This is a genomic window from Streptomyces sp. R818, from assembly GCF_056172735.1.
Map to the genome: position 1 here is coordinate 236394 of NZ_JAOCNE010000003.1, position 115343 is coordinate 351736.

Here is a 115343-nt window from a genome sequence, read left to right on the forward strand (position 1 = left end):
GCGGCGCCGTCGTGGCTGGGCGCGCCGTTCCCCGCGCCCCTGGCGGGGTGTGCCTGCGGCGGGATCGGCGTGGCTCGGGGGGCCGTCGGGGTGTTCGCTTGTGCGGCGCCGTCGTGGTTGCTCGCGCCGTTCCCCGCGCCCCTGGCGGGGTTTGCCTGGGGCGGGAGATGTGTCGCTCGGGTGGCCGAGGGCTGTGGTGGGGTGTCCGGGAGGCGGGAGGACGGGGTCGGTGGGGGTGGGGTCGTCGGCATGGGGGGCGTCGCGGGGGGCTGGGCCGGGCGTGGTGGGGTCGAGGGGCGCGGCGGGACGCTGCGGGCTTCCGTGCTCATGCCTCCCCGTTTCCTCAGCCTGCGTGCGCGTCACTCTAACGGGCCCGCCCATGGACCGGGCCACACAGTCCACGCCCGCGGCCGATCTGCCCGGAACGTCCCTCTACCCTGCGGTAATCGGGTCTGGCAGGCTGCGTCCATGACACCGCGCGCCGCCGACCGGGCCCGCTTCGACCGGGCCACCGCACACCTCGACGCCCCGCTGGCGCTCGTGGATCTGGACGCCTTCGACGCCAACGCCGACGACCTTCTGCGCCGTGCCGCCGGGAAGCCGATCCGGGTGGCCAGCAAGTCCGTACGGTGCCGGGCCCTGCTGGAGCGGGTCCTCGCCAGGGACGGGTTCGCCGGGATCATGTCGTTCACGCTGGCGGAGTCGATCTGGCTGGCGCGGTCCGGGTTCGAGGACGTCCTGCTCGCCTATCCGTCGGCCGACCGGGCCGCCTACGCCGAGCTGGCGCACGATCCGAAGCTGGCCGCCGCCGTGACCGTGATGGTCGACGACCCGGCGCAGTTGCAGCTGATCGACAGTGCCCGGGACGGGGGCCGTGAGGAGATCCGGGTCTGCCTGGAGCTCGACACCTCGTGGCAGGTGCTCGGCGGGCGCGTGCGGATCGGCGCCCTGCGTTCGCCTCTGCGCACCCCGGCCCAACTCGCCGAACTGGCAAGGTCGGTGGGGCGCAGGCCCGGGTTCCGGCTCGTCGGGATCATGGCGTACGAGGGGCATGTGGCCGGGGTCGGCGACGCGCTGGCGGGGCGTCCCGTGCGGTCCCGGGCGATCCGGCTGATGCAGGCGGCGGCGCGCAAGGAGCTGGCCGTGCGCCGCGCGGAGGTGGTGCGGGCCGTGCGCGCGGTCGCGCCGGACCTGGAGTTCGTCAACGGCGGCGGGACCGGGAGCGTCCAGCACACCGCCGCCGAGGACTCGGTCACCGAGATCGCCGCGGGCTCGGGGCTCTACGTGCCGCGCCTCTTCGACAACTACACCTCCTTCAGCGGGCGTCCGGCCGCGCTGTTCGCCCAGCCGGTCGTGCGCAGGCCCGGTGTCGGCGTCGTCACCGTGCTCGGCGGCGGCTACCCGGCGTCGGGTGCGGCGGGCCCGGACCGGCTCCCGGTGCCGTATCTGCCGGAGGGGCTGCGCTACGACGCCCAGGAGGGGCCCGGCGAGGTGCAGACGCCGCTGCTCGGCTCGGCCGCCGACGATCTGCTCATCGGCGACAAGGTGTGGTTCCGGCACGCGAAGGCCGGTGAACTGTGCGAGCGGTTCGAGGCGTTGCACCTCGTGGCGGGGGACGCGATCACCGAGACCGTGCCCACGTATCGCGGTGAGGGCTACACCTTCCTCTGACCGGGGGCCTTGGTCCACGCCGCCCCGTGCCACCAGCGTTCGGTGGCCGGGGCGTGCGGGTCCGGGTACCTGCCGGGCGGCGGTGTCACGCTCGTCCCGGCACTGTGGGGCGCGCGGCCCCGGCCCGTGGTTCAGTGCACGGAGTCGACCTGATCGGGTACGACCGAGCCGTCCGCCCGGTGCAGCGGCCCGAACCCGCCCTCGGGAAGGTTGTAGGCCGCGGTCGAGCAGGGGTACGTGCCGGGCTTCCGCGGCAGCGGCTCGATGAACATGGGGTTGGCGACCCAGCGTCCGTCGGCGTTGTCGTAGGCGCGGCACATGATCTCGTTCTTGTTCCGGTTGAGGACGAGGTGGGCGCCGGTCGCGTCGCCGACGAAGGTCACGTCGGTGTCGGCGTCGCCGCCGCCGAGCGCGATGCGCTTGCCGAAGCTCTGCTTCTTCCAGGCGGCCTTGCCCTGCACACCGTAGATCTCCTGGTTGATCCAGCAGCGCTTGCCGTCGATGTACGGGATGGCCTCGCCCTGGGTCCGCCCGACGCCGCCGCAGCCCTCGTTGTACGGGGTGATGCGGCCCTTGCGGTCCAGTACGGAGCGGATCGCGACGGTGTGCGCGCGGTCGATGCCGACGCCGCGCGACCAGACCTCCGTCACCGGCTCGGACCCGGCGGACACGATCCACACGTCGAAGCCGGCCTTCTGCAGCGTACGGATCAGGTCGCGCTGCTGCGCGTAGTAGCGGACGTAGCCGGGGATGGTGTGCGTGCCGAGCTTCTGGGTGGCGCCGACCGGAGCGGCGAGCGCCTCCTTGCGGGCGGCGGCCGCGTACGACTCCAGTTCGGGGACGGTGTGCCCGGCGAAGAGCTGCGGCACCCAGGCGTACTGGGGGACGGTGCGGCGGTGGTTCCAGTCGCCCGCGAAGGCGGCGGCGCCGCTCATCGTCTTGCCGGACTCGCGGATGTTGAAGATCTCGTCCGTGCAGTCGGTGTCGGTGGAGGTGGGCAGCGGGGAGCCGACGGGGACGCGGGTGCCGCAGGCGGCGGTGAGCGCCTTGTCGGCGTCGTCCGTCAGCCACTTGCTGGTCTTCTTCCAGCTCGCGGGGCGCAGGATCTTGTCGTGCTTGAGGGACCAGGCGATGGTCGCGTCGGTGACGTCGTTCTTGGAGACGGTGTTGTCCCAGTCGAACGCGGCGACGGGGCGCGGGCCCCGGTGGCCGTTGCAGCTGCCCCGTTCGTCGATCGTGCGCTGGAGCTTGGCGCGGTTGTGCCCGTACCAGGGCAGCTTCTCCGACAGCTGCGGGCAGGCCCGGGACGTGGTGGGGGACGCGGACGTGGCGGCGGCCGCAGGAGAGACGAGAGCCGCGGCCACCAGGGAGGTGACCACGGCCGAGGTCCACGCGGCAACATCTCTGTTACGCATTCGGGGACCGTACACCGATGTGGCGTGTCCCCTACAGAGGCGTGACGTACGCGCCCGAAATGCCGCCGTCAACAAGGAAGTCGGTGGCGTTGACGAAGGCGGCGTCGTCGCTGGCGAGGAAGGCGACGGCGGCGGCGATCTCGTCGGCCTCGGCGAACCGCCCGACCGGAATGTGCACGAGGCGCCGCGCGGCCCGCTCCGGGTCCTTGGCGAACAGTTCCTGGAGGAGCGGCGTGTTCACCGGACCCGGGCACAGGGCGTTCACCCGGATGCCCTCCCGCGCGAACTGCACGCCCAGCTCGCGCGACATGGCGAGGACGCCGCCCTTGGAGGCGGTGTACGAGATCTGGGAGGTGGCGGCGCCCATCCGCGCGACGAACGACGCCGTGTTGATGATCGACCCCTTGCCCTGGCGCCGCATGTACGGGATCGCCGCCTTGCAGCACAGGTACACGGAGGTGAGATTGACGTCCTGGACGCGCTTCCACGCCTCCAGGCCCGTGTCGAGGATGGAGTCGTCGTCGGGCGGCGAGATCCCCGCGTTGTTGAAGGCGACGTCGACGGAACCGTAGGTGTCGTAGGCGGTACGGAACAGCGCCTCGACCTGCTCGGCGTCGGTGACGTCGACCCGCACGAAGACCCCGCCCACCTCCTCGGCGGCCTTCTTCCCCGTCACCTCGTCGATGTCGCCGCAGACGACGTGGGCGCCCTCGGAGGCGAGGCGGCGGACGGTGGCGAGGCCGATGCCGCTCCCGGCGCCGGTGACGACGGCGGTGCGGCCGACGAGACGGCGGCAGATGGTGTCCTGCGAATCGGTCACTGGGAAGGGCCCTCCGTGCTGATGAAGACGTTCTTGGTCTCGGTGAAGGCGGTCAGCGCGTCGGGCCCCAGCTCGCGCCCGAGCCCGGATTGCTTGAAGCCGCCGAACGGGGTGGAGTAGCGGACGGCCGAGTGCGAGTTCACGGACAGGTTCCCGGCGCGGACGGCGCCGGACACGCGCAGGGCGCGGCCCAGGTCGCGGGTCCAGAGCGAACCGGCGAGCCCGTACGGGGTCGCGTCGGCCAGGCGGATCGCGTCCTGCTCGTCGGTGAACGGGAGCAGCACCGCGACGGGCCCGAAGATCTCCTCGGTGGCCGCCGGGGAGTCGGCCGCCTCCCCCGTGAGCACGGTCGGCGGGAACCAGAACCCGGGCCCGGTGGGCGCGCTGCCCCGGATGCCGTCGGCGGCGTCGGGCACCATTCCCCGTACGCGGTCGAGCTGCCGGCGCGAGATGAGCGGCCCCATCTGCGTCTTGTCGTCGAGCGGATCGCCGACGACGACGGCGCCGATCGCGTCCCCGAGGAGCGCCGCGCACTCCTCGTACACCGACTCCTGGACGAGGACGCGGGTGCGGGCGCAGCAGTCCTGCCCCGAGTTGTCGAGGAAGGAGAAGGGATCGAGGGCGCGGGGCAGGTCCGCGTCGGCGAAGACGATGTTGGGGCTCTTGCCGCCGAGTTCGAGGGTGACGGGTTTGACCTGCGCGGCGCAGCGCTCCATGACCTCGCGGCCGGTGCGGGTGGACCCGGTGAAGACGATCTTGGCGACGCCCGGGTGGTCGACAAGGGCGCGGCCCGCGACGTGCCCGTGCCCCGGAACGACCTGGAAGAGGCCCTCGGGCAGACCGGCCTCCAGGGCGAGTTCGGCGAGGCGGAGTGCGGTCAGCGGGGTCGTCTCGGCGGGTTTGAGGACGACGGCGTTGCCTGCCGCGAGCGCGGGGGCGGTGCCCCATGCGGCGATCGGCAGGGGGAAGTTCCAGGGGGCGATGACGCCGACGACGCCGAGGGGTTCGTGGAAGGTGACGTTCCAGCCGCCGGGTACGGGAATCTGCGCCCCGTTCAACCGTTCGGCGCCACCGGCCGCGTAGAGGAGCAGATCGCGTACGTTCCCGGCTTCCCAGCGGGCGTTGCCGAGGAGGTGTCCGGCTTCGCGGACCTCCAACCGGGCCAGTTCTTCGACGTGTTGGTCGACGGTGTCGGCGAAGCGGCGCAGGAGCCGGGCCCGGTCGGCGGGGGCGACGGCCGCCCAGGAGCGCTGGGCGCGGACGGCGCGTACGACGGCGGTGTCGATGTCCTCGGGGGTGGCGGCGGGGACGGTGGCGACGACCTCTTCGGTCGCGGGGTTCAGCACCTCGAGAGGCGGCTGGGACAACAGCTGGGACAACAGAGGGTCCTCACATGCGTTCGAAGGAGCGGCGCAGCTCCCAGTCGGTCACCGCGGCGTCGAAGGCGTCGGTCTCGACCCGGGCCATGTTGCGGTAGTGGGCGACGACCTCCTCGCCGAAGGCCGCCGCGGCGATGGGGCTGTTCTCCCAGAGCTCGGCGGCTTCGCGCAGGGTGGTGGGGACGTGCTCGTACCCGGCGTCGTAGGCGTTGCCCGCGCAAGCGTCGGGGAGGTCGAGTTTGTGCTCGATGCCGTGCAGACCGGCAGCGACCAGGCCCGCGACGGCGAGGTGCGGATTGACGTCGCCGCCGGGGAGCCGGTTCTCGAAGCGGAGCGAGGGGCCGTGGCCGACGACGCGCAGGGCGCAGGTGCGGTTGTCGTGCCCCCAGGCGACGGCGGTCGGGGCGAACGACCCCGCCTTGAACCGCTTGTAGGAGTTGATGTGCGGGGCGTAGAGCAGGGAGAAGTCCCGCAGGGCGGCGAGCTGCCCGGCGAGGAAGTGGCGCATGACCTGGGACATCCCGTCCGGGCCCGCCATCACGCTCGTACCCGCCTCGTCGGTGAGGGAGAGATGGATGTGGCAGGAGTTGCCCTCGCGCTCGTCGTACTTGGCCATGAAGGTGAGCGAGACGCCTTCCTGCGCGGCGATCTCCTTGGCGCCCGTCTTGTAGATCGCGTGCTGGTCGCAGGTGGTGAGGGCCTCGTCGTAGCGGAAAACGATCTCGTGCTGTCCCGGGTTGCACTCGCCCTTGGCGGACTCGACGGTGAGGCCCGCGCCCGCCATCTCGTTGCGGATGCGGCGCAGGAGGGGCTCGATGCGGCCGGTGCCGAGGATCGAGTAGTCGATGTTGTACTGGTTGGCCGGGGTGAGACCGCGGTAGTTGGCGTCCCAGGCCCGCTCGTAGCTGTCCTTGAAGACGATGAACTCCAGCTCGGTGCCGGCCTGGGCGCGCAGGCCGTGCTCGGCGAGACGGTCGAGCTGGCGGCGCAGGATCTGCCGGGGCGCGGCGACGACGGGCGAGCCGTCCTCCCAGGCGAGGTCGGCGATAAGCATCGCGGTGCCCGGGTGCCAGGGGACGCGGCGCAGGGTGGCCGGGTCGGGGCGCATGGCGAAGTCGCCGTAGCCGCGGTCCCAGGACGACATGGCGTAGCCCTCGACGGTGTTCATCTCGGCGTCGACGGCGAGCAGGTAGTTGCAGCCCTCGGTGCCGTGGTGCAGGACCTCGTCGAGGAAGAAGCGGGCGGCGAACCGCTTGCCCTGGAGCCGCCCCTGCATGTCGGGGAAGGCGAGGACCACGGTGTCGATCTCGCCGCCCGCGACCAGGGCGTGCAGCTCCTCCACGCCGAGCGGGGGTGTGCGGTCTGCCACGGAAGAAACCTCCTTGGATCCCGGGGGTCCCGGGGGTCCCCCGGGTCGGCCGGGAGCCATAAGGTATTGCCGCAGACCATTGCTTGGGAAGGGGACCGGTCCGTATGGCGCACACGGACGGCGCGGGCGGCCTCGGCACGGTGCTGCGCCCGGTGCGGGCGGGCAACGGGTTCGAGGAGGCCCTCGAACAGATACTCCAGGTCGTCCGCCTCGGGCTGGTCCCGGGCGGCGAACGGCTGCCGTCGGAGCGGGAGTTGGCGGACCGGCTCGGCATCAGCCGCGTCACGCTCCGGGAAGTCCTGAAGGTGTTGCAGGACCAGGGCCTGGTGGAGTCGCGGCGCGGCCGCTACGGCGGCACGTTCGTGCTGCCGCGCTCGGGCGCGGCGGGCGAGGACGAGCTGCGGCGCCGCGTGGAGGGCGTCGACATCGAGGACGTCCTGCGCTTCAGGGAGGTCCTGGAGGTGGGCGCGGCGGGCCTGTGCGCGGCGCACCCCCTCGACGAGAACGGGGCCGCGCGACTGCGCACAGCCCTCGCCGCCACCCACGACGCGCCGCTCGCCGACTACCGCCGCCAGGACACCCTCCTCCACCTCACCCTCGCCGACCTGTGCGGCTCCCCGTCGCTGGCCGCCCAGTACGCGGCGGTCCGCGCCGCACTGAACGACCTCCTGGACTGCATCCCCCTGCTCGTACGGAACCTGGAGCACTCCCAGCGCCAGCACACCGCGCTGGTGGAGGCGGTGCTCGACGGCGACGCGGACGGCGCGCGGGAGATGACGCGCGAGCACTGCGGCGGCACGGCGGCGCTGCTGCGCGGCTTCTTGACCTGACGACGGTTCCGCAATGGTGCGGAGCCATGCCAATGAGGTGCCCGCATGCTGAACGCCCCGGTGGCCCGCGCGACGATCACCTACGCTCTGAGGCCGGCCGGACCGGAGAAGACCGCACCGCACACAGCACGGCCGAGGTTGGGGAGCACGGCACCATGGTGAGGCCGCTGATAGGCATCAGCACCTATCTGGAGAAGCAGACCCGCTGGGGCGTGTGGGAGCTGCCCGCCGCGCTGCTCCCGGTCGGCTACCCGGAGCTGGTCCAGAGTTCGGGCGGCATCGCCGTCATGCTGCCGCCCGACGCCGCGGTCAACGCCCCGTCGGTGGTGGCGCGGCTCGACGGCGTGATCGTCGCGGGCGGCCCCGACGTGGACCCCGGCCGCTACGGCGCCGAGCGCGACCCGCGTACGGGCCCGGCCGCGACGGAGCGGGACACCTGGGAGCTCGCCCTGATCCGCGCCGCGATGACCTCAGGCACCCCGCTGCTCGGGGTCTGCCGCGGCATGCAGCTCCTGAACGTGGCGCTCGGCGGGACGCTGACGCAGCACCTGGACGGCCACGTGAAGGAGGTCGGCACGTTCGGCCGCCACACCGTGACCCCGGTCCCCGGCACCCGCTACGGCGACCTGGTCCCGGAACCGTCGGACGTCCCGACCTACCACCACCAGGCCGTCGACCGCCTCGGCCGCGGCCTGGTCGCCTCGGCCCACGCGGCGGACGGCACGATCGAGGCGGTGGAGCTGCCCGGAATGACCTGGGTGATGGGCGTCCAGTGGCACCCGGAGATGGGCGAGGACACACGGGTGACGAGGGGCCTGACACGAGCGGCATCGGCCCCGCACGGATTCTGACCACTCAAGCCAGGCCTCCGGCGGTCGACCCACTGCAGCCCCTCCGGTGGTCAGCCCACTTGGGGTCCTCCGGCGACCACCCAATCAAGCCCCTCCGGCGATTGAGGAGCGGGGTCCGGGGCGGAGCCCCGTGACCCGAACCGCAACCCGCCGCACGGAACCCCCGTAGAAAAACTCAGGCCGACCGGGTCAACCCCAGCAAATCCCTGGCAGGCCCCACCGGCAGGTGCCCCGCAGGCCAGACCGCCCGAAGATCCCGAGCAAGCCGAGCCCCCTCCATGGGCACCCGCACGAGCCGCCGCGCGGAAAGCTCCTCCCCCACAGCCAGCTCACTCAGCACGGACGGCCCGGCCCCGCTGACCGCCGCCGCCTTCACCGCAGTGGTCGAGGACAGCTCGATGAGCGGCCGGGCGAGCCCGCCGAGCGCCGCGTCGAGCACCTGCCGAGTCCCCGACCCCTCCTCCCGCAGGATGAGCGGCGTGGCGGCAAGCTCCTCCGCCGTGAGCGGCCGCCGCCGACGCACCCACGGATGGCTCGGCGCGGCCACGACGATCAGGTGATCGTGGGCGATGACGGTCGCGTCGAGCCCCGCCGGAACCGACAGCCCCTCCACGAACCCCAGATCCGCCTCCCCCGCGAGCAACCGCTCGGCGACCGCCGCCGAGTTCCCGGCGAGCAACGACACCGCCGTGTCGGGCCGCGCCGCCCGCAACGCGATCAGCCAGCGCGGCAGCAGATACTCGGCGATGGTCATGCTGGCGGCGACCCGCAGCCGCGAGTCCCGCCGGTCGCGCAGCGCCTGCGCCCCGGCGTCGAACTCCTCGGCCGCCTCGACGACGCGCCGCGCCCAGTCCGTGACGAGGGCGCCCGTCGCGGTGAGCCGGGACCCGCGCGGCGAACGGTCGACGAGGGCGAGCCCGAGCTGCCGCTCCATCGACCGGATCCGGCTGCTCGCGGCGGGCTGGGTGATGCCGAGTTCGCGCGCGGCGCCCCCGAGACTCCCGAGCCGGGCCACGGCCAGCAGAAGTTCCAGGGCACCGAGGTCGGGCACGCGATGCGCCAACATGCCCGGCGGCGGCTGCGCAGGGGGGCCGGGGGACTCGCCGCGCTCCTTGCTGCTGCTCATAAAGGCAGCTTATGCCCCCATAGTGACAACGTCCCTGGTGGGGCCGGAGCCTACACGCGACGGTGGAGTCATGGTCACCGTCGCCCACCCCACCGCAGCCCCGGCGCCCCGCGCCGCCGCCGTCCGCCACCTGGGCCCCCACTGGTACGCCGCCGTCATGGGCACCGCCATCGTCGCGAACGCGGGCGCGACCCTGCCGCTGGACTTCACCGGACTGCGGCCGGCGTGCACGGCGATCTGGGCGCTGTCCTTCGCGGCGCTCCTCGCGCTGCTCACCGCGAGGGCCCTGCACTGGACCCACCACCGCGACCAGGCACGGGCCCATCTGCTCGACCCGGCGGCGGCCCCGTTCTACGGCTGCCTGTCGATGGCGCTCCTTGCGGTGGGCGGCGGCACGATGCTCGTGGGCCGCGACTGGATCGGCGAAGAGGCGGCGCTGGCGATCGACACGGTGCTGTTCACCGTCGGCACGCTGACCGGGCTGGCAGCGGCGGTGGCGGTCCCGTACCTGATGGTGACGAGGCACCGCATCGAGCCGGGCCAGGCCTCACCGGTATGGCTCCTGCCGGTGGTGGCGCCCATGGTCTCCGCGGCGCTCGGCCCGCTGCTCCTCGCGCACCTGCCGCCCGGCGCCTGGCAGCAGACCCTGCTCCTCGCCTGCTACGCGATGTTCGGCATGAGCCTCCTGGCGACGCTCGTCATGCTGCCCCTGATCTTCGCCCGCCTGGTGACGACGGGGCCGCTCCCCCTGGCCCTGACCCCGGCGCTCTTCCTGGTCCTGGGCCCGCTGGGCCAGTCGACGACGGCGGTGAACAAGTTCGCGGACGCGGCGGCCGGCACCCTCCCCGCCGCCTACGCCCACGGCTTCAAGGCGTTCGCGATCCTCTACGGCGTCCCCGTGACGGGTTTCGCCCTCCTGTGGCTGGCGCTGGCCGTGGCCCTGGTGGCGCGGGCACGACGCGGCGGCCTGCGCTTCTCGATGACGTGGTGGGCGTTCACCTTCCCGGTCGGCACCTGCGTGACGGGCGCGGAGGGCCTGGCCGCGCGCACGGGCCTGCCGGTCTTCGACGTCCTGGCCGTCGCGCTCTACGCGGTCCTGGTGACGGCCTGGGCGACAGCCGCGCTGCACACGACACGAGGCCTCCTCAACGGCCGCCTCCTGGCCCCGCCCGCCCCGGTACGGGCCTGACCTCAGCGCCCGTACGCGGCCCGCAGGCCGTCGGAGAGCACCCGCGCCGCCTCCCCGAGCGAAGGCCCGTACCAGGTGAGATGGCGCCCGCTGACGAGCGCGGCGGGAACGTCGAACGCCTCGGGCCCGTCGTCGGCGGTGAACCGGTACGGCTCGTCGGGCAGCACCACGAGGTCCGCCCCGACGGCCCGCAGCTCATCGAGCGGAATCCGCGGATACCGCTCGGCATGACCGGCGTACACGTTCTCGACACCGAGCCGCCGGAGCAGATCACCGGCGAAGGTGTCCCGCCCGAGCACCATCCAGGGCCGCCGCCAGACGGGCACGACACCCCGCAGGGGCGGCTCGACAGGAGCGACGGCCGACCAGGCGGCCTCGGCCTCATCGAGCCAGCGCGGCCGCGAGGAGCTCCCACAGGCAAGCAGAAGGCGCTCCAACTCACCCCACGCGTCGTCCAGTTCACGCACGACAGTGACGAGCACCTCGACCCCGGCGGCGCGCAAGGCCGCCAGATCGGGCTCCCGGTTCTCCTCCTCGTTGGCAAGAACGAGATCGGGACGGAGGGCGAGGACGGCCGGCACATCAGGATTCTTGGTCCCACCCACGCGAGCCACCTCGAGCCCCACGGGATGGCTGCACCAGTCGGTGGCCCCCACCAGGACATCCGGCGACGTCACCGCGACGGCCTCGGTCAGCGACGGGACCAGGGACACCACACGCACGACGGGCGGCTACTTCGGTCCGGGCTCGTCGACCGCGTCGATGTGCTCGGCGACCGCCACGACGAGGACCCGCGCCTCGGCCACGGTCGCCCGCCACCGATGCCGTACGCCCCCGGTCAGGTACAAGGTGTCGCCGCGCACGAGCCGATAGGCGCGCCCCTCGGCCTCCACCTCGACAGCTCCCCCGGTGACATGCATGAGGACGTCGTTGCGGAGCTGGAACTCGCGCCCCGGATCGTGGTCCCCCACGAACTCCTGGGCGTGCATCTGGTGGTGCCCGCGCACGAGGGACCGTACGACGGGGTCCGTACCGTCCTCGACGCTCGTGTCGTCGGCGCGTACGAGGTCGACGGTGCGGGCGGGATCGGCGGCGGCGAGGAGCTCGACGGCGGTGGTGCCGAGGGCGTCGGCGACCTTCTCCAGGGAGCGCTGGCTGGGCCGGGCCCGCTCGTTCTCCACCTGGCTGAGGAAGGGCACGGACAGGCCGCTACGCTCGGCGACGGCGGAGAGGGTCAGCTCGAGCGTCCGGCGCCGGCGCCGGACAGCCGCGCCCACGCGCAACGACTCCTTGTGCTCGTCCATGGGTCCGCTCCCTCCCACCGCATTGCTCTGCTCGTTTGAATGCACCCTACGCATGTTCGTCCGACGGTTTCATGCGAGCGCGGTAAGCGGTGGGTCACGATCAGGGGCGTCCCGGGTCACGGAACGCACGAAAGGTGGGTCCCCCCGCAACCTCTGCTACGGCGGAACCCACCCTTTCGTTCACCCGCGAGGGGGCGTCAGGCGTCGGACGGTCAGGAGGCGGTCATCCGCTTCTCGACGTCCTGATGCGTCTCGAGCCACGCGGAGACGGCCTTCTCCTCCTGGCCCTGACCGCGCTTCTTGATCTCGGCCTCCAGGCTGCCCAGCTCGTCCTCGCTCATCTTGAAGTTCTTGAACCACTTCGTGAGCTGCGGGTAGTCGCCGGGGAAGGACTTGTGGGCGATGGTCCGGATGGTGTTGCCCTCGCCGAACTTCTTCTTCGGGTCGGCCAGCTTGGTCAGCTCGTACTCGCTGTACGCCCAGTGCGGTGACCAGAGCACGACGGCGACCGGCTCCTTCTTGGCGTACGCGCGCTTCAGCTCCGCCAGCATCGCCGGGGTGGAGCCGTCGACGACCTTGTACTCCTTGTCCAGGCCGTAGCCGGGGAGCACCTCCTTCTTGAGGAGGTTCATCTCGCCGGTGCCCGGCTCGATGCCGATGATCCGGCCGTCGAAGGTGTCGGCCTTGCCCTTGAGGTCCGCGAGGGACTTGACGCCCTTCACGTACGACGGAACGGCGACCTCCAGCGAGGTCGGGCTGTACCAGCTGCCCAGGTCGACGAGGTTGTCCTTGCTCTTCTCCCAGTAGTTGCTCTGGGCGTGCGGCAGCCAGGCGTCGAAGTTGACGTCGAGGTCACCGCTGGCGAGACCGGTGTAGACCGGGCCGACGTCCATCTGCTTCAGGTTGAGCTTGTAGCCGCGCTTCTCCAGCACGTTCTTCCACAGATACGTGACGGCGACGTCCTCGTCCCAGGGGAACCAGGCTACATTGACCGGGTCCTTGGAGTCGCTGCCGCTGTCCTTCTTCTCGACAGGGGCGAACGTGTCGACGACGCCCGGGTTGGCCTTCAGCCACGCCTTGACGGCGTCCTGCTGCTTGCCCTTGCCCGCCTTGTTGATCTCGGCCTCGAGACTGGTGAGCTGCTTCTCGCTCATCTTGAAGTCCTTGAGCCACTTGGCGACCTCGGGGTTGTCGTTCCCGAAGCCCTTGCGGGCCAGCGAGTGCACGCCGTCGCCCTTGCCCCAGACACCCTTCGGGTCCTTCAGCTTCTTCAGCTTGTAGTCGTTGTACGCCCAGTGCGGCGACCAGAGCGGCACGACGATCGGCTTCTTCTTGGCGTACGCGCGCTTCAGCTCCGCCAGCATCGCCGGGGTGGAGCTGTCGACGACCTTGTACTCCTTGTCGAGGCCGTACGCCTTGAGGACCTTGCTCTTGAGCAGCCCGGTCTCACCGGCGCTGGCCTCGATGCCGGTGATCTTGCCACCGAACTGGGCGCCCTTGCCCTTGAGGTCGGCGAGGGAGTCGATGCCGTCCATGTAGGCGGGCACCGTCAGCTCCAGGGACGTCTCGTCGTACCAGGCGCCGAGGTCCTCGAGGTCCTTGCCGTACTTCTTCCAGTACTGCGCGTGCGTGGTCGGCAGCCAGGAGTCGGTCTCGAAGTCGACGCTGCCCTGGGCGAGCGAGGTGTAGAGGGGGCCCGCGTCGAACTGCTTGGCCTGGACCTCGAACCCGCGCTGCTCCAGGATCTCCTTCCACAGGTACGTGGAGGCGACGCCCTCGTCCCAGGGGATGTACCCGATGGTGAGCTTCTTGCCCTGCCCGACATTGGTCCCGTCGTCGGAAGCGGTAGAGGTGGAGGACCCACCGAAGATCCCCATGCCCCCGGCGACGAGCGCGAGAACCACGACACCCACGACGGCGACGACGGGACGCGGCCGGTAGGACCAGATCTGCATGCCCTGCGCGGCACGCAGCTTGGCGAGCGCGCGGCGGCCGAGCGGGGAGACCTGCTGACCGAGCGAGCTGGTCATGCGGTCGAGGTAGATGGCCAGGATGACGATGGCGATACCGGACTCGGCGCCCAGACCGACGTTGAGCTGGCCGATGGCCTCGTTGACGTCGGCACCGAGACCCTCGGTGCCGACCATGCCCGCGATGGCGGCCATGGACAGACCGAGCATGATGACCTGGTTGACACCGGCCATGATCGTCGGCAGCGCGAGCGGCAGCTGCACCCGCAGCAGGGTGTTGCCCGGCTTCGTACCGAACGCCTCGGCGGCCTCGACCAGCTCCTTGTCGACCTGGCGGATGCCCAGCTCGGTCATCCGGACGCCCGGCGGCACCGCGAAGATCAGGGTGGCGACGATGCCGGCGGGAGCGCCGGACCCGAAGAACAGGATGGCCGGGATCAGGTAGACCATGGCCGGCAGCGTCTGCATGAGGTCGAGAACGGGCCGGAACAGCCCGCTCACGCGATTGGACCGAGCGGCCCAGATACCGAGCGGCACACCGATGATCAACGCGATGAGCGTCGAGACGAGCACCAGCGACAAGGTCTGCATGGCGTGGTCCCACAACTCAAGGTTGTCGATGAACCACAGACCCACAAACGTCAGCACGGCCGCCAGAGTGCCGCGCAGCCAGAAGGCGATGACGGCGAAGATACCCACGAGCAGCAGCGGCTCGGGCGCCTGCAGAACATCGGTGATGCCGGTGTAGACACCGTCGAAGCAGGTCTTCAGGAAATCGAACAGCCAGGCCATGTGGTTGAGCAGCCACTCGACCACATCGTTGACCCAGTCACCGAAGGGAATCCTAGGCACCGGCGTTCACCTTCTCGACCGGACCGTCCCCTTCACCGCGCGGGGTGGGGACGGTGTCTCGCAGCTCACCGCTGTCACTGTTCTCGACGGACTTCATGGGCTCACCGAGCACGGCGAGCAGCCGCTCCCTGGGCACGACGCCCACGACACTCCCGTCCTCGCCGGTGACGGCGACGGGTATGTCACTGGTGGAGCAGGGCGTGAACAGCTCGATGATCGGAGTGTCCTCGGAGACCTTTGCCGGGGCGTCGGAGGCCCGGTACCCCTCCGCGGGGGTGCCCATGATGGCGCCCGCGGTCAGCACACGGGACCGGTCGACGTCCTGGGTGAAGGAGGCGACGTAGTCATCGGCGGGAGTGACGAGGATGTCCTCGGCGGTGCCGATCTGCACGATGCGCCCATCGCGCATGACGGCGATACGGTCACCGAGCCGCATGGCCTCGTTGAGATCATGGGTAATAAAAACGATCGTCTTCTTGAGCGTCTTCTGCAGATCGAGCAGCTGATCCTGCATGTCGCGCCGGATGAGCGGGTCGAGCGCGCTGAAGGACTCGTCCATCAGCAGAAGATCGGCATCGGTGGCAAGCGCACGTGCGAGACCGACACGCTGCTGCATACCGCCGGACAGCTCGTCGGGGAAGGACTTCTCCCACCCTTCGAGACCGGCCAGACGCAGGGCTTCGGTGGCCCGCTTCTCCCGCTCGGCGCGCGCGATGCCCTGCACCTCGAGCCCGTAGGCCGCGTTCTCCAGGACGGAGCGGTGCGGGAAGAGGGCGAAGTGCTGGAAGACCATGCTGATCTTCTTGGAGCGGACCTCGCGCAGTTCGCGCGGGGACAGCTCGGTGAGGTCGTCGCCGTCGAAGCGAACGTGTCCGGCCGTCGGCTCAAGGAGTCCGTTCAGCATCCGCAGAAGAGTGGACTTACCGGACCCTGAAAGACCCATGACGACGAAGATCTGGCCGGGCTCGACGGTGAAGGAAGCGTCGATCACGGCTGCCGTCGTGCCGTCGGCGCGCAGTTCCTCCCGGTCGGCTCCGCGGCGGAGTTTCTCCACCGCCTCAACGGGTCGTCTGCCGAACACCTTGTACAGGTCTTCGGCCTCAAGCCTGGACACATACACCTCTCGGGTCGAACCAAGACGGCCCGCCTCCCCCGCCGGCGGGCCGTGGTGCGGTACGGGGTCTGCCCGTGTCGTCCGGCCAACCGTTCAATAGTTGAACATGCGACCGGGTCCGCTCCGAGGCGGCGCCTGCCCGAACTTATGCACACCAAACAAAAAGGTGGCCCAGCTCACAGACGGTGAGCGGAACCGCACAGTAAGCGGGCAAACGGTCACTGTCAGTGCGGTACGGCATGATGCGAATCGTGACCCAGACAACCCAACGCCTGATGCTGCTAGACACCGCGTCCCTGTATTTCCGGGCGTACTTCGGAGTCCCGGACTCCGTGAAGGCCCCGGACGGCACCCCGGTCAACGCGGTGCGCGGCCTGCTCGACTTCATCACCCGCCTAGTGAGCGACCACCACCCCACGGACCTGGTGGCATGCATGGACGCGGACTGGCGCCCGCAGTGGCGCGTGGACCTCATCCCCTCCTACAAGGCGCACCGGGTGGCCGAGGAGAAGCCGACCGGCACCCCGGACGAGGAGGAGATCCCGGACACGCTCTCCCCCCAGGTGCCGATCATCGAGGCGGTCCTGGACGCCTTGGGCATCGCACGAGTAGGAGTGCCCCGTTACGAAGCGGACGACGTAATCGGCACATACACCGCACAAGCAACAATCCCAGTAGACATCGTCACGGGAGACAGAGACCTCTACCAACTGGTGAACGACGAGAAGAAACGCCGCGTCCTGTACCCCCTCAAGGGAGTAGGAACGCTGCAGATCACGGACGAGACGCTCCTCCGCGAGAAGTACGGGGTGGACGGCGCGGGCTACGCGGACATGGCGATCCTGCGCGGCGACCCGAGCGACGGCCTCCCCGGAGTCCCCGGCATCGGCGAGAAAACAGCGGCGAAGCTACTCACCCAGTACAAGACACTGGGGGCCATCATCGAGGCGGCAAGCGACCCCACCTCAAAGCTCACCCCCACCCAACGCAAACGTCTGACGGAAGCACACGACTACCTGCAGGTGGCCCCGAAGGTGGTCCAGGTGGCAACAGACGTGAAGCTCCCCGCCACCCCCACCGCACTCCCCACACACCCCCAGGACCCGGAACTCCTCAGCCACCTGACCTCACGCTGGGGCTTGGGCGGATCTTTGCACCGCCTGCTCACCACCCTCTCCTCCTGAAATGCTAGCTTAGGGTTACCTAACTAAGTATCGAGGGAGACGACACATGGCCGAGCGTCCCGCACGCAAGCCCCGTAAGGCCCGCTCGGCGCAGGTCGTGCGCACCGAGCGGCTGACGCCGCACATGCAGCGAGTGGTGCTCGGCGGCGAGGGACTGGCGGACCTCCCGGAGCTGGAGTACACGGACCACTACGTGAAGCTGCTCTTCGCCCCGAAGGGAGCGACCCTCCCGGAGCCGCTCGACATGGAGCGCGTCCGGGAGGAGCTGCCGCGCGAGCAGTGGCCCGTGACCCGCACCTACACGGTCCGCGCCTGGAACCCCGAGACCCGCGAGCTGACGCTGGACTTCGTCGTCCACGGCGACGAGGGCCTGGCCGGCCCGTGGGCGGCGCACGCGCAGCCCGGCGAGATCATCCACTTCATGGGCCCGGGCGGCGCCTACGCACCCGACCCCGAGGCGGACTGGCACCTCCTGGCCGGCGACGAGAGCGCGCTGCCCGCAGTGGCAGCGGCCCTGGAGGCGCTGCCGCAGGGCGCGAAGGCCCACGTCTTCCTGGAGATCGAGAGCCCCGAGGAGGAGCAGAAGATCGACACCCATGCGGAGATCACCTGGCTCCACCGCCAGGGCCGCCCGGTGGGCCAGTCCCTGATCAAGGCAGTCACCGAACTGGACTTCCCCGAGGGCCGTCTGCAGGCCTTCGTCCACGGCGAGGCCGGCTTCGTGAAGGAACTCCGCCGCCACCTCCGTATCGACCGCCAGATCCCGCGCGAGGACCTGTCGATCTCCGGCTACTGGCGGCTCGGCCACAACGAGGACGGCTGGCAGGCGTCGAAGCGCGACTGGAACGCCCAGGTCGAGGCGGAGCAGGAAACGCAGCAGCCCTGACGGGGACCAGCCACGTACGTCGTTCAGAGACGTACGAGACGGGAGGGGCCGCTCGGGGTATGTCCGCGCGCAGCACAGTTCACGCGGTGACAAGGCCCGAAGCAACCGGCGATGCCATCAAGATGGCGAGCACGGACATACCCCGAGCGGCACCGTACCCACCCCGACACCTGTCGGAGACGACGGAGAGCCGCTGACCGGTCCCCGGACGGCCCCCCTCCCTTCCTGCGTACGCTGACCCCGAGATGAGACACCGCAGGCGCACGCCCCCCTCCCCGCTCCCCCAACGCGACGGCATCGACGCGGTACGCGTACGCCTGCCCCCGGACAACGGCTGGGCGACAACGAGGGACCACTTGGTGGCCCGCCTGACACCGGCAGGCAGCGCGAAGATCGACGAGCTGATCGACAAGGGCCGCATAGTCGACGAGACGGGCACCCCGATCACCGCCACGACGCCCTACACCCCGGGCAGACACATCTGGTTCCACAGGGAACTCCCCCCGGAACCCGAGGTCCCGTTCACACTCAAAACAATCCACCAAGACGCCCACATCATCGTGGCGGACAAGCCCCACTTCCTGGCGACGACGCCGCGCGGCAGCCACGTCAGGGAGACAGCGCTGACCCGCCTGCGCAGAGAGACCGGCGTGGAAACCCTGAGCCCGGCACACCGCCTGGACCGCCTGACCGCGGGTCTGGTGCTGTTCGTGGTGCGCCCGGAGGACAGAGGAAAATACCAAACGCTGTTCCGGGACAGAGAAATCACCAAACACTACGAGGCGGTAGCACACCACAAACCAGGGACGTACCCCGTGACGATCCACAGCAGAATCGAAAAACACCGGGGCAGCCTCACAGCGACCGAGATCCCGAACGAGGCCCCCAACGCGGAAACCACGATCACCCTGGCAGAAACAAAAGGAAGTCTGGCCCGCTACCACCTGACCCCCCGCACGGGCAGAACCCACCAGCTACGCGTCCACATGAACTCCCTGGGCACGCCGATCCTGGGCGACCCGCTCTACCCGAGCATCGCGGACGCGACGGCCCCGGACGACTACCGCAGGCCGCTCCAACTACTGGCACGCACACTGGAGTTCAGGGACCCGGTGACGCACCGGGAACACCGTTTCGTGAGCGACCGGCAGCTGGAGGCCTGGGAGTCGTACGAGACCTGGTCTCAGTAGCCGCGCCACCACCGGAGGAACCGCTGCCAGGCCCCGGCCGGGGCAGCAGCAGCGCCCGGAGGCACGGCCGGCGACGGCGGAACGACGACGGTCTCGGAGACGGCCTCGGCGGGCGCGGCGGCGGGGGCGACGGCCTCACCACCCCCGGAGGAGACACGCCACTCGGGCCGGGGCGGCGGCACCATGCTGGGCCGGGCGACGACATCCTGCTGCGCCCGGGGCGTGAAGGAGACGGGCAGCGAGACGAGATGCTGCGAAAGAATGGTGGACCGCCACTGCAACTGCTCCTCGTCCACCGACAGTTCGGCGTCGGGCAGCCGCATGAGGAACGCGTCGACCCCGATGTCGGCGATGGCGCGCCCGATGTCCTGCCCGGGGCATTCATGGGGCCCGCCCCCGAAGGCGAGGTGGGACCGGTTGCCCTGCATGTGCTGGGTCGGATCGGGCCGCACGGCGGGGTCGACGTTGCCGGGCGCGATGCCGAAGATGAGGGCGTCACCGGCGCGGACGTGCTGCTCGCCGAGCTGGGTGTCCACCTTGGCGTAGTAGGCGACCATGGCGCTGAAGGGCGGCTCGTCCCAGAGGGACTGCTCGACGGCCTCGGGGACGGTCATCTGCCCGCCGTTGAGCTGGGCGCGGAAGCGCGGGTCGGTGAGGACGGTGCGCAGGACGTTGGCGATGAGGTTGGCGGTGGCCTCGTAGGCGGCGATGAGGACGAGCCGCAGGTTCTGCCCGACCTCGTCGTCGCTGAGGGCGGCGGGCGCGGTGACGAGGCGGCTGATGAAGTCCTCCTCGGGGGCGGCACGGCGCCGGACGGTGAGCTCCATGAGGATGCCCATGATGTATTCGTTGCTGGCGATGGCCGTCTCGGTGCCCTTGATCAGGTCGCGGGCGGCCTGGACGAACCGCTCGCTGTAGGCCTCGGAGGCGCCGAAGACGTCGAGCATGGCCATCATCGGCAGATGCTCGGCGTACTCGCTGACGAGGTCGCAGGAGCCGCGCTCGCTGAACCGGTTGATGATCTCCTGGCAGGCCCGGTTGATGGCGTGGCGCAGGGACCGGTGGTCGATGATCTCGAGGGCGTAGGTGACGGCGCCGCGCAGCCGGAGGTGTTCGGCGCCCTCGGCCATCGAGCAGATGGGCTGCCAGCTGAAGACGGGGGCGAGGGGGTGGGTGGGTTTGACGGTGCCGTTCTTGAGGGCGGTCCAGTTGCGGGCGTCCCGGTTGTACTGGGAGGTGGTGCGGACCATGTGGAGGTTCTCGCTGTGGCCGAGGACGGCCCAGACGCGCACGTCGTCGTGGATGAGCGCGGGGGCGACGGAGCCGTGCTCGGCGCGGAGCTTCTCGTAGACGGCGGCGAGGTCGGCCTCGGCCTCGGGCCCGTAGAGCCGCCGGGCGCCGTCGGGCCCGAGGGCATGGGCGGGACAGCCGGGCGGCGGCCCGCCGAGGGGGTCCTGCAGCGGATCGAACCCGAACGAGGCCGGGGAGGACGAGGAGGGGGGAGGCGTCACGCTGATCGCTCCGTTGGTATGGCGACGGGGGTCGAAGTGGAAAAACCAGTAGTTGCTGGGGGAATCGGCCGGAACCTCAGACGTGCTGCAACGCCATCTCATGCAGATACCGCATGAGGGTCAGAAGGACATCGCGGCTGGAGGCCCGCCGCCGGGCATCGCACTCGATGATCGGCACGTGCGGATCGAGATCGAGGGCGACGCGCAGCTCGTCGACGGGGTAACTGGGCCCGTCGGGGAAGGCGTTGTTGGCGATGACGAAGGGAACGCCGCGCTCCTCGAGCCGCCCGATGACGTCGAAGCTGACTTCGAGGCGCCGGGTGTCGATGAGGACGACGGCGCCGAGGGCGCCCTCGAACAGCCCGTTCCACAGGAACCAGAAGCGTTCCTGGCCGGGGGTGCCGAAGAGATAGAGGACGAGCTCCTCGGTGATGCTGATCCGGCCGAAGTCCATGGCCACGGTGGTGGCGGTCTTCGTGTCGGAACCGTAGTTGTCGTCGACGCCGATCCCGGCCTGTGTCATGGTCTCTTCGGTGGTGAGCGGCCGGATCTCGCTGACGGAGCCGACCATGGTGGTCTTGCCGACGCCGAACCCGCCCACGATGACGATCTTCACGGCGGAGGAGACGGTGTCGGGCATCCGGTCCTCGGCGCGCGGCCCGGGAAGGTGCACTCCACCGGTGGGGGCGGCGGCGCCGACGGGGTCAGAGCTTCTGTAGTCCATGCATCACCGCTTCGAGGAGGGAACGGTCCGCGACGTTGCTCCGGATGACCGGGGCGCGGGAGTGGACCAGTTCGGCCGCGAGGAGCTCACCGAGCAGCACGGTGACCACGCTGAAGGGCAGATTGAGGTAGGCCGAGATCTCGGCCGTGGACAGCGGCGTCCGGCACATGCGCAGGACGGCGGTCTGTTCGGGGGGCGCGGCGGCGGGAGGGTCGGCGCACGCGACGATGAGGGTGACGAGGTCGAGGGTGGCGCGGTCGGTGCCGTCGGTGCCGCCGGTGATGACGTAGAGCCGCTCGGGGTCCCTGGGGTCCTTGGGGTCCTTGGACCCTTTGGGCTCCCTGGGCGCCGCGCCGGAATCCTCGGTGTCCTTGGCGAACCGCCGCTCGCGCCGGGGCGGCGGCGGTCCTTCGTCACGGAACGGGGGTTCGGAAGAGCGCGGACTCATACGGTCTGCCCGTTGCGTCGGGGCGGACTCGTGAGGTGGGCGCCGATCCGGATGACGAGGTCGCGCATCTGGTGGCTGACGAGACCGGCGTCGACGTACGGATCGGCGAGAACCGCCAGGTAGGCGCCCTTTCCGGCGGCCATCAGATAGAAGAAGCCGCCGTCGACCTCGATGATGACCATGTTCATCTTGCCGTTGCTCTCCGGGATCTCGGAGGCGACGGCGGAGGCGAGGGACTGCAGGCCGGCGCAGGCGGCGGCGATCCGGTCGGCGCCGTCGGGGTCGCCGCCGTAGCGGGCGATGCGCAGGCCGTCCGCGGAGAGCACCACGACCTGGCGCACGTTGGGCACGCCGTCGGCGAGCTCCTTGAGCATCCAGTCGAAGTTGGCGCGTTGCTGGATCACTGGCGGTCTCCCTCGTCGACCTGCTGGGTGTACGCGTCGGTGGTGCCGGCCCCGTCGGAAGGCCCGGCCTTGTCGTGCTCGCCGGACGCACCGGGCTCGCCGGACGTACTGGGCTCATCGGGCTTGAGGCCGTTCATGAACGCCTCGACCCAGAGCCCGGGTTCGGGCTGCGGCCGCTCATCGGCGTCCTGCTCGCCGTACGGACCGACCGGATCGCCGTACGTCGCGGACGCGTCCCCGTACGGCCCGGACGAGGTGCCGTACGCCCCGCCGCCGGAGTCGGCGGACGGCCGGGAGGGGGACGTGCGGTCGGAGGACGGGGCGGGCCCCGAGAGATCCGGGTGGCGCGGCGTCACGATGATCTGCGCGTCGACGATCTTCGTGTCGACCTTCCTGCGGCGCTGCGGCAGCCCGTTGGGCCGCCATTCGGTGACCACGGGTACGTCGTCCTCCATCGCGGGCACGACGGGGGCGGAGTGGCGCGGTCCCGTCGTGGGCCGCCGCGTCTTCTTCAGCCGCGGCTCTTCCTTGATCGGTACGCCGTTGTGGTCGACGCGCGGTACGGCGGAGGCGCCGATGCCGTGGGCGAGGCCGGGCGCGGGCCCGGTGCTCATCATGTCGCGCGGGACGACGAGGACGGCGCGGACGCCGCCGTAGGCGGACTGCCGCAGGGAGATGTCCATGTTGTACATGGCGCAGAGCCGGCCGACGATGGCGAGGCCGAGGCGCGGGTTCTCGCCGAGGTCGTTGAGGTCGATGCCCTGCTTGGCCCGGTCGAGCATGCGCTCTGCCTTGAGGCGCTGCTCCTCGCTGAGGCTGACGCCGCCGTCCTCGATCTCGATGGCGATGCCGGTCTGCACCTCGACGGCGGTGACGTGCACCTTGGTCTGCGGCGGCGAGTAGCGGGTGGCGTTGTCGAGGAGTTCGGCGCAGGCGTGGATGAGGGGTTCCACGGAGACGCCGCGGATGGCCACGTCGCAGATGGACTTCAGGTCGATGCGCGGGTATTCGAGGATGCGGGACATGGCGCCGCGCAGCACGCTGTAGAGGCGGACGGGCTGGGGCCACTGGCGGCCGGGCCTGGCGTTGCCGAGGACGGTGACGGAGTCGGCGAGGCGGCCGATCAGGGCGGTGCCGTGGTCGATGCGCAGGAGGTCGTCGAAGACCTCGGGGTTGCGGCCGTGGTCCTCCTCCATCTCGCGGAGTTCCTGGGCCTGTTTGTGGACGATGGCCTGGACGCGGCGGGCGATGGAGACGAAGGCGCGCTGCGCGGCGTCGCGCATCGACTCCTCGAGGTCGATCTCCTTGAGGGCCATGCGCAGCAGTTCGCGCTCGCCCGGGGTGGCGTCGCGGAAGGCGGGGTCGGCGTCGCAGGTGTTGCGGACGGCGTTGCCGGGGTTGTCGCCGGTGTGCAGGCGGTACAGGGCGGCCGGCAGGGCTTCCTTGGCGATGCGCAGCGTCCGCCGTTCCTTGGCGTCGAGCTGTTCCTCCAGGTCGGCGACGTGGCGCGCGTACTGGGCGCGCACCCCCCTGAGGAGGCGGCCGCGCCGGACCGCCTCGGCCGCGACGGCGACGACGAGGAGCGTGCCGAGCGTGCCGCACAGGGCTACGGCGAGGCGGGCGGGCTGTGTGACCAGGCCGACGGCCGCTCCGGTGGCGGCGGCCATGACCATGGCGGGGAGCAGGAGCACGCGTGTGTAGGGGACGTCTTGGCCACCGGGAGGCGATTGAACACTCACCATGTATGCCCTCTGAACAGTCAGTCGGATCGGGGAAATGTGGGGATGTGGGGGTGTGCGGATGCGTGGAGATGCGTGGGGACGCGTTCCGGGGGATCTGCGGACGATCCGCACACGGGGGAACAAACGCCCGAATACATCTCAACTCGGTGCGCTGCGGGCGAGCTTAGTCCGACCGGATCATCGCTGAGTCATATTCAGCAAGCCTCTGCACCGACGCCCGTGGTCGGCATACACTCGCTCCCATTTGCACGCTGGGCATCGATTCGCACACATGGAGTAAGGGCGTCCAGTACCCGAACTCACGTGCCCCTGGGCACGCGAAAGGGCCCGGGACACACGGTCCCGGGCCCTTCTCGTACGGTGCCTCACCCCACGGACGAGTACGCCACAACTCCCCGGAGCAGCCCGTCCACGGCCTTGCGCGCATTGCGCGCGACGGTCGACGACCCGTCGTTCGGCGCCGCGGCGGCGATCTGCCCGAGCACGTCGATGACCTGCTTGCACCAGCGGACGAAGTCACCGGCCGGCATCTCCGCCTCGCGCAGCACCTCGTCGAGCCCCTTGCCCGAGGCCCACTGGTACGCGGCCCAGGCGAACCCGAGATCGGGCTCGCGCTGCCCGACGCCCTCGGCCTGGTTGATCCGGAACTCCTCCTCCAGGGCGTCGAGCCGCCCCCAGATCCGCACCATCTCGCCGAGCGCGGCCTTCGCCTTGCCCGAGGGCACCTTGGGCGCGAGCGCGTCGTCGGAGACCCGCGCCTCGAACACCAACGCCGAGACGCAGGCGGCGAGTTCGGCGGGGCTCAGCCCCTCCCAGACACCGTCGCGCAGGCACTCGCTGGCGAGCAGGTCCAGCTCGCCGTAGAGCCGGGCGAGCCGCTTGCCGTGCTCGGTGACCTCGTCGCCGCGCAGGTAGTCCATCTCCGTGAGCAACTTCACGATGCGGTCGAAGGTGCGGGCGATGGTGTTCGTCCGGCCCTCGATGCGCCGCTCCAGCTGCGCGGTGTCGCGGCGCAGCCGGTGGTAGCGCTCGGCCCAGCGCGCGTGGTCCTCGCGCTCGGAGCAGCCGTGGCAGGGGTGGGCCCGCAGCTCGGCGCGGAGCCGCGTGATCTGCCGGTCGTCGGCGGCGGGGGCGCGGCCCTTCTTGTGCCGGTCGGGCACGATGTGGCCGGCCTTGGTGCGCAGCGCGGAGGCCAGGTCGCGGCGGGACTGCGGCGAGCGCGGGTTGAACGACTTCGGGATGCGCATCCGCTCGAGTGCCTCGACGGGCACCGGGAAGTCGATCGAGGCGAGCCGCTTGACCTGCCGCTCGGCGGTCAGCACCAGCGGGCGCGGCCCGTCGTGGTGCTCGAACCCCCGGTGCCCGTTGGACCGCCCGGCGGGAAGACCGGGGTCCAGGACGAGCGCGAGGCCCGCGAACTTGCCGGTGGGGACGTGGATGACGTCCCCGGGCTTCAGCTTCTCCAGGGCGGCGGCCGCCTGCGCGCGGCGCTGGACGGCGCCCTGCTTGGCCAGTTCGGTCTCGCGGTCCTTGAGCTCGCGGCGCAGCCGCGCGTACTCGTCGAAGTCGCCGAGGTGGCAGGTCATGGACTCCTTGTAGCCCTCCAGACCCTCCTCGTTCTTCTGGACCTGGCGCGAGATCCCGACCACCGACTTGTCGGCCTGGAACTGTGCGAACGAGGTCTCCAGAAGCTCCCTGGAGCGGTGCCGCCCGAACTGCTCGACCAGGTTCACCGCCATGTTGTACGACGGCTTGAAGCTGGACCTCAGCGGATACGTGCGGGTGCCCGCGAGCCCCGCGAGGTGCTCGGGGCTGAAGCCGCGCTGCCACAGCACGACGGCGTGGCCCTCGACGTCGATGCCGCGCCGTCCCGCGCGCCCGGTCAGCTGCGTGTACTCGCCCGGCGTGATGTCGGCGTGCTGCTCGCCGTTCCACTTGACGAGCTTCTCCAGCACCACCGAGCGCGCGGGCATGTTGATGCCGAGCGCGAGCGTCTCGGTGGCGAAGACGGCCTTGACCAGGCCGCGGACGAACAGCTCCTCGACGACCTCCTTGAAGGTCGGCAGCATGCCCGCGTGGTGGGCGGCGATGCCCCGCTCCAGGCCCTCCAGCCACTCGTAGTAGCCGAGGACGTGCAGGTCCTCGTCGGGGATGGCGGCGGTGCGCGCCTCGACGATCTCGCGGACCTCGGCCCGCGCGTCCTCGTCGTTCAGCCGCAGGCCCGCGAAGAGGCACTGCTGGACGGCGGCCTCGCAGGCGGCGCGGCTGAAGATGAAGGTGATGGCGGGCAGCAGCCCCGCCGCGTCGAGCCGGTCGATGACCTCGGGGCGGCCAGGCGTCCAGATCCGGGAGCGCTGGCGCCGCTCGCGCTCGCGGTCGGCCTCGCGCATGGCACGCCCGCGCCGCCGGTCCTGGTAGGAGGGGCGGCTGGCCTCCATGCGCGCCATCCGCGTGAGGTCGGGGTTGACCGCCTTCTTGCTGCCCTCCCCCTCCTCGAAGAGGTCGTACATCCGGCGCCCGGCGAGCACGTGCTGGAACAGGGGCACGGGCCGGTGCTCGGAGACGATCACCTCGGTGTCGCCGCGCACGGTGTCGAGCCAGTCGCCGAACTCCTCCGCGTTCGACACGGTCGCCGACAGGGAGACCAGCGTCACGGACTCCTGGAGGTGGATGATCACCTCTTCCCAGACGGCGCCGCGGAAGCGGTCGGAGAGGTAGTGCACCTCGTCCATGACCACATAGCCGAGGTTGATCAGCGACTGGGAGCCCGCGTACAGCATGTTGCGCAGCACCTCGGTGGTCATCACGACCACGGGCGCGTCACTGTTCACACTGTTGTCGCCGGTCAGCAGGCCGACCTTGTCGGCGCCGTAGCGCTTGGCGAGATCCTGGTACTTCTGGTTCGACAACGCCTTGATCGGCGTCGTGTAGAAGCACTTCCTGCCCTCCTTGAGGGCGAGGTGGACGGCGAACTCGCCGACGATCGTCTTGCCCGATCCGGTGGGTGCGGCGACCAGGACGCCCTTGCCCGCCTCGAGCGCCTGGCAGGCCTCGATCTGGAAGGGGTCGAGGCCGAAGTCGTACATCTCGCGGAAGGACGCGAGCGCGGTGGCCTGCTCGGCGGCCCGCTGACGGGCTGCCGCATACCGCTCGGCCGGTGAGAGGTCCTCTGTCATCGTGCTTTCGAGCCTACCGGCCCCCGCTGACAACGGACGATCATTATCCGGTAGGGAGCTCCACGCGGGGCCTCATCCGGTAGGGCGCCGTCCGGTCAGGACGCGCACGGCCCCCGGCACGCACTCGGCCACCAGCGGCAACGCCCCGACCGCCTCCCCGTCCGCGTACCCGGTGACCCCCGCCCCCTCGTCGGCGGCCAACTCCACCCGCGCCGCCCGGTAGGTGCTGACCACGGGGTGGCTGAGATGCGTCCCCTTGTAGACGCGCGGGAAGACCCGCAGCAGCGTCGTGCGGGAGCACGCGCCGACCACGGTGACGTCGAAGAGGCCGTCGCCCATGTCGGCGTCGGCGCATATCCTCATGCCGCCGCCGTACGACGTGCCGTTGCCGACGGCGACGAGGGTCGCGGCGGTCTCGCGCACGGAGCCGTCGTCGAGCGTCAGGCGGAACGGCACCGGCTTGAACGCGGCCAGCTCCGCCAGGATCGCGAGGTCGTACTTGAACCGGCCGAGCGGGAGCCGCATCCGGTTGCCGCGGTCGTTGACGCGGGAGTCGAAGCCGGAGGCGAGCACGGTGCCGAACCAGTGGCCGCCGATCCTCCCGAGGTCGATGTCGCGGATCAGCTCGCCCTTGAGGGACTCGGCGACGAGGGCGCCCGCGGCGGCGGGTGCGCGCACGGGCAGTCCGAGCGAGCGCGCGAAGTCGTTGCCCGTGCCGACGGCGACCACGCCGAGCGGGGTGCGCGTCCCCGCGACGGCCTGCAGGGCGAGGTTGACGAGCCCGTCGCCCCCGACGGCGACCAGGGCGCCGGTGCCCCCGGAGATGGCGGCACGCGCGCGTAGCAGCGCGTCGGCGGCGTCCTCGCCGATGACGGTGCGCACGGAGAAGCCGGCCGTCCGCAACGCGGAAGCGGCCGGCTGCGCGGCGCCCGCGCCCCGGCCGCGTCCCGCGGTGGGATTGACGAAGAGGGTGATCTCGCTGGTCACGGCCGGACCTTAACAACCGCCCGGCCGCGAACAGGGGTTACCTCAGGTCACATCGTCGTAACCGTTGATCCGCTCGGTGTCGCCCTTCGCCTGCTCGGGCAGCGACCTGCTGGCCGAGACGGTCTCCACCTCGCCGATCTCCTCGGGCGTCAGGTCGAGCTCGGAGGCCTCGTCGTCACCGGGACCGGCCGCCTCGATGCGGCGCTTGCGGCGGTCGTTGAGCAGTGAGAAGGCGGTCGCCGCGAAGTACAGGACCCAGATCGGACCGGCGAGGGCGATCATTGTCAGCGGGTCGGTGCTGGGCGTGGCCACCGCGGCGAACACGGTGATGCCCATGATCATGCCGCGCCACCAGCCGAGCATCCGCTTGCCGGTGATCACGCCCGTGAGGTTGAGCATGACCAGGAGCAGCGGCAGTTCGAAGGAGAGCCCGAAGACGATCACCATGCGGGTGATCAGGTCGAGCAGCTCGTCGAGCGGCAGCTGGTTGTCGATGTTCGCGGGCGAGAAGTCCAGCAGCACGCGCGCCATGGTCGGCAGCGTCTTGTACGCGAAGAAGGCGCCGCCGAGGAAGAGCGGGACGCCGGTCGCCACGAAGCCGGTGGCGTACTTCTTCTCGTGCTTGTGCAGGCCGGGCGCGACGAAGCCCCAGAGCTGGTAGAGCCAGATCGGCGACGCGCCGACGACACCGGCCATCAGCGACACCTTCAGGGCGAGCGTGAAGGGCGTGATCAGGCCGTTGAGCACGATGCGGGCGCACTGCTCGTTGGCGTCCTTGTTCTCGGCGGCCTTGGCCGTCAGCTCCGAGAACGATTTGTCGCAGCCGACGGAGTCGAGGACCGGGTTCGTGAAGAACTCGATGATGTCCTTGTAGTAGAAGGCGGCGACGATCGTCACGACGAGGATGGCCAGGACGGCCTTCCCGAGCCGGTTGCGAAGCTCACGCAGGTGCTCCGCGAGCGGCATCCGCCCCTCGGGGTCCTTCTCCTGCTTGCGGGCAGACTTGAGCAACCCACGTCCTCATCTCGTGCGACAGGCCGCCGTCACAGGGGCGGCCTTCGATCAGCTCTTGTCAGCTCTGCGTCGTGTGGTTCGTCGGCTCGGACACGGGGCGCGAGGTGGTCACGTCGCCCGGGGCGGCCTTGATGGTGCGCTGGGCCGGCGGCTGCTGGTCGTCGGTCTTCGGCGGGTCCGAGGGAGCGGCATCCTTGTTGCCACCCTCGCTCTTCATGGCCTTGGCCTCGCTCTTGAGAATGCGGGCCGACTTGCCGAGCGAGCGCGCCATGTCCGGGAGCTTCTTCGCACCGAACAGGAGGAGGATGACCACGAGCAGGATGATCAACTCGGGGGCGCCGATCTTTCCACCGAACATATGCGTTTACCTTCTCACTGAGGCGGCAGGGGCGGGACTGCCGGTACCGATCGGACTTCGGACTGTTGTCCGACCACCGTGTGCTGGCAGCGATCGTATCCCGTGGGGGTGAACACGGGGCAATCCCCGTGCGTACTCCCCGTGCGGCCGGCGCCTCACTCCCGGACCGCCTAAGGGAGCGTACCCGCCCGACCTGCGCACGGGACAGGCCGCGGCGGTAAAGCGCTTTCCCTCCGGACCGGGCCCGGACGCCGCGCTCAGACGGCGTCGCCCCCGGCCTTCGCGACACTCACCGCGGCGCGCTCCAGCTCCTCGGCCGCGCGGTTGATCTGCTGCGTGGTCTCGGCGACCTGCCGCCCGAGGCGCTGCGCCTCGACGAACACCTTGATCGCGAAGACGGCCAGCACGGCAAGTCCCACGAACCCCAACGCCACGGCCAGCATCGCCCAGAACATGCGCCGAGCCTAGACGGTCTGGTGGAGGCGGAGCGTGCGCACCCCGCCCCCGGTGAGGAGTTCGACGATGCGCTCGCCTGCGGGCTTGCGCACCGATGTGTCGCACTCGGGGCAGGTGAACGAGTAGAAGGTCGTGCGGCGGCTCGCGCCGATCGCCAGGCGGATGGCGGTCGCGGCCAGTTCGAAGCGGGCCCGGCAGTCCGGGCAGGCGGCCTTGAAGACGACGGGCACCGGGGCGGCGACCGTAGCGGACATAGTGGCGATATCAGTGAAACCGGCCACACCGGTCATTCCCTTGCCCACTTCGCACCTTTCATCCGTTCTGCCCCGTAAATCCACCGGGGTCGTGCCTGACACCCTCACGAGGCTGCCCCTACGCGACCCCGCCGAACGCGGTCTCGTCGTACGCCGCGAGCGCCTGCCGCGCCGCGTCCCGCGCGCTCACCGCCAGCTCGGCGGGGGCCACGATGTGCCCGTCCCGGCCGAGCCGCAGCGCGAGCCGCCGCAGCGAGGAGGGGTCGGGGGTGCGCAGCGTGATCCGCAGTCCGCCGTCCGGCAGCTCCTCGGCGCTGTCGTGCGGGTAGTACTCCGCGACCCAGCGCCCACCAGGACCGACCTCGACGATGACCTCCGGGTCCTCGGCCGCGGGCTGCACCAGCCCCTCGGACAGGTCCCGCAGCTCCACCTCCGGCGGCGCCGACGCCTCGTCGAGGATGCGGATCTCGGCGACCCGGTCGAGCCGGAACGTACGCCGCGCCTCCGACCGGCGGCACCACGCCTCGACATACGTATGACCGACGCTGACCAGGCGGATCGGGTCGATCTCCCGCTCGGTGACCTCGTCACGCGCGGGCGAGTAGTAGCGGATCCACAGCCTGCGCCGCTCGGAGATCGCGCGGTCGACGTCGGCGAAGACACCGCCCTCGGACTCGAACGTCACGTTCAGCCGCGCGCTCGCGCTCGCCACCTCACCGGCCGCCGCCTCCAGCTTCGCGGTCGCGCGCAGCAGGGCGAGCCGGTCGCTCTCGCGCAGCCCCGGCAGCGTCGCCACGGCGCGGGCCGCCACCAGGAGCGCCGTCGCCTCGTCGGCGGCGATCCGCAGCGGCTCGGCCACGTCGTCGGCGTTGTGCCACCAGATGCGGTCACCGTCGGTGTCGATGTCCAGGAGGTCGCCGCCGCGGAAGCTCGTCCCGCACAGCGGCAGCACGTCCAGGTCGGAGATCAGCTCGTCCTCGGTGATGCCGAAGGCCCGAGCGACGTCCTCCACGCGCGCGCCGGGGCGCTCCCGCAGATACGTCACCAGGGACAGCATCCGCCGGGTCTGGTCGATGGCGTTGGAAGCCATGCTTGTCCGTACTCCCCTTCAGTCCCGCGCTCAGCCCTTGGCCACGGCGCGCAGCCGGTCCACGACATCGGCCCGCAGCTCGGCCGGTTCCAGGACCACCACGTCGGGCCCGAACTCCACGAGCCAGGCGTCGAGCCCGTGCCCGTACGGGATCTCCAACTCGTCCCAGCCGTCGCCCAGTTCCCGCACCGACGTGGCCTTGGCGCGCAGCGGGTAGCCCGCGCCCGTGCGCAGCCTGATCAGCGCCGAGCGCGTGGCGCTCTCCCCCGCCCAGCCCGCCACGGTCTCCCGCACGGTCACCACGTCCGGCACCGCGGCCGCGAACTGGCCCGCGCGGGAGCGGACCTTGCCGGTGATCCTGGAGAGCCGGAAGACCCGCTCGGCCTGGCGCTCACGGTCCCAGCCCGCCAGGTACCAGTGGCCGCGCCAGCACTCCAGGGCCCACGGCTCGACGTGGCGCTGCTCGGGCCGGGCGGCGGTCGCCTTGCGGTAGTCGAAGATCACGGGGCGCCGGTCGCGGCAGGCCAGCATCAGCGGCTCGAACGACGCCTCGTGCACCGGGATCCGCGGTTCGAGCGCGCCATGGCTCTCGTACGGGTCCACGTCCTCGGGCATCCCGGCCGCGCGCAGCTTCTGCAGGGCGCCGCTGGCGGCACCGGCGAGGCGGGCCTGCTGCCACACCTTCGCGGCGAGGCCGAGCGCGGCGGCCTCCTCGCCGTCGAGCGTGACGGGCGGCAGCCGGTTGCTGTCGCGGCGGGCGAGGTAGCCGACCTCGCCGTCCAGGTTCTCCACGGTGTCGATGATCAGGCCGAGCTCACGCAGGTCGTCCTTGTCGCGCTCGAACATGCGGTTGAAGGAGTCGTCGCTGCCCGCCTCCAGGTAGGCCTCGACAGAGCCCCGCAGCTCGCGCTTGCTGAGTGGCCGCCGCGTCCCGAGCAGACACAGCGCCAGATTCATCAGCCGCTCGGCCTTGGCAATGGCCATCGACGCCCTTTCCTCATGTAACTCCCGACGGACGACCGTACCGCCAGTGGGTGTACCGGCAAAAGCCAGGGGATACGGCAGGGCCCATGCCGGTCGGCATGGGCCCTGTGAACGGCCGCGCGCGGCCGGTGGTCCGGGTGTCTCAGACGGAGACCAGGTCGCAGACGAAGATCAGCGTCTCGCCGGGGGCGATGCGGCCGCCACCGGCGCCGCGCTCGCCGTACGCCAGGTGCGCGGGGATGGTCAGCCGGCGGCGGCCGCCGACCTTCATGCCCTGCACGCCCTGGTCCCAGCCCTGGATGACCTGGCCCGCACCGAGCTGGAACTGCAGCGGGGTGCCACGGTTCCAGGACGCGTCGAACTCCTCGCCGGTGGAGAAGGCCACGCCCACGTAGTGCACGGAGACGGTGTCGCCCGCCTTCGCCTCGGGGCCGTCGCCCTCCCAGAGGTCCACGATCTCCAGGTCCTTCGGTGCCGGACCCTCGGGGAAGTCGATCTCGGGCTTGTCGATGCTCACGTGTAGTGCTCCTGCTTGTTGACGGTGGGGCAACCGGGACAGTCTGCCACTTCTCAGACGGTGATCAGTTCGCGGCGAGGATGTCGACCACGAAGACCAGCGTCGAGTTGGCCGGCAGCGTCTTGCCCTTGGCCTCCTTGCCGTACGCCTGCTCCGACGGGATCACCAGCAGGACCCGGTCGCCGACGTGCTTGCCGACGATGCCGGTGTCCCAGCCCTTGATGACCTGCCCCTTGCCGATCTGCGTCTGGAACGGCTGGCCCGTGTTGAAGGACGAGTCGAACAGCTCGGCCTTCTCCTTGCCCTGGTTCAGCTTCCACGCCGCACCGCTGTAGTGCATGGAGACCGTCTGGCCGCTCTTGACCTCGGCGCCCTTGCCCTGGATCAGGACCTTGTCGACGAGCTTCGCGGGCGGGTCGTTCTTCGGCACGGTGATCGTCGCGGGCGCCTGGGCGTCCGCCTTGATCTGCGGCAGGTCCGAGGGGATCGCCGCCTGCTTCTGCGCCGAGTCCCGGACGATCTTGCCGACGTCCAGCGCGAAGACCAGCGTGTCGCTGCCGGTGATGCCGTACTGCTGGGCGCCCTGGCTGCCGTAGCCGGCGGCGGGCGGCGCGACGACCAGGAGCCGGTCGCCCTCCTTCGCCCCGACGACCGCCTGCGAGAACGCCGGCAGCTGGGTCTCGGACGCCGCCGTCACGATCTGCCCGGTGCTCTTCTGCCCGTACGTCGTGCCGAGGTCCTTGGCGCCCTTCCAGATCTTGCCGGTGAAGTTCATCGACACCATGTCGTCCTTCTTCACCTCCGCGCCCTTGCCCTCGGAGAGCGTGTGCACGACGAACTTGCCGCTGGGCTCGCCCTTGGGCAGCGAGATCGTCGCCTTGCTGCCGTACGCGCCCTTCACCGTCGGCATCGGGTCCGCCGTGTCGACCGCCTTGGGCACCGACGCCGCCTTCGGCGACGCGGACGACGAGGACGACGAGTCGGCCTTGTCCGCCTTGTCCTTGCCGTCGTCACTGCCACAGGCCGTCGCGGTCAGCGCCAGTGCCGGCACGATCAGTAGAGCTGCAAGTCGGCGTCGCACAGGATTCCTCAGGTCGCTCGAATACGGTTCGGCCACTCTAGGCCCTCCCGCCACGATTGCCAGGTGCCGACAAGCACGCCGGGGGCCCCGTACGAATGATTCGTACGAGGCCCCCGGCAGGATGGGTCCGAACCCGTGCCCGGACGGGTCCGAGCCGGAACCAGGACGGTCCCGGCCGGTGCTACATCCCGGCGATCAGCTTCTCCACCCGGTCGTCCACGCTGCGGAACGGGTCCTTGCACAGCACCGTGCGCTGCGCCTGGTCGTTCAGCTTCAGATGGACCCAGTCGACCGTGAAGTCACGGCGCTGCTCCTGGGCCCGGCGGATGAAGTCGCCGCGCAGCCGCGCGCGCGTGGTCTGCGGCGGCACGGACTTGCCCTCGAAGATCTTCAGGTCGTTGCAGATCCGGGCGGCCTGGCCCTTCTTCTCCAGGAGGTAGTAGAGCCCGCGACGGCGGTGGATGTCGTGGTAGGCGAGGTCTATCTGCGCCACCCGGGGATGCGACATGGTCATGTTGTGCTTGGCGCGGTAGCGCTCGATGAGCTTGTACTTCATGACCCAGTCGATCTCGGTGCCGATGCGGTCGAGGTCCTCCGCCTCGATCGCGTCCAGCGTGCGGCCCCACAGCTCCAGGACCTGGTCGACGGTGCCGGTGCGGATGCCCCGGCGCTCCACGAAGTCGACCGCCTTCTCGTAGTACTCGCGCTGCACCTCCAGGGCGGAGGCCTCGCGGCCGCTGGCCAGACGCACCTTGCGCCGGCCCGTGATGTCGTGGCTGACCTCGCGGATCGCCCGGATCGGGTTCTCCAGGGTCAGGTCGCGCATCACCGTGCCCGCCTCGATCATGCGCAGCACCAGGTCGGTGGCGCCGACCTTGAGGAGCATGGTCGTCTCGGACATGTTCGAGTCGCCCACGATGACGTGCAGGCGCCGGTAGCGCTCGGCGTCCGCGTGCGGCTCGTCACGGGTGTTGATGATCGGCCGGGAGCGCGTCGTCGCGGAGCTGACGCCCTCCCAGATGTGCTCGGCCCGCTGGCTGACGCAGTACACCGCACCGCGCGGGGTCTGCAGCACCTTGCCCGCGCCGCACAGCAGCTGACGCGTCACCAGGAAGGGAATGAGAATGTCCGCGAGCCGCGAGAACTCCCCATGGCGCGCCACCAGATAATTCTCGTGGCAGCCGTAGGAGTTTCCCGCCGAGTCGGTGTTGTTCTTGAAGAGGTATACGTCGCCTGCGATTCCCTCCTCGTGCAGGCGGCGTTCGGCGTCGACGAGCAGGCCTTCCAGAATGCGCTCGCCGGCTTTGTCGTGGGTGACCAACTCGGTCACGTTGTCGCATTCCGGCGTTGCGTATTCCGGATGCGATCCCACGTCCAGATAGAGGCGGGCACCGTTCCGCAGAAAGACATTGCTGCTGCGGCCCCATGACACGACACGGCGGAAGAGGTACCGCGCCACCTCGTCAGGCGACAGACGGCGCTGTCCCCTGAACGTGCATGTGACGCCGTACTCGTTCTCCAGCCCGAAAATGCGGCGGTCCATGTCTGAACATTACGCCCGATCCCCCGAGCTGAAACGGGGTTCGACAGCACGGTTTGGATCATTTTCCGAACCGGCCGCGACACGCCCGGACGTGGGCGGGTCCCCGAGTACCCGTCCGGTGGCGAGGAGCACCAGGAGCGCGAGGGCTCCCGTGGCCGCCGGCACGGCGAAACCCCACCGCGTCCCGCCCCACTCGACGACCGGACCCGCGACCGCCGTACCGACGCTCGCGCCCACCGTGAACGTCGTCACGAGCCACGAGAACGCCTCCGTCACCGTCCCGCGCGGCGCGTGCCGGTCGACGACGATGAACGCGCACGCGATGCACGGCGCGAGGAACACCCCGGCGACCGCCGTCAGCGCCACCATCGCCACCGGGCCCGGCATCAGCGCCAACGGCACGTAGAACAGCGCCAGAAGGGCCACGAGCACCCGAAGACGCGCCTCCGGGGCGCCGCTCCACTGCCGCGCGCCGTAGACCGCCCCGCCCACCAGGGCGCCGAGCCCGAGCGCCGCCATCATCCAGCCGTACACCGCGTCGCCGCCGTGCTCGTCCCCGTACGAGACCCCCGCCACGGTGATCGAGCCCAGCGCGAGCCCGATGAAGAGGAAGGCGGCCAGCAGGACGAGCAGGCCCGGTGAGCGCAGCGCGCCCAGCCAGTGCGCCTCGCGCGGCGCGGACCGCCACGCGCGCGAGGGCTTCGACACGACGACGGAGAGGGCGCCGAGCACGCCGATGACGTTCAGGACGACCAGCGCGGCCTGCGCCGACCACAGCGACACGCACACGGTCACCAGCAACGGCCCGACGGTGAACATGACTTCCTGCGCGATCGCGTCCATCGCGTACGCGGTGTGCACCTGCTCCTCGCGCGGCAGCACGCTCGGCCACAGCGCCCGCAGCCCGCCCTCCAGCGGTGGCGTGAACAGTCCGGCGGCGGCCACGGAGGTGTACGCGAGCCCGGGCGCGCCGGTGCCGGCGAACGCGAAGAGCGTCATCGCCAGCGCCGACAGGACGGCGGCCGGAAGCTGCACCGTCGGCTGCCCGCGCAGGTCGACGAGGCGCCCGAGCACCGGCTGCCCGACCGCGTTCGCCACCCCGTACACGGCGGCCAGCGCACCGGCCAGCGAGTACGAGCCGCCCTCGGCGCGGATGAACAGGACGATGGCGATGGACGCCGTGGCGTTCGGCAGCCTGCCGACGAGCGTGCCGGTGAGCAGCCGCATCGCGTGCCGCGCCCGGAGGATCTCCGCATAACCGGCGGCCATGGCCCGCCCTTCCGTCAAGTTGTACGTATAACGTCGAGGCGTTATACGTATCACGGATCGGCGTTATACGTACCACCCGCGTCGGCGCGGGAACCACCCGATAACGTTCGAGCACCCCGGGCAGCAGACGCCGGCCCGGCCGGCGGACCCACGGAGGCAACAGTGACCAGCGGTACGGACGGGACGGCGACCACCCGCCCCACCAGCCGGGACGTGGCCCGCGCCGCAGGCGTCTCACAAGCCGCCGTCTCCCTCGTCATGGGCGACAAATGGCGCGGACGCGTCGCCCCCGCCACCGCCGAACGCGTCCGCGACGCCGCACGCGAACTCGGCTACCGCCCCAACCTCGCCGCCCGCAACCTCCGCATGGGCCGCACCCGCACCGCCCTCCTCGTCGTCCCCGCCCTCACCAACGAGTTCTTCGCGGGCGTCTACACCGGCGCCGCCCGCCTCGCCGCCGAACACGGCTTCGGCCTCGTCCTCTACCCCTCCCCCGACGGCATCGGCCCCGCCCGCGACCCCTTCCCCTCCGCACGCGCCGCCCTCGACGGCATCCTCGCCTCCTCCATGGCCGCCGACGCCGTCACCGCCCTGCGCGGCGACGACCTGCCCCTCGTCATGCTCGACAGCGACCCGGCCGGCAGCCCCGGCGCCACCACCGTCAACCTCGACCTCACCGACGGCGTCCGGCAGCTCGCCGACCATCTGCTCGCCCTCGGCCACCGCCGCTTCCTGCACCTCGCCTCCGCCGTCCCCTCCTGGACCTTCGACGTACGCGCCCGCGAACTCGCCGCCTGCACCGCCGAAGTGCCCGGCACCACCGTCCGCACCGTCCGCTCCGCCCTCACCGTCGAGGACGCCATGGCCGCCACCGAACGCGCCCTCCACACCAGCGGCCACGACCTGCCCACCGCCCTCGTCTGCGACGACGACAAACTCGCCACCGGCGCCTACAAAGCCGCCCGCCGCATGAACCTGCGCATCCCCGAACACTTCTCCGTCACCGGCTTCGACGACCTCTCCCTCGCCACCGCCGTCGAACCCGAACTCACCACCGTCCGCCTCCCCGCCGAACAGTTCGGCGAACACGGCATGGCCGCCCTCCTCGCCGTCCTGGAAGGCCGCACACCCGACACGACCCCGCTCCCGGTCGAACTGGTCGTACGCGGCTCCACAGCGCCACCACCGCGCACCCGGTCCTGACATGTGTGTGCCCCGGCAGGTTCGGCAACCTGCCGGGGCACACACATGTCAGGAAGCGCGGGCTACTCCTCGGCGTCCCCGTTGTCGTCCGAGACGTCGTCGGACACCGCGTCGGACGCCGCCTTCGACGTCGCCGCCGCACCCTCCGCCGTCAGCAGCCGCGACAACTGCCGCCCCACGATCCGCTTGAACTTCCGCTGCTGCGGCCGCGTACGGTCGAGCACCGCCACCTCGAGACGCTCCGCGGGAATCTCCCGCTCGCTCCCGTTCGTGTCGCGCGACAGCGCCTGCACGGCCAGCTTCAACGCCTCGGACAGCGACATGCCGTCCTGATGACGCTGGTCCAGATAACCGCTGATCTGCTCCGCGTTACCACCGACCGCGACCGAACCGTGCTCGTCCACGATCGACCCGTCGTGCGGCAACCGGTAGATCTGGTCACCCTCGGACGTCTCACCGACCTCCGCGACCACCAGCTCCACCTCGTACGGCTTCTCGGCCGCACTGGAGAAGATCGTGCCCAGCGTCTGCGCGTACACGTTCGCCAGGCCACGCGCCGTCACATCGTCACGGTCGTACGTATAACCCCGCAGATCCGCGTAACGGACGCCACCGATCCGCAGGTTCTCGTACTCGTTGTACTTACCGGCGGCCGCGAAACCGATCCGGTCGTAGATCTCGCTGAACTTGTGCAGGGCACGGGACGGGTTCTCGCCGACGAACACGATGCCGTCGGCGTACTGCAGCACAACCAGGCTGCGACCGCGGGCGATGCCCTTGCGCGCGTACTCCGCGCGGTCGGCCATCGCCTGCTGGGGTGAGACATAGAACGGCGTCGACACCGGCTATCCGTCCCTTTCTGTCAGTAACGCGTCAGTAGGCGTCAGGGGGAAGAAAGAAGCGACCCGCGGCTCAGAGCAGAGCCGCGCGCGGACCGTCCGGCTGCTCCAGCCGCCGCTCCAGGATCGACCGGGCGATCTGCGACGACTCGTCGTCGGTGAGACGACGGAAACCGTCCTCCGAGATCACCGTGACGATCGGGAAGATCCGCCGCGCCATGTCGGGACCACCCGTCGCCGAGTCGTCGTCCGCCGCGTCGTACAGCGCCTGCACGACCAGCGTCGTCGCCTGCTCCTCCGTCAGGTCGTCGCGGAAGAGCTTCTTCATCGCCCCCCGCGCGAAGACCGAACCCGAACCGGTCGCGGCGTACCCGTGCTCCTCGCTGCGCCCGCCCGTGACGTCGTACGAGAAGATGCGGCCCTTCTCGCGGTCGACGTCGTACCCGGCGAACAGCGGCACGACGGCCAGGCCCTGCATCGCCATGCCGAGGTTCGACCGGATCATCGTGGACAGCCGGTTCGCCTTGCCCTCCAGGGACAGCTGGGCGCCCTCGACCTTCTCGAAGTGCTCCAGCTCCAGCTGGAAGAGCTTCACCATCTCGACGGCCAGACCGGCGGTGCCGGCGATGCCGACGGCCGAGTACTCGTCCGCCGGGAAGACCTTCTCGATGTCGCGCTGCGCGATCACATTGCCCATCGTGGCGCGGCGGTCGCCGGCGAGGACGACGCCTCCCGGGAACGTCACGGCGACGATGGTCGTGCCGTGCGGGGCCTCGATGACGCCCTGCGTCGGCGGCAACTGCCGGTTGCCCGGCAGGATTTCCGGCTGGTGCTCGGCCAGGAAGTCCATGAAGGACGACGACCCGGGCGTCAGGAAGGCAGCCGGTAGACGCCCGGTGCTACGAGGGTTGGCTTCCACGCGTTTCCTTCCAGGTATGCGGCGGCTCGACGAGTCGTGTCGGGGTCGTCCCCCAACTTGCCGATGGCCGAATTGCAGTTGAAGCACAGTACGCCACGGACCCTACCCGTCTCACGGCAGTGATCCACATGAACTGCGGGAGCCTTGAGGCAGATCACGCAGATCCCCATCTGAGAGGCGACCATCGCGTCGCGCTCTGCCTCGGTGAGGTTGTAGTTGCGCTTGAGATGGTCCTGTCGGCCCTGGATCGCTCGACACGCCTTGCAACGGGTCGACAGACCGTCGGAGGCCGAGGCATTGCGGTGCCACTCGCTGTGCGGCTTGATCTCATTGCAAGCGCGGCAGAGCTTGTGCCCGGCAGGCACATCCACCCGATCGCGCACGGGCTTACCGATCGCCTCACGGCGGCGCCGGTAATGCGCCGCACTGTACTTCGCGACACATTCCCGGCATCGCACCTGCAGGCCGTCCAACCGGTTCCGGTCGGCAGCGAAAGAAGCCAATGGGAGCAATCTCTTGCACCCAGTGCACCTCTTATCACCCTGGTGCGACATGTCCGTTATTGCCCGCCTTTTTGCACAAATGAGCGCACGAAGTCCTCTGCGTTCTCCTCGAGTACATCGTCAATCTCGTCCAGAACCGAGTCGACGTCGTCGCTCAGTTTTTCCTGGCGCTCCTTGAGGTCGTCGGTCGCCTGGGCGTCCTCGACCTGCTCGTCGACCTCCTCGGAGGTACGGTTCGCCTTCTGCTGTCCGCCGCCGGTGTCCTTGGTCGCCATATCCAGCTCACCCCGCTCGGTTCGACATACACGTCGTATGTGTCGTACGTGTCGTACAGGCTGTTCGTGATCAGAACCCTACAAGTCGGCTCTGACATCGGCCCCGCGGTTGAAGCAACGTATTGGTGCAACGTGCGGGGCCCACCTCTGTGATTCCCCTGCGACGGGCCTTTCAGCCGTGGATCAGCCGCCGGAGAGCACGCGGACCAGATCTTCGGCCGTCCGGCACCGGTCGAGCAGCTCCTTCACGTGATTACGCGTTCCGCGAAGGGGCTCGAGCGTGGGCACCCGTTGCAGTGAGTCGCGGCCGGGCAGGTCGAAGATGACCGAGTCCCAGGAGGCGGCGGCGACGTCGTCCGCGTACTGCTCCAGGCAGCGCCCGCGGAAGTAGGCGCGGGTGTCCTCGGGCGGCGACGTACGGGCCTTCTCCACCTCGTCCTCGGTCAGGAGGCGCTTCATCTTGCCCCGGGCCGCCAGACGGTTGTACAGGCCCTTCTCGGCCCGTACGTCGGCGTACTGGAGGTCGACGAGGTGGAGGCGCGCGGCGTCCCAGTCGAGGTCGTCGCGGCGCCGGTAGCCCTCCATGAGTTCGCGCTTGGCGACCCAGTCCAGCTCGCCGGAGAGGCTCATGGGGTCGCTCTCCAGGCGGCCGAGCACGTCCTCCCAGCGGCTGAGGACGTCCTTGGTCTGGTCGTCGGCGTCGGCGCCGAAGCGCTCCTCGACGTACTTCCTGGCCAGCTCGTAGTACTCCATCTGGAGCTGTACGGCGGTGAGTGTGCGGCCGCTGCGGAGCGTGATGAGGTGCTGGAGGGAGGGGTCGTGGGAGACCTGGTGGAGGGTGCGGACGGGCTGGTCCACGGCCAGGTCGACGGCGATGAAGCCGTCCTCGATCATGGAGAGCACCAGGGCGGTCGTGCCGAGCTTGAGGTAGGTCGAGATCTCGGAGAGGTTGGCGTCGCCGATGATCACGTGGAGGCGGCGGTACTTCTCCGCGTCCGAGTGCGGCTCGTCCCGGGTGTTGATGATCGGGCGCTTGAGGGTGGTCTCCAGGCCGACCTCGACCTCGAAGTAGTCGGCGCGCTGGCTGAGCTGGAAGCCGTGCTCGTGCCCGTCCTGGCCGAGGCCGACGCGGCCCGCTCCGGTGACGACCTGGCGGGAGACGAAGAACGGCGTGAGGTGGCGCACGATGTCCGAGAAGGGGGTCTCCCGCTTCATCAGGTAATTCTCGTGCGTGCCGTAGCTGGCGCCCTTGTTGTCGGTGTTGTTCTTGTAGAGGTGGATCGGCTGGGCGCCGGGCAGCTGGGCCGCGCGGTCGGCCGCCTCCGCCATGATGCGCTCGCCGGCCTTGTCCCACAGGACGGCGTCGCGCGGGTTGGTGATCTCCGGGGAGCTGTACTCGGGGTGTGCGTGGTCGACGTAGAGGCGCGCGCCGTTGGTGAGGATGACGTTGGCCAGGCCGATGTCCTCGTCGGTGAGCTGGCTGGAGTCGGCGGCCTCGCGGGCGAGGTCGAAGCCCCGGGCGTCGCGCAGCGGGTTCTCCTCCTCGAAGTCCCAGCGGGCGCGGCGGGCCCGGTGCATCGCCGCCGCGTACGCGTTGACGATCTGGGACGAGGTGAGCATGGCATTGGCATTGGGGTGGCCGGGGACGGAGATCCCGTACTCCGTCTCGATGCCCATTACTCGCCGTACGGTCATGCGGCCCTCCTTGCCCGGCGGCGCCCTCGGTCGGGGGCGGCGCTCAAGTACCGCTGGTTCTCGGATGCGCGTGCGGTGCCCGTCCCCGCACGGCGCGACTCGGCGGTATGGAAGAGCCTAGAACGCCTCTGCGCTGGTGGGGAGATCATTTGCGTCATTGCTTCGCTCCGACGTGAAGCGGCTGGCCGCGTGGTAGTTGCCCGGAAAAACAGTGGGCTGCGGGTGCCCGGTCGGGGCACCCGCAGCCACCCTGTCTTTTACAGGTACTGACCGGTGTTCGCCACCGTGTCGATGGAACGTCCGGTGTCCGCGCCCTGCTTTCCGGTCACGAGGGTGCGGATGTAGACGATCCGCTCGCCCTTCTTTCCGGAGATTCGGGCCCAGTCGTCGGGGTTCGTGGTGTTGGGAAGGTCCTCGTTCTCCTTGAACTCGTCGATGCAAGCCTGGAGGAGATGGGCGACCCTGAGGCCCTTCTGGTTCTGTTCGAGGAAGGCCTTGATGGCCATCTTCTTGGCGCGGCCGACGATGTTCTCGATCATTGCGCCGGAGTTGAAGTCCTTGAAGTACAGGACTTCCTTGTCGCCATTGGCGTACGTGACTTCCAGGAAGCGGTTCTCCTCGGATTCCGCGTACATGTGTTCCACGGCGGTCTGGATCATATTGGCCACCGTGGCCGCCCGGTCGCTGCTGTGCTCGCCGAGGTCGTCGGCGTGCAGGGGCAGGCGCTGGGTGAGGTACTTGCCGAAGATGTCCTTGGCCGCCTCGGCGTCCGGACGCTCGATCTTGATCTTCACATCGAGTCGGCCGGGGCGCAGGATGGCCGGGTCGATCATGTCCTCGCGGTTGGAGGCGCCGATCACGACCACGTTCTGCAGGCCCTCGACGCCGTCGATCTCGGCGAGGAGCTGCGGGACGATGGTGTTCTCGACGTCGGAGCTGACGCCGGAGCCGCGGGTGCGGAAGAGGGACTCCATCTCGTCGAAGAAGACGATGACGGGGGTGCCCTCGCTGGCCTTCTCACGGGCGCGCTGGAAGACGAGGCGGATCTGCCGCTCGGTCTCGCCGACGTACTTGTTGAGAAGTTCGGGACCCTTGATGTTGAGGAAGAAGCTCTTGCCCTGGCCCTGTCCGGTCACTTCCGCGACCTTCTTGGCGAGGGAGTTGGCGACCGCCTTGGCGATCAGGGTCTTTCCGCAGCCGGGAGGGCCGTAGAGCAGGACGCCCTTGGGCGGCCGCAGTTCGTGCTCCCGGTAGAGGTCCGGGTAGAGGTAGGGCAGCTCGACCGCGTCGCGGATCAGTTCGATCTGGTTGCCCAGGCCGCCGATCTGCTCGTAGCCGATGTCCGGGACCTCTTCGAGGACCAGTTCCTCCACTTCGCTCTTGGGCACGACCTCGTAGACGTAGCCGGAGCGGGGTTCGAGGAGCAGGGCGTCGCCGGGCCGGATGACGACGTCGAGGAGCGGTTCGGCGAGCCGGACCACCCTCTCCTCGTCGGTGTGGCCGGTGACCAGGGCGCGCTCGCCGTCCTCGAGGATCTCCTTGAGGGTGACGATGTCGCCGACGCTCTCGAACTCCATGGCCTCGACCACGTTGAGCGCTTCGTTGAGCATGACTTCCTGGCCGCGCCTGAGCTCTTCGAGCTCGACGCTGGGGCTCACGTTCACCCGGAGTTTGCGGCCGCCGGTGAAGATGTCGGCGGTGCCGTCCTCATTGGCCGTGAGGAAGACTCCGAAGCCGGCCGGCGGTTGTGCGAGCCGGTCGACCTCCTCCTTGAGGGCCACGATCTGGTCGCGGGCCTCGCGGAGCGTGTTCGCGAGCCGTTCGTTCTGTGCGGATACGCCGGCCAGGTTGGTCTGCAGCTCGACGATCCGCTCTTCGAGAATCCTCGTATGACGCGGAGAGTCGGCGAGCTTGCGCCGCAGGACGGCGATTTCCTGCTCGAGATAGGCAATCTGCCCGGCGGGGTCGTCGGACCCTCGTCCCGGGCGGATGCCGCGGTTGATGTCGTCGTCGTGGGCTGCCACGGTCCTCACCTCCTCCAAGGGGAGCTGGACGCTTCCAGACCCTACCTGGGTGGGTGTTGATTGAAACCCCTAGATCACAAAGACGGTCGAGGTGTGTCTGATCTTCACCCTTGCGCTCTCCCTCACGCCAGTGGAATACCCACCCAACAACATCGGAAAGCGGGCGGTTGTAGGGTCGAAGTGTTCAACACCCGTCAGGCCTGGCCGGACTTGCTGCTGTGAAGCGGGTTCGCCGGGGCTGCGACGCAGGAAACGGCAGGAGACATGACCGTACGGCAAGAGGCCGGATCCACCATGGACAGCGGTGTTCCGCTGGAGGTGTGGATCGACCAGGACCTGTGTACCGGGGACGGGATCTGCGCCCAGTACGCGCCGGAGGTCTTCGAGCTGGACATCGACGGTCTCGCATATGTGAAGAGTGCGGACGACGAGCTGTTGCAGGACGCCGGCGCCTCAACGCCCGTGCCGCTTCCGCTTCTCACGGACGTGGTGGCGTCGGCGAAGGAGTGTCCGGGCGACTGCATCCATGTGCGCCGCGTTTCGGACAGGGTCGAGGTGTACGGACCCGACGCGGACTGACGCGGATTGGCGCGTTCAGTGTGACCGCCGTCACATTTCGCAAGGAGGGGCCCCGCCGGTGCGGGGCCCTTCCTGTGTGCCGGCTGGGGGGCGTCGGTTCAGACGCTGCTCGCCCTGGCGGGCGTGGAGCGGACGAACGCCCCGTTCCTCCACTGCCATTGGGCGCGGTCGTGGACGTCGGGCTGGAAGCGCGGAACGTCGTCGGAGGAGTAGCCGTCGAGGGTGGCGGTGACGGCGCCGTCGCGTACGCCGAAGGCGCTGACCGAGAACTGGTCCTTCGGGTCGACGAGGGTGGCGACCACGCGGGGCTTTCCGCCCGCGGGCTGGGTGAGGACATAGATCCCGTTGGGCGGGGTACCGGAGCCCGCGTCGCAGCGGACGACGGCGACGGTCTCGGGCCTGCCGTCGCCGTCGAGGTCACCGGAGGCCTTGCGCTGGACGACGATGCCGACCGGGCCGCAGTCGAGCGGAAAATGGACCGCGGCCGGGTCGGGCGCGGCGACGGCGTGGGTGGTGGTGCCGGCGGACTGGTTCCGGGCGCCCTCGGGCTGGGCCGCGGTGGCGGAGCCCGGCTGGAGGAAGCCGGAGGCGGCGACGACGGCGGCGAGGGCCGCGGCGGTGGCCAGCCAGTGGATGGGCCGGGTGGTGGTGTGCGCCAGTTCCGGGACGGCGGGTTGCTGCACGAGGAAGTGTCTCCTGTGAGGGCTGTGCCGGTGGGAGTGGCCAGCATCGTGCCATACGTCACAGTCCGACGGAACGGCGGGGTGGGACGTTTGTTGCGTGCGGCACCCCGCGCGCGCGGGCCGGGGCGTCCGTTCACCGTCACAACGCGTCGGCGCCGCGGTCGAGTTCCCGTACGGGGCGGGGAACTGGACGGCGGCGCCGACGCGTTCGTGTGCGGTTGTACGTTCCTGGGGGCGCGGGTCAGCGGCCCCGGTTGCCGCCGTCGGCGTTCGGGCCGTCGTAGTCCTCGCCGTAGGCGCCCTTGGCGGGGCGGCGGCGGCGCATGGGCGGCTCGACGCCGTCCGCGAGGCGGCGGGCGGTGAGCAGGAAGCCGGTGTGGCCGATCATCCGGTGGTCCGGGCGGACGGCGAGGCCCTCCACGTGCCAGTTGCGGATCATCGACTCCCAACAGGTGGGCTCGTTGAAGCAGCCGATCTCGCGGATGGACTCGACGGTGCGGGCGAGCTGCGTGGTGGTGGCCACGTAGCAGCACAGGATGCCGCCGGGGACGAGCGCCTTCTTGACGACGTCCAGGCACTCCCAGGGGGCGAGCATGTCGAGGATGACGCGGTCGACGTCGCCGTCGGTCAGGTTGTCCTGGAGGTCGCCGACGGTGAGCTGCCAGGCCGGGTGCGGGCCGCCGAAGTAGCGCTCCACGTTGCCCTTGGCGATCTCGGCGAAGTCCTCGCGGCGCTCGTACGAGTGCAGCATGCCCTCGTCGCCGATGGCGCGCAGCAGGAAGCTGCTGAGCGAGCCGGAGCCCACGCCCGCCTCGACGACGCGGGCGCCGGGGAAGATGTCGGCGAAGGCCAGGATCTGCCCCGCGTCCTTGGGGTAGACCACGGCGGCGCCGCGGGGCATGGACAGGACGTAGTCGGGGAGCAGGGGGCGCAGCGCGAGGTAGGCGACGTTTCCGGTGGTGCGGACAACGCTGCCCTCGGGAGCGCCGATCAGCTCGTCGTGCGGGAAGGAACCCTTGTGGGTGTGGAAGTTCTTCCCATCCTCGAGCGTGAACGTGTAGTGGCGGCCCTTGGGGTCGGTCAGCTGTACCTGGTCCCCGACCTTGAAGGGCCCGCGTCGGCGGGCGGCACCGGTCGGTTCGGACATGTGACCAGCGTACCGGGCGTGGGGGCGGGCGCCGACCACGCGCGCGTGGCCGGGATCACGAGGGGCGGGCCATGGCTTTGACGAATGCGCGTTCGACGTCGGCGGCGGAGAGGACGCCGTAGATCGCTCCGTGTTCTCGACGACGAGGTACTCGGTGGCCGGGGTCGCGCGCAGGGTGTCGAGGAGGTCCTCCCCGGCGAGCTCGGCGGAGACGCGCATGCCGTCGGTGAGGTCCTGGGCGAGGCCGCTGACGGCGACCCAGGGGCGGCGGTGTTCGGGGACGCCGACGATGGCGGCCTCGCGACGAGGGAGCGGGGCTCGCCGTCCGGGTCGACGACGACCAGGGCGCGGGCGCCCGACTCGTTGGCCGGCGCAGGGCCTCGGCGAGCGAGGTGGCGGGCTCGACGGGGACGGCGCGGCGGGTGAGGGTGCGGGCGCGCAGCTCCGGGAGGTGCTCGCGCAGGCGGGCCATGCGGAGGCTGTTGCCCGCGCCGGTCCAGATGATCGCGGCGAGGATCGCGGCGAGCAGCGCGTCGGTGACGGTGTCCATGCCGCCGACGTCCTCCGGGTCTCCGCCGAGGGCGCCGGTCTGGGTGAGCAGGGGCAGGCCGATGAGGACGGTGACGGCGAGGGCGCGGCCCACCCAGGCGGCGGCGATCGTGCCGCTCATGGGCTTGCCGGTGATCTTCCAGACGACGGCGCGGAGCATCCGGCCGCCGTGGAGTGCCGGGCAGGAGGTTGAACGCGGCGACGATGAGGTTGGAGACCATCAGGCCCGCGAGGAGCACGCCGGGGACGGTGCCGGGCTCGACCGCCCTCATGCCGAGGTAGAAGACGCCGGAGAGGACGAGGGAGAGCAGGGGCCCGACGAAGGCGAGCACGAATTCGCGGCCCGGCGTCTCCGACTCCTTCTCGATCTCGCTGACCCCGCCGAAGAACTGCAGCTGGATGCGGCGGACCGGGAGCTTGAAGCGCAGGGCGGCGATGGTGTGGGCCAGCTCGTGCACGAGTACGGAGGCGTAGAACGCGACCGCGAAGAACAGTGAGACCAGGTAGCGGGCGGCCCCCAGCTCGGGCAGCACGCGGTCCAGCTGGCCGCCGAAGACCCAGGTGATCAGCGCGGCGACGAGGAACCAGCTCGGGGCGACGTACACGGGCACGCCGAAGGGCCGCCCCATGAGAATCCCGCCCCGGGGATTGGCCGGCGGCTGGGTGGGACCTTTCCGCTTGCCGGAGGTGGCGGCGGCGCGGTCGGGGTGGGTGTCGTGGGGCCGCGCGGTGTCTTTTTTCCGGGGGTCAGGCCGCGCGATGTCTTCTTTCCGGGGGTCAGGCCGCGCGGCGCTGCTCTCGGCGGGCGGCACCGCGGGGCCGGGGCCCGGCTCGGGCGGCCGGGTCGGGTGGTGCGCCGTCGGGCTGTCCCCGGCCTGGGGCCCGGGCGCGGCGGCATCGGCGGGGCCGGGCTGCTGCGCGCCGGTCGTGGGCTGGTTGCCCGGGGTTGCCGTGGGCCGGCCGATCGGTTGCTGGTCAGCCAAGCCGCCCGGTGACCGCCCCTGCGCGGGGTCGCTCGCCGTCTCCCCTGCGGGCGTCTGCCCCTCGGCGGGACCGGGAGCGAGCCGGTCCCCGTCCTCCTGCGGCGGGCCCGGCGGCTGCGCCTGGGCGGACGCGAGGCGTTGCCGTTCCGGGCCGGTCTGCGGCGGCCGACCGTCCGCGCCGGTCTGCCCCGGGGCGGCCATGGGCGGCTCAGCCCCCTCAGCGCCAGGGCGTACGGGCTGGCCATTCCCGTTGGTCACCCCCGGGGCGGCCAAGGGCGGCTCAGCCCCCTCAGCGCCAGGCTGTACGGGCTGGCCATCCCCGTTGGTCACCCCCGGGGCGGCCAAGGGCGGCTCAGCCCCCTCAGTGCCAGGGCGTAGGGGCTGGCCGTCCCCGTTGGTCACCCCCGGGGCCGCTGTGCGCGGCTCAGCCCCCTCGGCCTCAGGCCGTACGACGGGCCGGACGTCCCCGTTGATCTCCTCCGGGGCCGCCGTGAGCGGCTCAGCCCCCTCGGCCTCAAGCCGTGCGGAGCGGTCGTCGTCCGTCGGTCCGGTGGAGGCGGGCCGTTGTGGGGGGCCGTTGTCGGGGGACAGGTGGGGGCGGGCCGGGGAAGGGCGGGGGGCGTCCTTCGCAGGCTGTGTCGTGTCGCCGGTGCTGGACTGCGGCTGCCCGCTCTCGTCCACGGTGATCCCTCGGTCCCCTCGTTCGAGCGTTTCCCGCCGGGCGGGACGTTCTGGCGTCGATGGTATGCGGACGGTGTCCGGTGGCCCCCGTCGACTCCCCCGGGGCCACGCTACGCAAGACGCCGGGGACGCGCAGGTGCCTGACTGTCAGTGGCGGCCCGTATCGTCGTGGGACATGGAGACCAGTACCGAATCGGGCCGCGGCGAGAGCGTCGCCGCCGCGCCTGCCTCGCTGTCGCCGTCGCGCGCGAGCGATTTCATGCAGTGCCCGTTGTTGTACCGGTTCCGGGTGATCGACAAGCTGCCGGAGAAGCCGAGCGAGGCGGCGACGCGCGGGACGCTGGTCCATGCCGTGCTTGAAAGACTGTTTGACGCGCCCGCCGGGGAGCGGACGGCGCCGCGCGCCAAGGCGCTGATCCCGGGTCAGTGGGACCGGCTGCGCGAGGCGCGTCCCGAGCTGGGCGAGCTGTTCGCCGAGGACGCCGAGGGCGAGCGGATGGCCCAGTGGCTCGGGGACACCGAGCGGCTGGTCGAGCGGTGGTTCACGCTGGAGGATCCGACCCGCCTCGAGCCCGCCGAGCGGGAGCTGTTCGTCGAGGCCGAGCTGGAATCGGGGCTGCGCCTGCGCGGCATCATCGACCGGGTCGACGTGGCGCCGACGGGCGAGGTGCGCATCGTCGACTACAAGACGGGCAAGGCGCCGCGGCCGGAGTACGCCGAGGGCGCGCTGTTCCAGATGAAGTTCTACGCCTTGGTGGTGTGGCGGCTGAAGAACGTCGTGCCGCGGCGGCTGCAGCTCGTGTACCTGGGCAGCGGGGACGTGCTGACGTACGACCCGGTGATCGCCGATCTGGAGCGGGTGGAGCGCAAGCTGCACGCGTTGTGGGAGGCGATCAAGGAGGCCACGGCGACGGGCGAGTGGCGGACGCGGCAGACGAAGCTGTGCGGCTGGTGCGACCACCAGGCCTTCTGCCCGGAGTTCGGGGGCACTCCCCCGCCGTATCCGCTGCCCGTGCGCTCCCCGGCGGGCGGTCCGGCCGGTGGCCCGGCGGTCGTCCCCCGGGAGGCGCAGCCGCTCCCGATCAGGGCGGCCGAGTCCGGCCAGGCCTAGCAGGGCAGAATGGGCCGGACTATCGAAGGAGAGTTTCGTGGCCATCCGCGTCCTACTGGTCGATGACCAGCCGCTGCTGCGCACCGGCTTCCGCATGATTCTGGAGGCCGAGCAGGACATCGCGGTCGTCGGTGAGGCCGGAGACGGCCTGCAGGCTCTCGATCAGGTGCGGGCGCTGCAGCCCGATGTGGTGCTCATGGACATCCGGATGCCGCGGATGGACGGGGTCGAGGCGACCCGGCAGATCACCGGTCCCGGCAAGGACGGCCCGGCGAAGGTCCTGGTCCTGACGACCTTCGACCTCGACGAGTACGTCGTGGAGGCCCTGAAGGCGGGCGCCAGCGGCTTCCTCCTCAAGGACGCCCCGGCGAACGAGCTGGTGCAGGCGATCCGCGTGGTCGCCGCCGGTGAGGCGATGCTCGCGCCGAGCATCACGCGCCGTCTGCTCGACAAGTACGCGGACCATCTGCCGTCGGGTGACGAGCCGGTGCCGGACACCCTGCACACGCTGACGGAGCGTGAGGTCGAGGTGCTCAAGCTGGTGGCGCGCGGCCTGTCGAACGCGGAGATCGCCGCGGACCTGTTCGTGAGCGAGACGACCGTGAAGACCCATGTCGGGCACGTGCTCACGAAGTTGGGGCTGCGCGACCGGGTGCAGGCGGCGGTGTACGCGTACGAGAGCGGCCTGGTGCGGCCGGGCGCGCAGTAGCCCCCGCGCGCAGCCACGTACGGCGCGCGCGGCACACGTGCGACGAAAGGCGGCGGCCACCCGGAGGTGGCCGCCGCCTTCTCGTGCGTGCGGAGCGGAGCGCTTACTCGCTGATGCCGCGGCCCAGCTCCCAGAGCTGGAGGACCGAGGAGGAGGACAGGGTCCGCTCCACGCCCGTGACGTCGTCGCGGGCGGCGACGTACTGCTTGCCCTGCCACAGCGGCAGGGTCGGCACGTCCTCGGCGACGATGTTCTGGATCTGCTGGAGGCTCTTGGAGGCGGTGAGGCGGTCGGCCTCACGGCGCTCGGCGGGGATCAGCTGGTTGCGGATGGTGCCGTTCGCGTAGGGCGACCCGAGGGTGTTGTCCTTGTCGAGGAACGGCGCGAGGAAGCTGTCCGCGTCGGGGAAGTCGGGGAACCAGCCCATGCCGTAGACGTCGTACTTGCCGTCGAGTTCGGCGTTGCGGAAGGTCTCCCAGAGGTCGCCCTTGACGTCGACGTCGAAGAGACCGCTGGCGTTCAGCTGGTCCTTGAGGACCTCGAACTCCTTCTTGGTGGCCGAGCCGTAGTGGTCGGTCGTGTAGTGCAGGGTCATCTTGACCGGCGTGGTGATGTTGGCGCGGCTCAGCGTCGCCGTGGCCTTCGTCTTGTCCGGGTCGCCGTACTTGTTGAAGAACGAGTTCTGGTGGCCGGTGATGCCCGCGGGCACCAGCGAGTACAGCGGGTCGGCGGTGGTTCCGTAGACCTTGGCCACGAGTTCGCCGCGGTCGATGACCTGTGCCATGGCCTGGCGGACGGCCTTGCTCTTGGCGCTGCCCGTCGCGGTGTTGAAGCCGAGGAAGCGGATCTCCATGCCGGACGACTCGACCAGGTTGACGTTCTTGGGCGGGTTGGTCGAGTACGTGTTGATCTGCTCCGGGGACATGGCGCGCGTCATCACGTCCAGGTCGCCCTTCTCCAGCGCCTTGCCCATGGCCTCGGCGCCGTCGAAGGAGACCAGTTCCACCTTGTCGTTCTTCGGCTGCAACTGCCCCTGGTAGTTGGGGTTCTTGGTGAAGACGGTCTTGACGACGGCGTTGTCCTTGACCTCGGCCTGCAGCGTGTACGGGCCGGAGCCGTCCACCTCGAAGCCGTCGCGCAGCGCCTTCGCCGAGTAGTCGTCAGGGTTGACGATGCCGGCGGTGGGCGTGGCCAGCTTGTACGGGAAGGTGGCGTCCGGGGTGTTGAGGTGGAAGATCACCTTGCGGTCGCCCTGGGTCTCGACCGTGTCGATGGTGGAGAGAAGGCTGTACACCATGGAGTCGGCCTTGATGGCGCGGACCCGGTCGATGGAGTACTTCACGTCGGCGGCGGTGATCGGGTCGCCGCTGGCGAACTTCAGGTCCTTGCGCAGGGTGCAGACGTACCGCTCGCTGCCGCTGTCGCTGAAGATGCAGCTCTCGGCGGCCTCGGGGACGGGGTCGCCGCTGCCGCTGCGGGGCATCGTCATGAGCGTCTGCACGGTCTGGCGCAGCACGTTCCAGGAGCCGACGTCGTAGGCGTAGGCGGGGTCGAACGGGGCGGGGACCTTCTTCGACGCCACGAACCGGTCGGTGGTGCCCACGGAGATGGCGTCGCCGCCGTCTCCCCCGCTGTCGGACCCGCCGCAGGCGGCGAGCACGGGAGCCAGCAGACCGACGACTGCCGGCAGCACCAAGGTCTTGCGGTTCATGCTCGAAGTTCTCCAGAGCTGTCGATCCCGTGGAGCGTGACAGGGGTGGTGTGCGCGGGTCACGGGAGGGTTGTGACGAGGTTCTCGCGACGACATTAACCGGGGCCGGTGCCGGGGCTCGCGGGCGCTTCGGAGGGGCCCCCATCACGCTGCGTTTTCAGGCGTGGACGCACCGAAAACACGTTAGGGGGAAGGTTTCGCGCAGGGGGCCACCAATCGGGACACAAGGTCCCGTCCGGCGGGGCTCGGGGCCGTCGCGCAGCACGGCGCGGCACCCCTGTCGACCCCCCGCCGAGTGGGAAAGGTCACACGTTCAACCGGGTGGGTGGGGGCGGGAATTCAGCCACCCGGCAGCGTTCAGGGCGTCATCAGGCCATGCAGAAAAGGCAGGTTGACGTGTTCGAGGGAGGGCACGACGGTCCGCCGGTGGGCGGGCTCGATCGGTGCGACGGAGGGGACGGCGACGACGTGGCAGCCGGCCGCCTCGGCGGCGGCGACGCCGGTGGCGGTGTCCTCGATGACGGCGCAGCGGGCCGGTTCGGCGTCGAGGCCGCTCGCCGCGAGGAGGTAGGGGTCGGGGTGCGGCTTGGTGCGGCTGACCTCGTCGCCTGCGACGGTGAGGCGGAAGTGGCGGGGGCCGAGGGAGTGCAGGACGCGGTCGATGATGCGCCGGTGGGACGCGGAGACGAGGGCGGTGGGGATCTGGTGGGCGGCCAGTTCCCCGAGGAGTCTCGCCGCGCCCGGCATGAGCGGCAGGGACCGGCTGATCCGGTGTTCGAAGGCGTCGTTGAGCAGGACGGTCACCTCGTCCACGGTGATGTCGGCGCCGGTCGCCTCGATGAGGAAGCCCGCGCTGCGGGTCATGGGGCCGCCGACCACGACCTGCTTCCAGGCGGGGTCGAGGGTGTGGCCGAGCGCCTCGAAGACGGCGGTCTCGGCGTCCCACCAGAATCCCTCGGTGTCGACGAGTGTTCCGTCCATGTCGAGGAGCACGGCCTGCAGCGTGGAGCCTTCGGCCGTTCGGGTACCGAGTGCGGGGACCGTACTGGTCATCCGAGTACACCTCCATGAGGGACGAGAAGGCCGGTCCCCCTCCCTGAGCGGGAGGGCGACCGGCCTGTGCTGGACCGACCAGTGTACGACGCCGGTGGATTACCGCGCGTTGAAGTACTTCGCCTCGGGGTGGTGGATGACGATGGCGTCGGTGGACTGCTCGGGGTGGAGCTGGAACTCCTCGGAGAGGTGGACGCCGATCCGCTCGGGCTGGAGCAGCTCGGCGATCTTCGCGCGGTCCTCCAGGTTGGGGCAGGCGCCGTAGCCGAGGGAGAAGCGGGCGCCGCGGTACTTCAGGGCGAACATGTCCTCCATGCCGGCCGGGTCCTCACCGGCGAAGCCCAGCTCGGAGCGGACGCGGGCGTGCCAGTACTCGGCGAGTGCCTCCGCCAACTGCACGGAGAGGCCGTGGAGTTCGAGGTAGTCGCGGTAGGAGTCGGCGGCGAAGAGCTCGGCGGTGGCTTCACCGATCTTCGAGCCGACGGTGACGACCTGGAGGCCGACCACGTCGGTCTCGCCGGACTCCTCGGGGCGGAAGAAGTCGGCGAGGCACAGGCGGCGGCCGCGGCGCTGGCGCGGGAAGGTGAAGCGGGTCCGCTCGTTGCCCTCGTCGTCGAGGATGATCAGGTCGTCGCCCTTGGAGACGCACGGGAAGTAGCCGTAGACGACGGCCGCCTCCAGCATGTTCTTGGTGTGCAGCTCGTCGAGCCAGCCGCGAAGGCGCGGGCGGCCCTCGCTCTCCACCAGCTCCTCGTAGGTCGGACCGTTGCCGCTGCGCGCCTGCTTCAGACCCCACTGGCCCTTGAAGAGGGCGCCTTCGTCGAGCCAGGAGGCGTACTCCTTGAGCTGGATGCCCTTGACGACGCGGGTGCCCCGGAAGGGCGGGGTGGGTACGGGGTTGTCGGTGGCGACGTCGGAGCGGGCGGGGCCCTCGTCGGGCTGTTCCTCGACCGCTACGTCGGTGGCCTTGACCCGGCGCTGGCGCAGTTCGGGCAGGGTGGCGCCGGGCACGCCGCGCTTGACCGCGATCAGGGCGTCCATCAGGCGCAGGCCCTCGAAGGCGTCACGGGCGTAGCGGACCTCGCCCTCGTAGATCTCGTGCAGGTCCTGTTCGACGTAGGCGCGGGTCAGGGCGGCGCCGCCGAGGATGACCGGGTAGTCGGCGGCCATCTTGCGCTGGTTCAGCTCCTGGAGGTTCTCCTTCATGATCACGGTGGACTTGACCAGGAGCCCGGACATGCCGATCACGTCGGCCTTGTGCTCCTCGGCGGCTTCCAGGATCGCGGAGACGGGCTGCTTGATGCCCAGGTTGACGACGTTGTAGCCGTTGTTGGACAGGATGATGTCGACGAGGTTCTTGCCGATGTCGTGCACGTCGCCGCGCACGGTGGCCAGGACGATGGTGCCCTTGCCCTCGGAGTCCGACTTCTCCATGTGCGGCTCCAGATAGGCCACCGCGATCTTCATCACCTCGGCCGACTGCAGCACGAACGGGAGCTGCATCTGCCCGGAGCCGAACAGCTCGCCGACCACCTTCATGCCCGCCAGCAGGGTGTCGTTGACGATGTCGAGGGCGGGCCGGTCCTGCAGCGCCTCGTCGAGGTCGGCCTCCAGGCCGTTCTTCTCGCCGTCGATGATCCGGTGCTGGAGCCGCTCGTCCAGCGGGAGTGCGGCCAGCTCCTCGGCCTTGCCGGCCTTGAGGGACTTGGCGGTGGCGCCCTCGAACAGCGCCATCAGCTTCTGCAGCGGGTCGTAGCCCTCGGCGCGGCGGTCGTAGATCAGGTCCAGGGCGGTGGCGACCTGCTCCTCGTCGAACCGCGCGATGGGGAGGATCTTCGAGGCGTGCACGATCGCCGAATCCAGACCGGCCTTGACGCACTCGTCGAGGAAGACGGAGTTCAGCACGATGCGGGCGGCCGGGTTCAGGCCGAAGGAGATGTTGGACAGGCCGAGGGTGGTCTGCACGTCCGGGTGGCGCTTCTTCAGCTCCCGGATCGCCTCGATCGTCGCGATACCGTCCTTACGGGACTCCTCCTGACCCGTGCAGATCGTGAAGGTCAGGCAGTCGATCAGGATGTCCGACTCCTGGATGCCCCAGTTCGTCGTCAGGTCGGCGATCAGCCGCTCGGCGATGGCGACCTTGTGCTCGACGGTGCGGGCCTGGCCCTCCTCGTCGATGGTCAGCGCGATCAGCGCCGCGCCGTGCTCCTGCGCCAGGCGGGTGACCTTGGCGAAACGGGAGTCCGGGCCGTCGCCGTCCTCGTAGTTCACCGAGTTCAGCACCGCGCGTCCGCCGAGCTTCTCCAGGCCCGCACGCAGGACGTCGACCTCGGTGGAGTCCAGGACGATCGGCAGGGTGGAGGCGGTGGCGAAGCGGCCGGCGAGTTCCTCCATGTCGGCGACGCCGTCACGGCCGACGTAGTCCACGCACAGGTCGAGCATGTGCGCGCCCTCGCGGATCTGCTCGCGCGCCATCTCCACGCAGTCGTCCCAGCGGGCCTCCAGCATCGCCTCGCGGAACTTCTTCGACCCGTTCGCGTTCGTCCGCTCACCGATCGCCATGTACGCGGTGTCCTGGCGGAACGGGACGGTCTGGTAGAGGGAGGCGGCGCCCGGCTCGGGGCGCGGCTCGCGCTGGGTCGGCCGCACGCCGCGGACGCGCTCCACGACCTGGCGCAGGTGCTCGGGGGTGGTGCCGCAGCAGCCGCCGACCAGGGAGAGGCCGTACTCGCGGACGAAGGTCTCCTGCGCGTCGGCCAGCTCGGCGGCGGTCAGCGGGTAGTGGGCGCCGTCCTTGGTGAGCACCGGCAGGCCCGCGTTGGGCATCGCCGAGACGGGGATGCGGGAGTGGCGGGAGAGGTAGCGCAGGTGCTCGCTCATCTCGGCCGGGCCGGTGGCGCAGTTCAGGCCGATCATGTCGATGCCGAGCGGTTCCAGGGCGGTGAGCGCCGCGCCGATCTCGGAGCCGAGGAGCATGGTGCCGGTCGTCTCGACGGTGACCGAGCAGATCAGGGGCAGGTTCGTGCCGGTGGCCTCCAGGGCGCGGCGGGCGCCGATGAGCGACGCCTTGGTCTGGAGGAGGTCCTGGGTGGTCTCGACGAGGAGGGCGTCGGCGCCGCCCGCGATCAGTCCTTCGGCGTTGCGCTGATAGGCGTCGCGCAGGACCGTGTACGGGGCGTGGCCGAGGGTGGGCAGCTTCGTGCCGGGCCCCATGGAGCCGAGGACCCAGCGCTGCTGTCCGGTCTGCGCGGTGAACTCGTCGGCGACCTCGCGGGCGACCCGGGCGCCGGCCTCGGAGAGCTCGTACACCCGCTCGGCGATGTCGTACTCGCCGAGCGCCGCGTGGTTGGCGCCGAAGGTGTTGGTCTCCACGCAGTCCACGCCGACCTCGTAGTACGCGGCATGGACCGAGCGCACGATGTCGGGGCGGGTGATGTTCAGGATCTCGTTGCAGCCCTCCAGCTGCTGGAAGTCCTCAAGGGTGGGGTCCTGGGCCTGCAGCATGGTGCCCATGGCGCCGTCGGCCACCACGACTCGGGTGGCGAGGGCTTCGCGGAAGGCGTCCACGCGGGCGCGGGGTTCGGTGGCGGGCGTCGGCAACGAGGCCATGAATGTGCTCCCTGAGGTGCGACGGCTGTCGGCTTTGCGGCTCCACTGCTGGAGGCGCACCCGGCCAGGGTAGCGGGGAGCGAGGTTCCCGGGGGAAGACGTCCACGGCGTGGAATGTCGGGCGTCGCGAGCGCGCCACACTGTCCGGGCACGGCCAGGACGGTGACGCAGCGGTGCCGGAACATCTGTCCGGCGGCGGCTCCTGACACGTGGCGGGTCGGGGAATAGGCTCACGCCGCATTAGCAGGAGGTCGGCAACGACCGATACTGTTCAGCATTGTCGAACGTAGTGAGCGTTGCCCGGCGACACGGGTCGCGAGAGGAACCGTAGGGAGGAAGGGACTGCGATGGCACGCAACATCCAGTCGCTCGAACGAGCCGCGGCGATGCTGCGGCTCCTCGCGGGCGGCGAGCGGCGGCTCGGTCTCTCGGACATCGCCTCCGCCGTCGGTCTCGCCAAGGGCACGGCCCACGGCATCCTGCGCACCTTGCAGGCCGAGGGCTTCGTCGAGCAGGACGCGGCGTCGGGGCGCTATCAGCTGGGTGCCGAGCTGCTCCGCCTGGGCAACAGCTACCTGGACGTGCACGAGCTGCGGGCCCGCGCCCTGGTGTGGACGGACGACCTGGCCCGTTCCAGCGGCGAGGCCGTCTATCTGGGCGTGCTCCATCAGCAGGGCGTGCTGATCGTGCACCACGTGTTCCGGCCGGACGACAGCCGGCAGGTCCTGGAGGTCGGGGCGATGCAGCCGCTGCACTCGACGGCCCTGGGCAAGGTGCTCTCCGCGTACGACCCGGTGGCGCACAGCGAGGTCATGGAGGCCGAGCGCAAGGACTTCACGGCGCGCACGGTGAGCGACCTGGCGGGGTTCGAGGGCGTCCTGGACCTGACCCGCGCGCGCGGGTACGCCGAGGACGTCGAGGAGACCTGGGAGGGCGTCGCGTCGGTCGCGGCGCCGATCCACGACCGGCACCGGATGCCGGTGGGCGCGGTCGGCATCACGGGCGCGGTCGAGCGGGTCTGCAAGGACGACGACCGGGGCGCGCTGCGTCCCGAGCTGATCGCGGCCGTGCGGGACACGGCGCGGGCGGTCTCCCGCGACCTGGGGGCCAGCCGCTTCTGAGCGCCCTCTCCGCTTCTCACGCCCCATCCACGGACGGGGCGCTTCCGTTTCAAGGTGCAGCTTGCACCTTCCCGCGCGACCATCGATGCACGTCCACGACGACTCGATGCGCGTCCACGACGACTCGACGCACGCACACGACGACTCGCCGCACGCGCACGACAACCCTGACCGCGCCACCCATGACCGCAGCGTACCGATAGGCACGATCGATCAATAACGATCGTGCTTTGGATAACAGAACCCTTGACGATCGAACTGGCCCGAGAGCAAACTCGCGTCCATCGGTCGGCATTGTCGAACACCTACCGGCAATACGCGTTAGAGTGTGACGAGGCCAGGCCGAGACCGCCCTCACTGGAGGGCGCGGACCACCGGAGAGGGACCCGGGGTTCGGTTTCCCTGGACGAAGGACAAAGGAGTCGCGGGTGTCCAGCTCCGACATCTTCATCGGCGAGACCATCGGTACCGCCGTGCTCATCCTGCTGGGCGGTGGCGTCTGCGCCGCCGTCACTTTCAAGCGCTCGAAGGCTTTCGGGGCCGGCTGGGTCGCCATCGCGTTCGGCTGGGGCTTCGCGGTCCTGACCGGCGCCTACCTCGCGGGCGGCGTCTCGGGCGCCCACCTGAACCCCGCGGTCACCATCGGCCTCGCCATCGAGGGCGGCACCAAGTGGAGCGACGTACCGCTCTACCTGGGCTCGCAGCTGCTCGGCGCGATGATCGGCGCCGTACTGGTCTGGGCGACGTACTACGGCCAGTTCCACGCGCACCTGACCGACCCGGAGGTGCTCGCCGCGCAGCCCGACGAGGACGGCCTGGTCGACCAGAAGGCCGCGCCCAAGGCGGGCCCCGTGCTCGGTGTCTTCTCGACGGGCCCGGAGATCCGCAACGTCGCGCAGAACATGATCACGGAGATCATCGCGACCGTCGTGCTGGTTCTCGCCATCCTCACGCAGGGCCTGAACGACGGCGGCAACGGCCTGGGCACGCTCGGCGCCCTGATCACCGCGCTCGTCGTCGTCGGCATCGGCCTCTCGCTCGGCGGGCCGACGGGCTACGCGATCAACCCGGTCCGTGACCTCGGCCCGCGCATCGTGCACGCCCTCCTTCCGCTGCCCAACAAGGGCGGTTCCGACTGGTCGTACGCCTGGATCCCGATCGCGGGCCCGCTGATCGGCGGCGCCATAGCCGGTGGCCTGTACAACGTGGCGTTCAAGTAGGCCGCCCGAGCCCGCCCAGTCTGCGAGAACCCGCCCGAGCATCGAGAACTTCTTCAGGAGCACCCCGTGAGCGACGCACACACCGCAGGACCCTTCATCGCGGCGATCGACCAGGGCACCACGTCCAGCCGCTGCATCGTCTTCGACAAGGACGGCCGGATCGTGTCGGTCGACCAGAAGGAGCACGAGCAGATCTTCCCGAAGCCGGGCTGGGTCGAGCACGACGCCAACGAGATCTGGGCGAACGTGCAGGAGGTCGTCGCCGGCGCCGTCAAGAAGGCCGGCATCACCCGCGACGACATCAAGGCCATCGGCATCACCAACCAGCGCGAGACGACGCTGCTCTGGGACAAGAACACCGGTGAGCCCGTCCACAACGCCATCGTCTGGCAGGACACCCGCACCGACGCCCTCTGCCGGGAGCTCGGCCGCAATGTCGGCCAGGACCGCTTCCGCCGCGAGACGGGCCTCCCCCTCGCCTCGTACTTCGCCGGGCCCAAGGCCCGCTGGCTGCTCGACAACGTCGAGGGGCTGCGCGAGCGCGCCGAGGCCGGCGACATCCTCTTCGGCACGATGGACAGCTGGGTCATCTGGAACCTGACCGGCGGTGTCGACGGCGGCAAGCACGTCACCGACGTCACCAACGCCTCGCGCACCATGCTGATGAACCTGCACAAGATGGAGTGGGACGAGCGCATCTGCAACTCCATCGGCGTGCTGCCCAACATGCTGCCCGAGATCCGCTCCTCCGCCGAGGTCTACGGAGAGGTCACCGGCGGCAAGCTCGGCGACCTCCTCGGCGGCATCCCCGTCGCCTCCGCGCTCGGCGACCAGCAGGCCGCCCTGTTCGGCCAGACCTGCTTCGCCGAGGGCGAGGCGAAGTCCACGTACGGCACCGGCACCTTCATGCTGATCAACACCGGTGACAAGGCCATCAACTCCTACTCCGGGCTGCTGACGACCGTCGGCTACCAGATCGGCGACCAGAAGCCGGTCTACGCCCTGGAGGGCTCCATCGCGGTCACCGGTTCGCTGGTGCAGTGGATGCGCGACCAGATGGGCCTCATCAAGTCCGCCGCCGAGATCGAGACGCTCGCGTCGTCGGTCGAGGACAACGGCGGCGCCTACTTCGTCCCGGCCTTCTCCGGTCTGTTCGCCCCGTACTGGCGCCCCGACGCCCGCGGTGTGATCACCGGTCTGACCCGGTACGTCACCAAGGCGCACATCGCGCGCGCCGTCCTGGAGGCCACGGCCTGGCAGACCCGTGAGATCAGCGACGCCATGACCAAGGACTCCGGCGTCGAGCTCACGGCCCTCAAGGTCGACGGCGGCATGACCTCCAACAACCTGCTGATGCAGACCCTCTCGGACTTCCTGGACGCCCCCGTGGTGCGCCCGATGGTCGCCGAGACGACCTGCCTCGGCGCCGCCTACGCCGCCGGTCTCGCCGTCGGCTTCTGGTCCTCCACCGACGACCTGCGCGCCAACTGGCGCCGCGCCGCCGAATGGACCCCCCGCATGGACGCGGCCACCCGCGACCGTGAGTACAAGAGCTGGCTCAAGGCCGTGCAGCGGTCCATGGGCTGGCTCGAAGACAGCTCTGTCGAGGAGTAACACCCCACCATGACTACCAAGACCACCCTGCAGACCGTGCCTGCCCTCGGAACGCACCCGGCCGCCGGTTCGAACCCGACCCGCGCCGAGACCCGCGAGCAGCTTTCCAAGGCGACGTACGACCTCCTGGTGATCGGCGGCGGCATCCTGGGCATCTCCACTGCCTGGCACGCCGCGCAGTCCGGTCTCAGGGTGGCCCTGGTCGACGCCGGTGACTTCGCCGGTGCCACGTCCTCCGCCTCCTCCAAGCTGCTCCACGGCGGTCTGCGCTACCTGCAGACCGGCGCGGTGAAGCTGGTCGCGGAGAACCACTTCGAGCGTCGCGCGGTGTCGAAGAACGTGGCGCCGCACCTCGCCAACCCCCTCACCTTCTACCTGCCCGTCTACAAGGGCGGCCCGCACGGCGCGGCCAAGCTGGGCGCGGGCGTCTTCGCCTACAGCGCCCTGTCCGCGTTCGGCGACGGCGTCGGCCACCTGCTCTCCCCCGCCAAGGCGCAGCAGGACGTGCCCGAGCTGCGCACCGAGAACCTGAAGGCCGTGGCCGTGTACGGCGACGACCAGATGAACGACGCGCGGATGGCGCTGATGACCGTGCGTGCGGCGGTCGACGCCGGTGCCGTCGTCCTCAATCACGCCGAGGTGACCGGCCTGCGCTTCACCAAGGGCAAGGTGACCGGCGCCGAGCTGAAGGACCGTACGAGCGGCGACGAGTTCGGCGTCAACGCCCGCCTCGTCCTCAACGCGACCGGCCCGTGGGTCGACCACCTGCGCAAGATGGAGGACCCGGACGCGGCCCCCTCCATCCGCCTCTCCAAGGGCGCGCACCTCGTTCTGAAGCGGACCTCGCAGTGGAAGGCCGCGCTCGCCACCCCCATCGACAAGTACCGCATCACCTTCGCCCTCCCCTGGGAGGACATGCTGCTTCTCGGCACGACCGACGAGGAGTACGAGGGCGACCCGGCGGACGTCGCGGTCAACGAGAAGGACATCGACCAGATCCTGGACGAGGCCGCCTTCTCCGTCCGCGACCAGCAGCTGAAGCGGGATCTGATCACGTACTCGTTCGCGGGTCTGCGCGTCCTTCCCGGCGGTCCCGGCGACACGTCCAAGGCCAAGCGCGAGACGGTCGTCACCGAGGGCCGGGCGGGCATGCTGTCCGTCGCGGGCGGCAAGTGGACGACGTTCCGCCACATCGGCCGCACGGTGATGAAGAAGCTGGAGGCGCTGCCCGGCCACCCGCTCGGCAACGACTTCGAGCCCATCGGCGAGCTGCCGAAGCGGCTGCCGCTCCCCGGTGTCGCCAACCCGCGCGCCGTCGCGCACCGCCTCCTCATCGACAACCCGGCGCCCGGCCCGCAGATGTCCGCCGACACGGCCAAGCACCTGGCGACCCACTACGGTTCGCTGGCCTTCGACATCGCGCGGCTGGCCAACGAGAACCCGGAGCTGGGCGAGCGCGTCCACCCGGACGCCCCGGAGATCTGGGCGCAGGTCGCCTACGCCCGCGACCACGAGTGGGCCGAGACCCCGGACGACGTGCTGCGCCGCCGCACCACACTGACGATCCGCGGCCTCGCCACGGACGAGGTGCGCGGCAAGGTGCAGGACATGCTCGACAAGAAGTAACCCGCAGCGCGGATGTAAGGGGCGGCTCCCACGGAGGGCCGCCCCTTACGCATCCGCCCCTTGAGCATCCCCGGGCGCCGCCATGCGGCGGACATACGGCAGCAATGTGCGCGGGCGACAGTGGAGCCATGAGATTCCAGGTCCTGTCCATCATCGGCCACGCCCCGCACCCGCTGACCGGTGAACTCCCGTCAGCGGCGGACCGGTTGGCCGAGGTCGTCGAGGTCGGTGTCGCCGCGGAACAGCTCGGCTACGACGCGTACGCGGTCGGCGAGCGGCACGCGGGCCCGTTCCTGTCGTCGAGCCCGACCGTGATCCTCGGCGCCCTTGCGGCGCGCACGACCCGGATCAGGCTGCTCACGGGCGTCACGGTCGTGGCGATCCTGGACCCGGTGCGGGTCGCGGAGGACTACGCGACGCTCGACCAGCTCTCGCGCGGCCGCGTCGAACTCGTCATCGGCAAGGGCGCGGAGGCGGGCCACTTCGACCTGTTCGGCCTCGACGAGGCGCGCCAGTGGGATCTGCAGAAGGAGAAGTACGAGCTGCTGCGCCGGCTGTGGACGGAGGAGGGCGTCGACTGGGACGGCGAGTTCCGGCCCGCCCTGAAGGGGGTGACGACGGTGCCGCGCCCGTACGCGGGTCTCCCCCGTGTCTGGCACGGCTCGGCGACCTCCCTCAACTCCCCCGAGCTGGCGGCCCGGCACGGCGATCCGCTGTTCACGGCGAACGCGATCCAGCCCCGGGCGGCGTACGCGAAGCTGATCGACCACTACCGGGAGCGGTTCGCGGCGTACGGGCACGATCCGGCGCGGGCGCACGTGGCGGCGGGCTCGGGCGGGCTGCTGATCGCGGACACGCACGAGCAGGCCGTCGCCCGGTACAAGGAGCTGTACGAGGCGAAGGTCGCCCAGTCCTTCAAGCCGCACCTGGCCGGCAAGGCGGGCTACAACACACCGTTCCGGACGATCGAGGACGCCATCGCGGACGGTCCGCAGCTCATCGGCTCGCCGCAGCAGATCATCGACAAGATCCTCGGCTACCACGCGGTGTACCGGCACGACCTGCAGTCCGTGACGGTGGACACGTTCGGGCAGGGGACGAGCGAGCAGATCGAGACGCTGCACCGGTTCGCGGAGGAGATCGCGCCGGTGGTGCGGGCGGCGGCGCCGAGCACTCTGTGGGAGTGAGCGGCTCTACTCCGCCGCGTCCGATTCCACGATGGAGCGCTCCAACTTGGCGAGCAGGCGGGCGAGTTGACGGCGCTCGGACGGGGAGATCCCGCCGAGCATCCTGTTCTCGTTGTCCAGGTGCTCGGCGAAGACCTCGTCGACCTTGGCGAGTCCGTCGTCGGTCAGCCGGGAGTAGACGACGCGCCGGTCCGCCGCGTCGCGCTCGCGCACGATGAGGCCGTCCTTCTCCAGGCGGTCCATGCGCAGGGTGACCCCGGCCGAGGAGACAAGGCCGGAGTCGGCGAGCTGTCCGGCGGTGAGCCGGTAGGGCGCGCCCGAGCGGCGCAGCGCGGTCAGCACGTCGAACCCGGCGACGGACAGGCCGTGCCGCTCGATCGACGCGTTGAGCTTGGTGTTGTACCGCAGGAACGAGCGGTGCAGCCGGGCGAGCACTTCGAGCGGGGCGGTGTCGAGTTCGGGCCGCTCGCGCGCCCAGTCCGCCACGATCTGTGCCACGGCGTCCTGCCGTGTCGCCTTCCGCTCGGCCATTCCCGCCCCTCGCACCGCTTCCCGGGTGGGCGCGAACTCGTACGCCCCTGAGAATTCTACCCCTGAAACGATGGCGTGCGGCGGCGCAGGAATCAGGACGCCCTGAGCTGCGCGCTACGCGTTGAGCTCCTCCAGCGTCCGCCCCTTCGTCTCCACGGCGAACAGCGCGACCACCGCGCCCGCGCCCGCCACGCACGCCAGTTGCGCGAAAACGAGGCCGAGGCTGCCGCCCGAGCCGATGATCGCGCCGACCGTGATGGGGCCGAGGATGACGCCGAGCCGGTTCCACAGGCCGCCGAACGCGGCACCCCTGGCACGGTTGGACGTCGGGTACAGCTCGGGCGAGTAGAGGTAGAGGCCCGCGTTGATCGCGTAGACGAAGAAGGTCGTGCAGGAGGCGAAGACGGCGACCTGGAGCCCGGAGGTGACGCCGGTGAGGGCGAGCGTGCCGAGGGCCAGGGCCGTACCGGCGAGCGCGGCGACGAGGGCGGGGCGGCGGCCGATCCGGTCGATGACGAGCGCGACGGCGAACGTGCCGACGAGCCCCGTGACATTGCTGAGCAGGGTGTAGACCAGCGCCGTGGTCAGATCGAGGCCGAAGTTCTTCGTGTAGAGCGAGGGCAGCCAGGTCGAGATGCCGTGGTTGACGTAGTACGCGACGAACCACAGCGCCGACAGGACGGTGGTGCGGCGCAGGTAGCGGCCGGTGAACAGGTCGCGGAGGCGGCCCCGCCGCACCTCCTCCGCCGGGGCGCCGGACGGCTTGGGCAGCGGCTCGCCGACCGCCTTCTCGACCTCCGCCTCGATCCGCGCGATGACCTGTTCGGCCTCCTCGACGCGGCCCTGGGTGAGCAGCCAGCGGGGTGACTCGGCGACGTGCCGGGGCAGCAGCGCCGCGATCACGACGGGCAGCGCGCCGATCACGAACATCGCGCGCCAGCCGAGGTTCGGCACGACCCACACGGCGACGAGGCCGGCGGCCGCGAGCCCGGCCGGGAAGATCATCTCGTAGAGGAGGACGAAGCGGCCGCGCTTGTCGGAGCGGGCGATCTCGTTGATGTACGTGGCCGCGACGGGGACGACGCCGCCGATGCCGAGGCCCTGCACGAACCGGAAGAGGGAGAAGAGTTCGATCCCGTTCGCCAGGGCGACGGCGAGGCTGGCCACGCCGGTCGTCGCCACGCCGAGGGCGACGGTCCGCACCCGGCCGATCCGGTCGCCGAGCCAGCCCGCGAGCAGGGCGCCGAGCAGCATGCCGACCGAGGCGGTGGTGACGGCGAAGGTGGCCTGGCCGGTCGACAGGTGCCAGTCCTCGGTCAGGACGGGCAGGGCGGAGGCGGCGAGGAGCTGGTCGAAGGCTTCGAAGAAGGTCACGGCGCCGATCAGGAATCGGACCTTGACGTGCCAGCGGGAGTGCGGCAGCCGTTCGAGCCTGGCTGCGATCGAGCCGAGGCCCTGTTTGCCGGCCACAGTCGTCATGGAGGGGTCCTTCCGCGAACACGGAACAGAGGAGTCGAGCACGGAACAGAGGAGTTCCGCCGACAGTAGGAGGCAGCACCTAAGTGGTCAATGGTTAGGCGCTTAGCCATATGAACAACACCCATCACCGCAGGGGGTCTTGCGAGAAAACATTTAAGCGCTTAGCTTTCTAGCACTTCACCAACCCCATGTTGCGGAGGCAGCCGTGTACCGGACCCCTGTCGAGATCCTCGTCGCGGGCCGCTGGCGTCGCGGCGGCGGCGAGCCCTTCGACACCGTCGACCCGGCCACCGGCGAGGTGCTCGCCACCGTGCACGCCGCGTCCGCCGACGACGTGGACGAGGCCGCACGGGCGGCGGCGCGGGCCGCGAACGACCCGGCCTGGCGCGACCTGCTCCCCCACCAGCGGGCCCGACTCCTGCACCGGGTAGCGGAGTTGACCGATGCGGCCGCCGACGACCTCGCGGCGACGCAGACCGCCGACACCGGCAAGACGCTCACCGAGACCAAGGCGCTCGCGCTCAGCGCGGCCGGCACGTTCCGCTACATGGCGGCCGCCCTGGAGACCGCCGAGGACACCGTCACACCCTCGCGGGGCCCGTACGTCACGATGAGCGTGCACGAGCCGATCGGCGTCGTCGGCGCGATCAACCCGTGGAACTCACCGGTCGCCAGTGACGCGCAGAAGATCGCGCCGGCCCTGGCGGCGGGCAATGCCATCCTGCTCAAGCCCGCCGCCTGGACCCCGCTCGTCTCCCTCGCGCTCGGCCGCCTGATCACCCGGGCGTTCACCGAACACGGGCTGCCACCAGCGCTGCTGTCCGTCCTGCCCGGCAGCGGCCGGGTCGTCGGCGACGCGGTCGTCCGGCATCCGCTGGTCGGCCGGATCGGGTTCACCGGCGGCACGGAGACCGGCCGGTCCATCGCCGCGATCGCCGCGGACAAGCTCATCCCGGCCTCGCTCGAACTGGGCGGCAAGTCGCCGACGATCGTCCGTGCCGACGCCGACCTCGAACAGGCGCTGGCAGGCGTGCTGTTCGGGATCTTCTCCTCCAGCGGGCAGTCCTGCGTCGCGGGGTCCCGGCTCTTCGTCGCCCGCGAGATCCACGACGCGTTCGTGTCCGAACTGGTCGCCCGGGTGCGGAAGTTGCGGGTCGGCCCCGGCACCGCGCCCGACACCCAGGTCGGCCCGCTCGTCCACACCAAGCACCGCGACTCGGTCGCCGCGTACGTGGACCTCGCGCGCTCGGAGGGCGCCGAGGTGCTGTGCGGCGGAGCCGCGCCCGACAGCCCCGGGTACGAGAACGGCGCGTACTACCTGCCCACCGTCCTCACCGGCCTGCCGAACTCCTCGCGCACCTGCCAGGAGGAGATCTTCGGCCCCATCCTGGTCACGCTCCCCTACGACGACGAGGACGACCTGGTCCGCCAGGCCAACGACTCCGTCTACGGGCTCGCCTGCGGGATCTGGACCCGCGACCACCGCGCCGCCTGGCGCCTGGCCCGCCGGATCGACGCGGGCACCGTCTGGATCAACACGTACAAGCAGTTCAGCGCCTCCACCCCGTTCAGCGGGATGAAGGACAGCGGGCTCGGCACGGAGAAGGGGCGCGGCGCCATCCGCGCCTACCAGCGCCAGAAGTCCCTCTACTGGTCCACCTCCGACACCCCGCTGCCCTGGGCCAACTGACCACCCGATCACCGGAGTCCCGCCATGCCCCACCCCCCGATCGCCCGGCTGCGCGCCCTGCGCTCCGTGGAACTGCTCACCCCCTCCTTCGCCGAGGCCACCGACTTCTACGAAGACGCGTGGGGCCTGGAGGTCGTCGAGTCCGAGCACAGCGCGAGCTGGCTGCGCGGCACCGGCGACGAACACCACGCCCTCCAGCTCACCCGCTCCGAGCGGACCGGCCTCGGCCGGCTCGTCTTCGCCGTCGCCACGCCCGCCGAGATCGACGAGGCGGCCCGCCGCCTCGAAGCGCGCGGCATCGTGCCGGTCGCCGGTCCTGGACCGCTCGACCAGGTCGGCGGCGGCTACGGCCTGCGCTTCCACGACCACGAGGGCCGCCTCGTCGAACTGTCCGCCGACACGTGGGCGGTCCGCCCGCGCGGCCGGGACGAGGCGGTGCCGGTCGGCGTGACCCACACCGTGCTCAACACGCCCGACATCGACACCGCCGTCGCCTTCTACCGCGACGTCCTCGGCCTGCGCGTCTCCGACTGGTCCGAGCACCAGATGGCGTTCCTGCGCTGCAACGCCGACCACCACTGCATCGCGTTCAACCAGGCCGAGTGGGTCTCGCTCAACCACGTGGCGTACGAGATGAGCTCGGTCGACCACTTCATGCGGGGCCTGGGACGACTGCGGCACCACGGGATCGTGCCGAAGTGGGGCCCGGGGCGGCACGGCCCCGGCAACAACACCTTCTCCTACTTCACCGACCCGACCGGGCTCGTCTGCGAGTACACCTCCGAGGTCGCCCAGGTCGTCGAGGACCGGTGGATCGCCAAGGTGTGGCGGCGCGTGCCGGAGCTGTCCGACCTGTGGGGCACGGCGGGCCCGCCGTCGCAGGAGATCCGCTGTCACATGGCCGGTGAGCCGGAAGGGACACACGTATGACCAGGGCACTCGCTGTAGGGCTCGTGGGCTGGGGCGCCATCGGGCGCGTCGTCGGCGCGGCGCTCGCCGGTCAGGACATCCCGGGAGCCGAACTGACGTGCGTCGTCGACAACCGTCCGCTCGGCGAGGCGGCGCCCGCCCCGCAGGTCTCCTTCGAGGACGCGATCGAGCGCTGCGATCTGCTCGTGGAGGCGGCCGGCCAGGGCGTCGTACGGGAATGGGGCGAGCGCGTCCTCAGCGCGGGCACCGACCTGCTCGTGGCCTCGACCGGAGCCCTCACCGACGATGAGCTGGCCAAACGGCTCCTCGCCGCCGGACCCGGCCGGGTCTACTTCACCGGCGGCGCGGTCGGCGGCCTCGACCTCCTCCAGGCGGTGCGCTCCCTCGGCCCCCTGGACGAGGTCCGCCTCACCACGACGAAACTGCCCTCCACCCTCGAACAACCGTGGATGGACGATGACTTCCTGGCCCGGCTGCGTGCGGCGACCGGACCCGTCGAGGTCATGGCGGGCACGGCGCGCGAGGTGCCGGTGAGGTTCCCGAAGTCGACGAACGTCGCGGCCTCGGTCGCCCTCGCCGTCGGCGACCTGGACGCTGTGCGGGTCCGGGTCGTCGCGGACCCGGCGGCGACGCGGACCCGGCACGTCATCGAGGCGTCGGGGCCGCACGGCGCGTACCGCTTCGAGGTGGCGCACCGGCCCGACCCCGCGAACCCGGCGACCAGCCAGGTCGTGCCGTACGCGGTGCTGCGCTCGCTCGCGGCGCTGGCCGGACGGACGGGGCAGATCCTGTGAGCACCCTTCATGTGCGGGAGGCCGGGTCCGGCGGCCCGCTGCTCCTCTGCCTCCACGGCATCGGCTCGTCCTCGGCGGCCTTCGCCCCGCAGCTCGACGCCCTCGCCGCGCACGCCCGCGTCGTCGCCTGGGACGCGCCGGGGTACGGCAAGTCGCCCGACCCCTCCGCCCCGCTGGACCTCGACGGCTTCGCCGACGCCGCCGCCGACGTGATCCGCTCCCACGGGGTCCCGGCGCACGTACTCGGCGTCTCCTGGGGCGGCGTCATCGCGGTCCGGCTCGCCACTCGCCACCCGGAGCTCGTCGCCTCGCTCGTGCTAGCGGACTCCAGCGCGGGGTCCGGCACGGACGGGGCGAAGGCGGCCGGGATGCGGGCGCGCGCCGAGGAGCTGGCCGCGCTCGGGCCCCGGGCGTTCGCCGAGCGGCGCGGGCCCCGGCTCGTCTCCGACCTGGCCCCGGCCGCGCTGGTCGAGCGGGTCGTCGACACCATGGCCGACGCGGTCCGGCTGCCCGGCTACGGGTACGCCGCCGAGGCCATGGCGGGCGCCGACCTGCGCCCCGAACTGTCCGCCGTCACCGCGCCCGCGCTCGTCGTGTGCGGCGACCGCGACACCGTCACCGGCACCGAGGCCTCCCAGGTCCTCGCCGGTGGCCTGCACAGATCCGCCTTCGTGATCGTCAAGGACGCCGGTCACCTGGCCAACCAGGAACAGCCCTCGCGGTTCAACGCCTGGGTCCTGTCCCACCTGCACATCGTCACCGCCCAGCCTCAGCACCCGTAAGGACGCCACCATGCCTCTGACCACCACCGCGTACGACAACGGCGACGACCTGGCCGCGTACACCGACTCCCTCATCGCCACGAAGGAGTCCCGCGTCGCCGACTTCGACACGCTGTCCTTCCAGGAGAAGGCGGGCCCGCAGTACCGGCGCGGCCAGATCCGCTACGTCGGCTCGGGCGCGACCGGCAACCACGAGGGCGACCGGCGCATCCTCCCCTCCGGCGGCTTCACCTTCTCCAACATGCTGCTTCCGCCCGGCGCCGAGGGCCCGGCCCACACCCACCACGACGTGGAGGAGGCGTTCTTCGTCCTGGAGGGCGAGGTGCGGGTCGGCATCCACCGCGGCGCCGAGGAGGCGGAGTACCGCACGCTGGGCTACCGCGACATGATCGTCGTGCCCGCCGGGGTGACCCGCTCCCTCAAGAACGAGGGCGACACCGACGCCCTCTTCTGCGTCGTCATCGGCACGCAGAAGCCGCAGGTCCCGTCGTACCCCGCGTACTCGCCGATGCACGGTGTCACCCGTGACTGACGCCCCGCTGGTCGTCGTGACCGGGGCGGGCCGTGGCCTCGGTCTGGCCATGGCCCGCCGGGCCGGCGCGGACGGCTTCCGGGTCGTCGTCGCGGAGGTCGACCGAGAGCGGGGCGCCGGGGCCGCCGCCGGGCTGCGGACCGAGGGGATCGACGCCCACTTCGTACGGTGTGATGTCGCCGATCCGGCGTCGGTCGCGGAACTGGCCGACGCGGTACGGGAGCTGGGCGGCCTGTACGGGCTCGTCAACAACGCGGCGCTCGCCAACGGTGTCGGCGGCAAGGAGTTCCAGGACATCGACGTCGAGGTCTGGGACCGGCTGATGACGGTGAACGCGCGCGGGCCCTGGCTGGTCGCGAAGGCCCTGTACCCGTTCTTCGGTCCGGTCGGCCGCATCGTGAATCTCGCCTCCGACGCGGCGCTCCACGGCTCCCCGCGCCTCGCGCACTACATCGCCTCCAAGGGCGCCGTCATCGCCCTGACCAGGGCGATGGCCCGGGAGCTCGGCGAGCGCGGCATCACCGTGAACGCCCTCGCCCCCGGCCTCACCGAGTGCGAGGCAACCGAGACCGTCCCGGCGGAACGGCACGGCCTCTACTCCGCGAACCGGGCGATCTCCCGGGCCCAGCGGCCCGACGACCTGGTCGGCCTCGCCGCCTTCCTCCTCTCCGAGGAGTCGCGCTATCTCACCGGACAAGTGATCGCCGTCAACGGCGGCTTCACGATGAACTGACGTACTGGAGCGAACACTCATGGATCTGGGCCTCGCCGACCGGGCCTATCTGGTCACCGGCGGCAGCTCGGGCGTCGGCCTGGCCACGGTCCGCGCCCTGCTCGACGAGGGCGCCCACGTCGCCACGTGCGGACGCGACGCCGAGCGTCTCCAGCGGATCGGCACGCACGAGCGGCTGTTCACGGCCGTGTGCGACGTGCGGGACGCCGACGCCGTCCGCGGTTTCGTCGCCGCCTCCGCCGACGCGTTCGGCGGGCGGCTCGACGGGCTCGTCAACAACGCCGGGCAGTCCCGGATGAAGCGCCTGGACGAGACCACGGCGGACGACTGGCGCGACGAGCTGGAGCTGAAGTTCGCGGGCGTGCTGAACCCGTTGCAGGCGGCCCGGAGCCTCCTGAAGGCGTCCGGCGCGGCCTCCGTCGTCAACGTCAACGCCGTCCTCGCCAAACAGCCCGAACCCCGCCTCATCACCACGAGCGCGGCCCGCGCGGGCATCCTCAACCTCTCCAAGTCCCTGGCCACGGAGCTGGCGGCCGACGGCATCCGGGTCAACTCCGTCTGCCTCGGCCTCATCGACACCGGGCAGTGGACCCGCCGCCACGCCGCCGCCGGTTCCGGCGTCCCGTACGAGGACTGGCAGGCGGAGCTGGCCGCCGACCGGGGCATCGCCCTCGGCCGGCTGGGCCGGGCCGAGGAGGTCGCGTACGCGGTCCTCGCGCTGCTCGCGCCCCGGGCCTCGTACATCACCGGAACCAGCGTCGACGTCTGCGGCGGAGTCGGCCGCTCCATTCTCTGACCTTCGCGAACCGAACCATCTGAGGGGTGCGCATGCAGTACGCCAATGGGGGCGACCTCCTCGTCGCTGTCCTGAAGGAACTCGGCATCGACACGGTCTTCGGGATCGTCTCCGTGCACAATCTGCCGCTGGTCGAGGCCGTCGACCGCGACCTGCGCTTCGTCCCCGTGCGGCACGAGGCGACCGCCGTCAACGCAGCGGACGCCCACGGGCGGGCCCGCGGCTCGATCGGCTGCGCGCTCACCTCGACCGGGACGGGCGCGGGCAACGCGGCCGGTTCACTCGTCGAGGCGCTCGCCTCCGGCACGTCCGTGCTGCACGTCACCGGACAGGTCGAGACGGCCCACCTGGGCAGCGGGCGCGGCTTCATCCACGAGACGAAGGACCAGCTCGGCATGTTGCGGGCGGTCTCCGCGTACGCGGCCACGGTGCCGTCCGCCGGGGACGCGGGCCGGGTCCTGCGCGAGGCGGCCCGCGCCGCGCTCGCCTCACCGGGCGGCCCGGCGAGCGTCGAGTGGCCGATCGACTTGCAGTACGCGGCTCAGGACGACGCGCCCCTTGAGGTAGGTGTCCCCGAGCGGCCGGCGCCCACCGCCGCACAGCTCAAGGCCGCCGGTGACCTGCTGCGGTCCGCCGAGCGCCCCCTGATCTGGGCCGGTGGCGGCGCGACCCGCGCCCGCGCCGAACTCGCCGCGCTCGTCGAGGCGACCGGCGCGGGGCTGCTCACCTCCAACTCCGGGCGCGGCGCCGTGCCCGAGGACCACCCGCAGGTCATCGGCAACTTCGCGACGGCCCCGGCCGGCCGCGCGCTGCTCGCGGACGCGGATGTCCTGGTCAGCGTAGGCACGCACTTCCGGTCGAACGAGACCGCGGACTACGGGCTCGGCCTGCCCGCCGCGCATCTGCAGATCGACGTGGACGAGGCCGCCCTGGGCCGCGTCCACCCGGCCGCGCACGCCCTCCACGGCGACGCCGCCGACGTGCTGTCCGCCCTGCTCCCCCATGCCCGTACCGCCGATCCGGCCTGGACGCGCCGCGTCGGGCAGGTCCGGGGCGAGGTGCGCGCCGCGCTGCACGAGAACATCGGGCCGCAGGCGGCGATCTGCGACGCGCTGCGCGCCGCGCTCCCCCGGGACGCGGTCGTCGCCCGGGACGTCACCATCGCCTCCAGCAGCTGGGGCAACCGCCTCCTGGAGATGTACGACCCGCGCGCCAACGTGTTCCCGCGCGGCGGCGGCATCGGGCAGGGGCTCGGCATGGGCATCGGCGCCGCGCTCGCCGCGCCCGAGCGGCCCACCGTCGTCATCGCGGGCGACGGCGGCCTCGCCGTGCACCTCGGCGAACTGCTCACGGTCGCGCAGGAGCGGCCCCGCCTCACCGTCCTCGTCTTCAACGACGGCGGCTACGGCGTCCTGCGCAACATGCAGGACCGCTACGGCGAACGCCGCTCCGGTGTCGACCTGACCACGCCCGACTTCGAGCTGCTCGCCCGCGCCTGCCGCCTGCCGTACCTGCGGATCGCGGACGCCGGGGACGCCCGTCCGGTGATCGAGCGGGCCGTCGCCGCCGAGGGGCCGACGCTCGTCGAGGTGGACCTGGCGGCGCTCGGCCCGATGAAGACCCCGTTCACCCCGCCCGTGAAGATCCCCGCCGCGTAGGGAGGCCGCGCCATGACGACCACCGAAGAGCGTTCCTTGTCCCTGCTCGTCCGCCGCATGACCTGGGAGGCCGAGGGCGTCCTGTCCGTCGAGCTGACCCACCCCGACGGCAAGCCGCTGCCCGCCTGGGATCCTGGCGCCCACATCGACGTGCACGTGGGCGGGCAGGTCCGGCAGTACAGCCTGTGCGGCGACCCGGCGGCGACCGGCACGTACCGCATCGGCGTCCTCAACGAGCCGTCCTCGCGCGGCGGTTCGCGCCACGTCCACACCGCGCTCCGGCCCGGCCAGCAGGTCACGGTCTCCGAGCCGCGCAACCGCTTCGCCCTGGAGGAGGCGCCCGCGTACGTGTTCGTCGCGGGCGGCATCGGCGTGACGCCGCTCCTCGCCATGGCGCGGGAGGCCGCGCGGCGGGGCGCCGAGTGGCGGATGGTGTACGGCGGACGCAGCCGGGCCTCGATGGCGTTCACCGACGAACTCGGCGCTCTCGGGGCCGCGTTGACGCTCGTACCGCAGGACGAGCTGGGCCACATCGACCTGGCCGCCGCCCTCGCCGACCTGCCGGAAGGGGCGCTCGTCTACTGCTGCGGGCCCGAGCCGCTGCTCACCGCGATGGAAGCGGCGTGCCCGGCGGACCGGCTGCGGGTGGAGCGGTTCGCCGCGCCGGTGGCCGAACCCGGCGCGGACGACGCCGAGTTCGTCGTCGAGTGCGCCTCCTCCGGGCGCACCCTCACCGTCGGCGCCGGCACCTCGATCCTGGCCGCCGCCGAGGAGGCCGGGCTCGACGTGGCCAGCTCCTGCCGCGACGGCATCTGCGGCTCCTGCGAGACGCGGGTGCTCGACGGCGCCCCCGACCACCGCGACTTCCTGCTCTCCGACGCCGAGCGCGCCGCCAACACCTCGATGATGATCTGCGTCTCGCGCTGCGCGTCGGGCCGCCTCGTCCTCGACCTGTGACCTGACCTCTGGAGACACCCATGACCACGCACACCGACTGGCCGTACCTGGAGATCCACCAGTCCCGTACGCACGAGCCGAGCCCTTACGAGTACAAGCTCGCCGCCACCCTCGAAGAGGTCTTCACGAAGGAGGGCCACGAGCTGGCGGACGTCGTGCGCGGGCTGAACGCCCGCCAGGTCCACGCCCCCGACGGGGCGCCGTGGACCGAGGAGACCTTCCGCGCCGAGATGCACCGACTGGGAGCGTGACCGCCATGTCCCTCACCACCACGACACCGACCGCCGACCAGCAGTACGCCACCGGCCTGCGCGGGCAGTGGCACCCGGTCGTCCCGTCCTCGTTCGTCGCGCCCGGCGCCATGCGCAAGGTCACCGTCCTCGGCGAGCAGTGGCTGCTGTTCCGCCGCTCCGACGGCGCGCTGAGCATGCTCGCCGACCGCTGTCCGCACCGCGGCGCCCCGCTGTCGCTCGGCAAACACCTGGGCGACCGGGTGGCCTGCTGGTACCACGGCGTGGAGGTCGAGACGGACGGCACGGTCTCGTCCGTGCCGGGTCTGCCGGGCTGCAACCTGGAGGGCAAGCAGCTCGTCGTCTCCCTGCCGGTGCGGGAGGTGTCGGGCGCGGTGCTCGCCTACTTCGGTACGGAGCAGCGGCCGGGGCCCGTCGAGCTGACGCTCCCGGAGCCGCTCACCGACCCGGACACCGACGCGATCCTCTGCTACGCCGAGTGGGACGTGCCGTGGCGCTACGCCGTCGAGAACCTGCTCGACCCCATGCACGGCGCGTTCCTGCACCACGACTCGCACACGATGTTCGACGGCGACACGACCGCCAAGTTCCGTATCCGGGAGACCGACCGCGGCTACTTCTTCGAGAAGACCGACCAGCGCGGCGTCAACTTCGACTGGGTCGAACTGTGCCGCACCGGCGTGGACTGGGTGGACCTGTCGATCCCGTACCCGCCGTCCGCGGGCCCCGGCGGCCCGTTCGGCATCGTCGGCATGGTCCGGCCGGTCGACGCGGAACGGTGCGCCGTCTTCTTCTGGCGCTACCGCAAGGTCCAGGGCTGGCAGCGCGACAGCTGGCGGTTCCTGTACAGGACGCTGATCGAGGAGCGGCACTGGGCGGTCCTTGAGCAGGACCGGGTGATGCTGGAGGCCATGCCGGCCGACGCCGACCAGCGCGAGAACCTCTACCAGCACGACCTCGGCGTGGTGCGGCTGCGCCGGCTGTACCGGGCGGACGCCGGGGAGCGGGCCGGCGCGTGAGCCCATAATGGTCCCGGACATCGGGGGTGTGTGCCCTCCGGGGACGAGCAGAGGGGGCCGCCGTGGCCGTCACCGACGAGGCCATCGAGAAGATCAAGGGCATGATCGTCTCGGGTGCCCTGCGCCCCGGCGACCGGCTCCCCAAGGAGAGCGAACTCGCCGGGGAGCTCGGCCTGTCCCGCAATTCGCTGCGCGAGGCCGTACGCGCCCTGTCGCTGATCCGCATCCTCGACGTCCGCCAGGGCGACGGCACGTACGTCACCAGCCTCGATCCGCAACTGCTCCTGGAGGCGCTGAGTTTCGTCGTGGACTTCCACCGCGACGACACCGTCCTGGAGTTCCTCGCCGTCCGCCGCATCCTGGAGCCCGCGGCGACGGCGCTGGCCGCCGGCCTCATCCCCGAGGAGCGGCTCGACGCGCTCGACGCGCAGCTCGACGCGCTGGGCGCCGAGCCGTCGGTGGAGGCGCTGGTCGCCGCCGACCTCGATTTCCACCGCGGGATCGTCGCCGCGTCCGGCAACGCGGTCCTGTGCTCCCTCCTCGACGGCCTGTCCGGGCCGACGACCCGGGCGCGGATCTGGCGCGGTCTCACCCAGGAGGACGCGGTCGGCCGCACCCTGCGCGAGCACCGGGCGATCCTGGCGGCGCTGCGCGACCGCGACGCGGAGGCCGCCCGGTCGTGGGCGACGGTGCACATCGCGAGCGTGGAGCAGTGGCTCCGCTCGACCTTGTGACGAAGTGGTCCCCGACGTCTCGAAGTGGACAAGCGGTCCCCGACGTCTCGAAGTGGACAAGCGGTCCCCGACGTCTCGAAGTGGACAAGTGATCCCCACGGGTGGAGTGCGATCGTCCGACTCGGGGCAGTCTTCCGTACGCCGTAAGGTGGGCAGGTACGCGATGGGGTCCCCCCAGGCGGCCGACATGGCGCTGGGGTATGTCGGAAGGAGGCGCTGGGTGATCGAGCTCGAGGGAGTTCCCGAGCTGGTCGACCCGGTCATGGTGGCCGCGTTCGAGGGCTGGAACGATGCCGGCGACGCCGCTTCCACCGCGGTCGCGCATCTGGACAAGGAGTGGAAGGGCGAGGTGTTCGCGGCGCTGGACGCCGAGGACTACTACGACTTCCAGGTCAACCGGCCGACGGTGTGGCTGGAGGACGGCGCGCGCAAGATCACCTGGCCGACGACGCGGCTCTCGGTGGTCCGGGTCGGCGGTGCGAAACCGCGCGACCTGGTCCTGGTCCGGGGCATCGAGCCGTCCATGCGCTGGCGCTCGTTCTGCAACGAGATCCTCGGTTTCGCGCACGAGCTGGGCGTCGAACTGGTCGTCATCCTGGGCGCGCTGCTCGGTGACACCCCGCACACGCGTCCGGTGCCGGTCTCCGGGGTCACCTCGGACCCGGATCTGGCCACGCGCATGGACCTGGAGGAGACCAAGTACGAGGGTCCGACGGGCATCGTCGGCATCCTCCAGGAGGCGTGCACGCACGCGGGCGTCCCGGCGGTCTCGCTGTGGGCGGCGGTCCCGCACTACGTGTCGCAGCCGCCGAACCCGAAGGCGACCCTGGCGCTGATCAACCGCCTGGAGGACCTGATCGACCTGCCGATCCCGCTGGGCGACCTGCCCGAGGACGCGCGCGCCTGGCAGGTGGGCGTGGACCAGCTCGCGGCGGAGGACAGCGAGGTCGCGGAGTACGTGCAGAGCCTGGAGGAGGCGCGGGACACCGCGGAGCTCCCGGAGGCGTCCGGCGAAGCCATCGCCCGCGACTTCGAGCGCTATCTGCGCCACCGCGACCCGGGCGACCGGACGCGGCCGCCGAAGCCGCCGCGCCCGGAGGGCGAGGGCGGGGACGAGTAGGAGTCCATGACAAAGGCGGGCGCCATCGGCGCCCGCCTTTGTCATGGGCCGCGCGCCTTTGTCCCCGGCATGGGAACGGATTGCCGAGTGTCCCCGCTTCAACTTCATTTCAAACTCCCTTGAGGAACTGGGTCTGGACGGCCGCCCCCGGCAGTAGCAGGGTGTGCCCCGACGAGCACGCAGGAGCACGGCACCGGCACACAGGCACACCCGTACGACCGGACATGGCGAGGGGAGCTGTGGAGCGATGACCGATCAGCACGCGGAACCGGCGCACGGCCCGGGGGCGGGGCCCGGGGCGGCGGGTCCAGGGCCTGACGGATCCGGGTTCACCTATCGCGGCGCGGAGGAGGAACTGATCGTCCTCGCGCGGCCCGAGGCCCGGCTGCGGGTCCAGGCAGACGGGGTGCGCTCGGCGGCGGGCGCGGACGTCTCCGCCCTGAACATGTTCCTCGGCGACGAACAGCTCACGATGGAACCGCTGTTCGGCAGCGAGGAACGCCTGCACAGCGTGTCCGAGGCGTCGGCGGCCGGGGCGGACGTCCCCGACCTGGCGCTGTTCTACCGGGTGCGCGGCGGCGCCGACCGCGCCCAGGAACTGCGCTCCCGGATCTCCGCGCTGCCCGGCATCGTGACGGCGTACGTGAAGCCGGGCGCGGTGCCCGCGTCGATGCCGGAGGAGTACGACGACACGTACGAGGCGCGGCGCATGAAGGAGAAGACGGCCGCGACCCCCGACTTCACCGCCCGCCAGCGCTATCTCGGCCCCGCGCCCGAGGGCGTGGACGCGCACTGGGCGTGGCAGCGGCTCGGCGGCAACGGCGAGGGCGTCACCGTGATCGACGTGGAGGGCGCCTGGCAGCTCGGCCACGAGGACCTGTCGGCGAAGCTCGCGGGGCTGGTGATCGGCACGCCGATCGCGGACGTGGCCTGGCGCAACCACGGCACGGCGGTCCTCGGCGTGATCGGCGGCGACCGGGGCGAGCACGGCGTCACCGGCATAGCGCCCGAGGCGGTCACGGCGGCGGCGTCGTTCCAGGGTGTGGGCACGGCGGCGGCGATCCACGCGGCCGCGCAGCGCCTCTCCCCCGGCGACATCGTCCTGATCGAACTGCACCGTCCCGGGCCGCGCTTCGACTTCGCGCCCCGGGACGACCAGCGCGGCTACATCCCCCTGGAGTGGTGGCCGGACGACTTCGCGGCGGTCAAGTACGCGACGGCGAAGGGCGTCGTGGTCGTGGCCGCGGCGGGCAACGGCGCGGAGTCGCTCGACGACGCGGTCTACGAGCGGCGTCCCGACGCGTTCCCGTCCTGGTGGCACAACCCGTTCAACCCGTCCAACCGCTCGTCCGGCGCGGTCCTGGTGGGCGCGGGCGCGCCGCCGCCCGGCACGCACGGCCGCGACCACGGCCCGGACCGCTCACGCCTCGCGTTCTCCAACTTCGGCGCCCGGGTGGACGCCCAGGGCTGGGGCCGCGAGGTCACCACCACGGGCGGCTTCTGGGACCGGCCCGGCGACCTCCAGGGCGGCAGCGAGGAGATCGCCTGGTACACGGACACCTTCTCCGGCACGTCGTCCGCCTCCCCGGTGGTCGTCGGCGCGCTGGCCTGCCTCCAAGGGATGCTCAAGGCGGGAGGCCAGCGCCCGATGACGTCGCAGCGGGCGCGGGAGGTGCTCCGGGCGACGGGTTCGCCGCAGCAGGACGCGCCGGGCCGCCCCGCCTCGCAGCGCATCGGCAACCGGCCCGACCTCAAGGGCGCGGTCACCAACGTGCTGCCGTCGACGGTCGGCTCGGGCCAGGCCGAGCGGTTCTGGGACGAGCTGATCCCGTATCCGCCGGAACTCCCGCCCCGCATCCGCCTGTTCGTGGCGGGTGACTGGCGCAATCTGAACCATCCGTCCCCCGAGATCCGCCAGGCGGTGCACGCCGCCTTCGCGGGGGACGGCCCGACGTACGTGTCTGGTTCTCGGACGACGAGGTCGTCGGCCTGGTGGTCACGGGCTGACGGTCTCCCACGCAACGACGAGAAGGGGTACGAGTATGAGCACCACCCCGCAGATGGGCCAGTTCGGCCAGCAGCAGCAACAGCAGCCCTTCGGCCCGCCGCAGTTCGGGCAGCAGCAGGGCCGGCAGCAGGGCCCGAGCACGGTCCCGCCGCAGCTCCAGCAGATGGGCCAGGGAATGCAGGGCATGCAGGGCCAGCAAGGCATGCAGGGCCAGCAGCAGCTCCCGCCGCAGTTGCAGCAGCAGCTCCAGCAGATGGGTCAGCAGCAGCCGTTCCAGCACCTGCTGCACCAGATGGGCCAGCAGCAGGGGCAGCAGCAAGGCCAGCAGGGACTACAGGGCCAGCAGGGGCAGCAGCACCGGGTGCCGCAGGCCGAGATTCCGCAGGTCTCGACGCAGTCCGTCGTCACGGGCGTCGCGGTCAGCTTCTTCGACCTCATCCAGCCGTTCCCGGGCCAGGCCGACATCCTCTACCTGTACGTGGACGGCCAGTGGCGGGTCCTGATCGACCCGAAGCAGGAGACCCACGCCGAGGTGCAGAACGCGTTCGTGTACGGCCAGCGGGTCTACGGCTACTACGACACGAGCAACCCGGGCCTCTTGGTCGGCATCGCCGTCACGCTCCCCTGACACGCGCGCGCCCATGAGACAGCCCCTCCGGCGCTTGAGGAGCGGGGTCCGGGGCGGAGCCCCGTGGCCTCGGCATCCGGCCCCGGAGGGGCTTACAGGGAAACGGGCGGGTGCGGGGACCTAGAGTGCGACCCCGAGCAACGCGTCGACGGCCCGCGAGACAACCCCGGGCGCCCCCTCATCCGCACCGCCCCGCGAGGCCTGAAGCTCCGCCCACCGATCAACGGCGGCCAGCGCCGCAGGCGAGTCCAGGTCGTTGGAGAGCGCCGCCCGCACCTCCTCGACCAGAGCCTCGGCAGAGGGCCCGTCGGGCCGCGACACAGCCGCCCGCCACCGCCCGAGCCGGGCCACGGCATCCGCGAGGACCTGATCCGTCCACTCCCAGTCGGCCCGGTAGTGGTGGGCGAGGAGCGCGAGCCGGATCGCGGCCGGGTCGACACCGTCCCGCCGCAGCTGCGAGACGAAGACGAGGTTGCCCTTGGACTTGGACATCTTCTCGCCGTCGAGCCCGACCATCCCGGCGTGCACGTACGCCTTGGCCATCGGGAACTCACCGGTGAGCGCCTGCGCGTGCGAGGCACCCATCTCGTGGTGCGGGAAGGCGAGGTCGGAGCCGCCGCCCTGGACGTCGAAGCCCATGCCGAGGTGGTCGAGGGCGATGGCGACGCACTCGATGTGCCAGCCGGGGCGCCCACGCCCGAGGGAGCCACCGTCCCAGCTGGGCTCGCCCTCGCGCGCGGCCATCCACAGCATCGGGTCGAGCGGGTTCTTCTTGCCGGGACGCTCGGGGTCGCCGCCGCGCTCGGCGGAGAGCAGCCGCATCGTCTCGGCGTCGAGGCGGGAGACGGAGCCGAAGTGCGGATCGGCCTCGACGGAGAAGTAGATGTCGCCGTCGAGCTCGTACGCCGCGCCGGCGTCCCGGAGCCGCTCGACGAGCGGCACGATGCCGGGTATGGCCTCGACGGCGCCTATGTAGTGCTGCGGCGGCAGCATCCGCAGGGCGCTCATGTCCTCGCGGAACAGGGCGGTCTCGCGCTCGGCGAGCCCGGCCCAGTCGATGCCGTCGCGGACGGCGCGCTCCAGGAGCGGGTCGTCGACGTCCGTCACGTTCTGGACATAGTGCACCTGCCGCTTGGTGTCGAGCCACACGCGCTGCACCAGGTCGAACGCGTTGTAGGTCGCCGCGTGACCCATATGGGTCGCGTCGTACGGCGTGATGCCGCAGACGTAGATACGGGCGACGGGACCGGGGTCGAGGGTGACGAGCCCATCGGTCGCGGTGTCGTGGATCCGAAGGTCGCGGCCCTTGCCGGGCAGGGCGGGGACCTCAGAAGCGGGCCAGGCATGCATGCCTTGAGCGTAACCGGACGGTGCGTCCGCATACGAACCGGACCCGCGATCGGACCTGCTCCGATGGCCGACGAGGCGCTCTTGCGCATCCATGACGGGCGCGCTACCCGACGACCGTGGCCCGGATCGCGGCGCAGAGGCCGAGAGGGCGTATCCCGTGCAGCAGGTAGGCGCGCAGGCCGCAGACGAAGTACGTCCAGCCCTGCGTCTGCCCCACGGCCCGGGCGGCGCCCTCCGTGCCGTCCCCCATGGGCTGCTCCGTGACGGTGACGCGGGTGCCCCCGTCGTCATCGGCCAGCTCGATCCGCGCGTCGGCGCCGGGCCGGCTCCAGGAGATCAGCCGATCCGTCTCGATCTCGCCGACTCGCATGTCGAAGGTCGCGTCGACGTGCCCGGAGCGCCAGGTCACGACTGTGCCCGGCACCATGGCGGCGGACGCCTCGGCCGTGAAGGAGCTCGACAGGCCGTCCGGGCTCGCGATCGCGGGGAAAACGTCCGCGACCGGCCGGTCGACGCGGTCCTCGACCATCAGCTTGGTCATGCCTCCGACGGTAGTGCCGCCCACTGACAGCCGCCCCCGGGCGCGGCGAACCCGCTGGTCAGATGGGCGGCCACGGAATCGCCGGCCACTCCCCGCTCGGCTCCCGGTGCCGGCCGGACTTCAGCAGCGCGGCGACCCGCTCCCGCAGGGCCTCCAGCTCGGCGCCGGTGATCAGCCCGGCGAGCCGGACCGCGAGCGGCTCGCCGTCCCGCAGCCGCTCGCGCAGCGCTTCCAGGGCGGCGGTGGCCTCGTCGGTCAGCGGCTCACCGGCCCAGCCCCACAGCAGGGTGCGCAGCTTGTCCTCGACGTTGAAGGTGACCCCGTGGTCGATGCCGTAGAGGTGCTTGCCGGCGTCGACGAGGAGGTGGCCGCCCTTGCGGTCACCGTTGTTGATCACGGCGTCGAGGACGGCGAGGCGGCGCAGGCGCGCGTCGTCGGCATGCACGAGCAGCGCGGTGCGCCCCTCCTCGACCTCAGCGAACCCGATGGCCTTCCAGCCCTCGGCGGGCTCTTCGGCGTCGACGAGGGCAAGAAGCTCGTCACCGTCCCCGGCGTCTGCGGCGTCTGCGGCGTCCCCAGCGTCACTGTCGTCACCCGCGTGATCGTCGGGCCCGTCGATCCACAGCTGGCACATGCCCTCGCCGTACGGCCCGTCGCGCAGCACGGTAGGCGGTACGAGCGCCCAGCCGAGCGCCTCGGAGACCTCGTACGCGGCGACCTCGCGCTGGGCGAGCGTCCCGTCGGGGAAGTCCCACAGGGGGCGCTCGCCGCGCACCGGCTTGTAGACGCAGCGCGCTTCCCGGCCCTCGTGGGTGACGGTGCAGAGCAGGACGGCGTTGGAGGCCTCGCGGATCTGGCCCAGTACGCGCAGCTCCCCCTCGGCGAGGAGCGTGAGATCCCGGTCGCTCACGCGCCGCGCCGGTATCCGTTCTGGCGCGGGCATACGTGTCCCTCCGGGTCGAGCGGCAGGCTGCACAACGGGCACGGCGGGCGGCCCGCGTTGACGACGTCGAGAGCGCGCTTGGCGAAGGCGCGGGCCTGGGTGCCGGTGAGGCGGACCCGGAGCATCGGCGGGCCGTTCTCCTCGTCCTGGAGAAGCCTTTCCTCGGCTTCGGCCAGGTCCTCCTCGGACTCGGCGTCCACCTCGACGAGCGCCTGCGCCTCGACGATCATGCGCTCCTCGTCGCCGTCCCAGGCGAGCGCCATGGTGCCGACGCGGAACTCCTCGTCGACGGGCGCCTCCAGGGGCGCGGTGTCGGAGGCCTCGCCCGGGACCACGGCGGGCACCGGCGCGTTGCCGCCGCTGCGCCGCACGACCTCGTCGAGCAGTTCCTCCATGCGCTCGGCGAGCGCGGCGACCTGGGTCTTCTCCAGCGACACGCTGGTGACCCGGGTTCCTGCCGAGGCCTGCAGGAAGAAGGTGCGGCGTCCGGGGAGCCCGACCGTACCGGCGACGAACCGCTCCGGGGGGTCGTAGAGGAACACCTGACGGGACACGTCCTGACTCCATGGGATTCGGGGAACGACTGATCAGCTCCGGCCGCGGACGACAGGACCCGACCGTGTTGACGGCTGCTTCACCCTACTGCGGCCGACGATCACGGTGCGCCCGCGCCGCCCCCGACGGGAGCGTCCGGGCTCTGCGGTTCCTCGCGCGGCGCCAGGGAGGCGAAGTCCCCGGTGTCGCCGAGGCGTACGAGAAAGGGGCGCAGCCGGGTGTAACGGATCGCCGTGATGGAACACGGTTCGACAGAGATCCGCTGAAAGAGGTCCAGATGCAGCCCGAGGGCGTCCGCCACGAGCGACTTGATGATGTCTCCGTGGGAGCACATCAGATACACGGCGTCGGAGCCGTGTTCCCGCGCCACGCGCGCGTTCCACTCCCGTACGGCCTCGGCGGCCCGGTGCTGCATCTGCCGCATCGACTCCCCGCCGGGGAACGCGGCGGCGGTCGGGTGCTGCTGCACGACCTCCATGAGCGGTTCGTCGGTGAGTTCGGCGAGCTTGCGCCCCGACCAGTCGCCGTAGTCGCACTCACCGATGCGGTCGTCGGTGGCCACGGGGGTGTCGGGGCGCGCGGCGAGCAGCGGCGCGAGGGTCTCGTGGCAGCGCTGCAGGGGGCTGGTGACGATCTGCGCGAGCGGCAGGTCCGTCAGCCGCCCGGGCAGCGCCGCGGCCTGCGCGGTGCCCCGCTCGTCGAGGGCCACGCCGGGGGTCCATCCGGCGAGCAGACCCGCGGTGTTGGCGGTGGAGCGTCCGTGCCGGACGAGAATCAACGTGGGCATACGGATCAGCCTAGGCGCACGCGCGCGTGCGGCTCCGTCGCCCCCTGGGGAGAATGCGCCTCATGATCGTCGACTGTGCCGTCTACCGGGACGGGTGCCGGACCGAGGGCCCGTCGGACTTCTCCGACGCGCTCGACCAGGCGCGGTCGACCGGGGACGCCTTCGTGTGGATCGGTCTGCACGAGGCGACGGAGGACGAGTTCGAGCAGGTCACGCAGGAGTTCGGGCTGCATCCGCTGGCCGTGGAGGACGCGCTGAAGGCGCATCAGCGGCCGAAGCTGGAGGTCTACGACGACTCGCTCTTCGTGGTGCTCAAGCCGGTCGTGTACGAGCCGAAGAGCGACAAGGTGTCCTCGGGCGAGCTGATGCTGTTCCTGGGCGACTCGTTCGTGGTGACGGTGCGGCACGGCGAGGGCGCGCCCCTGAAGGCCGTACGGCAGCGTCTGGAGGCCGATCCGGACCTGCTCAAGCAGGGGCCGACGGCGGTGCTGTACTCGATCGCGGACGCCACCGTCGACCACTACCTGGAGGTCGCGAACGAGCTGCAGACCGACCTGGAGGAGCTGGAGACGGAGGTCTTCTCGCCCGACGGCGGCGGTTCGCGGGACACGGCGTCGCGGATCTACACCTTCAAGCGGCAGGTCCTCGAATTCCGCCGCGCCACGGTGCCGTTGACCCTGCCGCTCGAACGGCTTTCCGGTGTGGGCCCCTGGGGGCTCGCGAAGGTGCCGTTCGTGAACGAGGACGCGCGGCCGTTCTTCCGCGACGTGAACGACCACCTCACCCGGGTCAACGAGTCCGTGGACGGCCTGGACCGCCTGGTCTCCGACATCCTCTCGGCGCACCTGGCGCAGATGAGCGTGCGGCAGAACGACGACATGCGGAAGATCTCGGCCTGGGCGGCGATGGCGGCGGTGCCCACGATGATCGCGGGCATCTACGGCATGAACTTCGACCACATGCCCGAGCTGCACTGGGTGTGGTCGTACCCGGTGGTGATCGCGGTGATGGTGGTCCTGGAGTGGGTCCTGTTCCGGATGTTCAAGAAGCGCGGCTGGCTGTAGCGCGGGCACGCGCGCGTGGGTCAGACGAACTCGACCGCCGTGGTCGCGGGCCCCCCGAGCGCGTCCCTGCGCCGCGGCATCTCCAGGGAGACCATGCGGCGCCAGCCGCCCGCGCGCTCGTACGCGTACATGGCGCGGATCCCGGCGGCGAGCAGGGCCGCCTTCGGCCGCGGCCAGCCGAGGATGCGGCCCATGTGGTCCATGACGGCCAGGCTGACGTCCCGGTAGACGGCGATCTCCGCCAGGGCGCACTCGCGCAGGGTGCGCTGGATGGTGCGGCCGTGGCCCGCGTAGGCGAAGCGGAGCAGTTCCTCGTGGCAGTAGGCGAGGTGGTTGTCCTCGTCGTGGGAGATCATCTTGACCGCGCGGCCGAGGTCGGGGTCGTCGGCGAAGTGCTTGCGCAGCATCCGCATCTGCTCGGAGGCGCGCTGCTCGGTGACGCGGCTGTGCGCGAGGTAGGTGACGATGTCCGGCACGGTGAGCGGCTCGTCGCGCTTGAGCCGGCCGTGGGCGAGTCCGATGCCGTGCTGTTCGAGGAGCATCGTGTAGTCGGTCTCGGGCGGTACGGGGACCGGGCCGAGGCCGCGCTTCCTCATCAGGGCGTTGAAGATGCGCCCGTGCTTGTCCTCGTCGGCGCCGTGCCGGGCCACCTTGGGGGCGAGGGCCCGCTCGCCCTCGGGGACCAGGGCGGCGATGCGGCCGTTCTCCCAGCCGCCCTGCGACTCGCCGCTGGCCGCGATGGAACAGAACAGCCGGAACGACTCGTCGTTGTCGATGATCTCCTGGAACAAGCTTCTGGCCGACAGCACCCTGGGACCTCCCTGCCTCCGCACCGCATCCGGTGTTCCGCAAAGTACGAGTCAAATGCGGTGCAGGGAGTGGGGCAACAGGTGTGACGGCCAACTCGGCCGAACGGAGGAGGCGCGGCGTCGGAGGCGGGCGTAACCACGCGCGCGATGGCGCGTTGTTCCCCGTGACGGCCGTGGCGGGGAAGACCCCCCGAGCCCCCACCACGGCCGCGGAACCAACCCCTCCCGCTACGCCAGCCCGGCGCGCTCCAGCGCCTCCGTGCCCGCGCGCAGGGCCGCGACCCGCTCGTCGAGTGTGAAGCCCGCCGGGTTGATGGTCAGGGTGGTGACGCCGGCCGCCGCGTAGGCCTGCATCCGGTCGGCGATGCGGTCCACGGAGCCGAGCAGGGTCGTGGAGTCGATGAGCTGGTGCGGGATGGCCGCCGCCGCGCCGTCCTTGTCGCCGCCCAGGTACTTCTGCTGGATCTCGGCCGCCTCCTTCTCGTAGCCCATGCGCTGGGCGAGGCGGTTGTAGAAGTTCTGCTTCGGGCTGCCCATGCCGCCGACGTAGAGCGCGGTGTACGGGCGGAAGAAGTCGGCGAGGGCGGCGACGTCCTTGTCGGCGCCGACCGCGAGGGGCAGCGTCGGGCAGACGTCGAAGCCGTCCATCGTCCTGCCGGCCTTCTCGCGGCCCGCGCGCAGGTGCGTGATCGTGGTCTCCTCCAGGTGCTCGGCGGAGGGGAAGATCAGCAGGGCGCCGTCGGCGATCTCGCCGGTCTGCTCCAGGTTCTTCGGGCCGATCGCGGCGATGTAGAGCGGGATGTGCTCACGCTGCGGGTGCAGGGTCAGCTTGAGGGGCTTGCCGGGTCCGTCGGGCAGCGGCAGCGTCCAGTGGGCGCCGTCGTAGGAGACCCGCTCGCGGCTCATCGCCTTGCGGACGATCTCGACGTACTCGCGCGTGCGCGCCAGCGGCTTGTCGAACTTGACCCCGTACCAGCCCTCGGAGACCTGCGGCCCGGAGACGCCGAGGCCGAGCCGGAAGCGGCCGCCGGAGAGCGAGTCGAGGGTGGAGGCGGTCATCGCCGTCATCGTGGGCTGGCGGGCCGGGATCTGGAAGATGGCCGAGCCGACGTCGATGCGCTCGGTCTGCGCGGCGACGTAGGCGAGGACGGTGGCAGCGTCGGAGCCGTACGCCTCGGCGGCCCAGCACACCGCGTAGCCGAGTTTGTCGGCCTCCTTCGCGACGGCCAGGTTGTCCGCGTCCATGCCCGCGCCCCAGTACCCGAGATTGATGCCGAGCTTCATTGACCACATCCCCTTATCGCCGTGCGGATCCGCTGGCTTACCCATCGGTAACGTGCCTTGCCCGGCACCCTAGCGCGACCGGCCCGGCGAGAGTTGTCCACAGGGTCGCCACTTCCCGACCTTCGGCCAGTAATCTCAGCGCCCATGGAGCAGAGGCATCTCGGCCGCACCGGTCTGCGCGTGTCCCGCATCGGGCTCGGCACCCTCACCTGGGGCCGGGACACCGACGAGCACGACGCCGCCGACCTGTTGAAGACCTTCTGGGAGGCGGGCGGCACGCTCGTCGACACGGCCGACGTGTACGGCGACGGCGAGTCCGAGTACCTGCTCGGGCGGCTCGTCGAGGGCCTCGTGCCGCGCCGGGATCTCGTCATCTCCACGAAGGCGGGCTGCGTGCCCGACCCGGACCGGCGCTTCGACGGCTCGCGCGGCCATCTGCTCGCCGCGCTGGACGCCTCGCTCGCCCGCCTCGGCACGGACTACGTCGACCTGTGGCAGGTCCACGCCTACGACACGGAGACGCCGCTCGACGAGACGCTCCAGGCCCTCGACATCGCGGTCGGCAGCGGCCGGGCGCGGTACGCGGGCGTCTCCAACTTCTGCGGGTGGCAGCTGGCCAAGGCGGGCACCTGGCAGCTCGCGGCGCCCGGGACGCGCACCCGGCTCGCCAGTACGCAGATGGAGTACTCCCTGCTCCAGCGCGGTGTGGAGCGCGAGGTGCTGCCCGCCGCGCTCGACCTCGGCATCGGCCTCCTGCCGTCCTCGCCGCTCGGCCGTGGCGTGCTCACCGGCAAGTACCGCTCGGGCACCCCGACGGACTCGCGGGGCGGCTCCGACCACATGGCGCCGTTCGTCGCGCCGTACCTCGACGAGGCGGCCGGGCACGTCGTGGACGCGCTGGCCATAGCCGCGGACGGGCTCGCCGTGACGCCCCTGCACGTGGCCCTGGCCTGGGTGCGGGACCGGCCCGGGGTGGCCGCGCCGATCATCGGCGCGCGCAACGCGCAGCAGCTCTCCGAGGCGTTGTCAGTGGAGGCGCTTAGTCTTCCTGACGAGATCTGCCAGGCGCTCGACGACGTGTCGGCGCCCGTGCACCGCTATCCCGATCAGGACTGGAGCACGTTGTGAGTACGGAGTCCGCCGCCGCGGAGAACGAGTCAGGGGCGAGCCCCGACGCCGAGGCTGAGGGCGCGAAGGGTGCCGTGGGCACCGGGGGCGCCGAGGACTCAGCGGGTGCTGTGGGCGCCGGGGGCGCGACGGAAGCCGAGGGCGCCGAGGGGTCGGCCAGTGCTGAGGGTGCCGAGGGGTCGGCAGACACCGAGGGCGGCGAAGACTCGGCGGGTGCCGAGGATGCCGAGGGCTCGGCGGGTGCTGAGGGGGGCGCGGACGCCGAGGGCTCCTCGGGTGGGGCACAGTTGTCCGAGGCCGAGGCGGAACTCGCCGCTCAGCGGGCGCTTCGGGAGCGGATCGCGGAGCGGAAGGCTGCCAAGGAGGGGCCGGTCGACGCCGGGGGCAAGCTGAGCGGGACGGCCGCCGATCTGCTGGCCGCCGTGCGCGCCGTGGAGAGCGGCGAGAAGCCCGCCACCGTGTTCGCCGAGCCGGAGCGCGGGCCGCGCCGGGTCGTCACCGCCGAGCCGGTACGCAGGCCCGCCCCGGTCGCGCCCGCCGTGGACGCCGGGCCCGACGCCGGGACGGTGGACGCGGTGCGGGCCGTGCTGGCCGAGGGCGGGGCGCCCGACACCCTCGCCGTGCCCGCCGCCCGCGCCCTCGGCGAGGACGCGGACGAACGGCTCCGCGCCGACCCCTGGCAACTGCTCCGCCTCAGCGGCGTACGCCCCGAGCAGGCCGACGGGTTCGCGCGGGCGCTGCTGGGCGCGGAGTGCGCCCCGGACGACGAGCGGCGCGGCATCGCCGTCACCGTCTGGCTGCTCGAACAGGCCACCGTGGCCGGACACACCGCGCTCGACCTGCCCGTGCTCGTCGAGGCGCTCGGCAAGCGCGGCGTGCCGCGGCCGGACGCCGCCGTGGAGAGCGCCGTGGCGGAGGGCGAGGCGCTGCTCTTCCAGGACGCCCTGGACGACGCGCCCGAGCCCGCTCCCGCCCAGGACGACGACGAGGGCGAGGAGGCCGCCGAGCGGCCGGTCCGGGTCCTGGTCGGCCTGGAGCGGACCGCGCTCGCCGAGGAGAGCCTCGCCGACGGTCTGGCCCGCCTGATCAACTCCGCGCCCAAGGACGGCCGCGCGGCCGGTCCCGGGTGGGAGGAGGCCGCCGTCGCCGCGGGCGGCAGCACGGCCGAGCTGATCCGCGCCGTGCACACGCACTCCCTCATCCTGCACACCGGCGGCGAGGCGGCCCGCACGGAACCGCTCGCCGCGGCAACCGCCGCCGCCCGCCTGGGCCTGCGGGTGTGCGTCGCCGCGCACAGCACGGACGGCCGGCGCCGGGCCGCCCGGCAGCTCGGCCCGGACGCGCCCGAGTCCGCCACGGCGACGGTCGCGGGCCTGCTCGCCCAGACCGAGGGACCCGGCCGGGACACGGACGGGGCCATCGCCGTGGACCTGCTCGTCGTCCTGGACGCGCCGCAGCTGGACGTGGACGCCGCCGCGGTGCTCGCCGAGTCGCTCCCCGACGGGGCGTGCCTGCTGCTCAGCGGCGACCCGGGAGTGCTCTGGTCGGCCGGTCCCGGCCGGGTGTTCGCCGACCTCGTCGCGGCCGGGATCTGCCCCCGCGTCTCCTCCCGTACCCCGGACCCCGGGCCGATCGGCGAGCTGGTCTCCGGCATCGGCATCGGCGAGCTGAACCAGGTCGAGGCGCCGGGCAAGGAGGTCGTCATCGTCCCCGTGCGGGACGCGGCGGAGGCCATCCACCGCACCGTCCAGCTCGTCGCCGACTCGGTGCCGCGCGCGATCGGCGTGCCCGCCGAGGAGACCCAGGTGATCACCCCCGGGCACGGCGGCGCGGCGGGGACACGCGCGCTCAACGCGGCGCTCAAGGAGCGGCTGAACCCCGGCCCCGGCCGCTTCGGCGGCTTCGACCCCGGGGACCGCGTGGCCTACGTACCGGCGCCCGGGCGGGTCAGGACCGGCCGGGTGCTCGGGGCCGACGCGGAGGGGCTGCGCCTGGAGTGCGACGGCGAGCCCGTCCTCGTACCGAAGGAGCAGGTGGAGCGGGGCGCGGTCCGGCACGGCTGGGCGCTCACCGCCCACCAGGCGGTCGGCCTGCGCAGCGCCGCCGCCGTCGTGGTCCTCCCCGGCGACGCGACGCAGGCGCTGAGCCGCCCCTGGGTCTACACGGCGTTCGGACGCGGCGAGCGCCACCTCTCGGTCGTGCACGGCGCGGACGCCGCGCTGCCGCGCGCGGTGGCGGAGATCCCCGCCAAACCGCGCACGACCCGACTGCAACGCCTGGTCAGGGCCCAGCTCCCCGAGGCGTGACAGGCCGCCGACCCCGGCCCCGGAGGGGCGGATCACCGATCCGCTTCCTCCAGGGGCTCGTCCTCGACGTCCTCCACGTCCTCCACGTCGATAAGCGCGTCCGGATCCTTCAACGGGGCCGCGACCGTCGCCGCGTCGGCGGCCTCGTCGTCATCGTCATCGTCGTCGAAGACCGCGCTGACGTCGAAGCGGCACACGACCCGTTGCGGGTCGGCCTGGTCGAAGGGGGCCTCCAGCCATTCGCCGGGTTCCGCCGGTTCGTCGGCGGCCAGGACCCAGAGGGTGGAGTCGCCCTCCTCCAGGCCGAACTCCTTGTGGCGCGAGGCGATCTCGTCGGGCTCGAACTCGCCGAAGAGGACGCCGAGCGCGGCGTGGACGCTGCTGCCCGCGCCGGTCGCCGACTCGGTGTCGATGTCCGGATCCCCGTCGAGGTCGGCGACCCGGCCGGCCTGGGCGAGAAGACGCTGCGACTCCACCACCGCGTAGTCGCGCCGGATGAGCACGCTCAGCGCGTTCGGTTCCTCGGGCCCGGTGTACGGCGGCAGCGAGTCCTCGGCCCCGGGGATCTCGAAGGGGGTGACCTCGTCGTAACGGTCGTAGAGGAGCTCGTCGTACTCCTCGGCCGCGGTGGCGAGCTGGTTGAACGCCTCGTAGACGGCCGGGTCGTCCTCCCCCGACCTGCGCTCGACGGCCGCCAGGTGGCGGTCGAGCGCGGTCTTGACCGCCTCGGCGGCGGCGCGTACCTCGGCAGCGGTGGGCTGCGCAGCATCAGACATGGTGCAGACGCTATCCGTACCGGGCCCCTGCCCGCACAATAGATGCGATGCCGGAATACGAATTTGTCGACGTGTACGTACCGCGCGGGGTGTCCCGCAAGGATGCGACGCGTCTGCTGACAGACCATGCAGAGTACGGACACTGGGAGTTGGACCGATTGAGCCTGCGCCGCGACGGCAGTCGCCGCGTACGCCTGCGTCGGCGGATCATCCGTCAGGTACGGGCCACATGGTGACCTGAAACCGGGGGAACGAGGAACGGAGCGGACCCCCGTGCGGGGCCCGCTCCGTTCCTGTTGCCTGCTGCTTGCCGTCTGCCGGACTCAGTGCGTCAGGCGTTGGCCCGCGCACGCCGGTACAGCACCGCGCCGGCGAGGAGCGCGCCCGCGCCCACCGGGATGGCCGCGCCGAGCGGCAGCGAGCTGCCGGTCATGGCGAGCTCGGACTCGGACGCCGCGGGACCCTCGACGATGCTCTGCGCCTCGGGACGGTTCGGCGTCCCGGGCTTCGCCTTGTCGCCGACGAAGTGGCCGCCGCGGGTCTCCGGGCTGCCCGGCGTGCCGGGGTTCTCGGGGCTGTCGGGGTTCTCGGGGGTGCCCGGCTCGTGCGGCTCCGCCGGGGGCTGCCCGGGCTCGCCGGGCTGCTCGGGGGTGTGCTCGGCGGGGTTGCCGCAGCCGTTGCCGAAGACCGGGTTGCCGATGCCGATCACGTTGACCGAGTTGCCGCAGGCGTTGGCGGGCACGTCGACCGGGGCCTGCACGTTGTTGCCCGAGCCGACGCCCGGTGAGTTGCTCGTGGAGCCCTGGGCCTGCGAGTCGCTGCCGTACCCGCCGTCGTGCGAGCCGCTGCCGCCCCGGTCGCCGCCCTTGCCGCCGTGGCCCTTGCCGCCGCTGTCGCTCCCGTGGGAGGCCTCGCCGCAGTTGTTGCCCATGGCCGGGTTGAGCAGTCCGACGACGTTGACCGTGTTGCCGCACAGGTTGACCGGCGCGTGCACGGGAGCCTGGACCTCGTTGCCGGAGGCGACGCCCGGAGAGTTCGCCGCACCTCCTTGCGCGCCCGCGTCGGCGTGCGCGTATCCACCGGTGACCGCGAGCACGCCGCTCGCGGCCGCCACGGTGATCAGGCCTTTGCGTGTGACCTGTCGCATAGCTGTTTCCTGCCTTCAAACTCTGCCCAAGCACTACCGAAGGCGCGGGCACTACCGAAGGCGCGGGGCCGGTTGCGCCGCGCCGAAAGCCCTTCGGCCCCGGAGCGCACGAGCGCGCTCCGGGGCCGAAGGCTCAGACCCTCAAGGGATGAGGCACAACAACGTCAGTCGTTGACGCAGGTGTTGCCGAAGGCGGGGTTCAGCAGCCCGATCACGTTGACAGTGTTGCCGCAGACGTTCACCGGCACGTGGATGGGCACCTGGACGACATTGCCCGACAGCACACCGGGAGAGTTCACGGCGGCACCCTGGGCACCGGCGTCGGCAGTGGCGATGCCCGCACCCGCGAGCACGAGGCCACCGGTGGCAGCCACGGCGGCGACGACCTTCTTGATCATTGTTCCTCCTCATTGGCAATGCAGTCCCAGCCGCGGACTGCACTCCCTGTAACGAGGGGGAAGTGAAGGGGCTACGAGCTGATCGCTCCTTTCACTCTTTCCGGGCAACTACGTACAGCCGCACGAATGTTGACGTACACACGAGGTTGACGTCAGGAAGCGTCGATGAACCGGTCGAGCACGCGGACGCCGAACTTGAGGCCGTCGACCGGAACACGCTCGTCGACGCCGTGGAACATGCCCGCGAAGTCCAGCTCCGGCGGCAGCTGGAGCGGCGCGAAGCCGAAGTTGCGGATGCCCAGCTCGACGAAGGACTTGGCGTCGGTGCCGCCGGAGAGCATGTACGGGATGGTCTTGCCGATCGGGTCCTCGGCGGCGATGGAGGTCTGCATGGCCGCGACGAGCGCCCCGTCGAAGGGGGTCTCCACGGCCTTGTCGGCGTGGACGTCCTCGCGCCGGACCTGGGGGCCGAGGATGCGGTCGAGGTCGGCGAGGAACTCGTCCTCGTGCCCCGGCAGGAACCGGCCGTCGACGTGGGCGGTGGCCTCGCCCGGGATGACGTTGACCTTGTAGCCGGCGCCGAGCTGCGTCGGGTTCGCCGTGTTGCTGAGGGTCGCGCCGATGAGCTTGGCGATGCCGCCGAGCCGGGCCAGCGTCGACTCCATGTCCTCGGGGTCGAGCTCGGTGCCGAGCGCGTCGCCCAGCTCGTCGAGGAAGGCGCGGGTGGTCTTGGTGACGCGGACCGGGAACTGGTGGCGGCCGAGCCGGGCGACGGCCTCGGACAGCTCGGTGATCGCGTTGTCCCGGTGGATCATCGACCCGTGCCCGGCGGTGCCGGCCACGGTCAGCTTCATCCAGTGCATGCCCTTCTCGGCCGTCTGGACGAGGTAGAGCCTGCGCTGCTCGTTCACCGTGAAGGAGAAACCGCCGACCTCGCTGATCGCCTCGGTCACGCCCTCGAACAGGTCGGGGTGGTGGTCGACGAGGTGGTGGGCGCCGTAGGTGCCGCCCGCCTCCTCGTCGGCGAGGAAGGCGAGGACGATGTCGCGCGGGGGCTTGCGTCCGGTGCGCAGCCGGTCGCGGACGACCGCGAGGGTCATCGCGTCCATGTCCTTCATGTCGACGGCGCCGCGGCCCCACACGCACCCGTCGGCGACCTCGCCGGAGAAGGGGTGGTGGGTCCAGTCCACCGCGTTGGCCGGTACGACGTCGGTGTGGCCGTGGATGAGGAGGGCGGGCCGCGACGGGTCCTCGCCCTCGATGCGGGCGACCGTGGAGGCGCGCCCGGGGTGGGACTCGAAGATCTTCGGCTCGAGGCCGACCTCGGCGAGCTTCTCCGCGACGTACTCGGCGGCCTTGCGCTCGCCCGGACCCGAGTGGTCGCCGTAGTTGCTGGTGTCGATCTGGATCAGTTCACGGCAGAGGTCGACGACCTCGTCCTGTCCGGAGACGGCCCTGCCCGTGCTCGACTCGCTCACGCTTGTTCCTCTCTCCCAGTGGATCCCCCTCATCCTCTCTCCACGGGGGCTCGCGCCCAAGGCCGGGCCCTGTCCGTCACGCGCCGTTCACAGGACGCCCGGCCGGGTGGGAGGCGTGATCGGGGCACTCGGAATCCCTGGTAATGTTCTCTGTGTCGCCGCGGGAAACACCCCGCAAAGAGGCGGCAGACACCTTGTCCGGGTGGCGGAATGGCAGACGCGCTAGCTTGAGGTGCTAGTGCCCTTTATCGGGCGTGGGGGTTCAAGTCCCCCCTCGGACACAGCGAAAGACCCCAGATTCCTCTGGGGTCTTTTTGTTTGGCTGGTACGGCTCAGCCGGTGAAGCCGGCCGTGATCCTGGTGAACTGCCAGGTGTCCTGGTTGATGCCGGAGCAGTTCTCGGCGACGCCGCCGCCCGCGCACGGACGGTCGCGGTTGACCGACCAGAAGGCGAGGCGGGCGATGTGCTTGCTGTTCGCCCAGTCCTTGATCTGCGTCCAGATGGCGGGGGTCGTGACCTCCTGCTGGTCGCTGAGGCCGTTCATCCCGGAGATCCCGAGGTGGGCGTAGGCCGTGGTGTCGTCCCAGCCGTACACCGACTTGAGCTTGTTCTTCAGGCCCTCGGCGGCGTTCACGGTGTTGCCGTACATGTCGGCGCCGCCGCCGAAGTCGAACGGCATGATCGTGAAGACGTCGATGTTGGCGTTGAGCGCCTTGGACTGCTCGATGAGGCGGTTGCCCCAGGAGGTCGGCCCGGTGGTGGAGGTGCCGAAGGTGAGGATGGTGCGCAGGCCCGGGTTGTTCGCCTTGACGATCTTCAGGGCGTTCAGGATGCGGTCCTGGACCGTCGCGTTCTCGAATTCGTCGGTGTTCTCGATGTCGACGTCGATCGCCTTGAGCCCGTAGGCGTCGATGACCTTCTGGTACGCGCCCGCGAGCGCTTCCGGGGTGGAGCAGTTGGGGCCGAGCTTGTTGCCGCTCCAGCCGCCGATGGACGGGACGATGTCACCGCCCGCGGCGCGGATCGCGTTGATCGCGGTCTGGTCCTGGCCGCCGGTGAGCGGGCGCTGGCCGTCCCAGGCCGGGTTGCAGCCGCCCGAGGAGAGGATGAACGCCATGGTGAACCACTTGACGCCGGTCGCGTTCATGACAGTCGTGGGGCTCGGCGGGTCGCCCCAGCCGGTGTAGAGGTAGGGCGCGGCCTGCTTGAAGCCGGGGCCGGGGCCCGTGCCCGCGTCGGTGGTCACGTTGACGGTGTTGGAGGCGGGTGAGCTGTTGCCCGCCGCGTCGCGCGCCTTCACGGTGAGGCTGTACGCGGTCGACGGGGAGAGTCCGGAGACGGTGCCCGAGGTGCCGCTGAACGTCGCGAGCTTGTTGCTGCCGCCGGAGTAGACGTCGTAGCCGGTGACGCCGACGTTGTCGCTCGCCGCGCCCCAGGACAGGGAGACGCTGCCGGAGGTCTTGCCGGTGACGGTCAGGCCGGCCGGGGCGGTCGGGGCCTGGGTGTCGGTGGAGCCGCCGGGCCCGTCGAGGCTGAGGTCGTCGGCGTAGTAGGTGCCCTGGCCGTACCAGCCGTGGGTGTAGAGCGTGGCGCTGGTCTGCGAGGCGCCGGTGGTGAACTTCACCGTGAGCTGCGTGTACGTGGACGGGGACTGGGTCCACGTGGAGGCGCCGCCGTCGACGCCGAGGTAGACGTAGGTGCCGCGCACCCACCCGGAGAGGGTGTACGCGGTGTTCGGCTGGACGGCGACGGTGCGGCCGCACTTGGCGTTGTCGCTCGCGCTCGCGGCGCCCGCGAGGGCCTTGCTGCCGCCGTGGACGGGGCTGGAGACGACGGAGCCGAGGTTGCCCGTGCAGCTCCAGGAGCCGAGCGAGCCGGACTCGAAGCCGGGGTCGGACAGGACGTTGGCCGCCTGCGCCGTGCCGGGCAGCGCGACGGCGCCGGCCAGGGCGAGGGCGGCGGAGCCGACGAGGGCGAGGAGGCGGGTTCCGCGGGTGCCTGCGGTGCGTCTTGCGCGGTCTTGCGTCCGGTGTGGGGACACGCGAACTCCCTGCGTTCGAGGGGGTACTTGGGGACGTGCGCGAACCGTGGAGGTCCTGTGGCCCTCATAAGTTGGTATGGACCAATGCCGTTGTCAAGACCTCTCGCCCGCTGAGCGAAGCCCCTCCGGGAACGCCGAAGCGGCCCCGGTCCGCTGGGGACCGGGGCCGCTTCAGGTACGTGCTCAGTGCTCCTTGACGGACTCGACCGCGTGGCCGCCGAACTGGTTGCGGAGCGCGGCGATCATCTTCATCTGCGGCGAGTCCTCCTGGCGGGAGGAGAAGCGCGCGAAGAGCGAAGCCGTGATCGCCGGCAGCGGCACCGCGTGGTCGATGGCCGCCTCGACGGTCCAGCGGCCCTCGCCGGAGTCCTGCGCGAAGCCGCGCAGCTTGCCGAGGTGCTCGTCGTCGTCCAGGGCGTTGACCGCGAGGTCGAGCAGCCAGGAGCGGATGACCGTGCCCTCCTGCCAGGAGCGGAAGACCTCGCGCACGTCGGTCACCGAGTCGGCGGCCTCCAGGAGCTCCCAGCCCTCGGCGTAGGCCTGCATCATGGCGTACTCGATGCCGTTGTGGACCATCTTGGAGAAGTGGCCGGCGCCGACCTTGCCCGCGTGCACGGAGCCGAAGTCGCCCTCGGGCTTGAGCGCGTCGAAGATCGGCTGGACCTTCGCGATGTTCTCCTCGGCGCCGCCGTACATCAGCGCGTAGCCGTTCTGCAGGCCCCAGACGCCGCCGGAGACGCCGCAGTCGACGAAGCCGATGCCCTTCTCGCCCAGCTCGGCGGCGTGCTTCTCGTCGTCCGTCCAGCGCGAGTTGCCGCCGTCCACGACGACGTCGCCCTCGGAGAGCAGCTCCTTCAGCTCGTCGACGGTGGACTGGGTCGCGGCGCCCGCGGGGACCATCACCCACACGACGCGCGGGCCCTCGAGCTTCTCGACGAGCTCGGAGAGGGAGGCGACGTCGGAGACCTCGGGGTTGCGGTCGTAGCCGATGACGGTGTGGCCCGCGCGGCGGATGCGCTCGCGCATGTTGCCGCCCATCTTGCCCAGACCGATGAGACCAAGCTGCATATCAGTTCACTTACCTTCGGTGGTACGGCCGCGCAGCGCGCGGTAGGTGTCGACGAGGGACTGGGTGGAGGCGTCGAGGCCGGGAACCTCGGCGCCTTCGGTGAGTGCGGGTTCGACGCGCTTGGCGAGGACCTTGCCGAGCTCGACGCCCCACTGGTCGAAGGAGTCGATGTTCCAGATCGCGCCCTGGACGAAGACCTTCTGCTCGTAGAGGGCGATGAGCTGGCCGAGGACCGAGGGGGTCAGCTCGGTGGCGAGGACCGTCGTCGTGGGGTGGTTGCCCTTGAACGTCTTGTGCGGAACAAGGTCCTCGGCGACGCCCTCGGCGCGCACCTCGTCCGGCGTCTTGCCGAAGGCGAGGGCCTGGCCCTGCGCGAAGAGGTTGGCCATCAGCAGGTCGTGCTGGTCCGCCAGCGGGCCCAGCTCGTCGACCGGCTTCGCGAAGCCGATGAGGTCCGCCGGGATGAGCTTCGTGCCCTGGTGGATGAGCTGGTAGTAGGCGTGCTGACCGTTGGTGCCGGGGGTGCCCCAGACGACCGGGCCGGTCTGCCACTCCACCGGGCGGCCCTCGCGGTCCACGGACTTGCCGTTGGACTCCATGTCGAGCTGCTGGAGGTAGGCCGTGAACTTCGACAGGTAGTGGCTGTACGGGAGGACCGCGTGCGACTGGGCGCCGTGGAAGTTGCCGTACCAGACGCCGAGGAGGCCGAGGAGCAGCGGCGCGTTGGCCTCCGCCGGGGCCGTGCGGAAGTGCTCGTCGACGAGGTGGAAGCCGTCTAGCAGCTCGCGGAACGCGTCCGGGCCGATGGCGATCATCAGGGACAGGCCGATGGCCGAGTCGAAGGAGTAGCGGCCGCCGACCCAGTCCCAGAACTCGAACATGTTGGCCGTGTCGATGCCGAAGTCGGAGACCTTCTCGGCGTTGGTCGACAGGGCCACGAAGTGCTTGGCGACGGCGGACTCGTCGCCGCCGAGCCCGGCGAGCAGCCAGGCGCGGGCGGCCTTGGCGTTGGTGATCGTCTCGATCGTGGTGAACGTCTTCGAGGCGATGATGAACAGCGTCTCGGCCGGGTCGAGGTCGCGGACGGCCTCGTGCAGGTCGGCGCCGTCGACATTGGAGACGAACCGGAAGGTGAGGTCGCGGGCCGTGAACGGGCGCAGCGCCTCGTAGGCCATGGCGGGGCCGAGGTCGGAGCCGCCGATGCCGACGTTGACGACGTTCTTGATGCGCTTGCCGGTGTGTCCGGTCCACTCGCCCGAGCGGACCTTGTCGGCGAAGACGGCCATCTTGTCGAGGACGGCGTGCACCTTCGGGACGACGTTCTCGCCGTCGACCTCGATCACGGCGTCGGCCGGGGCGCGCAGGGCCGTGTGGAGCACGGCGCGGTCCTCGGTCGTGTTGATCTTGTCGCCGCGCAGCATGGCGTCGCGCTGCCCGAACACGTCGGTGGCGGTGGCCAGCTCCTGGAGCAGGGCGAGCGTCTCGTCCGTGACCAGGTGCTTGCTGTAGTCGATGTGCAGGTCGCCGACCTGGACGGTGTAGCGCTGGGCGCGGCCCGGGTCGTTCGCGAACAGCTCGCGCAGGTGCGTGCCGTTGAACTTCGCGCGGTGGTCCTCAAGGGCGGTCCACTGCGGGCGGCGCGTCAGGAGCGGGGTGGTGTCAGGCATGGTCTACGGACTCCTTGGAAGCCTTCGCGTTCTTCGTGGCCGGAGCGTTCTTCGAGGCCGGAGGGGTCGCCGGGGCCGAAGTGCCCACCGGGGCGGGGGCGTCCTTTGGGGCCGGCGGGGTCTTCTCGGCCTGCGGCGCCCGGGTGATCTCGGCGGCGTCGCCGCGCAGCGCGACGGCGTACATCTCGTCGGCGTCGAGGCGGCGCAGCTCCTCGGCGATCAGCTCGGCGGTGGAGCGGACCTTGAGGGCGAGGGTGCGCTCGGGCTGGCCCGGGAGGGTGAGCGTGGCGAGGGGGCCCTCGGGGCGGTCGATGCGGATGTCGCCGTTCGCGGTGCCGAGGCGGACCGCGGTGACGACGGGGCCGCCCGTGGTGACGCGCTCGACCTGGACGCCGAGGCGGGAGCCGAGCCAGCGCGCGAGCAGCTCGGCGCTGGGGTTCTCGGCCTCGGACTCGACGGCGGCGGAGACGATGTCGGCGCGGGCCTGGTCGAGGGCGGCGGCCAGCATGGAGCGCCACGGGGTGAGGCGGGTCCAGGCCAGGTCGGTGTCGCCCGGCGCGTAGGACGCGGCGCGCCGGTCGAGAGCGGCCAGGGGGTCCTCGTCCGCGTACAGGTCGGTGATGCGGCGGGCGGCGAGCGCGCCGAGCGGGTCCTTGGCGGGCTCGTCGGGGCCGTCGACCGGCCACCACACGACGACCGGGGCGTCCGGGAGGAGCAGCGGCAGGACGACGGAGTCGGCGTGGTTGCCGACCTCGCCGTGCAGGCGCAGGATCACGGTCTCGCCGGTGCCCGCGTCGGAGCCGACCCGGACCTCCGCGTCGAGGCGGTTGCCCTGCCGGTCGCGCGGGGTGCGGGCGGTGCGCTTGATGACGACGAGGGTGCGGGACGGGTGCTCGCGGGACGCCTCCTCGGCGGCCTTGATCGAGTCGTACGCGTTCTCCTCGTCGGTGACGATCACCATCGTCAGGACCATGCCCACGGCCGGGGTCCCGATCTCGCGGCGCCCTTGGACCAGCGCCTTGTTGATCTTGCTTGCCGTGGTGTCGGTCAGGTCGATCTTCATGGCCTGCGCCAGCTCCGTCCGTCTCGTGCGAGCATCTCGTCCGCTTCCTTCGGGCCCCAGCTGCCCGAGGCGTACCGGGCGGGCGTGCCGTGGGTGTCCCAGTGCCCCTCGACCGGGTCGAGGATGCGCCAGGACTCCTCCACCTCCTCCGTGCGGGGGAAGAGGTTGGCGTCGCCCAGCAGGACGTCCAGGATCAGCCTTTCGTACGCTTCCGGGCTGGACTCCGTGAACGACTCGCCGTAGGCGAAGTCCATGGACACGTCCCGGATCTCCATCGAGGTACCCGGGACCTTCGATCCGAAGCGTACGGTCATGCCCTCGTCGGGCTGGACGCGGATGACGATCGCGTTCTGGCCGAGTTCCTCGGTGGCGGTGGAGTCGAACGGGGAGTGCGGGGCGCGCTGGAAGACGACCGCGATCTCGGTGACGCGGCGGCCGAGCCGCTTGCCGGTGCGCAGGTAGAAGGGGACGCCCGCCCAGCGGCGGTTGTCGATCTCCAGCTTCACGGCGGCGTAGGTGTCGGTCTTCGACTTGGGGTCGATGCCGTCTTCCTGGAGGTAGCCCTTCACCTGTTCGCCGCCCTGCCAGCCGGCCGCGTACTGGGCGCGGACGGTGGAGGTCTCCAGGTCGGCGGGGAGCCGGACGGAGCGCAGGACCTTCAGCTTCTCGGTGACGAGGGACTCGGCGTCGAAGGAGGCGGGCTCCTCCATCGCGGTGAGCGCCATCAGCTGGAGAAGGTGGTTCTGGATGACGTCGCGGGCGGCGCCGATGCCGTCGTAGTAGCCCGCGCGGCCACCGATGCCGATGTCCTCGGCCATGGTGATCTGCACGTGGTCCACGTAGGACCGGTTCCAGACGGGCTCGTACATCTGGTTGGCGAAGCGGAGGGCCAGGATGTTCTGGACGGTCTCCTTGCCGAGGTAGTGGTCGATCCGGAAGACCTGCTCCGGGGCGAACACCTCGTGCACGATCGCGTTCAGCTCCTTGGCCGACTCCATGTCGCGGCCGAAGGGCTTCTCGATGACGGCGCGCCGCCAGGAGCCCTCGGGAGCGTCGGCGAGGCCGTGCTTCTTGAGCTGCTTGACGACCTTGGGGAAGAACTTCGGCGGCACCGACAGGTAGAAGGCGTAGTTGCCGCTGGTGCCGCGCTTCTCGTCCAGCTCGTCGACGGCGTCACGGAGCTGCTTGAACGCGGTGTCGTCGTCGAAGTCGCCGGGGATGAAGCGCATGCCCTCGGCGAGCTGGGCCCAGACCTCCTCGCGGAAGGGGGTGCGGGCGTGCTCGCGTACGGAGTCGTGGACGACCTGCGCGAAGTCCTGGTCCTCCCACTCGCGGCGGGCGAACCCGAGGAGCGAGAAGCCCGGCGGAAGCAGGCCGCGGTTGGCGAGGTCGTAGACGGCGGGCATCAGCTTCTTGCGGGACAGGTCGCCCGTGACGCCGAAGATGACGAGCCCGGAGGGGCCCGCGATACGCGGCAGACGCCGGTCGCGCGGGTCCCTCAGGGGGTTCTGCCAGGCGGTGACGCTCACTTGGAGGAACCCTCCTGGACCGATTCCTTGCCCGCGAGGCGGGTCTGGACGGTGGCGAGCAGGTCGTTCCAGGCGATCTCGAACTTGGAGACGCCCTCGTCCTCCAGCTGCTTGACGACCTCGTCGTAGGAGATGCCGAGCTTCTCGACGGCGGCCAGCTCCTCGCGGGAGGCGTCGTAGGTGCCGGTGACGGTGTCGCCGTGGATGTCGCCGTGGTCGGCGGTGGCGAGGAGGGTGGCCTCCGGCATGGTGTTGACCGTGCCCGGGGCGACCAGCTCATCGACGTACAGGGTGTCCTTGTAGGCCGGGTTCTTGACACCGGTCGAGGCCCACAGCGGGCGCTGCTTGTTGGCGCCGGCGGCGGCCAGCTTGGCGGCGCGCTCGCTCGCGAAGACCTGCTCGTAGGCCTCGTAGGCGAGACGGGCGTTGGCGAGGGCGGCCTTGCCCTTGAGGGAGACGGCCTCCTCGGTGCCGACCTTGTCGAGGCGCTTGTCGATCTCGGCGTCGACGCGCGAGACGAAGAAGGAGGCGACGGAGTGGATGCCCGCGAGGTCGATGCCGCGCTCGTGCGCCTTCTCCAGGCCCGCGAGGTAGGCGTCCATGACGGCCTTGTAGCGGTCCAGGGAGAAGATCAGCGTGACGTTGACCGAGATGCCGAGGCCGATGACCTCGGTGATGGCCGGGAGGCCCGCCTCGGTCGCCGGAATCTTGATCATGACGTTGGGGCGCTCGACGAGCCAGGCCAGCTGCTTGGCCTCGGCGATGGTGGCCTCGGTCTCGTGGGCGAGGCGCGGGTCGACCTCGATGGAGACGCGGCCGTCACGGCCCTGCGTCGCGTCGTACACGGGGCGCAGGATGTCGGCGGCGGCGCGGACGTCGGCCGTGGTCATCATGCGCACGGCCTCCTCGACGGTGACCTTGCGGACGGCGAGGTCGGCGAGCTGGTCCTCGTAGCCCTCGCCGGAGCCGATGGCGGCCTGGAAGATCGACGGGTTCGTGGTGACGCCCACGACGTGGCTCTTCTCGATGACCTCGGCCAGGTTGCCGGACTCGATGCGCTTGCGCGACAGGTCGTCCAGCCAGATGGAAACGCCTTCGTCGGAGAGGCTCTTGAGGGGCGCGACGGCGTTGCTCATGTTCTGCTTCATCTTCTTTCGGGACAGCGTTCTAGCGGGAGGGGGAGGTTCAGGCGCGGGCGGCGGCGAGCGACTCGCGGGCCTTCGCGGCGACGTTCTCGGCGGTGAAGCCGAACTCGCGGAACAGGATGTTCGCGTCCGCGGAGGCGCCGAAGTGCTCCAGGGAGACGATGCGGCCGGCGTCGCCGACGTAGCGGTACCAGGTCAGGCCGATCCCGGCCTCGACGGCGACGCGCGCCTTGACGGCGGCGGGCAGGACGCTCTCCTTGTAGGACTGCTCCTGCTCCTCGAACCACTCGACGGAGGGCATCGACACGACGCGGGTGGCGACGCCCTCGGCCTCCAGGGTCTCGCGGGCCTCGACGGCGAGCTGCACCTCGGAACCGGTGGCGATGAGGATGAGGTCGGGGGTCGGCCTCGACGCCTCGGCCAGCACGTAGCCACCCTTGGCGGCGTTCTCGTTCGTCTCGTACGTCGGGACGCCCTGGCGGGTCAGCGCGAGGCCGTGCGGGGCGGGCTTCACCGAGCCGCGGCGCAGGATCTCGCGCCAGGCGACGGCGGTCTCGTTGGCGTCGGCCGGGCGGACCACGTTCAGGCCCGGGATGGCGCGCAGGGAGGCCAGGTGCTCGACGGGCTGGTGCGTCGGGCCGTCCTCGCCCAGACCGATGGAGTCGTGGGTCCAGACGTACGTCACCGGGAGCTGCATCAGGGCCGACATGCGGACGGCGTTGCGCATGTAGTCGGAGAACACGAGGAACGTGCCGCCGTAGACGCGGGTGTTGCCGTGCAGCGCGATGCCGTTCATCTCGGCGGCCATCGAGAACTCGCGGATGCCGAAGTGCACGGTGCGGCCGTACGGGTCGGCCTCGGGCAGCGGGTTGCCGACGGGCAGGAACGACGACGTCTTGTCGATCGTCGTGTTGTTCGAGCCCGCGAGGTCGGCGGAGCCGCCCCACAGCTCGGGCAGGACCGGGCCGAGCGCCTGGAGGACCTTGCCGGAGGCGGCGCGCGTGGCGACCTTCGTGCCGGTCTCGAAGGTGGGCAGCGCCTGCTCCCAGCCCTCGGGGAGGCGGCCCGCGACGATCCGGTCGAGCAGCTCGGAGCGCTCCGGGTTGGCGGCGCGCCACTCGGCAAGCTGCTTGTCCCAGGCGGCGTGGGCCTCGGCGCCGCGGTCCAGGGCGCCGCGCGTGTGGGCGACGACCTTCTCCTCGGCGACGAAGGACTGCTCGGGGTCGAAGCCGAGGGCGCGCTTGGTGGCGGCCACCTCGTCGGCGCCGAGCGCGGAGCCGTGGGACGCCTCGGTGTTCTGGGCGTTCGGGGCGGGCCAGGCGATGATCGTGCGCATGGCGATGATGGAGGGGCGGGAGGTCTCGGCCTTGGCGGCGGCGAGCGCCTCGTACAGGGCCTTGACGTCGACGTCGCCGTCCTCGCGCGGCGTGATCCGCTGCACGTGCCAGCCGTACGCCTCGTAGCGCTTGAGAACGTCCTCGGAGAAGGCGGTCGCGGTGTCGCCCTCGATGGAGATGTGGTTGTCGTCGTAGAGGAAGACGAGGTTGCCGAGCTTCTGGTGGCCCGCGAGCGAGGACGCCTCGGCGGAGACGCCCTCCTCCAGGTCGCCGTCGGAGACGATCGCCCAGATGGTGTGGTCGAAGGGGCTGGTGCCCTCGGGGGCCTCGGGGTCGAACAGGCCGCGCTCGTAGCGGGCGGCCATGGCCATGCCGACGGCGTTGGCGAGGCCCTGGCCCAGCGGGCCCGTGGTGGTCTCGACACCGGCGGTGTGGCCGTACTCGGGGTGGCCCGGCGTCTTCGAACCCTGCGTGCGGAACGCCTTCAGGTCGTCCAGGCCCAGCTCGTAGCCGGAGAGGAAGAGCTGGGTGTAGAGGGTGAGGCTGGTGTGGCCCGGGGAGAGGACGAAGCGGTCGCGGCCGGTCCACTCCGGGTCGGCCGGGTCGTGGCGCATCGCCTTCTGGAAGATCGTGTACGCGGCGGGCGCGAGGCTCATGGCGGTGCCGGGGTGACCGTTCCCGACCTTCTGCACGGCGTCGGCCGCCAGGAGGCGGGCGGTGTCGACGGCACGCTGGTCGAGGTCGGTCCACTCGAAGGGCTTCTCGAAGGGGTCGAGGCCGTTCGGTGTCTGCGTGCTCATCTGTATGACTTCCTTCGCATCCGTGGTGCTCTTGCGGTGCCGCGAGGCGGCGGCCCGTCGAGGCCAAAGCCCCAGGTCGAACAGTACACTTAAAGGTCATACTCGCGCGGCAGGTGCCCGTGCCAGCGTTCGGTGAAAATGGGACACGCAGACCGTCGACCAAGGAAGTGAATGCGGAGCAGGGCACCGCGCAGACGAGCGCACATCTGGGAACGCGGAGCACATCCGTACGTATCCTTCGATCGAGCGCGAGCGTCTCCGGGTCGGCATCCGGTCGACCCATGGCACGGACGGCCCGTGGGCGGCGGCGTCGGCCTTCGCGGCGCGTGCACCGCATCGACTTCCACGTCCTGCTCTTCTTCCGCGAGGGCCCGTGCCACATGATCGACTTCACGAGTACGGTCGGGGCCGGGGACATCCTGTGATCCGGCCGGGCCAGGTGCACGGCTTCTCGACGACGGAGCCGTACGTCGGCCGGCGCTCACCATGAGCCCGGCTTCCGCCGCGCGACGTCGGGCGCGTACGAGACGCTACGACCGGCCGCCGCTCCTCCACCCGGACGAGGCCCAACTCGCCGCCATCGAGGCCTCGTTGGCGCAGTTGCAGCGCGAGTACCTCGACACGACGACGCTCCCGCTGAGCCTGCACACCTCGGTCCTGCGCCACACGCTCACCGCGTTCATGCTGCGCGTGGCGCACGTGTCGGCGCGGGCGGCGGCCGACGCGTGCGAGCCGCAGCCGGACTCGACGTTCACCCGCTTCCGCACCGCCGTCGAGCAGGGCTTCACGACGAACCACAGCGTCAGCGCGTACGCGGATGAGCTGGGCTACTCGCGCCGCACCCTGGTCCGCGCGGTGCGGGCCGCGACCGGGCAGACGCCGAAGGCGTTCATCGACCGGCGCGTGATCCTGGAGGCGAAGCGGCTGCTCGCGCATACGGAGCTGCCCGTGGGGCGGATCGGGGTCGCGGTCGGGTTCGGGGACTCGGCGAACTTCTCGAAGTTCTTCCAGCAGCACACGGGGGTGACTCCGGCGGGGTTCCGGGCCGAGCAGGTCTGAGGGCCCCTCCTTGCTCCCGGCGCTGGAGCCGAGGCCACGGGGCTCCGCCCCGGACCCCGCTCCTCAATCGCCGGAGGGGCTTGATCAACCCCCGTTTCACCATGCGCAACGGGGGGTTGACCGTTTCCCGGAGGGCTCGTACGGTGCTCGCACCCCCGTAGGTATATCGATTAACCAAGCTGGTTGGAGACATACCGCTGTGCCCTCGAAGATGAGTCGGCGCGCTTTCCTGGCCACCACAGCCGCCGCCCTGCCCGTCCTGCCCGCCCTGTCCGGCTGCTCCGCCCTCGCCGCCGCCGACGACGACCCCGACACCCTCGTGGTCCACAGCCAGCTCGGCACCACCGCGCCGGGCTCGCCGACCTACCTCGACGCCCTGGACCGCTTCCGCGAGGAGACGGGGCTGAAGGTCAGGAACCTCGTCAACGGCGACGACCTCGCGCAGGTCTACGAGACCTCGCGCCTGGCCCGCAAGGAGCCGGACGTCGTCATGGTCAACCTGTACGACAAGACGCTGGCCTGGACGGACGTGGGCGCCACCGTCGACGTCAAGGGGTATCTGGACGACTGGGGCCTGCGGAAGCGCGTGCTGCCCGTCGCGCTCGACGCCTGGACCGACGGCAAGGGCCGCCTGCGCGCCTTCCCGTACTTCGCGACGAACTGGCCGGTCGCCTTCAACCGGGCGCTGCTCGACCGCGCGGGCGTCGACTCCCTCCCCACCACCGGCGACGAGCTGATCCGCGCGGCGGGCAAGCTCCGCAAGAAGGGCATCGCGCCCGTCACCACCGGCGGCAACGACTGGACCGGGCAGAAGCTGCTCGCGCAGATCATCCAGACGTTCCTCAGCGAGGACGAGGCCCGCCACGTCTACGAGACCGGCGACTTCGGCGGCCGCGGGGCCCGCCGGGGCATCGACTACTTCGTGGAGCTGCGCGACGCCGGGGTCTTCGCCGACAAGGCGCAGGGCCTGACGTCGGACACGATGACGACGCAGTTCAACACGCAGGCGGCGGCGATGCAGTCGGCCATGTCGTCGGCGCTCGCCAAGGTGCCGGAGGCGGTGGCCCGCCACACGGACGTGGGCGGCTGGCCGCTGGCGCCGGGCGCGGCGCACGACAAGCCGACGATCCTGCGCACGTACACGCTGATCGGTTTCTGGATCAGCCCGAACGGCACGAAGAAGATCGACGCCGTCGAGAAGTTCCTGAAGTTCTTCTACCGCGAGGACACGGTCGCGCGGTTCATCAAGGAGTCGGGCCGCGACATGGCGCTGCGCTCGGACGCCGTCAGCACCGACTTCCCGCTGGTGGCGGCGGCGCAGAAGCTCGGCTCGGACGTGGGCCAGGTGTTGTTGCCCGACCTGTTCGTGCCGCCCGCGGCGACGCAGGGACTGATCACCGCCACGAGTACGTCGTTCACGCGCGGCACCAGCGCCGCCAAGGTCCGCCAGGTCCTCGAAGCCGCCTACCGCGGCATCTGACCGCCGCTCACGCACGCAAAGGGAGTTGCTCCATGACGACGATGACGTCGACAGCGGGCGAGGCAGCGGTCGGCCGCCCCACCCCTCCATCCTCTTCGCCGGACCCCGGTGGCAAGCCGCGCCAACAGGGCGGCACGGTGCTCGCTCTGCCCGCGCTCGTCTGGTACCTGGTCTTCATGGTCGGCCCGCTGGTCGCCATCTTCGTGGTGGCGGCGCTGCACTGGCCGGGGATGCTCCAGCCGGTGTCGTTCGCCGGGTTCGACAACGTCCGCGCGGTCTTCGACGACCCGGTGTTCTGGGACGCGGTCTCCAACACCGCGATCCAGCTCGTCGTCGCGATCCCGGTGATGGTGGCGTGCGCGTACATGCTGGGCTACTACGTGGCGCAGAAGCCGCCGGGCCACCGGGTCATCCGGTACCTGCTCTTCATCCCGGGGCTGATCTCGACGCCCGCGAAAGCGATGGTCTTCTACGCGGCCCTCTCCCCCGACGGGCTGCTCAACGGCGGCCTGGAGGCGATCGGCCTCGGCTCGCTCGCCGACGCCTGGCTGGCCTCGCCGTCGACCGCCCTCGCCTGTCTGATCGCGCTCGACATCTGGGCCGGGATCGGCTTCACCGCCGTGCTCTTCGCGGCGCGGCTCGGCAGTGTGCCGGAGGAGCTGGGCGAGGCGGCGCAGCTCGACGGGGCCGGGCACTGGCGCACGATGTGGCGCGTCCACTTCCCGGTGATCAAGGACTACGTGGGTGTCGTGACGATGCTCCAGTTCCTCTGGACGCTGTTCGGCTCGGCGCAGCACGTGCTCCTGCTCACCCAGGGCGGTCCGGGGAGTTCGTCGACGACGCTGTCGTTCCTCGTCTACCAGAAGGCGTTCATCGCGGCGGACCTCGGCTACAGCCAGACCGTCGGTGTCCTCCTTTTCCTCGTCGGCCTCGTCGGTCTGCTCGCCATCCGCCGGGTGTTCCGGCAGAGCTACTGACCGCCCGTCCCTGATCGGAGTACGCCTTGAAGTCCTCGGCACGTTCCCGCTTCGGCCGGTCCTGGCTGCCCGCGCACATCCTGGTGTGGCTGTACGCGGTGCTCCTCGTCATCCCGCTCTACTACTTCATCGCCTCGGCGTTCAAGACGAACGACGAGATCTTCGCGCACCCCTTCGCGCTGCCGACGCACTTCGGCTTCGGCAACTTCTCGACGGCGTTCGAGAGCGCGGACCTGGGCCTTGCCGTCGTCAACTCGGCGCTGGTCACGGTCTTCTCGTTGGTCCTGACGCTGGCGCTGGCGATCCCTGCGGCGTTCGCGCTCGCCCGGTCGACGGGCCGCCTGGCCTCCCTCGTCGAGAAGGTCTTCTCCCTCGGCTTCCTGATCCCGACGTTCGCGGCGCTGTTCCCGACGTTCCTCCTCGCGGCGGCGACGGGCCTGTTCCACACGCGGACGTTCATGGTCCTGTTCCTGCCCGCGACGGCGATGCCGCTGTCGGTGGTGATCCTGGTGCAGTTCATGCGGACGATCCCGAAGGAGATGGAGGAGGCGGCGCGGCTCGACGGCGCGTCCACCTTCGCGGTCCTGCGCCACGTCTACACGCCGATGTGCCTGCCCGGCATCGCGACGGTCCTGCTCCTCAACTTCCTGACCTTCTGGAACGAGTACCTGTACTCGCTCGTCATCATCGGCCCCGACCCGGCCCAGCGCACCGTGCAGGTCGCGCTGCCCACCCTGAAGGCCATCACCGGCACCGACTACGGCGTCCTCACGGCGGGCACCGTCCTGACCCTCGTCCCGGTGTGGGTGGTCTATACGGTGCTGCAGAAGCGGATGCAGCAGGCACTGGTGAGTGGGGCGGTGAAGATGTGAGCGGTACCTCTACGACGAAGAAATCGGGGCGTCCGACCATCAAGGCGGTGGCGGCGGCGGCCGGTGTGTCGACGGCGGCGGTGTCGCAGGCGTTCAACGACAAGGGCCGGCTGGCCGAGGCGACCCGGCAGCGGATCCTCGACGCGGCCCTCGACCTGGGCTGGTCGCCGAGCGCGTCGGCGTCGGCGCTGCGCAGCGCCCGTACCCGTACGCTCGCGCTCGTCGTGCGCAGGCCCACCGACGTGCTCGGCGCGGACCCGCACTTCAGCGAGCTGATCACCGGCATAGAGGGCGAGTTGGCGCCGCGCGGCTACGGCCTGCTCCTGCACCTGGTCGCCGATGTCGAGGAGGAGGGCGCGCTGTACGAGCGGCTCGCCGCCGAGAAGCGGGTGGACGGGGCGGTGCTGACGGACGCCCGCGCCGACGATCCGCGCCCGGCGCTCCTGACCCGCCTCGGCCTGCCCGCCGTCCTGCTCGGCGCACCGACCCCGGACGCGTCCGTGCCGGTCGTCGGGCTCGGCAACCAGGGCGCGGGCGTCGTCGAAGTCGTCGAGCACCTGCGGGAGTTGGGGCACGCGAGGATCGCCTACGTGGCCGGTCCCGCCGAGCTTCAGCACACGCGCCTGCGCCTCGCCGTCTTCGAGGAGACCCTCGCGGCGGTGGGTCTTGCCCCCGCCGCCGTGCGCCACACCGACTTCTCGGAGGCGGCGGCCGTCGCCGCGACCCGTGAACTCCTCGCCGCCGGCGACCGGCCGACCGCCGTCGTCTACGCCAACGACTCGATGGCGGTGTGCGGCATCGGCACCGCCCAGCGGGCCGGTCTTCGCGTCCCCGAGGACCTGTCGGTCGTCGGCTACGACAATCTGCCGCTCGGCGGCTGGCTGCACCCGCGCCTGACCACCGTAGACCAGCAGGTGCAGCGAGTCGGCGCCGCCGCCGCCCGCACGCTGCTCGCCCGGTGCGGCGAGGACCTGCCCGCGACGCCGCTCGTCGACCGGCCCCGGCTCGTGATCCGCGAGTCGACGGGCCCGGCGCCCCACCTCTGACGTATCACCGCACGCACGACAGCAACGCAACGGAGACCCGTACCACCATGCGACGCCACAGCGCCCACCTGACCCACGACGCCGCCGTCCTGCCCTGGCTCGGCGCCAACTTCTGGTCCCGCACGGGCGGGCCCCTGATGTGGCGCGACTACGACCCGGAGGTGGTGCGCGAGGAGCTGCGGGTGCTGCGCGAGCACGGGCTGAACATGACGCGCTCGTTCTTCTACTGGCCGGACTTCCACCCCGAGCCGCACCGCGTCGACGAGGAGCTGTGCGAGAAGTTCCGCGACTTCCTGGACGCGCACCGCGAGCTGGGCATGGGCACGGTCCCGACGTTCATCGTCGGCCACATGTCGGGCGAGAACTGGGACCCGGCCTGGCGCGGCGGCCGTGACCTCTACGAGGACGTGTGGATGGTCGGCCGCCAGGCGTGGTTCGCCGCGCAGATGACGCGCCGCTTCAAGGACCACCCGGCCGTCACCGGCTGGCTCATCACCAACGAGATGCCTGGCTACGGGCGTATCTACCAGGTCGACCCGCCGTCCAGCGACGTCGTCACGGCGTGGGCGCAGGCGATGTGCAACGCCGTGCGCGCGGCGGGCGCCACCCAGCCCGTCTCCCTCGGCGACGGCGCCTGGGGCATCGAGGTCACCGGCCGCGACAACGGCTTCTCTCTCCGGGACACCGCCGAGTACGTGGACTTCGTCGGCCCGCACGTCTACCGCTCGGACACGGACAAGGCGCGCCAGCACTACCGCGCCGCGTTCGAGTGCGAGCTGGCGGGGGTCACCGGGCAGCCGGTGGTCCTGGAGGAGTTCGGCCTGTCCACGGACACGGTGTCGGCGGCGAACGCGGGCGTGTACTACCGCCAGACCCTGCACACCTCCCTGCTCGGCGGCGCGACGGGCTGGATGGCCTGGAACAACACCGACTACGACGACCTGTGGGACCGGTCCCCCTACGACCACCACCCCTTCGAGATGCACTTCGGCATCACGGACAGCACGGGCGCGCCGAAGGAACCCCTGCGCGAACTCGCCGCCTTCGCCGAGGTGTTGAAGGCCGTCGACTTCGCGCGCTGCCGTCGCGCGGACGCGGGCGCCGCCTTCGTCGTGCCCGCGTTCCTGGAGCGCGGCTACCCGTACAGCCGCCCCGCCGACCGCCCGCTGATCTTCACGTCGCTGCACCAGGGCTACGTGGCCGCGCGCGCCGCCGATCTCCCGGCGGGCCTGACCCGTGAGGCGGACGGCATAGCCGAGGACGTGGATCTGTACCTCCTCCCCGCGACCCGGCAGCTGACGACGCGGACGCGGCGGGCGCTCCAGCGCCGGGCGGACGAGGGCGCCACGGTCTACCTCTCCTTCTGCTCGGGCGAGCACCCCGGCACGCGCGGCCCCTGGTTCGACGACCTGGACGGCCTGTTCGGCGTCGAGCAGCAGCTCTCGTACGGGGTGGCGGAGCCGATCGAGGACGACGTCCTGGAGATGACGTTCCAGGAGGACTTCGGCGGGATTCGCGCGGGTGAGACGCTGCGCTTCCCTGTCGCGGGCAATGAGGACAGCCGCGCCTATCTGCCGGTCGTGGCGCGCGACGCCCGGGTGGTGGCGGTCGACGGGCACGGCCGCCCGGCCTTGCTGTGCCGCGAGACCGGGCGTGGCCGCACCGTCCTCGCCACGTATCCGCTGGAGCACATGGCCGCCCGCACGGCGCGCGTGAACCCGGAGCAGACGCACCGGCTGTACGCGGCGCTCGCCGAGGTCGCCGGGGTGGAGCGGGCGGTGACGGTGGCCGAGGCGCACGTCGGCGCGGACGTCCTGGTGCACGAGGACGGGCGCCGGTTCGTGTGGCTGGTCAGCCAGGCGGAGGACGAGCTGACCGTGCGCCCGCGGACGGCGGACGGCACCGCCACGCTGCACGACCTGGACTCCGGGGAGCCGGTCGGCGCCGTCACCCTCCCCGCCTTCGGCGTCCGCGTCCTGGAACTCCGATGAGTTCCGACCTCTATCGCGACCCGGCCGCACCCGTCCCCGACCGCGTACGCGACCTGCTCGGCCGTATGACGCTCACGGAGAAGGTCGGCCAGGTCAACCAGCGGCTGTACGGCTGGCACGCCTACGAGCGCGGCCCGGACGGACGCCACCGGCTCACCGACGCCTTCCGTACGGAGGTGGCGGCGTACGACGGGATGGGCGCCCTGTACGGGTTGCAGCGCGCCGATCCCTGGTCGGGCGTGACGTTCGCCGACGGGATCACGGGGGCGGACGCGGCCGAGGTCGCGAACGCGGTGCAGCGGCACGTGGTGGAAGGGACCCGGCTCGGCATACCCGTCCTCATGGTCGAGGAGGTGCCGCACGGCCACCAGGCCCTGGACGGCACGGTCCTGCCGGTCAACCTCGCCGTAGGCGCGAGCTGGGACCCGGACCTCTACGAGGAGGCGGCCGGAGCCGCTGCCGCCGAACTCCGGGCGCGCGGCGGGCACATAGCTTTGGTCTCCGCTCTCGACCTGGTCCGCGACCCGCGCTGGGGCCGCGCCGAGGAGTGCTTCGGCGAGGACCCGTACCTCGCCGCCCGCTTCACCGAGGCGCTGGTGCGCGGGATGCGTGCGGAGGGCGTCGGCGTCGTGCTCAAGCACTTCGCGGGGCAGGGCGCGACGGTCGGCGGGCGCAACAGCGCGGCGACCGATCTCGGCCTCCGTGAACTGCACGAGATCCATCTGGCGGCGGCCCGCGCCGGGGTACGGGCCGGGGCCGCCGGGGTCATGGCGGCGTACAACGAGTTCGACGGCCTGCCGTGCGCGGCCAACCGGTACCTCCTCACCGAACTCCTGCGGAGGCAGTGGGGGTTCGACGGGATCGTGATGGCGGACGGGCAGGCGCTCGACCGGCTCGTGCGGCTCGCGGGTGATCCGGCGGCGGCGGGCGCGACGGCGCTCGCCGCGGGCACGGACCTCAGCCTGTGGGACGACGCCTTCCCGCACCTCGCGGAGGCCGTCGGGCGCGGGCTCGTGGCGGAGGAGACCCTGGACCGGGCGGTCGGACGGGTCCTGGCGCTGAAGTTCCGGCTGGGACTGTTCGAGACTCCCTATGTCCGTGCCAAGGGTGCGGAAAGCTCCGTAAAAACACGGAGGTTGAGCGAGCGGTTGGCCCATACATCGATCACGCTGTTGGAGCACGACGGGTCGACCCTGCCCCTGCCGCCCGTCGTGTCCCGGATCGCCGTCCTCGGCCCGAACGCCGACTCCGTGCCGCAGCAGATCGGCGACTACACGGCACCACAGCGGCCCGGCACCGGCGTCACCGTCCTGGACGGTGTCCGCGCCGCCGCCGGGGCCGGCCGCGAGGTGACGTACGCGCGCGGCTGCGATCTGGTCGGCGACGACCGCTCCGGGATCGGTGAGGCGGTCGCCCTGGCCGCTGCCGCCGATGTCGCGGTGCTCGTGCTCGGCGGGTCGAGCGCCCGTGAGGACGGCACGCGGTTCGACGGGAACGGCGCGGCGGTGGTCTCGTCCGGCAACCCCGTCGGCATGACGTGCGGCGAGGGCGTGGATCTGGCGGAACTCGGCCTGCCCGGTGGGCAGTTGGCGCTGCTCGACGCCGTGGCGGCGACCGGGACGCCGGTCGTGGCGGTGCTGGTCCAGGGGCGCCCGCACGCCCTGCCCGATCTCTCCGGACGCGTCGGGGCGCTGCTGTCCGCGTGGTACCCGGGCCCGTGGGGCGGCCGGGCCGTCGCCGACGTGCTGTTCGGGACCGCCGCGCCCGCCGGGCGGCTGCCCGTCTCCGTGCCGCGCTCGGCGGCCCAGCTCCCCGTCTACTACAACGGCAAGGACCATGGCTACCGCGGTTACGTCGACCAGCCCGCGACCGCGCGGTACGCCTTCGGCCACGGACTGTCGTACGGAACGGTGATCTACGGCGCGCCCGTGCTCAGCCGGTCTACCGTGCCCGCCGGCGAACCCGGGCTGACCTGTACGGTCACCGTCTCGAACACCGGCCGGACGCCCGTCCGCGAGACCGTGCAGCTCTACGTGCGGCGCGTCTCGGGCGGCTCGTCCTGGCCGCGCGTGCGTGAGCTGCGCGGGTTCACCGGCGTGGAGCTCGCGCCGGGCGAGCGGCGCGAGGTGGCGTTCGAGGTGAGCGCCGAGACGCTCGCCTCCGTCGGCCGTGACCTGCGGCTCGGGGTGGAGGCGGGCACGTACGAGGTGGAGACCGGACCGGCGTCGGACCGCACGCGGGGCGCGCTCCTCACCGTCATGCCTGTGTAGAGGCGGGGTGGGGGACAATGTGGCCATGGCTCGCCCCAC

The 115343-nt window shown here is 71.1% G+C and carries 101 protein-coding genes, 1 tRNA gene and 1 pseudogene (1 of these 103 only partly in view); 44 read left to right on the forward strand and 59 right to left on the reverse strand.

Features of this window, described 5'->3' with window-relative positions; all coding sequences use genetic code 11:
* The first annotated feature begins 468 nt into the window (after positions 1 to 468).
* A complete protein-coding gene (locus N5I75_RS06185; protein ID WP_476675122.1) occupies positions 469 to 1671 on the forward strand; it encodes an amino acid deaminase/aldolase in 1203 nt (400 codons plus the stop codon).
* On the opposite strand, the gene N5I75_RS06190 is transcribed toward N5I75_RS06185, so the two are convergent.
* Genes N5I75_RS06190 through N5I75_RS06210 form a run of 5 tightly spaced genes read right to left on the reverse strand, consistent with a single transcriptional unit; the run spans position 1656 to position 6654 of the window.
* Positions 1656 to 1760: a DUF2510 domain-containing protein gene (locus tag N5I75_RS06190; RefSeq protein WP_476675124.1), complete on the reverse strand. Its 105-nt coding sequence runs from the start codon at positions 1758 to 1760 to the stop codon at positions 1656 to 1658. The two genes, N5I75_RS06185 and N5I75_RS06190, sit on opposite strands and share 16 nt — an antisense overlap.
* Positions 1761 to 1802: 42 nt before the next feature.
* Entirely contained in the window at positions 1803 to 3086 is a 1284-nt protein-coding gene (locus N5I75_RS06195) for an HAD family hydrolase (RefSeq protein ID WP_476675126.1), read from the reverse strand.
* A 31-nt stretch (positions 3087 to 3117) separates the two neighbouring features.
* The gene (locus tag N5I75_RS06200; RefSeq protein ID WP_476675128.1) at positions 3118 to 3906 is read right to left on the reverse strand and encodes a 3-oxoacyl-ACP reductase; all 789 of its coding nucleotides are present in this window, start codon (positions 3904 to 3906) and stop codon (positions 3118 to 3120) included.
* Positions 3903 to 5273, reverse strand: a complete 1371-nt coding sequence (locus tag N5I75_RS06205) for an aldehyde dehydrogenase family protein (protein WP_476676935.1) — start codon at positions 5271 to 5273, stop codon at positions 3903 to 3905. Before N5I75_RS06205 ends, N5I75_RS06200 begins: the two co-directional genes overlap by 4 nt.
* A gap of 22 nt (positions 5274 to 5295) precedes the next feature.
* Positions 5296 to 6654 carry a glutamine synthetase family protein gene (locus N5I75_RS06210; RefSeq protein ID WP_476675130.1) on the reverse strand — a complete coding sequence of 453 codons (1359 nt, stop codon included), beginning with the start codon at positions 6652 to 6654 and terminating at the stop codon, positions 5296 to 5298.
* Between the two features lie 104 nt (positions 6655 to 6758).
* Between N5I75_RS06210 and N5I75_RS06215 the strand changes: the two genes are divergently transcribed.
* Both N5I75_RS06215 and N5I75_RS06220 read left to right on the forward strand, forming a co-directional pair.
* Positions 6759 to 7484, forward strand: a complete 726-nt coding sequence (locus N5I75_RS06215; protein ID WP_476675132.1) for a FadR/GntR family transcriptional regulator — start codon at positions 6759 to 6761, stop codon at positions 7482 to 7484.
* A gap of 155 nt (positions 7485 to 7639) precedes the next feature.
* Positions 7640 to 8335 (forward strand): gamma-glutamyl-gamma-aminobutyrate hydrolase family protein, encoded by a 696-nt coding sequence (locus N5I75_RS06220; RefSeq protein ID WP_476675134.1) that lies wholly within the window; start codon positions 7640 to 7642, stop codon positions 8333 to 8335.
* 175 nt (positions 8336 to 8510) lie between these two features.
* Here N5I75_RS06220 and N5I75_RS06225 read toward each other — a convergent pair whose 3' ends face one another.
* Positions 8511 to 9461 (reverse strand): LysR family transcriptional regulator, encoded by a 951-nt coding sequence (locus tag N5I75_RS06225; RefSeq protein ID WP_476675136.1) that lies wholly within the window; start codon positions 9459 to 9461, stop codon positions 8511 to 8513.
* 70 nt (positions 9462 to 9531) lie between these two features.
* Here N5I75_RS06225 and N5I75_RS06230 point away from each other — a divergent pair, with 70 nt between their 5' ends.
* Positions 9532 to 10650, forward strand: a complete 1119-nt coding sequence (locus tag N5I75_RS06230) for a TDT family transporter (protein WP_476675138.1) — start codon at positions 9532 to 9534, stop codon at positions 10648 to 10650.
* 2 nt (positions 10651 to 10652) lie between these two features.
* Here N5I75_RS06230 and N5I75_RS06235 read toward each other — a convergent pair whose 3' ends face one another.
* The 4 genes from N5I75_RS06235 to N5I75_RS06250 all read right to left on the reverse strand — a co-directional run bounded on the left by N5I75_RS06235 (position 10653) and on the right by N5I75_RS06250 (position 15890).
* Positions 10653 to 11372, reverse strand: coding sequence for a helical backbone metal receptor (locus N5I75_RS06235; RefSeq protein ID WP_476675140.1), 720 nt, complete (start codon positions 11370 to 11372; stop codon positions 10653 to 10655).
* Between the two features lie 9 nt (positions 11373 to 11381).
* Positions 11382 to 11954, reverse strand: coding sequence for a helix-turn-helix domain-containing protein (locus N5I75_RS06240; protein WP_476675142.1), 573 nt, complete (start codon positions 11952 to 11954; stop codon positions 11382 to 11384).
* Between the two features lie 212 nt (positions 11955 to 12166).
* The gene (locus N5I75_RS06245; protein ID WP_476675144.1) at positions 12167 to 14776 is read right to left on the reverse strand and encodes an ABC transporter permease/substrate binding protein; all 2610 of its coding nucleotides are present in this window, start codon (positions 14774 to 14776) and stop codon (positions 12167 to 12169) included.
* Positions 14769 to 15890, reverse strand: coding sequence for a quaternary amine ABC transporter ATP-binding protein (locus N5I75_RS06250; protein ID WP_476675146.1), 1122 nt, complete (start codon positions 15888 to 15890; stop codon positions 14769 to 14771). Before N5I75_RS06250 ends, N5I75_RS06245 begins: the two co-directional genes overlap by 8 nt.
* Positions 15891 to 16132: 242 nt before the next feature.
* Between N5I75_RS06250 and N5I75_RS06255 the strand changes: the two genes are divergently transcribed.
* The 3 genes from N5I75_RS06255 to N5I75_RS06265 all read left to right on the forward strand — a co-directional run bounded on the left by N5I75_RS06255 (position 16133) and on the right by N5I75_RS06265 (position 19150).
* Positions 16133 to 17074: a 5'-3' exonuclease gene (locus N5I75_RS06255; protein WP_476676936.1), complete on the forward strand. Its 942-nt coding sequence runs from the start codon at positions 16133 to 16135 to the stop codon at positions 17072 to 17074.
* 46 nt (positions 17075 to 17120) lie between these two features.
* Positions 17121 to 17960, forward strand: a complete 840-nt coding sequence (locus tag N5I75_RS06260) for a siderophore-interacting protein (protein WP_476675148.1) — start codon at positions 17121 to 17123, stop codon at positions 17958 to 17960.
* Positions 17961 to 18205: 245 nt separating this feature from the next.
* Complete coding sequence (locus N5I75_RS06265; RefSeq protein WP_476675150.1) at positions 18206 to 19150, forward strand: pseudouridine synthase; 945 nt, start codon at positions 18206 to 18208, stop codon at positions 19148 to 19150.
* Here the strand turns inward: N5I75_RS06265 and N5I75_RS06270 are convergent.
* The 17 genes from N5I75_RS06270 to N5I75_RS06350 form a co-directional block, all read right to left on the reverse strand.
* Entirely contained in the window at positions 19144 to 20661 is a 1518-nt protein-coding gene (locus tag N5I75_RS06270; protein WP_476675152.1) for a cytochrome P450, read from the reverse strand. The two genes, N5I75_RS06265 and N5I75_RS06270, sit on opposite strands and share 7 nt — an antisense overlap.
* 76 nt (positions 20662 to 20737) lie before the next feature.
* The gene (locus tag N5I75_RS06275) at positions 20738 to 21385 is read right to left on the reverse strand and encodes a GTP-binding protein (protein ID WP_476675154.1); all 648 of its coding nucleotides are present in this window, start codon (positions 21383 to 21385) and stop codon (positions 20738 to 20740) included.
* Positions 21366 to 21833, reverse strand: coding sequence for a DUF742 domain-containing protein (locus N5I75_RS06280; RefSeq protein ID WP_476675156.1), 468 nt, complete (start codon positions 21831 to 21833; stop codon positions 21366 to 21368). Before N5I75_RS06280 ends, N5I75_RS06275 begins: the two co-directional genes overlap by 20 nt.
* Positions 21830 to 22237, reverse strand: a complete 408-nt coding sequence (locus tag N5I75_RS06285; RefSeq protein ID WP_394435407.1) for a roadblock/LC7 domain-containing protein — start codon at positions 22235 to 22237, stop codon at positions 21830 to 21832. Before N5I75_RS06285 ends, N5I75_RS06280 begins: the two co-directional genes overlap by 4 nt.
* Positions 22234 to 23979 carry an ATP-binding protein gene (locus tag N5I75_RS06290; RefSeq protein WP_476675158.1) on the reverse strand — a complete coding sequence of 582 codons (1746 nt, stop codon included), beginning with the start codon at positions 23977 to 23979 and terminating at the stop codon, positions 22234 to 22236. The genes N5I75_RS06285 and N5I75_RS06290 overlap by 4 nt, the downstream gene beginning before the upstream one ends.
* A 365-nt stretch (positions 23980 to 24344) precedes the next feature.
* The gene (locus N5I75_RS06295; protein WP_476675160.1) at positions 24345 to 27155 is read right to left on the reverse strand and encodes a DEAD/DEAH box helicase; all 2811 of its coding nucleotides are present in this window, start codon (positions 27153 to 27155) and stop codon (positions 24345 to 24347) included.
* A 72-nt stretch (positions 27156 to 27227) separates the two neighbouring features.
* Positions 27228 to 28142, reverse strand: coding sequence for a diacylglycerol kinase (locus N5I75_RS06300; protein WP_476675162.1), 915 nt, complete (start codon positions 28140 to 28142; stop codon positions 27228 to 27230).
* Positions 28143 to 28184: 42 nt separating this feature from the next.
* The gene (tatC, locus tag N5I75_RS06305; RefSeq protein WP_476675164.1) at positions 28185 to 29153 is read right to left on the reverse strand and encodes a twin-arginine translocase subunit TatC; all 969 of its coding nucleotides are present in this window, start codon (positions 29151 to 29153) and stop codon (positions 28185 to 28187) included.
* Positions 29154 to 29214: 61 nt separating this feature from the next.
* Positions 29215 to 29514: a Sec-independent protein translocase subunit TatA gene (tatA, locus tag N5I75_RS06310; RefSeq protein ID WP_476675166.1), complete on the reverse strand. Its 300-nt coding sequence runs from the start codon at positions 29512 to 29514 to the stop codon at positions 29215 to 29217.
* A gap of 257 nt (positions 29515 to 29771) precedes the next feature.
* Positions 29772 to 29969 (reverse strand): hypothetical protein, encoded by a 198-nt coding sequence (locus N5I75_RS06315; protein WP_476675168.1) that lies wholly within the window; start codon positions 29967 to 29969, stop codon positions 29772 to 29774.
* A gap of 9 nt (positions 29970 to 29978) precedes the next feature.
* Positions 29979 to 30224: a hypothetical protein gene (locus N5I75_RS06320; protein WP_361074133.1), complete on the reverse strand. Its 246-nt coding sequence runs from the start codon at positions 30222 to 30224 to the stop codon at positions 29979 to 29981.
* Positions 30225 to 30342: 118 nt separating this feature from the next.
* Positions 30343 to 31314, reverse strand: a complete 972-nt coding sequence (locus N5I75_RS06325) for a helix-turn-helix transcriptional regulator (RefSeq protein ID WP_476675170.1) — start codon at positions 31312 to 31314, stop codon at positions 30343 to 30345.
* 30 nt (positions 31315 to 31344) lie between these two features.
* Positions 31345 to 32298 (reverse strand): helix-turn-helix transcriptional regulator, encoded by a 954-nt coding sequence (locus N5I75_RS06330; RefSeq protein WP_476675172.1) that lies wholly within the window; start codon positions 32296 to 32298, stop codon positions 31345 to 31347.
* Positions 32299 to 32440: 142 nt separating this feature from the next.
* A complete protein-coding gene (locus N5I75_RS06335) occupies positions 32441 to 32815 on the reverse strand; it encodes an FKBP-type peptidyl-prolyl cis-trans isomerase (protein ID WP_476675174.1) in 375 nt (124 codons plus the stop codon).
* Positions 32816 to 32879: 64 nt separating this feature from the next.
* On the reverse strand, positions 32880 to 33896 hold the full coding sequence (locus N5I75_RS06340; protein WP_476675175.1) for an FKBP-type peptidyl-prolyl cis-trans isomerase: 1017 nt from the start codon (positions 33894 to 33896) through the stop codon (positions 32880 to 32882).
* Between the two features lie 181 nt (positions 33897 to 34077).
* Positions 34078 to 35439, reverse strand: a complete 1362-nt coding sequence (pafA, locus tag N5I75_RS06345; protein ID WP_164558827.1) for a Pup--protein ligase — start codon at positions 35437 to 35439, stop codon at positions 34078 to 34080.
* A 9-nt stretch (positions 35440 to 35448) separates the two neighbouring features.
* Entirely contained in the window at positions 35449 to 36708 is a 1260-nt protein-coding gene (locus tag N5I75_RS06350) for an MFS transporter (RefSeq protein WP_476675178.1), read from the reverse strand.
* Positions 36709 to 36870: 162 nt separating this feature from the next.
* Here N5I75_RS06350 and N5I75_RS06355 point away from each other — a divergent pair, with 162 nt between their 5' ends.
* Complete coding sequence (locus N5I75_RS06355; RefSeq protein WP_476675180.1) at positions 36871 to 37911, forward strand: LacI family DNA-binding transcriptional regulator; 1041 nt, start codon at positions 36871 to 36873, stop codon at positions 37909 to 37911.
* 62 nt (positions 37912 to 37973) lie between these two features.
* On the opposite strand, the gene prcA is transcribed toward N5I75_RS06355, so the two are convergent.
* The 6 genes from prcA to arc all read right to left on the reverse strand — a co-directional run bounded on the left by prcA (position 37974) and on the right by arc (position 44166).
* Positions 37974 to 38753 carry a proteasome subunit alpha gene (gene prcA, locus N5I75_RS06360; RefSeq protein ID WP_476675182.1) on the reverse strand — a complete coding sequence of 260 codons (780 nt, stop codon included), beginning with the start codon at positions 38751 to 38753 and terminating at the stop codon, positions 37974 to 37976.
* A 70-nt stretch (positions 38754 to 38823) separates the two neighbouring features.
* On the reverse strand, positions 38824 to 39669 hold the full coding sequence (prcB, locus tag N5I75_RS06365) for a proteasome subunit beta (protein ID WP_476675184.1): 846 nt from the start codon (positions 39667 to 39669) through the stop codon (positions 38824 to 38826).
* Positions 39621 to 40223, reverse strand: coding sequence for an endonuclease VII domain-containing protein (locus N5I75_RS06370; protein ID WP_476675186.1), 603 nt, complete (start codon positions 40221 to 40223; stop codon positions 39621 to 39623). The genes prcB and N5I75_RS06370 overlap by 49 nt, the downstream gene beginning before the upstream one ends.
* A 5-nt stretch (positions 40224 to 40228) precedes the next feature.
* A complete protein-coding gene (locus tag N5I75_RS06375; protein ID WP_476675188.1) occupies positions 40229 to 40447 on the reverse strand; it encodes a ubiquitin-like protein Pup in 219 nt (72 codons plus the stop codon).
* Between the two features lie 183 nt (positions 40448 to 40630).
* Complete coding sequence (dop, locus tag N5I75_RS06380; RefSeq protein WP_476675190.1) at positions 40631 to 42142, reverse strand: depupylase/deamidase Dop; 1512 nt, start codon at positions 42140 to 42142, stop codon at positions 40631 to 40633.
* A gap of 257 nt (positions 42143 to 42399) precedes the next feature.
* Positions 42400 to 44166 (reverse strand): proteasome ATPase, encoded by a 1767-nt coding sequence (gene arc / locus N5I75_RS06385; RefSeq protein WP_476675192.1) that lies wholly within the window; start codon positions 44164 to 44166, stop codon positions 42400 to 42402.
* Positions 44167 to 44430: 264 nt separating this feature from the next.
* On the opposite strand from arc, the gene N5I75_RS06390 reads away from it, so the two are divergent.
* Entirely contained in the window at positions 44431 to 44745 is a 315-nt protein-coding gene (locus tag N5I75_RS06390) for a ferredoxin (protein WP_476675194.1), read from the forward strand.
* 98 nt (positions 44746 to 44843) lie between these two features.
* Here N5I75_RS06390 and N5I75_RS06395 read toward each other — a convergent pair whose 3' ends face one another.
* The 3 genes and pseudogenes from N5I75_RS06395 to N5I75_RS06405 form a co-directional block, all read right to left on the reverse strand.
* Entirely contained in the window at positions 44844 to 45428 is a 585-nt protein-coding gene (locus N5I75_RS06395) for a hypothetical protein (RefSeq protein WP_476675195.1), read from the reverse strand.
* A 241-nt stretch (positions 45429 to 45669) separates the two neighbouring features.
* Positions 45670 to 46575, reverse strand: a complete 906-nt coding sequence (locus N5I75_RS06400; RefSeq protein WP_476675196.1) for a tRNA (adenine-N1)-methyltransferase — start codon at positions 46573 to 46575, stop codon at positions 45670 to 45672.
* A gap of 55 nt (positions 46576 to 46630) precedes the next feature.
* Positions 46631 to 47816: pseudogene (locus N5I75_RS06405) on the reverse strand (site-2 protease family protein); the annotation flags it as partial.
* 1147 nt (positions 47817 to 48963) lie between these two features.
* Between N5I75_RS06405 and N5I75_RS06410 the strand changes: the two are divergent.
* On the forward strand, positions 48964 to 49899 hold the full coding sequence (locus tag N5I75_RS06410; protein WP_476675198.1) for a RecB family exonuclease: 936 nt from the start codon (positions 48964 to 48966) through the stop codon (positions 49897 to 49899).
* 37 nt (positions 49900 to 49936) lie between these two features.
* Positions 49937 to 50608, forward strand: coding sequence for a response regulator transcription factor (locus N5I75_RS06415; protein ID WP_361074102.1), 672 nt, complete (start codon positions 49937 to 49939; stop codon positions 50606 to 50608).
* Positions 50609 to 50711: 103 nt separating this feature from the next.
* Here the strand turns inward: N5I75_RS06415 and N5I75_RS06420 are convergent, their stop codons facing one another.
* The 3 genes from N5I75_RS06420 to metH form a co-directional block, all read right to left on the reverse strand.
* Positions 50712 to 52319 carry an ABC transporter substrate-binding protein gene (locus N5I75_RS06420; protein ID WP_476675200.1) on the reverse strand — a complete coding sequence of 536 codons (1608 nt, stop codon included), beginning with the start codon at positions 52317 to 52319 and terminating at the stop codon, positions 50712 to 50714.
* A gap of 357 nt (positions 52320 to 52676) precedes the next feature.
* A complete protein-coding gene (locus N5I75_RS06425) occupies positions 52677 to 53372 on the reverse strand; it encodes an HAD family hydrolase (RefSeq protein WP_476675202.1) in 696 nt (231 codons plus the stop codon).
* 99 nt (positions 53373 to 53471) lie between these two features.
* The gene (gene metH, locus N5I75_RS06430) at positions 53472 to 56981 is read right to left on the reverse strand and encodes a methionine synthase (RefSeq protein ID WP_476675204.1); all 3510 of its coding nucleotides are present in this window, start codon (positions 56979 to 56981) and stop codon (positions 53472 to 53474) included.
* 347 nt (positions 56982 to 57328) lie between these two features.
* On the opposite strand from metH, the gene N5I75_RS06435 reads away from it, so the two are divergent.
* The 5 genes from N5I75_RS06435 to N5I75_RS06455 all read left to right on the forward strand — a co-directional run bounded on the left by N5I75_RS06435 (position 57329) and on the right by N5I75_RS06455 (position 63749).
* Positions 57329 to 58102 (forward strand): IclR family transcriptional regulator, encoded by a 774-nt coding sequence (locus N5I75_RS06435; protein ID WP_394435370.1) that lies wholly within the window; start codon positions 57329 to 57331, stop codon positions 58100 to 58102.
* Between the two features lie 428 nt (positions 58103 to 58530).
* Entirely contained in the window at positions 58531 to 59322 is a 792-nt protein-coding gene (locus N5I75_RS06440; protein WP_476675206.1) for an MIP/aquaporin family protein, read from the forward strand.
* A 66-nt stretch (positions 59323 to 59388) separates the two neighbouring features.
* The gene (gene glpK / locus N5I75_RS06445) at positions 59389 to 60936 is read left to right on the forward strand and encodes a glycerol kinase GlpK (RefSeq protein WP_476675208.1); all 1548 of its coding nucleotides are present in this window, start codon (positions 59389 to 59391) and stop codon (positions 60934 to 60936) included.
* Positions 60937 to 60945: 9 nt separating this feature from the next.
* Positions 60946 to 62562, forward strand: coding sequence for a glycerol-3-phosphate dehydrogenase/oxidase (locus N5I75_RS06450; protein WP_476675210.1), 1617 nt, complete (start codon positions 60946 to 60948; stop codon positions 62560 to 62562).
* Between the two features lie 128 nt (positions 62563 to 62690).
* Complete coding sequence (locus tag N5I75_RS06455; protein WP_476675211.1) at positions 62691 to 63749, forward strand: LLM class flavin-dependent oxidoreductase; 1059 nt, start codon at positions 62691 to 62693, stop codon at positions 63747 to 63749.
* Between the two features lie 6 nt (positions 63750 to 63755).
* Here N5I75_RS06455 and N5I75_RS06460 read toward each other — a convergent pair whose 3' ends face one another.
* Both N5I75_RS06460 and N5I75_RS06465 read right to left on the reverse strand, forming a co-directional pair.
* Positions 63756 to 64280 (reverse strand): MarR family winged helix-turn-helix transcriptional regulator, encoded by a 525-nt coding sequence (locus N5I75_RS06460; protein ID WP_476675213.1) that lies wholly within the window; start codon positions 64278 to 64280, stop codon positions 63756 to 63758.
* Between the two features lie 114 nt (positions 64281 to 64394).
* Positions 64395 to 65759 (reverse strand): MFS transporter, encoded by a 1365-nt coding sequence (locus tag N5I75_RS06465; RefSeq protein ID WP_476675215.1) that lies wholly within the window; start codon positions 65757 to 65759, stop codon positions 64395 to 64397.
* A gap of 205 nt (positions 65760 to 65964) precedes the next feature.
* On the opposite strand from N5I75_RS06465, the gene N5I75_RS06470 reads away from it, so the two are divergent.
* The 14 genes from N5I75_RS06470 to N5I75_RS06535 all read left to right on the forward strand — a co-directional run bounded on the left by N5I75_RS06470 (position 65965) and on the right by N5I75_RS06535 (position 80408).
* Positions 65965 to 67449 carry an aldehyde dehydrogenase family protein gene (locus N5I75_RS06470; RefSeq protein WP_476675217.1) on the forward strand — a complete coding sequence of 495 codons (1485 nt, stop codon included), beginning with the start codon at positions 65965 to 65967 and terminating at the stop codon, positions 67447 to 67449.
* A gap of 24 nt (positions 67450 to 67473) precedes the next feature.
* On the forward strand, positions 67474 to 68379 hold the full coding sequence (locus tag N5I75_RS06475) for a VOC family protein (RefSeq protein WP_476675219.1): 906 nt from the start codon (positions 67474 to 67476) through the stop codon (positions 68377 to 68379).
* On the forward strand, positions 68376 to 69173 hold the full coding sequence (locus N5I75_RS06480) for an aspartate dehydrogenase domain-containing protein (RefSeq protein WP_476675220.1): 798 nt from the start codon (positions 68376 to 68378) through the stop codon (positions 69171 to 69173). Before N5I75_RS06475 ends, N5I75_RS06480 begins: the two co-directional genes overlap by 4 nt.
* Positions 69170 to 69955, forward strand: coding sequence for an alpha/beta fold hydrolase (locus tag N5I75_RS06485; protein WP_476675222.1), 786 nt, complete (start codon positions 69170 to 69172; stop codon positions 69953 to 69955). Before N5I75_RS06480 ends, N5I75_RS06485 begins: the two co-directional genes overlap by 4 nt.
* A 10-nt stretch (positions 69956 to 69965) precedes the next feature.
* The gene (locus tag N5I75_RS06490) at positions 69966 to 70487 is read left to right on the forward strand and encodes a cupin domain-containing protein (protein ID WP_476675224.1); all 522 of its coding nucleotides are present in this window, start codon (positions 69966 to 69968) and stop codon (positions 70485 to 70487) included.
* A complete protein-coding gene (locus N5I75_RS06495; RefSeq protein ID WP_476675226.1) occupies positions 70480 to 71220 on the forward strand; it encodes an SDR family oxidoreductase in 741 nt (246 codons plus the stop codon). Before N5I75_RS06490 ends, N5I75_RS06495 begins: the two co-directional genes overlap by 8 nt.
* A gap of 19 nt (positions 71221 to 71239) precedes the next feature.
* The gene (locus N5I75_RS06500; protein ID WP_476675228.1) at positions 71240 to 72016 is read left to right on the forward strand and encodes an SDR family oxidoreductase; all 777 of its coding nucleotides are present in this window, start codon (positions 71240 to 71242) and stop codon (positions 72014 to 72016) included.
* 32 nt (positions 72017 to 72048) lie between these two features.
* Positions 72049 to 73674, forward strand: coding sequence for a thiamine pyrophosphate-binding protein (locus N5I75_RS06505; protein ID WP_476675230.1), 1626 nt, complete (start codon positions 72049 to 72051; stop codon positions 73672 to 73674).
* A gap of 12 nt (positions 73675 to 73686) precedes the next feature.
* Positions 73687 to 74631 carry a PDR/VanB family oxidoreductase gene (locus tag N5I75_RS06510; RefSeq protein WP_476675232.1) on the forward strand — a complete coding sequence of 315 codons (945 nt, stop codon included), beginning with the start codon at positions 73687 to 73689 and terminating at the stop codon, positions 74629 to 74631.
* 20 nt (positions 74632 to 74651) lie between these two features.
* Positions 74652 to 74882 carry a recombinase-like helix-turn-helix domain-containing protein gene (locus N5I75_RS06515; protein WP_476675234.1) on the forward strand — a complete coding sequence of 77 codons (231 nt, stop codon included), beginning with the start codon at positions 74652 to 74654 and terminating at the stop codon, positions 74880 to 74882.
* 5 nt (positions 74883 to 74887) lie between these two features.
* Positions 74888 to 75901, forward strand: a complete 1014-nt coding sequence (locus N5I75_RS06520) for a Rieske 2Fe-2S domain-containing protein (RefSeq protein WP_476675236.1) — start codon at positions 74888 to 74890, stop codon at positions 75899 to 75901.
* 62 nt (positions 75902 to 75963) lie between these two features.
* Positions 75964 to 76635 carry a FadR/GntR family transcriptional regulator gene (locus tag N5I75_RS06525; protein WP_476675238.1) on the forward strand — a complete coding sequence of 224 codons (672 nt, stop codon included), beginning with the start codon at positions 75964 to 75966 and terminating at the stop codon, positions 76633 to 76635.
* 220 nt (positions 76636 to 76855) lie between these two features.
* A complete protein-coding gene (locus N5I75_RS06530) occupies positions 76856 to 77755 on the forward strand; it encodes a PAC2 family protein (RefSeq protein ID WP_476675240.1) in 900 nt (299 codons plus the stop codon).
* Between the two features lie 247 nt (positions 77756 to 78002).
* Complete coding sequence (locus N5I75_RS06535; protein ID WP_476675242.1) at positions 78003 to 80408, forward strand: S8 family serine peptidase; 2406 nt, start codon at positions 78003 to 78005, stop codon at positions 80406 to 80408.
* A 103-nt stretch (positions 80409 to 80511) separates the two neighbouring features.
* On the opposite strand, the gene mshC is transcribed toward N5I75_RS06535, so the two are convergent.
* The 5 genes from mshC to N5I75_RS06560 all read right to left on the reverse strand — a co-directional run bounded on the left by mshC (position 80512) and on the right by N5I75_RS06560 (position 84567).
* On the reverse strand, positions 80512 to 81741 hold the full coding sequence (gene mshC, locus N5I75_RS06540) for a cysteine--1-D-myo-inosityl 2-amino-2-deoxy-alpha-D-glucopyranoside ligase (protein ID WP_476675244.1): 1230 nt from the start codon (positions 81739 to 81741) through the stop codon (positions 80512 to 80514).
* Positions 81742 to 81844: 103 nt separating this feature from the next.
* Positions 81845 to 82282, reverse strand: a complete 438-nt coding sequence (locus tag N5I75_RS06545) for an SRPBCC domain-containing protein (protein WP_476675246.1) — start codon at positions 82280 to 82282, stop codon at positions 81845 to 81847.
* Positions 82283 to 82340: 58 nt separating this feature from the next.
* Complete coding sequence (locus N5I75_RS06550) at positions 82341 to 83225, reverse strand: SCO1664 family protein (RefSeq protein ID WP_476675248.1); 885 nt, start codon at positions 83223 to 83225, stop codon at positions 82341 to 82343.
* Positions 83189 to 83779 (reverse strand): DUF3090 domain-containing protein, encoded by a 591-nt coding sequence (locus tag N5I75_RS06555; RefSeq protein ID WP_476675250.1) that lies wholly within the window; start codon positions 83777 to 83779, stop codon positions 83189 to 83191. The genes N5I75_RS06550 and N5I75_RS06555 overlap by 37 nt, the downstream gene beginning before the upstream one ends.
* Positions 83780 to 83880: 101 nt before the next feature.
* Positions 83881 to 84567 carry a histidine phosphatase family protein gene (locus tag N5I75_RS06560; RefSeq protein WP_476675252.1) on the reverse strand — a complete coding sequence of 229 codons (687 nt, stop codon included), beginning with the start codon at positions 84565 to 84567 and terminating at the stop codon, positions 83881 to 83883.
* Positions 84568 to 84629: 62 nt separating this feature from the next.
* On the opposite strand from N5I75_RS06560, the gene corA reads away from it, so the two are divergent.
* Complete coding sequence (gene corA, locus N5I75_RS06565) at positions 84630 to 85631, forward strand: magnesium/cobalt transporter CorA (protein ID WP_476675254.1); 1002 nt, start codon at positions 84630 to 84632, stop codon at positions 85629 to 85631.
* 20 nt (positions 85632 to 85651) lie between these two features.
* Here the strand turns inward: corA and N5I75_RS06570 are convergent, their stop codons facing one another.
* Both N5I75_RS06570 and N5I75_RS06575 read right to left on the reverse strand, forming a co-directional pair.
* Complete coding sequence (locus tag N5I75_RS06570; RefSeq protein ID WP_476675256.1) at positions 85652 to 86440, reverse strand: ferritin-like domain-containing protein; 789 nt, start codon at positions 86438 to 86440, stop codon at positions 85652 to 85654.
* Between the two features lie 228 nt (positions 86441 to 86668).
* A complete protein-coding gene (locus N5I75_RS06575; protein WP_476675258.1) occupies positions 86669 to 87724 on the reverse strand; it encodes an LLM class F420-dependent oxidoreductase in 1056 nt (351 codons plus the stop codon).
* 144 nt (positions 87725 to 87868) lie between these two features.
* Between N5I75_RS06575 and N5I75_RS06580 the strand changes: the two genes are divergently transcribed.
* Both N5I75_RS06580 and N5I75_RS06585 read left to right on the forward strand, forming a co-directional pair.
* A complete protein-coding gene (locus tag N5I75_RS06580; protein WP_476675260.1) occupies positions 87869 to 88852 on the forward strand; it encodes an aldo/keto reductase in 984 nt (327 codons plus the stop codon).
* Positions 88849 to 91158 carry a helix-hairpin-helix domain-containing protein gene (locus N5I75_RS06585; protein ID WP_476675262.1) on the forward strand — a complete coding sequence of 770 codons (2310 nt, stop codon included), beginning with the start codon at positions 88849 to 88851 and terminating at the stop codon, positions 91156 to 91158. The genes N5I75_RS06580 and N5I75_RS06585 overlap by 4 nt, the downstream gene beginning before the upstream one ends.
* 32 nt (positions 91159 to 91190) lie before the next feature.
* On the opposite strand, the gene N5I75_RS06590 is transcribed toward N5I75_RS06585, so the two are convergent.
* Positions 91191 to 91934 carry a hypothetical protein gene (locus N5I75_RS06590; protein ID WP_476675264.1) on the reverse strand — a complete coding sequence of 248 codons (744 nt, stop codon included), beginning with the start codon at positions 91932 to 91934 and terminating at the stop codon, positions 91191 to 91193.
* Between the two features lie 47 nt (positions 91935 to 91981).
* Between N5I75_RS06590 and N5I75_RS06595 the strand changes: the two genes are divergently transcribed.
* Positions 91982 to 92170, forward strand: a complete 189-nt coding sequence (locus N5I75_RS06595) for a DUF5703 family protein (RefSeq protein ID WP_111666225.1) — start codon at positions 91982 to 91984, stop codon at positions 92168 to 92170.
* A gap of 95 nt (positions 92171 to 92265) precedes the next feature.
* On the opposite strand, the gene N5I75_RS06600 is transcribed toward N5I75_RS06595, so the two are convergent.
* From N5I75_RS06600 to N5I75_RS06610, 3 genes are all read right to left on the reverse strand, one after another.
* Positions 92266 to 93081: a chaplin gene (locus N5I75_RS06600; protein WP_476675267.1), complete on the reverse strand. Its 816-nt coding sequence runs from the start codon at positions 93079 to 93081 to the stop codon at positions 92266 to 92268.
* Between the two features lie 164 nt (positions 93082 to 93245).
* Positions 93246 to 93479, reverse strand: a complete 234-nt coding sequence (gene chpH / locus N5I75_RS06605) for a chaplin ChpH (protein WP_394435331.1) — start codon at positions 93477 to 93479, stop codon at positions 93246 to 93248.
* 152 nt (positions 93480 to 93631) lie between these two features.
* Positions 93632 to 94957, reverse strand: a complete 1326-nt coding sequence (locus N5I75_RS06610; RefSeq protein WP_476675269.1) for a M20/M25/M40 family metallo-hydrolase — start codon at positions 94955 to 94957, stop codon at positions 93632 to 93634.
* Between the two features lie 196 nt (positions 94958 to 95153).
* On the opposite strand from N5I75_RS06610, the gene N5I75_RS06615 reads away from it, so the two are divergent.
* Positions 95154 to 95238: transfer RNA gene (locus N5I75_RS06615), tRNA-Leu, on the forward strand.
* A 51-nt stretch (positions 95239 to 95289) separates the two neighbouring features.
* Here the strand turns inward: N5I75_RS06615 and N5I75_RS06620 are convergent.
* The 7 genes from N5I75_RS06620 to tkt all read right to left on the reverse strand — a co-directional run bounded on the left by N5I75_RS06620 (position 95290) and on the right by tkt (position 105609).
* Positions 95290 to 96999, reverse strand: a complete 1710-nt coding sequence (locus N5I75_RS06620) for a carbohydrate binding domain-containing protein (protein WP_476675271.1) — start codon at positions 96997 to 96999, stop codon at positions 95290 to 95292.
* A gap of 183 nt (positions 97000 to 97182) precedes the next feature.
* Positions 97183 to 98067: a phosphogluconate dehydrogenase (NAD(+)-dependent, decarboxylating) gene (gnd, locus tag N5I75_RS06625; RefSeq protein ID WP_476675273.1), complete on the reverse strand. Its 885-nt coding sequence runs from the start codon at positions 98065 to 98067 to the stop codon at positions 97183 to 97185.
* Between the two features lie 6 nt (positions 98068 to 98073).
* Complete coding sequence (gene pgi, locus N5I75_RS06630; protein ID WP_476675275.1) at positions 98074 to 99735, reverse strand: glucose-6-phosphate isomerase; 1662 nt, start codon at positions 99733 to 99735, stop codon at positions 98074 to 98076.
* The gene (gene opcA, locus N5I75_RS06635) at positions 99728 to 100798 is read right to left on the reverse strand and encodes a glucose-6-phosphate dehydrogenase assembly protein OpcA (protein WP_476675277.1); all 1071 of its coding nucleotides are present in this window, start codon (positions 100796 to 100798) and stop codon (positions 99728 to 99730) included. The genes pgi and opcA overlap by 8 nt, the downstream gene beginning before the upstream one ends.
* A complete protein-coding gene (gene zwf / locus N5I75_RS06640) occupies positions 100795 to 102327 on the reverse strand; it encodes a glucose-6-phosphate dehydrogenase (RefSeq protein WP_476675279.1) in 1533 nt (510 codons plus the stop codon). The genes opcA and zwf overlap by 4 nt, the downstream gene beginning before the upstream one ends.
* On the reverse strand, positions 102324 to 103463 hold the full coding sequence (tal, locus tag N5I75_RS06645) for a transaldolase (protein ID WP_476675281.1): 1140 nt from the start codon (positions 103461 to 103463) through the stop codon (positions 102324 to 102326). Before tal ends, zwf begins: the two co-directional genes overlap by 4 nt.
* A 49-nt stretch (positions 103464 to 103512) precedes the next feature.
* Positions 103513 to 105609, reverse strand: a complete 2097-nt coding sequence (gene tkt, locus N5I75_RS06650) for a transketolase (protein ID WP_476675283.1) — start codon at positions 105607 to 105609, stop codon at positions 103513 to 103515.
* Between the two features lie 281 nt (positions 105610 to 105890).
* On the opposite strand from tkt, the gene N5I75_RS06655 reads away from it, so the two are divergent.
* From N5I75_RS06655 to N5I75_RS06695, 9 genes are all read left to right on the forward strand, one after another.
* Entirely contained in the window at positions 105891 to 106034 is a 144-nt protein-coding gene (locus tag N5I75_RS06655; RefSeq protein WP_476675285.1) for a hypothetical protein, read from the forward strand.
* Between the two features lie 61 nt (positions 106035 to 106095).
* A complete protein-coding gene (locus N5I75_RS06660) occupies positions 106096 to 106668 on the forward strand; it encodes a helix-turn-helix transcriptional regulator (protein ID WP_476675287.1) in 573 nt (190 codons plus the stop codon).
* A gap of 211 nt (positions 106669 to 106879) precedes the next feature.
* A complete protein-coding gene (locus tag N5I75_RS06665) occupies positions 106880 to 108148 on the forward strand; it encodes an ABC transporter substrate-binding protein (protein ID WP_476675289.1) in 1269 nt (422 codons plus the stop codon).
* Positions 108149 to 108180: 32 nt separating this feature from the next.
* On the forward strand, positions 108181 to 109125 hold the full coding sequence (locus N5I75_RS06670; RefSeq protein WP_476675291.1) for a carbohydrate ABC transporter permease: 945 nt from the start codon (positions 108181 to 108183) through the stop codon (positions 109123 to 109125).
* 26 nt (positions 109126 to 109151) lie between these two features.
* Complete coding sequence (locus N5I75_RS06675; RefSeq protein WP_476675293.1) at positions 109152 to 109997, forward strand: carbohydrate ABC transporter permease; 846 nt, start codon at positions 109152 to 109154, stop codon at positions 109995 to 109997.
* Positions 109994 to 111043 (forward strand): LacI family DNA-binding transcriptional regulator, encoded by a 1050-nt coding sequence (locus tag N5I75_RS06680; RefSeq protein WP_476675295.1) that lies wholly within the window; start codon positions 109994 to 109996, stop codon positions 111041 to 111043. The genes N5I75_RS06675 and N5I75_RS06680 overlap by 4 nt, the downstream gene beginning before the upstream one ends.
* Positions 111044 to 111090: 47 nt before the next feature.
* Positions 111091 to 113034 carry a glycoside hydrolase 5 family protein gene (locus N5I75_RS06685; protein ID WP_476675297.1) on the forward strand — a complete coding sequence of 648 codons (1944 nt, stop codon included), beginning with the start codon at positions 111091 to 111093 and terminating at the stop codon, positions 113032 to 113034.
* Positions 113031 to 115304 carry a glycoside hydrolase family 3 N-terminal domain-containing protein gene (locus tag N5I75_RS06690; RefSeq protein ID WP_476675299.1) on the forward strand — a complete coding sequence of 758 codons (2274 nt, stop codon included), beginning with the start codon at positions 113031 to 113033 and terminating at the stop codon, positions 115302 to 115304. The genes N5I75_RS06685 and N5I75_RS06690 overlap by 4 nt, the downstream gene beginning before the upstream one ends.
* Before the next feature lie 25 nt (positions 115305 to 115329).
* Positions 115330 to 115343: the 5' portion of a YchJ family protein gene (locus N5I75_RS06695; RefSeq protein WP_476675301.1), read on the forward strand. 409 nt of this gene lie beyond the right edge of the window; 14 of the gene's 423 nt are visible here — the first part of the coding sequence; its start codon is at positions 115330 to 115332; the stop codon falls past the right edge of the window.

Bases quoted from the DNA above. Each gene is read 5' to 3' on its own strand.
- N5I75_RS06455 (WP_476675211.1), top strand. From the start codon at position 62,691: ATGAGATTCCAGGTCCTGTCCATCATCGGCCACGCCCCGCACCCGCTG.
- N5I75_RS06320 (WP_361074133.1), bottom strand. From the start codon at position 30,224: ATGTCCGCTACGGTCGCCGCCCCGGTGCCCGTCGTCTTCAAGGCCGCC.
- metH (WP_476675204.1), bottom strand. From the start codon at position 56,981: ATGGCCTCGTTGCCGACGCCCGCCACCGAACCCCGCGCCCGCGTGGAC.
- N5I75_RS06510 (WP_476675232.1), top strand. From the start codon at position 73,687: ATGACGACCACCGAAGAGCGTTCCTTGTCCCTGCTCGTCCGCCGCATG.
- N5I75_RS06215 (WP_476675132.1), top strand. From the start codon at position 6,759: ATGGCGCACACGGACGGCGCGGGCGGCCTCGGCACGGTGCTGCGCCCG.
- N5I75_RS06450 (WP_476675210.1), top strand. From the start codon at position 60,946: ATGACTACCAAGACCACCCTGCAGACCGTGCCTGCCCTCGGAACGCAC.
- N5I75_RS06480 (WP_476675220.1), top strand. From the start codon at position 68,376: ATGACCAGGGCACTCGCTGTAGGGCTCGTGGGCTGGGGCGCCATCGGG.
- N5I75_RS06660 (WP_476675287.1), top strand. From the start codon at position 106,096: ATGAGCCCGGCTTCCGCCGCGCGACGTCGGGCGCGTACGAGACGCTAC.
- N5I75_RS06685 (WP_476675297.1), top strand. From the start codon at position 111,091: ATGCGACGCCACAGCGCCCACCTGACCCACGACGCCGCCGTCCTGCCC.
- N5I75_RS06400 (WP_476675196.1), bottom strand. From the start codon at position 46,575: ATGTCCGAACCGACCGGTGCCGCCCGCCGACGCGGGCCCTTCAAGGTC.
- N5I75_RS06515 (WP_476675234.1), top strand. From the start codon at position 74,652: ATGACCACGCACACCGACTGGCCGTACCTGGAGATCCACCAGTCCCGT.
- dop (WP_476675190.1), bottom strand. From the start codon at position 42,142: ATGACCGTACGGCGAGTAATGGGCATCGAGACGGAGTACGGGATCTCC.
- N5I75_RS06375 (WP_476675188.1), bottom strand. From the start codon at position 40,447: ATGGCGACCAAGGACACCGGCGGCGGACAGCAGAAGGCGAACCGTACC.
- tal (WP_476675281.1), bottom strand. From the start codon at position 103,463: ATGAGCAACGCCGTCGCGCCCCTCAAGAGCCTCTCCGACGAAGGCGTT.
- N5I75_RS06280 (WP_476675156.1), bottom strand. From the start codon at position 21,833: ATGAGTCCGCGCTCTTCCGAACCCCCGTTCCGTGACGAAGGACCGCCG.
- N5I75_RS06500 (WP_476675228.1), top strand. From the start codon at position 71,240: ATGGATCTGGGCCTCGCCGACCGGGCCTATCTGGTCACCGGCGGCAGC.
- N5I75_RS06460 (WP_476675213.1), bottom strand. From the start codon at position 64,280: ATGGCCGAGCGGAAGGCGACACGGCAGGACGCCGTGGCACAGATCGTG.
- N5I75_RS06275 (WP_476675154.1), bottom strand. From the start codon at position 21,385: ATGGACTACAGAAGCTCTGACCCCGTCGGCGCCGCCGCCCCCACCGGT.
- N5I75_RS06265 (WP_476675150.1), top strand. From the start codon at position 18,206: ATGAGACACCGCAGGCGCACGCCCCCCTCCCCGCTCCCCCAACGCGAC.
- mshC (WP_476675244.1), bottom strand. From the start codon at position 81,741: ATGCATGCCTGGCCCGCTTCTGAGGTCCCCGCCCTGCCCGGCAAGGGC.
- N5I75_RS06690 (WP_476675299.1), top strand. From the start codon at position 113,031: ATGAGTTCCGACCTCTATCGCGACCCGGCCGCACCCGTCCCCGACCGC.
- gnd (WP_476675273.1), bottom strand. From the start codon at position 98,067: ATGCAGCTTGGTCTCATCGGTCTGGGCAAGATGGGCGGCAACATGCGC.
- N5I75_RS06465 (WP_476675215.1), bottom strand. From the start codon at position 65,759: ATGACGACTGTGGCCGGCAAACAGGGCCTCGGCTCGATCGCAGCCAGG.
- N5I75_RS06315 (WP_476675168.1), bottom strand. From the start codon at position 29,969: ATGTTCTGGGCGATGCTGGCCGTGGCGTTGGGGTTCGTGGGACTTGCC.
- corA (WP_476675254.1), top strand. From the start codon at position 84,630: ATGATCGTCGACTGTGCCGTCTACCGGGACGGGTGCCGGACCGAGGGC.
- N5I75_RS06545 (WP_476675246.1), bottom strand. From the start codon at position 82,282: ATGACCAAGCTGATGGTCGAGGACCGCGTCGACCGGCCGGTCGCGGAC.
- N5I75_RS06290 (WP_476675158.1), bottom strand. From the start codon at position 23,979: ATGGTGAGTGTTCAATCGCCTCCCGGTGGCCAAGACGTCCCCTACACA.
- N5I75_RS06665 (WP_476675289.1), top strand. From the start codon at position 106,880: ATGAGTCGGCGCGCTTTCCTGGCCACCACAGCCGCCGCCCTGCCCGTC.
- N5I75_RS06590 (WP_476675264.1), bottom strand. From the start codon at position 91,934: ATGTCTGATGCTGCGCAGCCCACCGCTGCCGAGGTACGCGCCGCCGCC.
- pgi (WP_476675275.1), bottom strand. From the start codon at position 99,735: ATGCCTGACACCACCCCGCTCCTGACGCGCCGCCCGCAGTGGACCGCC.
- N5I75_RS06550 (WP_476675248.1), bottom strand. From the start codon at position 83,225: ATGCCCGCGCCAGAACGGATACCGGCGCGGCGCGTGAGCGACCGGGAT.
- N5I75_RS06225 (WP_476675136.1), bottom strand. From the start codon at position 9,461: ATGAGCAGCAGCAAGGAGCGCGGCGAGTCCCCCGGCCCCCCTGCGCAG.
- N5I75_RS06195 (WP_476675126.1), bottom strand. From the start codon at position 3,086: ATGCGTAACAGAGATGTTGCCGCGTGGACCTCGGCCGTGGTCACCTCC.
- N5I75_RS06420 (WP_476675200.1), bottom strand. From the start codon at position 52,319: ATGAACCGCAAGACCTTGGTGCTGCCGGCAGTCGTCGGTCTGCTGGCT.
- N5I75_RS06600 (WP_476675267.1), bottom strand. From the start codon at position 93,081: ATGCGACAGGTCACACGCAAAGGCCTGATCACCGTGGCGGCCGCGAGC.
- N5I75_RS06255 (WP_476676936.1), top strand. From the start codon at position 16,133: ATGCGAATCGTGACCCAGACAACCCAACGCCTGATGCTGCTAGACACC.
- N5I75_RS06425 (WP_476675202.1), bottom strand. From the start codon at position 53,372: ATGACCAGTACGGTCCCCGCACTCGGTACCCGAACGGCCGAAGGCTCC.
- N5I75_RS06490 (WP_476675224.1), top strand. From the start codon at position 69,966: ATGCCTCTGACCACCACCGCGTACGACAACGGCGACGACCTGGCCGCG.
- N5I75_RS06220 (WP_476675134.1), top strand. From the start codon at position 7,640: ATGGTGAGGCCGCTGATAGGCATCAGCACCTATCTGGAGAAGCAGACC.
- N5I75_RS06325 (WP_476675170.1), bottom strand. From the start codon at position 31,314: ATGGCTTCCAACGCCATCGACCAGACCCGGCGGATGCTGTCCCTGGTG.
- N5I75_RS06580 (WP_476675260.1), top strand. From the start codon at position 87,869: ATGGAGCAGAGGCATCTCGGCCGCACCGGTCTGCGCGTGTCCCGCATC.
- N5I75_RS06410 (WP_476675198.1), top strand. From the start codon at position 48,964: ATGGAGACCAGTACCGAATCGGGCCGCGGCGAGAGCGTCGCCGCCGCG.
- N5I75_RS06435 (WP_394435370.1), top strand. From the start codon at position 57,329: ATGGCACGCAACATCCAGTCGCTCGAACGAGCCGCGGCGATGCTGCGG.
- tkt (WP_476675283.1), bottom strand. From the start codon at position 105,609: ATGAGCACGCAGACACCGAACGGCCTCGACCCCTTCGAGAAGCCCTTC.
- N5I75_RS06295 (WP_476675160.1), bottom strand. From the start codon at position 27,155: ATGACAGAGGACCTCTCACCGGCCGAGCGGTATGCGGCAGCCCGTCAG.
- N5I75_RS06475 (WP_476675219.1), top strand. From the start codon at position 67,474: ATGCCCCACCCCCCGATCGCCCGGCTGCGCGCCCTGCGCTCCGTGGAA.
- N5I75_RS06520 (WP_476675236.1), top strand. From the start codon at position 74,888: ATGTCCCTCACCACCACGACACCGACCGCCGACCAGCAGTACGCCACC.
- N5I75_RS06595 (WP_111666225.1), top strand. From the start codon at position 91,982: ATGCCGGAATACGAATTTGTCGACGTGTACGTACCGCGCGGGGTGTCC.
- chpH (WP_394435331.1), bottom strand. From the start codon at position 93,479: ATGATCAAGAAGGTCGTCGCCGCCGTGGCTGCCACCGGTGGCCTCGTG.
- tatA (WP_476675166.1), bottom strand. From the start codon at position 29,514: ATGTTCGGTGGAAAGATCGGCGCCCCCGAGTTGATCATCCTGCTCGTG.
- N5I75_RS06350 (WP_476675178.1), bottom strand. From the start codon at position 36,708: ATGGCCGCCGGTTATGCGGAGATCCTCCGGGCGCGGCACGCGATGCGG.
- N5I75_RS06330 (WP_476675172.1), bottom strand. From the start codon at position 32,298: ATGGCCATTGCCAAGGCCGAGCGGCTGATGAATCTGGCGCTGTGTCTG.
- pafA (WP_164558827.1), bottom strand. From the start codon at position 35,439: ATGGACCGCCGCATTTTCGGGCTGGAGAACGAGTACGGCGTCACATGC.
- N5I75_RS06390 (WP_476675194.1), top strand. From the start codon at position 44,431: ATGACCGTACGGCAAGAGGCCGGATCCACCATGGACAGCGGTGTTCCG.
- N5I75_RS06230 (WP_476675138.1), top strand. From the start codon at position 9,532: ATGGTCACCGTCGCCCACCCCACCGCAGCCCCGGCGCCCCGCGCCGCC.
- N5I75_RS06185 (WP_476675122.1), top strand. From the start codon at position 469: ATGACACCGCGCGCCGCCGACCGGGCCCGCTTCGACCGGGCCACCGCA.
- N5I75_RS06370 (WP_476675186.1), bottom strand. From the start codon at position 40,223: ATGTCGCACCAGGGTGATAAGAGGTGCACTGGGTGCAAGAGATTGCTC.
- N5I75_RS06560 (WP_476675252.1), bottom strand. From the start codon at position 84,567: ATGCCCACGTTGATTCTCGTCCGGCACGGACGCTCCACCGCCAACACC.
- N5I75_RS06575 (WP_476675258.1), bottom strand. From the start codon at position 87,724: ATGAAGCTCGGCATCAATCTCGGGTACTGGGGCGCGGGCATGGACGCG.
- N5I75_RS06240 (WP_476675142.1), bottom strand. From the start codon at position 11,954: ATGGACGAGCACAAGGAGTCGTTGCGCGTGGGCGCGGCTGTCCGGCGC.
- N5I75_RS06505 (WP_476675230.1), top strand. From the start codon at position 72,049: ATGCAGTACGCCAATGGGGGCGACCTCCTCGTCGCTGTCCTGAAGGAA.
- N5I75_RS06260 (WP_476675148.1), top strand. From the start codon at position 17,121: ATGGCCGAGCGTCCCGCACGCAAGCCCCGTAAGGCCCGCTCGGCGCAG.
- N5I75_RS06670 (WP_476675291.1), top strand. From the start codon at position 108,181: ATGACGACGATGACGTCGACAGCGGGCGAGGCAGCGGTCGGCCGCCCC.
- opcA (WP_476675277.1), bottom strand. From the start codon at position 100,798: ATGAAGATCGACCTGACCGACACCACGGCAAGCAAGATCAACAAGGCG.
- N5I75_RS06655 (WP_476675285.1), top strand. From the start codon at position 105,891: ATGGCACGGACGGCCCGTGGGCGGCGGCGTCGGCCTTCGCGGCGCGTG.
- N5I75_RS06535 (WP_476675242.1), top strand. From the start codon at position 78,003: ATGACCGATCAGCACGCGGAACCGGCGCACGGCCCGGGGGCGGGGCCC.